The organism is Pseudomonas sp. NPDC086251, from assembly GCF_044746405.1.
Lineage (GTDB): Bacteria > Pseudomonadota > Gammaproteobacteria > Pseudomonadales > Pseudomonadaceae > Aquipseudomonas.
The window spans coordinates 1-112,602 of record NZ_JBIVBY010000006.1 but is presented as its reverse complement, the minus strand read 5'-3'; the positions used below and the strand labels follow the sequence as shown (position 1 = coordinate 112,602).

The 112,602-nt window shown below is 59.2% G+C and carries 105 protein-coding genes and 10 pseudogenes (1 of these 115 only partly in view); 70 read left to right on the top strand and 45 right to left on the bottom strand.

What is annotated here, in order from left to right; genetic code table 11:
* Positions 1 to 611, bottom strand: the 5' portion of a protein-coding gene (locus ACIPL2_RS09760; RefSeq protein WP_401355464.1) for an ABC transporter ATP-binding protein. 1,249 nt of this gene lie to the left of the window's left edge; the window shows 611 of its 1,860 coding nt (coding positions 1-611); its start codon is at positions 609 to 611; its stop codon lies off the left edge, out of view.
* Between the two features lie 444 nt (positions 612 to 1,055).
* Here ACIPL2_RS09760 and ACIPL2_RS09755 point away from each other — a divergent pair, with 444 nt between their 5' ends.
* A complete protein-coding gene (locus ACIPL2_RS09755) occupies positions 1,056 to 1,856 on the top strand; it encodes a hypothetical protein (RefSeq protein WP_401355461.1) in 801 nt (266 codons plus the stop codon).
* 81 nt (positions 1,857 to 1,937) lie between these two features.
* Here ACIPL2_RS09755 and ACIPL2_RS09750 read toward each other — a convergent pair whose 3' ends face one another.
* Entirely contained in the window at positions 1,938 to 2,114 is a 177-nt protein-coding gene (locus ACIPL2_RS09750; protein WP_401355458.1) for a DUF2986 domain-containing protein, read from the bottom strand.
* 209 nt (positions 2,115 to 2,323) lie between these two features.
* On the opposite strand from ACIPL2_RS09750, the gene ACIPL2_RS09745 reads away from it, so the two are divergent.
* Positions 2,324 to 3,019, top strand: coding sequence for a tRNA (adenine(22)-N(1))-methyltransferase (locus ACIPL2_RS09745; RefSeq protein ID WP_401355455.1), 696 nt, complete (start codon positions 2,324 to 2,326; stop codon positions 3,017 to 3,019).
* A gap of 9 nt (positions 3,020 to 3,028) precedes the next feature.
* On the opposite strand, the gene ACIPL2_RS09740 is transcribed toward ACIPL2_RS09745, so the two are convergent.
* Positions 3,029 to 3,265 carry a hypothetical protein gene (locus ACIPL2_RS09740; RefSeq protein WP_401355453.1) on the bottom strand — a complete coding sequence of 79 codons (237 nt, stop codon included), beginning with the start codon at positions 3,263 to 3,265 and terminating at the stop codon, positions 3,029 to 3,031.
* A 207-nt stretch (positions 3,266 to 3,472) separates the two neighbouring features.
* Here ACIPL2_RS09740 and ACIPL2_RS09735 point away from each other — a divergent pair, with 207 nt between their 5' ends.
* The gene (locus tag ACIPL2_RS09735) at positions 3,473 to 3,814 is read left to right on the top strand and encodes a hypothetical protein (protein WP_401355451.1); all 342 of its coding nucleotides are present in this window, start codon (positions 3,473 to 3,475) and stop codon (positions 3,812 to 3,814) included.
* A 21-nt stretch (positions 3,815 to 3,835) separates the two neighbouring features.
* Here the strand turns inward: ACIPL2_RS09735 and ACIPL2_RS09730 are convergent, their stop codons facing one another.
* Genes ACIPL2_RS09730 through ACIPL2_RS09720 form a run of 3 tightly spaced genes read right to left on the bottom strand, consistent with a single transcriptional unit; the run spans position 3,836 to position 7,182 of the window.
* Positions 3,836 to 4,606 carry an HAD hydrolase-like protein gene (locus ACIPL2_RS09730; RefSeq protein WP_401355448.1) on the bottom strand — a complete coding sequence of 257 codons (771 nt, stop codon included), beginning with the start codon at positions 4,604 to 4,606 and terminating at the stop codon, positions 3,836 to 3,838.
* A 24-nt stretch (positions 4,607 to 4,630) separates the two neighbouring features.
* Complete coding sequence (locus tag ACIPL2_RS09725; RefSeq protein ID WP_401355446.1) at positions 4,631 to 5,809, bottom strand: trans-sulfuration enzyme family protein; 1,179 nt, start codon at positions 5,807 to 5,809, stop codon at positions 4,631 to 4,633.
* Positions 5,806 to 7,182, bottom strand: a complete 1,377-nt coding sequence (locus ACIPL2_RS09720) for a pyridoxal-phosphate dependent enzyme (protein WP_401355443.1) — start codon at positions 7,180 to 7,182, stop codon at positions 5,806 to 5,808. Before ACIPL2_RS09720 ends, ACIPL2_RS09725 begins: the two co-directional genes overlap by 4 nt.
* Before the next feature lie 214 nt (positions 7,183 to 7,396).
* Between ACIPL2_RS09720 and ACIPL2_RS09715 the strand changes: the two genes are divergently transcribed.
* Positions 7,397 to 7,831, top strand: coding sequence for a GNAT family N-acetyltransferase (locus ACIPL2_RS09715; RefSeq protein WP_401355442.1), 435 nt, complete (start codon positions 7,397 to 7,399; stop codon positions 7,829 to 7,831).
* Positions 7,832 to 8,169: 338 nt separating this feature from the next.
* Here ACIPL2_RS09715 and ppk2 read toward each other — a convergent pair.
* Positions 8,170 to 9,086, bottom strand: a pseudogene (gene ppk2, locus ACIPL2_RS09710) (polyphosphate kinase 2).
* Between the two features lie 196 nt (positions 9,087 to 9,282).
* Between ppk2 and ACIPL2_RS09705 the strand changes: the two are divergent.
* Positions 9,283 to 10,218 (top strand): Ppx/GppA family phosphatase, encoded by a 936-nt coding sequence (locus ACIPL2_RS09705; RefSeq protein ID WP_401355440.1) that lies wholly within the window; start codon positions 9,283 to 9,285, stop codon positions 10,216 to 10,218.
* A gap of 48 nt (positions 10,219 to 10,266) precedes the next feature.
* On the opposite strand, the gene ACIPL2_RS09700 is transcribed toward ACIPL2_RS09705, so the two are convergent.
* Complete coding sequence (locus ACIPL2_RS09700; RefSeq protein WP_401355437.1) at positions 10,267 to 11,151, bottom strand: alpha/beta fold hydrolase; 885 nt, start codon at positions 11,149 to 11,151, stop codon at positions 10,267 to 10,269.
* Positions 11,152 to 11,277: 126 nt separating this feature from the next.
* The gene (locus ACIPL2_RS09695) at positions 11,278 to 11,907 is read right to left on the bottom strand and encodes a CGNR zinc finger domain-containing protein (protein WP_401355434.1); all 630 of its coding nucleotides are present in this window, start codon (positions 11,905 to 11,907) and stop codon (positions 11,278 to 11,280) included.
* A gap of 191 nt (positions 11,908 to 12,098) precedes the next feature.
* Between ACIPL2_RS09695 and ACIPL2_RS09690 the strand changes: the two genes are divergently transcribed.
* A complete protein-coding gene (locus tag ACIPL2_RS09690) occupies positions 12,099 to 13,073 on the top strand; it encodes a zinc-binding alcohol dehydrogenase family protein (RefSeq protein WP_401355431.1) in 975 nt (324 codons plus the stop codon).
* A gap of 97 nt (positions 13,074 to 13,170) precedes the next feature.
* Here the strand turns inward: ACIPL2_RS09690 and ACIPL2_RS09685 are convergent, their stop codons facing one another.
* Both ACIPL2_RS09685 and chrA read right to left on the bottom strand, forming a co-directional pair.
* On the bottom strand, positions 13,171 to 13,731 hold the full coding sequence (locus ACIPL2_RS09685; RefSeq protein WP_401355428.1) for a YSC84-related protein: 561 nt from the start codon (positions 13,729 to 13,731) through the stop codon (positions 13,171 to 13,173).
* A 256-nt stretch (positions 13,732 to 13,987) separates the two neighbouring features.
* Positions 13,988 to 15,193: a chromate efflux transporter gene (gene chrA, locus ACIPL2_RS09680; RefSeq protein ID WP_401355426.1), complete on the bottom strand. Its 1,206-nt coding sequence runs from the start codon at positions 15,191 to 15,193 to the stop codon at positions 13,988 to 13,990.
* Between the two features lie 313 nt (positions 15,194 to 15,506).
* Here chrA and ACIPL2_RS09675 point away from each other — a divergent pair, with 313 nt between their 5' ends.
* The 10 genes from ACIPL2_RS09675 to ACIPL2_RS09630 all read left to right on the top strand — a co-directional run bounded on the left by ACIPL2_RS09675 (position 15,507) and on the right by ACIPL2_RS09630 (position 26,338).
* Positions 15,507 to 17,603 (top strand): ATP-binding cassette domain-containing protein, encoded by a 2,097-nt coding sequence (locus ACIPL2_RS09675; protein ID WP_401355424.1) that lies wholly within the window; start codon positions 15,507 to 15,509, stop codon positions 17,601 to 17,603.
* Positions 17,604 to 17,690: 87 nt separating this feature from the next.
* Positions 17,691 to 18,668: a glycine betaine ABC transporter substrate-binding protein gene (locus ACIPL2_RS09670; protein ID WP_236710300.1), complete on the top strand. Its 978-nt coding sequence runs from the start codon at positions 17,691 to 17,693 to the stop codon at positions 18,666 to 18,668.
* Entirely contained in the window at positions 18,665 to 19,585 is a 921-nt protein-coding gene (locus ACIPL2_RS09665; RefSeq protein ID WP_401355422.1) for a homocysteine S-methyltransferase family protein, read from the top strand. The genes ACIPL2_RS09670 and ACIPL2_RS09665 overlap by 4 nt, the downstream gene beginning before the upstream one ends.
* Positions 19,582 to 20,049, top strand: coding sequence for a peptide-methionine (S)-S-oxide reductase MsrA (gene msrA, locus ACIPL2_RS09660; RefSeq protein ID WP_059403536.1), 468 nt, complete (start codon positions 19,582 to 19,584; stop codon positions 20,047 to 20,049). Before ACIPL2_RS09665 ends, msrA begins: the two co-directional genes overlap by 4 nt.
* 237 nt (positions 20,050 to 20,286) lie before the next feature.
* Positions 20,287 to 21,378 carry an AMP-binding protein gene (locus ACIPL2_RS09655; protein WP_401355419.1) on the top strand — a complete coding sequence of 364 codons (1,092 nt, stop codon included), beginning with the start codon at positions 20,287 to 20,289 and terminating at the stop codon, positions 21,376 to 21,378.
* A 9-nt stretch (positions 21,379 to 21,387) separates the two neighbouring features.
* Positions 21,388 to 22,188 carry an ABC transporter ATP-binding protein gene (locus ACIPL2_RS09650; RefSeq protein WP_401355416.1) on the top strand — a complete coding sequence of 267 codons (801 nt, stop codon included), beginning with the start codon at positions 21,388 to 21,390 and terminating at the stop codon, positions 22,186 to 22,188.
* A 2-nt stretch (positions 22,189 to 22,190) separates the two neighbouring features.
* Entirely contained in the window at positions 22,191 to 23,072 is an 882-nt protein-coding gene (locus ACIPL2_RS09645) for a branched-chain amino acid ABC transporter permease (RefSeq protein ID WP_059403539.1), read from the top strand.
* 22 nt (positions 23,073 to 23,094) lie between these two features.
* Complete coding sequence (locus tag ACIPL2_RS09640; protein WP_401355413.1) at positions 23,095 to 24,162, top strand: branched-chain amino acid ABC transporter permease; 1,068 nt, start codon at positions 23,095 to 23,097, stop codon at positions 24,160 to 24,162.
* 52 nt (positions 24,163 to 24,214) lie between these two features.
* Positions 24,215 to 25,546 carry an ABC transporter substrate-binding protein gene (locus ACIPL2_RS09635; protein ID WP_401355410.1) on the top strand — a complete coding sequence of 444 codons (1,332 nt, stop codon included), beginning with the start codon at positions 24,215 to 24,217 and terminating at the stop codon, positions 25,544 to 25,546.
* Positions 25,547 to 25,552: 6 nt separating this feature from the next.
* Entirely contained in the window at positions 25,553 to 26,338 is a 786-nt protein-coding gene (locus ACIPL2_RS09630; protein ID WP_401355407.1) for an ABC transporter ATP-binding protein, read from the top strand.
* Here the strand turns inward: ACIPL2_RS09630 and ACIPL2_RS09625 are convergent.
* The 9 genes from ACIPL2_RS09625 to ACIPL2_RS09585 are packed head-to-tail and all read right to left on the bottom strand — an operon-like array spanning position 26,296 to position 36,573.
* Entirely contained in the window at positions 26,296 to 27,024 is a 729-nt protein-coding gene (locus ACIPL2_RS09625) for an NAD(P)H-dependent oxidoreductase (protein ID WP_401355405.1), read from the bottom strand. The two genes, ACIPL2_RS09630 and ACIPL2_RS09625, sit on opposite strands and share 43 nt — an antisense overlap.
* 35 nt (positions 27,025 to 27,059) lie before the next feature.
* Complete coding sequence (locus tag ACIPL2_RS09620) at positions 27,060 to 28,601, bottom strand: acyl-CoA carboxylase subunit beta (protein WP_401355402.1); 1,542 nt, start codon at positions 28,599 to 28,601, stop codon at positions 27,060 to 27,062.
* Between the two features lie 55 nt (positions 28,602 to 28,656).
* Positions 28,657 to 29,841, bottom strand: coding sequence for a thiolase C-terminal domain-containing protein (locus tag ACIPL2_RS09615; protein WP_401355400.1), 1,185 nt, complete (start codon positions 29,839 to 29,841; stop codon positions 28,657 to 28,659).
* On the bottom strand, positions 29,838 to 31,367 hold the full coding sequence (locus ACIPL2_RS09610; RefSeq protein WP_401355397.1) for an AMP-binding protein: 1,530 nt from the start codon (positions 31,365 to 31,367) through the stop codon (positions 29,838 to 29,840). The genes ACIPL2_RS09615 and ACIPL2_RS09610 overlap by 4 nt, the downstream gene beginning before the upstream one ends.
* Before the next feature lie 8 nt (positions 31,368 to 31,375).
* Positions 31,376 to 31,792: a Zn-ribbon domain-containing OB-fold protein gene (locus ACIPL2_RS09605; protein WP_401355395.1), complete on the bottom strand. Its 417-nt coding sequence runs from the start codon at positions 31,790 to 31,792 to the stop codon at positions 31,376 to 31,378.
* A gap of 7 nt (positions 31,793 to 31,799) precedes the next feature.
* Complete coding sequence (locus tag ACIPL2_RS09600; protein WP_401355393.1) at positions 31,800 to 33,299, bottom strand: hypothetical protein; 1,500 nt, start codon at positions 33,297 to 33,299, stop codon at positions 31,800 to 31,802.
* 3 nt (positions 33,300 to 33,302) lie between these two features.
* The gene (locus ACIPL2_RS09595; RefSeq protein WP_401355391.1) at positions 33,303 to 34,700 is read right to left on the bottom strand and encodes a hypothetical protein; all 1,398 of its coding nucleotides are present in this window, start codon (positions 34,698 to 34,700) and stop codon (positions 33,303 to 33,305) included.
* Positions 34,697 to 36,106 carry an acetyl-CoA carboxylase biotin carboxylase subunit gene (accC, locus tag ACIPL2_RS09590; protein ID WP_401355390.1) on the bottom strand — a complete coding sequence of 470 codons (1,410 nt, stop codon included), beginning with the start codon at positions 36,104 to 36,106 and terminating at the stop codon, positions 34,697 to 34,699. Before accC ends, ACIPL2_RS09595 begins: the two co-directional genes overlap by 4 nt.
* Positions 36,106 to 36,573 (bottom strand): acetyl-CoA carboxylase biotin carboxyl carrier protein, encoded by a 468-nt coding sequence (locus tag ACIPL2_RS09585; protein ID WP_401355387.1) that lies wholly within the window; start codon positions 36,571 to 36,573, stop codon positions 36,106 to 36,108. Before ACIPL2_RS09585 ends, accC begins: the two co-directional genes overlap by 1 nt.
* A 196-nt stretch (positions 36,574 to 36,769) precedes the next feature.
* On the opposite strand from ACIPL2_RS09585, the gene ACIPL2_RS09580 reads away from it, so the two are divergent.
* The 9 genes from ACIPL2_RS09580 (at position 36,770) to ACIPL2_RS09540 (ending at position 49,272) form a co-directional block, all read left to right on the top strand.
* Entirely contained in the window at positions 36,770 to 36,994 is a 225-nt protein-coding gene (locus ACIPL2_RS09580; protein ID WP_401355384.1) for an acetyl-CoA carboxylase biotin carboxyl carrier protein subunit, read from the top strand.
* A 5-nt stretch (positions 36,995 to 36,999) separates the two neighbouring features.
* Complete coding sequence (locus ACIPL2_RS09575; RefSeq protein WP_082377799.1) at positions 37,000 to 37,710, top strand: GntR family transcriptional regulator; 711 nt, start codon at positions 37,000 to 37,002, stop codon at positions 37,708 to 37,710.
* A gap of 63 nt (positions 37,711 to 37,773) precedes the next feature.
* Positions 37,774 to 39,333 carry a class I adenylate-forming enzyme family protein gene (locus ACIPL2_RS09570; protein WP_401355380.1) on the top strand — a complete coding sequence of 520 codons (1,560 nt, stop codon included), beginning with the start codon at positions 37,774 to 37,776 and terminating at the stop codon, positions 39,331 to 39,333.
* Positions 39,330 to 40,910, top strand: a complete 1,581-nt coding sequence (locus tag ACIPL2_RS09565) for an acyl-CoA carboxylase subunit beta (protein WP_401355377.1) — start codon at positions 39,330 to 39,332, stop codon at positions 40,908 to 40,910. Before ACIPL2_RS09570 ends, ACIPL2_RS09565 begins: the two co-directional genes overlap by 4 nt.
* A gap of 61 nt (positions 40,911 to 40,971) precedes the next feature.
* Positions 40,972 to 42,246 carry a spinster family MFS transporter gene (locus tag ACIPL2_RS09560; RefSeq protein ID WP_401355374.1) on the top strand — a complete coding sequence of 425 codons (1,275 nt, stop codon included), beginning with the start codon at positions 40,972 to 40,974 and terminating at the stop codon, positions 42,244 to 42,246.
* A gap of 3 nt (positions 42,247 to 42,249) precedes the next feature.
* Positions 42,250 to 44,088, top strand: coding sequence for a DUF1302 domain-containing protein (locus tag ACIPL2_RS09555; RefSeq protein WP_401355371.1), 1,839 nt, complete (start codon positions 42,250 to 42,252; stop codon positions 44,086 to 44,088).
* Between the two features lie 37 nt (positions 44,089 to 44,125).
* Positions 44,126 to 45,484, top strand: a complete 1,359-nt coding sequence (locus tag ACIPL2_RS09550; protein WP_401355368.1) for a DUF1329 domain-containing protein — start codon at positions 44,126 to 44,128, stop codon at positions 45,482 to 45,484.
* 199 nt (positions 45,485 to 45,683) lie between these two features.
* On the top strand, positions 45,684 to 46,760 hold the full coding sequence (locus tag ACIPL2_RS09545) for a WD40/YVTN/BNR-like repeat-containing protein (RefSeq protein WP_401355366.1): 1,077 nt from the start codon (positions 45,684 to 45,686) through the stop codon (positions 46,758 to 46,760).
* Between the two features lie 31 nt (positions 46,761 to 46,791).
* Positions 46,792 to 49,272: an RND family transporter gene (locus ACIPL2_RS09540; protein ID WP_401355364.1), complete on the top strand. Its 2,481-nt coding sequence runs from the start codon at positions 46,792 to 46,794 to the stop codon at positions 49,270 to 49,272.
* Positions 49,273 to 49,331: 59 nt separating this feature from the next.
* On the opposite strand, the gene ACIPL2_RS09535 is transcribed toward ACIPL2_RS09540, so the two are convergent.
* The gene (locus ACIPL2_RS09535; RefSeq protein WP_401355360.1) at positions 49,332 to 49,952 is read right to left on the bottom strand and encodes a LysE family translocator; all 621 of its coding nucleotides are present in this window, start codon (positions 49,950 to 49,952) and stop codon (positions 49,332 to 49,334) included.
* Between the two features lie 151 nt (positions 49,953 to 50,103).
* Here ACIPL2_RS09535 and ACIPL2_RS09530 point away from each other — a divergent pair, with 151 nt between their 5' ends.
* The 4 genes and pseudogenes from ACIPL2_RS09530 (at position 50,104) to ACIPL2_RS09515 (ending at position 54,897) form a co-directional block, all read left to right on the top strand.
* A complete protein-coding gene (locus ACIPL2_RS09530; RefSeq protein WP_401355357.1) occupies positions 50,104 to 50,556 on the top strand; it encodes an Lrp/AsnC family transcriptional regulator in 453 nt (150 codons plus the stop codon).
* A gap of 344 nt (positions 50,557 to 50,900) precedes the next feature.
* Positions 50,901 to 52,238, top strand: coding sequence for an MFS transporter (locus tag ACIPL2_RS09525; protein WP_401355355.1), 1,338 nt, complete (start codon positions 50,901 to 50,903; stop codon positions 52,236 to 52,238).
* A 26-nt stretch (positions 52,239 to 52,264) separates the two neighbouring features.
* A pseudogene (locus tag ACIPL2_RS09520) lies at positions 52,265 to 53,526 on the top strand (gallate dioxygenase).
* Between the two features lie 123 nt (positions 53,527 to 53,649).
* The gene (locus tag ACIPL2_RS09515) at positions 53,650 to 54,897 is read left to right on the top strand and encodes an OprD family porin (protein WP_401355352.1); all 1,248 of its coding nucleotides are present in this window, start codon (positions 53,650 to 53,652) and stop codon (positions 54,895 to 54,897) included.
* 15 nt (positions 54,898 to 54,912) lie between these two features.
* Here the strand turns inward: ACIPL2_RS09515 and ACIPL2_RS09510 are convergent, their stop codons facing one another.
* The gene (locus ACIPL2_RS09510; RefSeq protein WP_401355350.1) at positions 54,913 to 56,163 is read right to left on the bottom strand and encodes a LysR family transcriptional regulator; all 1,251 of its coding nucleotides are present in this window, start codon (positions 56,161 to 56,163) and stop codon (positions 54,913 to 54,915) included.
* A 154-nt stretch (positions 56,164 to 56,317) separates the two neighbouring features.
* Between ACIPL2_RS09510 and galB the strand changes: the two genes are divergently transcribed.
* The 7 genes from galB (at position 56,318) to ACIPL2_RS09475 (ending at position 62,303) form a co-directional block, all read left to right on the top strand.
* Positions 56,318 to 57,052: a 4-oxalmesaconate hydratase gene (galB, locus tag ACIPL2_RS09505; RefSeq protein ID WP_401355348.1), complete on the top strand. Its 735-nt coding sequence runs from the start codon at positions 56,318 to 56,320 to the stop codon at positions 57,050 to 57,052.
* Entirely contained in the window at positions 57,049 to 57,765 is a 717-nt protein-coding gene (locus ACIPL2_RS09500; protein WP_401355345.1) for a 4-carboxy-4-hydroxy-2-oxoadipate aldolase/oxaloacetate decarboxylase, read from the top strand. The genes galB and ACIPL2_RS09500 overlap by 4 nt, the downstream gene beginning before the upstream one ends.
* A gap of 2 nt (positions 57,766 to 57,767) precedes the next feature.
* Positions 57,768 to 58,847: a 4-oxalomesaconate tautomerase gene (locus tag ACIPL2_RS09495; RefSeq protein WP_401355343.1), complete on the top strand. Its 1,080-nt coding sequence runs from the start codon at positions 57,768 to 57,770 to the stop codon at positions 58,845 to 58,847.
* 329 nt (positions 58,848 to 59,176) lie between these two features.
* Positions 59,177 to 60,526 carry a DUF6861 domain-containing protein gene (locus ACIPL2_RS09490; RefSeq protein ID WP_401355341.1) on the top strand — a complete coding sequence of 450 codons (1,350 nt, stop codon included), beginning with the start codon at positions 59,177 to 59,179 and terminating at the stop codon, positions 60,524 to 60,526.
* 18 nt (positions 60,527 to 60,544) lie between these two features.
* The gene (locus ACIPL2_RS09485; RefSeq protein ID WP_401355338.1) at positions 60,545 to 61,162 is read left to right on the top strand and encodes a GAD-like domain-containing protein; all 618 of its coding nucleotides are present in this window, start codon (positions 60,545 to 60,547) and stop codon (positions 61,160 to 61,162) included.
* A gap of 59 nt (positions 61,163 to 61,221) precedes the next feature.
* A complete protein-coding gene (locus tag ACIPL2_RS09480) occupies positions 61,222 to 61,839 on the top strand; it encodes a GAD-like domain-containing protein (RefSeq protein ID WP_401355336.1) in 618 nt (205 codons plus the stop codon).
* A 134-nt stretch (positions 61,840 to 61,973) separates the two neighbouring features.
* Positions 61,974 to 62,303, top strand: a complete 330-nt coding sequence (locus tag ACIPL2_RS09475; RefSeq protein WP_401355334.1) for a DHCW motif cupin fold protein — start codon at positions 61,974 to 61,976, stop codon at positions 62,301 to 62,303.
* A 60-nt stretch (positions 62,304 to 62,363) separates the two neighbouring features.
* Here the strand turns inward: ACIPL2_RS09475 and ACIPL2_RS09470 are convergent, their stop codons facing one another.
* The 6 genes from ACIPL2_RS09470 to ACIPL2_RS09445 all read right to left on the bottom strand — a co-directional run bounded on the left by ACIPL2_RS09470 (position 62,364) and on the right by ACIPL2_RS09445 (position 67,088).
* Positions 62,364 to 62,816, bottom strand: a complete 453-nt coding sequence (locus ACIPL2_RS09470) for a hypothetical protein (protein ID WP_401355332.1) — start codon at positions 62,814 to 62,816, stop codon at positions 62,364 to 62,366.
* Between the two features lie 141 nt (positions 62,817 to 62,957).
* Complete coding sequence (locus ACIPL2_RS09465) at positions 62,958 to 63,302, bottom strand: DUF6463 family protein (RefSeq protein ID WP_401355330.1); 345 nt, start codon at positions 63,300 to 63,302, stop codon at positions 62,958 to 62,960.
* Positions 63,303 to 63,509: 207 nt separating this feature from the next.
* Positions 63,510 to 63,758 (bottom strand): hypothetical protein, encoded by a 249-nt coding sequence (locus ACIPL2_RS09460; protein ID WP_401355328.1) that lies wholly within the window; start codon positions 63,756 to 63,758, stop codon positions 63,510 to 63,512.
* Between the two features lie 174 nt (positions 63,759 to 63,932).
* Positions 63,933 to 65,105: an ATP-binding protein gene (locus ACIPL2_RS09455; protein WP_401355325.1), complete on the bottom strand. Its 1,173-nt coding sequence runs from the start codon at positions 65,103 to 65,105 to the stop codon at positions 63,933 to 63,935.
* The gene (locus ACIPL2_RS09450; protein WP_401355322.1) at positions 65,095 to 65,910 is read right to left on the bottom strand and encodes an alpha/beta fold hydrolase; all 816 of its coding nucleotides are present in this window, start codon (positions 65,908 to 65,910) and stop codon (positions 65,095 to 65,097) included. The genes ACIPL2_RS09455 and ACIPL2_RS09450 overlap by 11 nt, the downstream gene beginning before the upstream one ends.
* A gap of 245 nt (positions 65,911 to 66,155) precedes the next feature.
* Positions 66,156 to 67,088, bottom strand: a complete 933-nt coding sequence (locus ACIPL2_RS09445) for an alpha/beta fold hydrolase (RefSeq protein WP_401355320.1) — start codon at positions 67,086 to 67,088, stop codon at positions 66,156 to 66,158.
* 185 nt (positions 67,089 to 67,273) lie between these two features.
* On the opposite strand from ACIPL2_RS09445, the gene ACIPL2_RS09440 reads away from it, so the two are divergent.
* From ACIPL2_RS09440 to ACIPL2_RS09400, 9 genes are all read left to right on the top strand, one after another.
* Complete coding sequence (locus tag ACIPL2_RS09440; RefSeq protein ID WP_401355737.1) at positions 67,274 to 68,218, top strand: GlxA family transcriptional regulator; 945 nt, start codon at positions 67,274 to 67,276, stop codon at positions 68,216 to 68,218.
* Between the two features lie 315 nt (positions 68,219 to 68,533).
* Entirely contained in the window at positions 68,534 to 69,406 is an 873-nt protein-coding gene (locus tag ACIPL2_RS09435; RefSeq protein WP_401355318.1) for a DNA/RNA non-specific endonuclease, read from the top strand.
* A gap of 222 nt (positions 69,407 to 69,628) precedes the next feature.
* Positions 69,629 to 71,287 (top strand): bifunctional 3-(3-hydroxy-phenyl)propionate/3-hydroxycinnamic acid hydroxylase, encoded by a 1,659-nt coding sequence (locus ACIPL2_RS09430; RefSeq protein ID WP_401355316.1) that lies wholly within the window; start codon positions 69,629 to 69,631, stop codon positions 71,285 to 71,287.
* Positions 71,288 to 71,289: 2 nt separating this feature from the next.
* Complete coding sequence (locus ACIPL2_RS09425; RefSeq protein WP_401355314.1) at positions 71,290 to 71,937, top strand: TetR/AcrR family transcriptional regulator; 648 nt, start codon at positions 71,290 to 71,292, stop codon at positions 71,935 to 71,937.
* A 253-nt stretch (positions 71,938 to 72,190) separates the two neighbouring features.
* The gene (locus ACIPL2_RS09420; RefSeq protein ID WP_401355312.1) at positions 72,191 to 72,805 is read left to right on the top strand and encodes a TetR/AcrR family transcriptional regulator; all 615 of its coding nucleotides are present in this window, start codon (positions 72,191 to 72,193) and stop codon (positions 72,803 to 72,805) included.
* An 86-nt stretch (positions 72,806 to 72,891) separates the two neighbouring features.
* On the top strand, positions 72,892 to 73,983 hold the full coding sequence (locus tag ACIPL2_RS09415; RefSeq protein WP_401355310.1) for a VOC family protein: 1,092 nt from the start codon (positions 72,892 to 72,894) through the stop codon (positions 73,981 to 73,983).
* Between the two features lie 175 nt (positions 73,984 to 74,158).
* Positions 74,159 to 75,115, top strand: coding sequence for a fumarylacetoacetate hydrolase family protein (locus ACIPL2_RS09410; protein ID WP_401355307.1), 957 nt, complete (start codon positions 74,159 to 74,161; stop codon positions 75,113 to 75,115).
* A gap of 2 nt (positions 75,116 to 75,117) precedes the next feature.
* A complete protein-coding gene (locus tag ACIPL2_RS09405) occupies positions 75,118 to 77,019 on the top strand; it encodes an acyl-CoA synthetase (protein ID WP_401355305.1) in 1,902 nt (633 codons plus the stop codon).
* Positions 77,020 to 77,171: 152 nt separating this feature from the next.
* Entirely contained in the window at positions 77,172 to 78,491 is a 1,320-nt protein-coding gene (locus ACIPL2_RS09400; RefSeq protein WP_401355303.1) for an outer membrane protein transport protein, read from the top strand.
* An 82-nt stretch (positions 78,492 to 78,573) separates the two neighbouring features.
* Here ACIPL2_RS09400 and ACIPL2_RS09395 read toward each other — a convergent pair whose 3' ends face one another.
* From ACIPL2_RS09395 to ACIPL2_RS09380, 4 genes are all read right to left on the bottom strand, one after another.
* Positions 78,574 to 79,110: an AAA family ATPase gene (locus ACIPL2_RS09395; protein ID WP_401355300.1), complete on the bottom strand. Its 537-nt coding sequence runs from the start codon at positions 79,108 to 79,110 to the stop codon at positions 78,574 to 78,576.
* Between the two features lie 82 nt (positions 79,111 to 79,192).
* Complete coding sequence (locus tag ACIPL2_RS09390) at positions 79,193 to 81,409, bottom strand: DUF3604 domain-containing protein (RefSeq protein WP_401355299.1); 2,217 nt, start codon at positions 81,407 to 81,409, stop codon at positions 79,193 to 79,195.
* A 13-nt stretch (positions 81,410 to 81,422) separates the two neighbouring features.
* Positions 81,423 to 82,415 carry a HupE/UreJ family protein gene (locus ACIPL2_RS09385; protein WP_401355296.1) on the bottom strand — a complete coding sequence of 331 codons (993 nt, stop codon included), beginning with the start codon at positions 82,413 to 82,415 and terminating at the stop codon, positions 81,423 to 81,425.
* Complete coding sequence (locus tag ACIPL2_RS09380; protein WP_401355294.1) at positions 82,415 to 83,323, bottom strand: peptidyl-prolyl cis-trans isomerase; 909 nt, start codon at positions 83,321 to 83,323, stop codon at positions 82,415 to 82,417. The genes ACIPL2_RS09385 and ACIPL2_RS09380 overlap by 1 nt, the downstream gene beginning before the upstream one ends.
* Before the next feature lie 159 nt (positions 83,324 to 83,482).
* Between ACIPL2_RS09380 and ACIPL2_RS09375 the strand changes: the two genes are divergently transcribed.
* Both ACIPL2_RS09375 and ACIPL2_RS09370 read left to right on the top strand, forming a co-directional pair.
* Positions 83,483 to 84,244 (top strand): DUF4239 domain-containing protein, encoded by a 762-nt coding sequence (locus ACIPL2_RS09375; protein ID WP_401355291.1) that lies wholly within the window; start codon positions 83,483 to 83,485, stop codon positions 84,242 to 84,244.
* A gap of 206 nt (positions 84,245 to 84,450) precedes the next feature.
* Entirely contained in the window at positions 84,451 to 87,348 is a 2,898-nt protein-coding gene (locus ACIPL2_RS09370; RefSeq protein WP_401355290.1) for an EAL domain-containing protein, read from the top strand.
* Between the two features lie 416 nt (positions 87,349 to 87,764).
* On the opposite strand, the gene ACIPL2_RS09365 is transcribed toward ACIPL2_RS09370, so the two are convergent.
* Both ACIPL2_RS09365 and ACIPL2_RS09360 read right to left on the bottom strand, forming a co-directional pair.
* Entirely contained in the window at positions 87,765 to 88,067 is a 303-nt protein-coding gene (locus ACIPL2_RS09365; RefSeq protein ID WP_401355288.1) for a putative quinol monooxygenase, read from the bottom strand.
* A gap of 171 nt (positions 88,068 to 88,238) precedes the next feature.
* Positions 88,239 to 88,406: pseudogene (locus ACIPL2_RS09360) on the bottom strand (FAD-dependent oxidoreductase); the annotation flags it as partial.
* Positions 88,407 to 88,638: 232 nt separating this feature from the next.
* On the opposite strand from ACIPL2_RS09360, the pseudogene ACIPL2_RS09355 reads away from it, so the two are divergent.
* The 8 genes and pseudogenes from ACIPL2_RS09355 to ACIPL2_RS09320 form a co-directional block, all read left to right on the top strand.
* Positions 88,639 to 88,933: pseudogene (locus tag ACIPL2_RS09355) on the top strand (hypothetical protein); the annotation flags it as partial.
* A 36-nt stretch (positions 88,934 to 88,969) separates the two neighbouring features.
* Positions 88,970 to 89,512, top strand: coding sequence for a redoxin domain-containing protein (locus tag ACIPL2_RS09350; RefSeq protein WP_401355285.1), 543 nt, complete (start codon positions 88,970 to 88,972; stop codon positions 89,510 to 89,512).
* 11 nt (positions 89,513 to 89,523) lie between these two features.
* Positions 89,524 to 90,063, top strand: coding sequence for a DsbA family protein (locus ACIPL2_RS09345; protein WP_401355282.1), 540 nt, complete (start codon positions 89,524 to 89,526; stop codon positions 90,061 to 90,063).
* Between the two features lie 171 nt (positions 90,064 to 90,234).
* Positions 90,235 to 90,931, top strand: a pseudogene (locus ACIPL2_RS09340) (molybdopterin cofactor-binding domain-containing protein); the annotation flags it as partial.
* Between the two features lie 33 nt (positions 90,932 to 90,964).
* A complete protein-coding gene (locus ACIPL2_RS09335) occupies positions 90,965 to 91,144 on the top strand; it encodes a hypothetical protein (protein ID WP_401355281.1) in 180 nt (59 codons plus the stop codon).
* A 64-nt stretch (positions 91,145 to 91,208) separates the two neighbouring features.
* On the top strand, positions 91,209 to 91,445 hold the full coding sequence (locus ACIPL2_RS09330) for an SDR family oxidoreductase (protein WP_401355278.1): 237 nt from the start codon (positions 91,209 to 91,211) through the stop codon (positions 91,443 to 91,445).
* 35 nt (positions 91,446 to 91,480) lie between these two features.
* Complete coding sequence (locus ACIPL2_RS09325) at positions 91,481 to 92,533, top strand: SDR family oxidoreductase (RefSeq protein WP_401355276.1); 1,053 nt, start codon at positions 91,481 to 91,483, stop codon at positions 92,531 to 92,533.
* A 133-nt stretch (positions 92,534 to 92,666) separates the two neighbouring features.
* Positions 92,667 to 93,104, top strand: a complete 438-nt coding sequence (locus tag ACIPL2_RS09320) for a response regulator (RefSeq protein ID WP_401355275.1) — start codon at positions 92,667 to 92,669, stop codon at positions 93,102 to 93,104.
* Positions 93,105 to 93,184: 80 nt separating this feature from the next.
* Here the strand turns inward: ACIPL2_RS09320 and ACIPL2_RS09315 are convergent, their stop codons facing one another.
* The 5 genes and pseudogenes from ACIPL2_RS09315 to ACIPL2_RS09295 form a co-directional block, all read right to left on the bottom strand.
* Complete coding sequence (locus tag ACIPL2_RS09315) at positions 93,185 to 93,541, bottom strand: NUDIX hydrolase (protein WP_401355272.1); 357 nt, start codon at positions 93,539 to 93,541, stop codon at positions 93,185 to 93,187.
* Between the two features lie 164 nt (positions 93,542 to 93,705).
* Positions 93,706 to 94,148: pseudogene (locus ACIPL2_RS09310) on the bottom strand (IS630 family transposase); the annotation flags it as partial.
* A 59-nt stretch (positions 94,149 to 94,207) separates the two neighbouring features.
* Positions 94,208 to 95,227 (bottom strand): zinc-binding alcohol dehydrogenase family protein, encoded by a 1,020-nt coding sequence (locus ACIPL2_RS09305; protein ID WP_401355270.1) that lies wholly within the window; start codon positions 95,225 to 95,227, stop codon positions 94,208 to 94,210.
* 10 nt (positions 95,228 to 95,237) lie between these two features.
* On the bottom strand, positions 95,238 to 95,531 hold the full coding sequence (locus ACIPL2_RS09300) for a putative quinol monooxygenase (protein WP_047530955.1): 294 nt from the start codon (positions 95,529 to 95,531) through the stop codon (positions 95,238 to 95,240).
* 186 nt (positions 95,532 to 95,717) lie between these two features.
* Positions 95,718 to 96,809, bottom strand: coding sequence for an NADH:flavin oxidoreductase/NADH oxidase (locus tag ACIPL2_RS09295; RefSeq protein WP_401355267.1), 1,092 nt, complete (start codon positions 96,807 to 96,809; stop codon positions 95,718 to 95,720).
* 85 nt (positions 96,810 to 96,894) lie between these two features.
* Here ACIPL2_RS09295 and ACIPL2_RS09290 point away from each other — a divergent pair, with 85 nt between their 5' ends.
* Positions 96,895 to 97,197, top strand: a complete 303-nt coding sequence (locus ACIPL2_RS09290) for a helix-turn-helix transcriptional regulator (protein ID WP_064680709.1) — start codon at positions 96,895 to 96,897, stop codon at positions 97,195 to 97,197.
* On the opposite strand, the gene ACIPL2_RS09285 is transcribed toward ACIPL2_RS09290, so the two are convergent.
* Positions 97,194 to 98,192, bottom strand: a complete 999-nt coding sequence (locus ACIPL2_RS09285; RefSeq protein WP_401355264.1) for a zinc-dependent alcohol dehydrogenase family protein — start codon at positions 98,190 to 98,192, stop codon at positions 97,194 to 97,196. The two genes, ACIPL2_RS09290 and ACIPL2_RS09285, sit on opposite strands and share 4 nt — an antisense overlap.
* A gap of 103 nt (positions 98,193 to 98,295) precedes the next feature.
* Between ACIPL2_RS09285 and ACIPL2_RS09280 the strand changes: the two genes are divergently transcribed.
* The 3 genes from ACIPL2_RS09280 to ACIPL2_RS09270 all read left to right on the top strand — a co-directional run bounded on the left by ACIPL2_RS09280 (position 98,296) and on the right by ACIPL2_RS09270 (position 100,142).
* A complete protein-coding gene (locus tag ACIPL2_RS09280; protein ID WP_401355262.1) occupies positions 98,296 to 99,183 on the top strand; it encodes a LysR family transcriptional regulator in 888 nt (295 codons plus the stop codon).
* A 144-nt stretch (positions 99,184 to 99,327) separates the two neighbouring features.
* Positions 99,328 to 100,008 carry a CmcJ/NvfI family oxidoreductase gene (locus ACIPL2_RS09275; RefSeq protein ID WP_401355261.1) on the top strand — a complete coding sequence of 227 codons (681 nt, stop codon included), beginning with the start codon at positions 99,328 to 99,330 and terminating at the stop codon, positions 100,006 to 100,008.
* Entirely contained in the window at positions 99,984 to 100,142 is a 159-nt protein-coding gene (locus tag ACIPL2_RS09270; RefSeq protein ID WP_401355259.1) for a hypothetical protein, read from the top strand. The genes ACIPL2_RS09275 and ACIPL2_RS09270 overlap by 25 nt, the downstream gene beginning before the upstream one ends.
* Positions 100,143 to 100,198: 56 nt before the next feature.
* Here the strand turns inward: ACIPL2_RS09270 and ACIPL2_RS09265 are convergent, their stop codons facing one another.
* Positions 100,199 to 100,360, bottom strand: coding sequence for a hypothetical protein (locus ACIPL2_RS09265; protein WP_401355257.1), 162 nt, complete (start codon positions 100,358 to 100,360; stop codon positions 100,199 to 100,201).
* Between the two features lie 6 nt (positions 100,361 to 100,366).
* Positions 100,367 to 100,843 (bottom strand): annotated as a pseudogene (locus ACIPL2_RS09260) (LLM class flavin-dependent oxidoreductase); the annotation flags it as partial.
* Positions 100,844 to 100,936: 93 nt separating this feature from the next.
* On the opposite strand from ACIPL2_RS09260, the pseudogene ACIPL2_RS09255 reads away from it, so the two are divergent.
* The 4 genes and pseudogenes from ACIPL2_RS09255 to ACIPL2_RS09240 form a co-directional block, all read left to right on the top strand.
* A pseudogene (locus tag ACIPL2_RS09255) lies at positions 100,937 to 101,068 on the top strand (FAD-binding oxidoreductase); the annotation flags it as partial.
* Between the two features lie 533 nt (positions 101,069 to 101,601).
* Positions 101,602 to 102,900, top strand: coding sequence for a c-type cytochrome (locus ACIPL2_RS09250; protein ID WP_401355255.1), 1,299 nt, complete (start codon positions 101,602 to 101,604; stop codon positions 102,898 to 102,900).
* A 19-nt stretch (positions 102,901 to 102,919) separates the two neighbouring features.
* Positions 102,920 to 103,402, top strand: a complete 483-nt coding sequence (locus ACIPL2_RS09245) for a (2Fe-2S)-binding protein (RefSeq protein WP_177010339.1) — start codon at positions 102,920 to 102,922, stop codon at positions 103,400 to 103,402.
* Positions 103,386 to 105,695 (top strand): molybdopterin cofactor-binding domain-containing protein, encoded by a 2,310-nt coding sequence (locus ACIPL2_RS09240; protein ID WP_401355253.1) that lies wholly within the window; start codon positions 103,386 to 103,388, stop codon positions 105,693 to 105,695. The genes ACIPL2_RS09245 and ACIPL2_RS09240 overlap by 17 nt, the downstream gene beginning before the upstream one ends.
* 196 nt (positions 105,696 to 105,891) lie before the next feature.
* Here ACIPL2_RS09240 and ACIPL2_RS09235 read toward each other — a convergent pair whose 3' ends face one another.
* Positions 105,892 to 106,383, bottom strand: a complete 492-nt coding sequence (locus tag ACIPL2_RS09235; RefSeq protein WP_401355250.1) for a phosphate-starvation-inducible PsiE family protein — start codon at positions 106,381 to 106,383, stop codon at positions 105,892 to 105,894.
* Between the two features lie 185 nt (positions 106,384 to 106,568).
* On the opposite strand from ACIPL2_RS09235, the pseudogene ACIPL2_RS09230 reads away from it, so the two are divergent.
* Positions 106,569 to 106,769, top strand: a pseudogene (locus tag ACIPL2_RS09230) (VOC family protein); the annotation flags it as partial.
* A 98-nt stretch (positions 106,770 to 106,867) separates the two neighbouring features.
* Here ACIPL2_RS09230 and ACIPL2_RS09225 read toward each other — a convergent pair.
* Positions 106,868 to 107,527, bottom strand: coding sequence for a carbonic anhydrase (locus ACIPL2_RS09225; protein WP_401355247.1), 660 nt, complete (start codon positions 107,525 to 107,527; stop codon positions 106,868 to 106,870).
* A gap of 332 nt (positions 107,528 to 107,859) precedes the next feature.
* On the opposite strand from ACIPL2_RS09225, the gene ACIPL2_RS09220 reads away from it, so the two are divergent.
* From ACIPL2_RS09220 to ACIPL2_RS09210, 3 genes and pseudogenes are all read left to right on the top strand, one after another.
* Positions 107,860 to 108,429 carry a DJ-1/PfpI family protein gene (locus ACIPL2_RS09220; protein ID WP_401355244.1) on the top strand — a complete coding sequence of 190 codons (570 nt, stop codon included), beginning with the start codon at positions 107,860 to 107,862 and terminating at the stop codon, positions 108,427 to 108,429.
* Between the two features lie 44 nt (positions 108,430 to 108,473).
* Positions 108,474 to 108,800: a hypothetical protein gene (locus ACIPL2_RS09215; protein ID WP_401355242.1), complete on the top strand. Its 327-nt coding sequence runs from the start codon at positions 108,474 to 108,476 to the stop codon at positions 108,798 to 108,800.
* 109 nt (positions 108,801 to 108,909) lie between these two features.
* Positions 108,910 to 109,008 (top strand): annotated as a pseudogene (locus ACIPL2_RS09210) (MarR family transcriptional regulator); the annotation flags it as partial.
* A gap of 167 nt (positions 109,009 to 109,175) precedes the next feature.
* On the opposite strand, the gene ACIPL2_RS09205 reads toward ACIPL2_RS09210, so the two are convergent.
* Entirely contained in the window at positions 109,176 to 109,574 is a 399-nt protein-coding gene (locus ACIPL2_RS09205; RefSeq protein WP_401355241.1) for a hypothetical protein, read from the bottom strand.
* A gap of 404 nt (positions 109,575 to 109,978) precedes the next feature.
* Here ACIPL2_RS09205 and ACIPL2_RS09200 point away from each other — a divergent pair, with 404 nt between their 5' ends.
* The 3 genes from ACIPL2_RS09200 (at position 109,979) to ACIPL2_RS09190 (ending at position 112,485) form a co-directional block, all read left to right on the top strand.
* On the top strand, positions 109,979 to 110,710 hold the full coding sequence (locus ACIPL2_RS09200) for a tetratricopeptide repeat protein (RefSeq protein WP_401355238.1): 732 nt from the start codon (positions 109,979 to 109,981) through the stop codon (positions 110,708 to 110,710).
* 446 nt (positions 110,711 to 111,156) lie between these two features.
* Positions 111,157 to 111,513: a DUF6124 family protein gene (locus tag ACIPL2_RS09195; protein WP_401355236.1), complete on the top strand. Its 357-nt coding sequence runs from the start codon at positions 111,157 to 111,159 to the stop codon at positions 111,511 to 111,513.
* 195 nt (positions 111,514 to 111,708) lie between these two features.
* Positions 111,709 to 112,485, top strand: coding sequence for a hypothetical protein (locus tag ACIPL2_RS09190; RefSeq protein WP_401355233.1), 777 nt, complete (start codon positions 111,709 to 111,711; stop codon positions 112,483 to 112,485).
* Positions 112,486 to 112,602 lie beyond the last annotated feature (117 nt).

The following is a 112,602-nucleotide window of genomic DNA, read 5'->3' as shown; positions in this document are numbered from 1 at the left end:
GGCACGAAGTAGAGCATGGCCAGCCCGAACAACACGATCCAGGCAATGAAAGGCAGCATCAGTTTCAGAGCAAAGCCGCCGGCCAGTGCAATCAGCGCGATGAAATACACCCCGATGCCGGGTGCGATCTCGATCAGGGTAAACAGCACGTCGCGCACGGCCAACGCTGTCTGCATCACCTTGGTGGTGACCCGGCCGGAGAACTCATCGGAAAAGAACGAAAGGCTTTGCCGCAGCATCAGGCGGTGGAAGTCCCAACGCAGCCGCAACGGCAGATTGATCGCCAATATCTGGTGCTGCACCATGGTCCGCAACGCCACCAGCCCGATGCTGGTCAGCATGACGAAGCCCATGCCCCACAACACGCGACTTTCCTGCGCTGCCGCATCACCACCGGCCTTCCAGGTCGAGAGCAGGTCCACCACCTGACCGAGGAAAGAAAACAGCCAGGCTTCGTAGATCGACACACCGGCACTCAGCAGCGCAAACGCCAGAATATAGCCGCGCGCGCCCCGTGTGCACGCCCAAAGGAACCGAGCCAGGCCGTCGGGTGGCGGTGGTACCTCGTCGGGCGGGAAGGGGTCGAGTCTTTGTTCAAATACGCGAAGCATGGTGGTCTCCGAAGCGATCAAGAAGCAGATTTTACACAGCCAGCAGTCGAGCAGGGCCCATCGATGCCCAAGGAAATGCAGTGCTTGAACTCCCGCGTGGTTTGCGAGTCCATCATTTGCCGGTTCGAATCTCAGCGCTTTTTATTTTTTTGGCGCCGGGTTCTTCATTGATCGCCGGGCTTTCCGATAGACCGTCATGGAAGAAGGAGAAGTTACATGGATTCAAGAAGTAGGTGGGTAGCGGCTTTCATCAATGGCCTGAATCAGACCCGCTGCATGTGAATGTTAATAGGGACCGTCACAGTGCAATCGCAGGCAGCGATTTGCTGCCGTGTATTTAATCAATTATCAAGGAAGTAACCCACTATGCAGCCATCATCCAAGCCCGCTCCATCGGTGACGGGAGAACTGATCAAAACCTTCCGCCATGGCAAAGGTTTCCTGTTGTTCACGCTGTTGTTCGCCATCCTCATGTTGGGCCTGGCAGGTTTTATGGTGTACCTGGCAACACTCCTGCCGTCAGGCGGCGCGAACAACCATGAGGCCGATCCAAAGTTGCTGATCTATGCGGCGGCGGGCTTACTGGCGATTATTTCCGCCGTTCTGTTCGGCATTCATTTCTGGCAGAAGAAGCTGCGCGGAACCCATTATGAGGTGTACGAGCACGGCATCGTCGCGATCAACGCAGCGGGTCAGAATTACACGGCATTCGCTGAAATCGAAGACCTGTATCTGTTCGGCTCAGGGCAAACCGGCTTCACTGGCCTGATTACCAATCTGGCTTATCGACGGAATGAGCGTGAGCCCTTTCATCGCGTCATCGAGTCCCTCAAGGGTTTTCAGGATTTTCAGCAAATAGTGCGCGAGCTGCACGTGCGCGCTCGCCTGCCGATCGTGGTGGAACGGCTGGAATCTGGCGGTGCGGTGAGTTTCAGATTTGTGCCTACCGGGCAGGTCTGGCGCAAACGGCTGTCGGGGGATTTCTTGAATATCACCACCCAGACAATCATCCTGACTCGCGAGTTTCTGGACGTTGAGGGGCGCAAAGTCCCGGTGTCGAGCCTGCGTTCAGTCGATATGAATACGTGGAGTGAGAAGGTCACCATTAAGGACGAGGCGGGTAGCCCGATCCTGTCCACCGTCTGCACCGGCATTCTGAGCCATGACCTGTTCCTCACGACGCTGGACGTGTTGCTTGATGCTGAACGAGTAGACCTTGGTGAAAAGGCCCCAACCCTGGTGTGAGGATCGCCAAGCGCTGGTCGACTGATTGTCAGCCAGCGCAAGCCGGGACAGGACTGAGCCCATTGGGTGTCATAGCAGCGTTCAAACCTCGTTGACCGCCGGAACATCCGTTTCCGGCGCAGCGGTATTGGTTTCAGCCTCCAGCTTCAATCGGTCAGCCTTGCTGATGTATTTAGACTTGTTTGCCGGGGCCAATTTGGCACTCGCCTTTTTGGCGTGAGCTTTTAATAACTGCTGTATTTTTTTACGGCGATTCATATCGTTCTACTCAGCTTGTAAATGCTTGAATGATATCAGCTTGAATCTGCAGCCAGATCCCCGTGGCAAGGTTCGTTTTGGGCCATATGGATAGAGGGCGAGCCGTGGCTCCGGTCGTATAAATTTGAAATGCGCGGCGTTGCCCGACAGAATCGCGCCCCGATCCGGGCAAAAGGTGCCGGATGTCCGTGGTGAAAAAGGGGCTGTAGTTGAACGAACAGACATTGTCCATGCGTCTGGAGCGCGTCGCGGCACATGTGCCAGCCGGTGCGCGCCTGGCCGATATCGGCTCGGATCACGGCTACTTGCCTGTGGCATTGATGCGCCGTGGCGTCATCGCGGCGGCGGTGGCCGGCGAGGTGGCATTGACACCGTTTCGCTCGGCCGAACGCACCGTTCGCGAGAATGGTTTCGACGAGCGGATCAACGTACGCCTGGCCAATGGCCTGGCGGCGATCGAGCCGGAAGACCGGATCACGGCGATCAGCATCTGCGGCATGGGCGGCGAAACGATCCGCGACATCCTCGACAGCGGCAGGGCGTATTTGAGTGGCCAGGAGCGCCTGATCCTGCAACCCAACGGCGGCGAGCAGCCACTGCGCCAATGGCTGATGGACAATGATTACCGCATCCTCTGCGAGGAACTGCTGCGGGAAAACCGCTTCGACTACGAAATCATCGTCGCCGAGCGCATAGGGCCGGTGATGTACACCGCCGAGGAACTGTACTTCGGCCCGTTGCAGATGCAGGCACGCAACCCGGCGTTCCTGCTCAAGTGGCAGCGCATATTGCGCGAGAAGCACAAGACCCTGAACCAGTTCGCCCGTGCGCGGCAGGCCGTGCCCGAAGAGAAGGTGCAGGATATCGCGCGGCAGGCCCGGTGGATCACCGAACTGCTGGCTTGAGCCTGCGCACTAAAGCCAGGTATTCACCACTCTGCGATCCAGTTCCTCCCAATCCGCCATCCCCAGCACCCGCGTGGTGTTCAAACCGCGCAAATAACCGCGCAACTGATTGGCGGTGGCCCGCGCCAGCTCCGGGTCGGGCGCGTTGTCGTCCAACAGTACGGTTTCGTACTGGGTTAGGTACTCGGCCACCCGGTCACGGAAGTCGGGCAAAACCGCATCGCGGATCAGGTCAAAAGTTCTCAAGTAGCGTTCCTCATCAATCTTTTCCAGTGGTGATGGCGTGTGCTTGCGTCTGCACGACGCGCAACTATTGCTAGAAGTAATAGTGACCATCACTAAACGCAAGTTCTGCTTTATCGGCAATCGTCGGAAAATAGCCTCCATCGAACACGCGGCTCAATAAATTTTCCCCGGGTGTTGACCGAATCTTTTACTTTCAGGATGAGACCGATGCGCTCTTTCATCGTGCCTGCCATGGCGCTGGCCCCATTGCTACTCGCCGGTTGTGCTTCCGCACCTAACGATCCGACCCTGACCTTGCAGACCCGCAAGACGCCTGCGCAGTTCGCCGACTGCGTCGTACCGAAACTGCAGGGCAGCGCGTTGCACCCGACGGTTTCGCAGACCCAGCGCAGCTATCGGATCGTGGTCCCGAGCAAAGTCTCGGCGGATAACGTGCTGGAAGCCTACAAGGCCGGGAACGGCGGCAAGGTGTTCATCTACGAGCGGCATTTGCTGGCCTCGAACTTCCTGCCTTCGAGTTTTGAACGCGCCGCACAGGAATGCATCTGACCCCCGGCCCGTAGACGTTTTTTACCGAGCTCCTTTGGTTGGCCGCAACCAACCAATTTTTTGCCCCGCACCGCATTCGGTCGCGGGGCTTTTTTTCGTCTGCAAATGAACGGCAATGACATCCGGTAAGACCTCTGGGGAGGCGACTAACATCGAAGCACCACCCACGTTCAACTCGCAAGAGCTTCCATAGCCCCAAAGTGCCCCTACAGGAACAACCGAGTTTTGACACGCGGCCCTCATGTCATCGCCTTTATCGCCAATCATGAACGTGCACGACGGCGCGCGCTCAAGTGATAAAAGCAATAGCCGCAGCAGGTCAGTCTTGTCGTCTAACGTCCCGTCGGGCGACGTACCAAACACACCTTGGAACGTTTCGGACAGTCCGGTATGGACGAGCATTTTGTCTGCAAACTCCTGACGTTTTGACGTGGCGACAAACAGTGAATAATGAGTCGAAGAAAGTACCTCCAATGCTTCCAGTATGCCCGGATAGGGAGAGCAGTTATAAAGCCCTTCTTTCCTGTAGTGGGCGCGATACAACGCTAAGCACTCAGTGATCCGGTCGTCGCCAAAGGGTTTTAAAAGATGCGCAACGACATCGTGCATGGGCGGGCCGAATAGACGTTGAGTATCCGGGATTGGTTGAAAGTCGTGACCAAGCTGACGCATCGCAAACGTTAAGCTCTCAATGATGCCCGGCGCAGAGTCGAGTACGGTGCCATCAAGGTCAAAGATAATGACTTTTAATTCATTCATGTCCTGGCCTGGTGCCGAAATCAGCCGGCTCACCACCGGCTCCTGTCGACCCAATATTCACATCCGCGCCAGCGCCTGCGCCAGGTCGGCGCGCAGGTCTTCAACGTCTTCGACACCCACTGACAAACGCACCAGCGCATCGCCGATGCCGAGTTGCGCACGGGTGTCCGCAGGAATAGTGGCGTGGGTCATGATCGCCGGGTGTTCGATCAGGCTTTCGACGCCGCCCAGGCTCTCGGCCAGGGCGAAGATCTGCACGCTCTCGAGGAAACGCTTGGCGCCGGCCAGGTCGCTGTTGAGGTCGAGGGAGATCATCCCGCCGAATCCGCGCATTTGCTGCCGCGCCAGTTCGTGCTGCGGGTGCGAGGGCAGGCCCGGGTAATAGACGCGTGCCACCTGCGGCTGACGCTCCAGCCATTGCGCCAGTTCCAGCGCATTGCTGCAATGACGCTCCATGCGCAGCGCCAGGGTTTTCACGCCGCGCAGGGTCAGGAACGCGTCGAACGGCCCGGCGATAGCGCCCACGGCGTTTTGCAGGAAACCCAGGCGCTCGGACAGTTCAGCGTTCTGACCGACTACCGCGATACCGCCGATGACGTCGGAGTGGCCGTTCAGGTACTTGGTCGTCGAGTGCACCACGATATCGAAGCCCAGCTCCAGCGGGCGCTGGATCCACGGGCTGGCAAAGGTGTTGTCGGCCACGCAGATGATGCCTCGCGCGCGGCAGATGCGGGCGATGGCGGCCAGGTCAGTCAGGCGTAGTAGCGGATTGCTTGGCGTCTCGACACAGACCATCCGCGTGTCGTCCTGCAGGGCGGCTTCGAAGGCGGCGAGGTTGGTCAGGTCGACGAAGCTGAAGCGATGCCCGGCGCTGCGCCGGCGCACTTTGTCGAACAGGCGGAACGTACCGCCGTACAAATCGTTGCCGGAGACGATGTGCGAATCAGCGTCAAGCAGTTCCAGGATGGTTGAGATCGCCGCCAGCCCGGAGGCGAAGGCGAAGGCCTGGGTACCGCTTTCGAGATCCGCGATGCAGCGCTCCAGCGCAAAGCGCGTCGGGTTGTGCGAACGCCCGTAGTCGAAACCCTTGTGCACGCCGGGGCTTTGTTGCAAATAGGTGGAGTTGGCGTAAATCGGCGGCATCAGCGCCCCGGTGGTGGGGTCCGGCGCCTGTCCGGCGTGGATCACACGGGTGGCGAAGGCGCGGGGAGCGCCAGTTTCATCGTGCTGACTCATGCAAGGGATCTCCGTAGGTGATTGAGCAGGTCGACGCGGGTAATCAGGCCGTGGAAGCCCGAGGCGTCGGCGATGATGGCCACCAGTCCGCGATCGAGCTCCGTCTGCAGCTCAGCCAGACTGGCCCCTGGAGGCAGGGTTTGCAACTTGTCGGTCATGACGCTGGCCACGGTCATATGAAAGTGCGAAGCGTCTTCATGGACGCCCAGCAAAATATCGGACTCGTCGATCACGCCGACCAGTCGTTGCTTGTCAACCAGCACCGGCAGTTGTGACACATCCGCCAGGCGCATGCGCTGGAAGGCGGTGAGCAGGGTGTCGTCCGGGCCCACGCTGATCACCCGGCCATCCTCGAAGCGCCGCGCGATCAGGTCGCGCAGATCGCCATAGCGTTTGTACTGCAGCAAGCCCTGATCGTTCATCCACTGGTCGTTATAGACCTTCGACAGATAACGGGTACCGGTGTCGCAGACGAAGCTGACCACGCGTTTCGGCTCGGTTTGCTCGCGGCAATAGCGCAACGCTGCCGCCAGCAAGGTGCCGGTCGACGAGCCGCCGAGAATGCCTTCGGCACGCAGCAATTGACGGGCATGATCGAAGCTTTCTTCATCGCTGATCGAATAGGCGTGCCGCACGCTGGACAGGTCGGCAATCGACGGAATGAAGTCTTCGCCGATGCCTTCCACCGCCCAGGAACCGGGCTTGCCCAGGGTGCCGCTGCGGCTGTATTCGGCCATCACCGAGCCGACCGGATCCGCCAGCACCATGACCAGGTCAGGTTGCACGCGGCGAAAGAAGCGCGTCAGCCCGGTCAGCGTACCGGCCGAGCCGACACCGACGACGATGGCATCCACGTCATGCTGAGTCTGCGCCCAGATCTCCGGTGCGGTGCTGCACTCGTGGGCCAGCGGGTTGGCCGGGTTGTTGAATTGGTCGGCGAAAAACGCGTCGGGAATCTCTTGTGCCAGCCGCGCAGCGACGTCTTGGTAGTAATCGGGATGGCCTTTGCCGACGTCGGAACGGGTGATGTGCACCTCGGCGCCCATTGCCTTGAGGTGCAAGACTTTCTCGGTGGACATCTTGTCCGGCACTACCAACACCACTCGATAACCTTTGGCCCGCCCGACCAGTGCCAGGCCCAGTCCCGTGTTGCCGGCGGTGGCTTCGACGATGGTGCCGCCGGGTCGCAGGCTACCGTCGCGTTCGGCGGCGTCAATCATCGCCAGGCCGATGCGGTCCTTGATCGAACCGCCGGGGTTTTGCGATTCGAGTTTGAGAAACAGGGTGCACGGGCCGGTATCGAAACGGCTGACGCGCACCAGCGGCGTATTGCCAATCAGTTCGAGTACGGCGGGGCGGGAGTCGTTCGGCATGTCGTCACCTCGCGGGGGGAATCTGCTCTGGATGGACAGCAACCTGCGTTCGGTCATCGCGTGTCAGTCGCAGGAAATGCCTCGCTTGGAACATAGGCTGCGATTGCGCTACCCGCAACCTTCCACGGCCAGCCGGTAGCGTCATAACCGAACCGCCACGGGTTGCGTCTGCTAGTCTGCCGGGCCCGACAGTCAACAAAACCAGGTTCAATCAATGTTCGACATCCGCGTCATGACCATGGCCGATTACGCTGCAGTCATCGACCTCATGAGGGGCACGCCAGGCGTCTCGTTGCGGGATGCAGACTCTCGTGAATCGACGTCGAAATACCTGGAGCGCAACCCTGGATTGAGCTTCGTTGCAGAAGTCGAAGGCGTTCTCTGTGGGTGCATCATGTCCGGCCACGACGGCCGCCGAGGCTATTTGCAGCACCTGATTGTGTTGCCTGACTATCGGCGGCAAGGCATCGCCAATGCGTTGGTTGAGCGTTGTCTGTCGAGTCTTGAACAACACGGGATACTCAAATGCCATCTCGACGTGTTCAAGACCAATACGACAGCGGCCAGCTATTGGCACAGCCAAGGCTGGCAACTCAGGACTGATATCGATCGGTACTCGTTTACCCGATCGAATAACGAGAACGCATAACCTGCGGAGCAATGCCCTAACGCAACTCACGAAAACACTGATAACCCTGTAGGAGCTGGCTTGCCCGCGAAGGACGTCAACGATGACGCGTTTTAACAGGATAACCAACGCGCATTCGAGATCTTCGCTGGCAAGCCAGCTCCTACAGGGATGGGGGAGACGTAAATTCCGGGCACCCTGCCGACCTGTAGCAGCTGGCGAAGCCTGCGTTCGGCTGCGCAGCAGTCGTGAAATCAGGCAACGCGGTGTATCAGGAAAACCGCGTGTTCAGGGTTTACGACTGCTGCGCAGCCGAACGCAGGCTTCGCCAGCTGCTACAGGGTTGGGTTGCAGCTGGCTTAGTAGACCTGAGGCACGATCAGTTCTGGCGGCGTCGGGCTGCGGGAGTAGTCTTCCTGGCGCACGCGCTCTGGCAATTCGATCACTGGCAGCTCCACTTCTTCATAAGGCATTTGCCCGAGCAAGTGGTTGATGCAATTGAGTCGGGCTTTCTTCTTGTCATCGGCTTGCACCACCCACCATGGCGCTTCGTCGATGTGGGTGCGTTCCAGCATGATTTCCTTGGCCTTGGTGTAGGCCTCCCAGCGCCGACGGGACTCCAGGTCCATGGGGCTGAGCTTCCATTGCTTGAGCGGGTCGTGAATGCGGCTGAGAAAGCGCAGGTTCTGTTCTGGTCGGAAATCGAGAACCAGTATTTGATCAGCTGAATACCGGAACGGGCGAGCATCCGCTCAAACTCGGGCACCGTACGGAAAAATTCTTCGTACTGATCGTCATTGCAAAAGCCCATGACCTTTTCGACCCCGGCGCGGTTGTACCAGCTACGGTCGAACAACACGATTTCCCCTGCGGCCGGCAAGTGCGAGACGTAGCGCTGGAAATACCACTGAGTGCGTTCGCGGTCATTCGGGGCGGGCAGGGCGGCGACTCGGCAGACCCGAGGATTGAGCCGCTGGGTAATGCGCTTGATCACGCCACCTTTGCCCGCCGCATCGCGTCCTTCGAACAAAATCACCACTTTGTGCCCGGTCTTGACCACCCAGCTTTGCAGCTTCACCAGTTCGCCTTGCAGGCGAAACAGTTCGCTGAAATAGCGTCTTCTGGCTTCCTTCTCACTGCCGTCATCGACGTATTCATCGAACAGCGCGTCGAGGTCGTGCCCGTCCTCCAGTAATTCCAGTTCCAGTTCTTCGTCACTGTGATCGAGCAGCTCGCGATGGATGCGTTGCATCAGGGTGTCGTTGGTTAAAAGCATGGTCAGTACTCCCGACGAAGGTGGAAGTGCCAATGCTAGGCCGCAAGGTGTGACGAAGTGGTGACGAGCGGGAGCCCGGCAAATGTTGGGGTGTCATCTTGGTGTCACCAAAGGCATGGCAACATCCGTGCAAACCGTTTTGACCGCTCGGCGGAACTCCGTCCGCAAGCCGATACATCAGCCAGGAATCCCCATCATGAAAGGAGACACCTCCCTGTTTGCGGCCATTGACCTGGGGTCCAATGCGTTTCGCATGATGATTGGGCAGTCGGTCAAACGAAACCGCCAGTTCGTGATTCAGGAAGTGAAAACCCTGCGTGAGCCCGTCCGTTTGGCCGAGGGGTTCCAGGGCGGAGCGCTGGACGAAATGGCACTGGACCGGGGCTGGCAAGCGCTGGCGCGATTCGGCAAAAAACTCCGCGGCTTTGAAGCGGGGCGAGTGCGAGCGGTGGCGACCAGTGCCGTGCGCGAAGCGGACAATGCGCAGCTGTTCCTGGCCAGTGCGGAGCAGCACCTGGGTTTTCGGATTGATGTCATTACTGGCCAGGAAGAAGCCCAATTGGTGTACGCCGGTGTCGCCCATACGATCCCTGGCACCGAGAGCATGCGCCTGGTCGTGGACATCGGCGGCGGCTCCACCGAACTGATTCTGGGGCAGGGCGCCAAGCCGCTGGTCACCGAGAGCATTGCCATTGGCAGCGGCACCTTTGGCGCGCGTTATTTTCACGGGGGCAGTGTCACCGCCCAGGCACTCCTGGAGGCGGAACGTGTGGCCACGGTGCAGTTTGAAAAAGTGGCACGGCGTTATCGGGCGCTGGGTTGGCAGCAGACGATCGGCTCTTCAGGAACGGCACGGATGCTGGCGAAAGTGCTGCAGGCCAACGGGCTGAACGACTTTGGCCAAAGCGGCATCACCTACAGCGGCCTGTTGCGCTTGTCGTTGCGGCTGCTGGAAGTAGGACATGTCAAAAAGCTGCGACTGACCGGGCTGCAAGCCCATCGCCTGAGCATCCTGCCGGGCGGTCTGGTGCTGATGCTGGCGGCGTTCAAGGTGTTTGGCATCTCGCAGATGACGCCGTCCGAGCCGGGTTTGAGGTTCGGCGTTCTGCATGGCTTGATGTCTAAACACTGACGCAAAATGTGGCAGGCGGATGCACGTTCGCATCCGCCTGACATGTCACTACACGGCACTCCGAATGCATTCGATGATTCGCTTCGCGATGTAAACCACATGGGTCTCCAGCGCGAAGTGTCCGGTGTCCAGCAACTCGACAACGGCATTCGGATTGTCGCGCTTGAACGCTTCTGCGCCGGGCGGAATGAAGAACGGGTCATTTTTGCCCCAGATCGCCAGCGTCGGCAGGGTCGTCTCCCGGAAGAAACGCTGAAAGTCCGGGTAGCGTGTGAGGTTGTTCGCATAGTCCAGGAACAGGTCGAGCTGGATCTCCTTGTTCCCCGGCCGCTCCATCAGCAGCGCATCGAGCGTGTACGACTCGGGCGCGATTTGCTCCGGCGTGCTGACGCCGTGTTCGTACTGCCAGCGCGTCCCTTCCAGATGCAGAATCGCATCCGCAATCGCTTGTCGATTGGCGGCCGAAGGGTCTGCCCAATAGGCCCGGATGGGCGCCCAGGCGTCGCCGAGTCCTTCCAGGTACGCATTGCCGTTTTGCGATATCAGTGCCGTCATCCTTTCAGGATGCTTCACCGCCAGCCGCAAGCCCGTCGGCGCGCCGTAATCGAACACATACATCGCGTAGCGCTTCAGGCCCAGTACCTCAACGAAGTTTTCCAGTGTCTGCGCCAGCGCGTCGAACGTGTAAACGTATTCACGTTCGGCGGGCACCTCGGTGAATCCAAAGCCCGGCAGGTCCGGGGCGATGATATGGAAGTGTTCCGAGAGCAACGGAATCAGCTGCCGGAATTGATGGGATGAGCTTGGAAAGCCATGGAGTAACAGCAAGGTCGGATGCGTAGACTCCCCGGCCTCGCGGTAGAAGACACGAACGCCGTCGACGTCGGCAAATTTGTAGCTGATCGGTGCAGTGCTGAGAGTCGTGCTCGTCATAATGGAAGTCCTCGTAACCGCTTGGATGCGTTTTAGCCGGTTGGCGAAGCTGACTTTTACACGAAAATAGTAACCCGTCAAAATAATTTTAAAGGGTTACTTATTGAACCTGGCGGACCTCTTGCCTCATGCCCCGAGGTTTTTTTGCCGCTCGCGGTGTGCTGCCGCTTTCGCTCTGTTCCCGCAGACAGCCATGCTGCACCAGCGGCGCTTTCTGCCACGGGTGTGGTCGACAAACATCAGGGTGCAACTGGGCCCTTCACAGCACTTCACATTGGAAAAGTCTTCGTCGCTGACGAATTGCGCAAGCACTTCGCCCAACGGCAGCAGCAGGGAATCCGGGCTGCGCCAGCGCCGCTGAAGCGTCCAGGCCAGCTTCGGCGTCTCGCCGTCCTGCAGCGCGATCTGCGTGTACTTCTCGTCTCGTTCGAGCAAGCGATTCAAGGCTTCCAGCTCTTTCAGCACCGAGGCTTGCAGCGGTTTGCCCTTGTACTTCAAGACAAAGCCACGAAACCATTCGCGCAATGAACGTGCCTGGGCCGCGACCCGCTCCATCTCGCCAGGCATCGCCTGTGCCTGAAGCCGTTCCAACACAGCGTCCTCAACCCAGCCAGCCTGTTTCAGCCATTCAAGCCAGCCCGCGCCATCGTCGATCCAGTCGACAGGCTCATCGATGGGCGTGGCTATCGAGTTTAGAAAATCGAGGGCTGCGGCGTCGGCCACAAAGAGTGCCGGGCCACGAGGTGTACTGGTCATGAGGATGTCCACTGAGCGTTGACTGATGCAGGTGAGCGTAACCACTCAAAATGCGTTTGACAAGTTACCCGTTCGGCCATAACCTCTCAATTGCCTTCAGTGTGGTTACGAAAGGGCGATACTCAACATCAACTGGCTAAGGGTGAGGCAGAGATCACGATTCAAGATCTCGACGCCCAGGGATAGACATCATGAAAGCGATCGTTCTTGAGAAATTCGGCGGACTCGACAGCCTTGTCTACACGCACCTCCCGGAACCCGAGGCGCTGCCTGGCCATGTGGTCATTGAGGTCAAGGCCTTTGGGATAAACCACGCCGAGATGCACATGCGCCGTGGCGAATGGGCAGAAGCTGCGCCGGTCTCGGGCATCGAGTGCGTGGGGCTGGTCAAGTCATGTCCGGGTGGAGAATTCCCTGTCGGTGCCAAAGTCGCGGCATTGATGGGTGGTTTGGGCCGGACCATCAACGGCAGCTACGCGCAGTACACCCGTGCGCCGGTGTCGAATGTGGCGCTGATAGAGGCCGATCTGTCCTGGGCGGAACTCGCCGCGATACCGGAAACCTATGCAACCGCCTGGACCTGTCTGTTCCGCAATCTTGAGATTGCCCAAGGGCAGAGGCTACTGATCAGGGGGGCCACTTCTTCGTTTGGGCAGGCCGCCGTGAAGCTGGCGGTCAATGCGGGCGTCCGGGTTGTCGCGACAACCAGAAGCGCTGAGCGGTTTGAAATGCTCGAAGCGTTGGGGGCTGAACGTGTCGAGCAAGAAGGGCCTGATCTGTCGGGTCGTATCGCCGAGGCCAAACAGTTCGACGCCGTGCTGGATCTGGTGGGCAACAGCACGGTTCTGGATTCACTGTCGATTGTTCGCCGAGGTGGCAAGGTTTGCCTGGCGGGCTGGTTGGGCGGCCTGGACCCTATCGCGAATTTCAACCCATTGCTGCAGATGGCGAGCGGGGTCTATCTGACCTTTTTTGGCAGTTTTGTGTTTGGCACCCCTGGCTTCCCTTTGTCGGACGTCCCGTTGCAGTCCATTGCCGAGGAAGCGTCGGCAGGGCGGCTGGATGTCAAACCGTCACGCGTCTTCACATTCGAAGAGATTCGCGAGGCGCATCGCGTCATGGAAGCAAACGAGGCGGGCGGAAAGATGGTGGTCGTGCACGATTGATCGCCCTCCACAAAGCCACTCGAGTTCGAAACAATGCAAGCGTGAGGGCGAGGGCCTTGGCAGCCATCGCCCGCACGATGCTCGGCCAATCGGCCGTTTAGCGCTTGATCAGGGAAATCTTCGTGCCTTCGATGCTGACCCCGGCCATTAACCCTTGCTGGTCGAAGATGAACGCGTAGGCATCGTCCTTCAGCGTCGAGCTGGACAGGTTCTTCGAGATCCCTTCATCAACCACCACCACCGTCGGGCCTACGCCGATTTCCCAGCCCTTGGTTTCACGAATGTAGTTCACGGCTTTGTCGGTCATCAGGAACACCACGTAGCCGTACGACTGAGCGCCAGCCTGCAGCCCCCATGAGCCGGTGACGGAGTTGTAATAACCCTCGACCTTCTTGCCTTTCAACAATTCGCCTTCGCCGTAGCTACCACCAAACACCAGGCCGGCCTTGATGATTTTCGGGAAGACCAGGATCGCTTTGGCGTTGTGCGATATGGTTTCGGCAAATGGATGGGACTTGTAGAGCGTTTGCAACGCTTGCCGAGAGTCGGCATCCAGATTCTCGGCAGTGGCCGCACCGGCGTTGTTCAGGAAACTCGCCGATGCCAGTGCGGCGGTCGCGAGGATGATCGATAGGAAGAACCGCAAGGACTGAGTCATGTTCGTACTCCGATACGGGAGCATTGGATGTGAGCAGCAGCCAGCGCCTGCCCCCGGCAGAATCCGAGCCTACTGACAGTTATCCGGCGCACCCTACAGTGTGTGAATTACCGGCTTCGCCTTTGAAAGAAGCAGCCCGGAGGCCTTTGATCATTGGCGATGTCATCACCTGCTTTGACCTTTGCGTATCAGCCGGGTTCGTTGTCAGGGACTGCTTTTGGCCGTGGAAGTCATTCCGGCCTCGTTGCGTATCCCCTTAAAACACAACACTCAACAGCCACCCCGCGACTCCGCTGCCGATAACCACCAGCCACGGTGGAAGCTTCCAGAACATCAGTGCGACAAGGGCCAGCAGCGCCAAACCGAAGTCTTGCGGCTTGAAAATGGCACTGGTCCAGACCGGCTGATAAAGCGCCGCCAACAGTAGGCCGACCACTGCGGCATTCACCCCGCCCAGTGCGGCCCGCGTGCGCACACTGCGGCGCAGGCGTTCCCAAAACGGCAGGGCGCCGAGGATCAACAAAAAGGACGGCGCGAAGATTGCCAGCAGGCAAATCGCGCCGCCGAGCCAGCCGCTCGGGGCGAGGTTCATCGACGCTCCAAGGAACGCGGCGAACGTGAACAACGGTCCGGGTACCGCCTGCGTTGCGCCATACCCGGCAAGGAACGCGTCATTGCTGACCCAGCCGGGCGGCACCACCTCGGCTTGCAGCAGTGGCAGCACCACGTGACCACCGCCGAACACCAATGCCCCGGCCCGGTAGAAGGCATCCACCATGGCCACGCTTTGATTCGGCAGTAGCTGGTTCAAGAGCGGCAGGCCGACCAGCACTACGAAGAACAGCGACAACCAGATCGCTCCGGCTCGCTGGCTGAGAGTGATCGGCAGGGGCTCGTGCCCGGCGCTCTGCTCGGGTTTGAACAGCAAGAGGCCGACACCGCCAGCGGCGATAATCACGCTGACCTGTCCCCATGCCGACGGTTCAAGCAAGGCGACGCAGGCCGCCATCAGCATGATGCTGACGCGCAGTACATCCGTGCACAGCACCCGCGCCATGCCCCAGACCGCTTGCGCGACCACCGCAACCGCCACCACTTTGAGGCCATGCAAGGCGCCGGGCGCAATCGCCGTGCCGTAATGGGCAATGCCCAGTGCAAACAGAATCAGGGCAATCGCCGACGGCAGCGTAAAACCGGCCCAGGCCGCCAACGCGCCGCCATATCCCGCCCGAGACATGCCCAACGCGATACCCACCTGACTGCTGGCGGGCCCCGGCAGAAATTGGCAGAGCGCCACCAGATCCGCGTAGCTGTGCTCGGTCAACCAGCGCCGTCGGGTGACGAACTCATCGCGAAAGTAACCCAGGTGCGCGATGGGCCCACCGAAAGAGGTCAGCCCAAGGCGCAGGAAAATCAGAAACACCGACCACGCGCTACTGCGGTCATTGGCAAAGCTGGGCATAGGGTCGCCTTGTGGATTCGAATCGGGCTGGTTGAACAATCGAATGACGATAGCGAGTTTCGATGGTTTCAAAAAGGCACGCGCGGCGAGATAGCGAAAGAAACGCAGGCGCCTAAGCTAATTCCAAAAAGATATTTGTTTGTGCTTTTTAAGATCGTTTAGCTTTATGTCTCCAGAGAGTGCTGCGCTTCAAGCGTGGCGCTTTTTTTTGCGTCAGGCCAACCGTTTTTGGGCATGGCCTGAGGTTCAGCCAAATTTCCTGCCCTGGGGCGAGCGCCGTGCCCGCATCCAGGGCTGCTTGCCGGGAGCTCCTGTGACAATCATTCAAACCTCTTTGGCGACTGCCCGGATCGAGTCCTCTTCAAGACGTGCGCAACCGTCCGACGATTACGCCAATGAAGGTGATGTGGTGCTTGAACTGCGAGACGTCACCAAGGCCTATTTGCGAAAAGGTTCCCGGGTGTTGCCGGCCGTCAGCAATGTCAGCCTGAAGGTGCGTCGCGGCGAGGTGCTGTGCCTGATGGGGACTTCCGGCAGCGGCAAGTCGACGTTGCTGCGGCATATCAACCGCTTGATCGAGCCCACGAGTGGCGAGGTATTGATCGAAGGACAGGCCATCAGCGGGTTGAGCAGCAAGGCCTTGCGTGCGCTGAGATCGCGGCGCATCGGCATGGTGTTTCAACATTTTGGCCTGTTGCCTCATCGTACGGTTCTGGACAACGTCGCGTTGCCTCTGGAGTTGCGCGGCGAACCCGAGTCCGTGCGTCATGCGGCGGCAACCTTACAGTTGCAAGCGGTAGGACTGGAGGGGTGGGGAGAGCATTATCCCCACGAGCTTTCCGGCGGTATGCAGCAACGTGTCGGGTTGGCCCGAGCCCTTGTGACGGAGCCCGATATCCTGTTGATGGACGAGCCTTTCAGCGCTCTGGATCCGACCATCCGGCGCGATTTGCAAAGTCATTTCCTGGCCTTGGCCCGCGAGCGCGGGATCAGCACCTTGCTGGTCACGCACGATCCGGCGGAAGCCCTACGTCTTGCCGACCGTATCGCGGTGTTGCGCCAGGGCCGTCTGGTGCAGCTAGGCACACCCGAACAGTTGCTTGAGCATCCGGCAGACGCGGAAGTCGCGGACTTTTTCCGCGACTGCACACCCACACCAACCTCACCGCGCAGCTTAAACAGCCTTCGCCCGCAGACTGCCGAAAGCCAACCTCGCGAGCAGCGCTCCAGCCCCGGCTTACGTGGCTGGCAAGCGCTTTTGCTGGGGCCGGCGGCCCTGGCGGCCCGGGGCAAGGGCGGTTTGTTCTGGCTCACGTTCGCCATCGAACTCGCCGCATTGGCTGTCGTGAGCCAAGGCCTTGCCGACGCGTCGTGGCTTGCGGTGCTGGCGGCACTGGCGGTGTTCGCTGCCAGCCGTTTCACTGCGCTCACGTTGAGCCGCCAGCCCGTGCGCCGCAACGCATCGGGTTGGGTGCTGCCGTTGGCGGTGCTGCTGGTCAGTCAGGCACTGGTGATCTGGCGAGTCATGACCCCAGACACCAGCAACGCCTTGCTGCAGTTCCCGGCCAATCGCCAGGCGCTGCTGGTGGCAGCAGAGAGCATCGATCAGTTCATCGGCTGGTCGCAGGTGACGTTCGAAGGCGCATTTGTCGGCGTGATTGTCGCGGTACGCACGGTCATCGAGGGGATCGAAAACCTGCTGGGCTGGTTGCCGTGGCCGGTGTCGGCGCTGGCGCTGGTGTTTCTGGCCTGGCGTTCGGCTGGGCTGGCGCTAGCCCTGACCAGCAGCGCGGCATTGTTGTACATCGGCCTGTTCGGTTTCTGGGAGCGGACCATTGCCACCCTGGCACTGGTCGGTTCGTCGGTGCTGATCGCTCTGGTTATCGGCGTGCCGACCGGCATTTTGCTGGCGAAGAGACCGCTGGTACGCCGCGTGATCACGCCCTTACTGGATGTCATGCAGACCTTGCCCACGTTTGTTTACCTGATTCCTGCCGTGGCGTTCTTCTCTGTCGGCAAGACGCCGGCCGTGATCGCGACGGTGATTTTCGCCCTGGCGCCGATGATCCGCCTGACCTCGCTGAGCATCCAGGAAGTGCCGAAGGATGCCGTCGAGGCGGCAGTCGCGCACGGTGCCAGCCCTTGGCAAACCCTGATCAAGGTGCAGTTGCCGCTGGCGCGCCGCTCGCTGTTGCTGGGGATCAACCAGACTCTCGTTATGAGTCTGTCGATGGTGGTCGTGGCTGCGCTGATCGGCGCCGGTGGCCTGGGGTATGACGTGATGACGGCGCTGCGCAACATCAAGGGTGGCGAGGGCATGCTGGCCGGCGCGGCGATCGTCCTGTGTGCGCTCATTCCGGATCGAATCATTCAATCGAGCTTGCGCAAGCAAGATCATCCGCACAACTAAACAGAGAGACTTATCGTGAAGACACACTTGTCGCGCACCCTGGGCGCAGCCGCGCTGCTGGCTTCGTTGATTCTTCCTGCCGCGGTCATGGCCAAGGACAAAATTGTCATAGGCGAGCAGAACTGGACGGGGGCTATTGCCATTCAGCACATCCTCGGCGAAGTGATTAAAAGCCGACTGGATGGCGATGTGTCGTATCTGGCAGGCGATGTCCCGGTGCTGTTCAGTGCCGCCGCGAAAGGCGACGGTTCGGTCGATGTGCTGACCGATATCTGGCTGCCGAATCAGTCGGCTGCCTGGGCCAAGTACGTCACGGGTGGCACCCGCTCGCTGGTCCCGAACACTCACCCCTATGCGGGGGAGCAAGGGTTTTATATTCCGGGGTATTTGCAGGACAAGTACGGGGTCAAATCCATCTACGACCTGAAAAAGCCGGAAGTGGCCAAGCTCTTCGAACCGCTGGGCGGCGGCAAGGCTCAGTTGCTGGTCGGGCCGGCAGGCTGGGAGTCGACGTACATTGGCCAGATCAAGGCCAAGGATTATGGGTTCGCCGATAAATTCGAGGCGGTTTCAACGGAAGCTTCCGTCACTTACGCCAAACTGGCCGCGGCCTACAAGGCTCAGCGCGGCGTGGTGTTCTATGCGTACACCCCGGACTGGATCTTCTCTGCGTTTGACTTGCGTCGCCTGGAAGAGCCCGCATTCGACGGTTATGCCCAGGACAACAAAAAAGACGACCCGCTTTACAAAGCTGATGGTTGCTGGAAGTTCATCAGCCCGACGGTCGACCCGGACTGGTTGAACAAGAGCCAGATTACCTGCGCCTTTCCGGACGCCAAAGTGCATGTTTTGGCCTCTGCTGCCTTGCAGAAACGCGCGCCGAAAATTGCCGAGTTCCTGCGCAATGTCGCCATCGAACCGGCGCAGCTCAACGAACTGATCCTGAAGATCGAAAAGGAAAAACTGCCGGCTGACGTCGCGGCCAAGGCGTGGGTCCAGGCGAACAGCGCCACAGTTGATCAATGGCTTGCCGCCTCGGCGCCGAAAGTGAGTTCGAGCCAATGAGTCAAGCTTCCTTGCGTTTGCTCGATGGTGGGATGGGGCGTGAGTTGCAGCGAATCGGTGCGCCTTTTCGTCAGCCGGAATGGTCCGCGCTGGCGCTGATCGAGGCGCCGCAGTTTGTGCTTCAGGCGCATCAGGCATTCATTGAGGCCGGCGCCCGAATCATCACCACTAACAGCTATGCGGTGGTGCCGTTTCATCTCGGTGATGAACGCTTTGCCGAACAGGGACGCACGCTGGCCGAACGGGCTGGACGCCTGGCGCGTCAAGCTGCGTCTGACAGCACTGAGCCGGTCACGGTGGCCGGTTCGCTGCCGCCGGCACTGGGCTCCTATCGTCCGGACCTGTTCGATCACCAGCGCTCGGTCGACATCCATCGCACGCTGATTGCCGGCTTGCAGGAGCATGTCGACCTCTGGTTGGCGGAAACCCAGAGCTCCACCGCTGAAGTCCGGGCGGTGGTCGAGGCACTGGGGGAAGATTCCCGGCCGGTGTGGGTATCCTTTACGCTGCTTGATGAAGTCGGTGAGCCACCGCGCCTGCGGTCGTCCGAGCCGGTCGCCGACGCGGTACGCGTGGCGGTCGAACTGGGGGCGAGGGCAGTGCTCTTCAATTGCAGCCAGCCGGAAGTGATGGCGACAGCACTGGCCGAGGCCCGAGATGTCATTCAGAACCTCCATCAACCCGTGGAGCTGGGCGTGTACGCCAACGCGTTTCCTCCCGTCAGCACCGAGGCCAAGGCGAACAGCACGTTGCTGGAGATTCGTGGTGATCTGGGCCCCGAGTCTTATTTGCACTGGTCCCGATCCTGGGTCGCGGCAGGGGCTAGCATTGTCGGCGGATGCTGCGGCATCGGGCCAGAACACATCGAACATCTACACCGGCATCTAGTGCCGCACAGAGAGGTTGCCGGGACATGAGTGATCTTCAACAACACGTATTGGTTGAGCAGGCGACATTTGGCGCCGGCTGCTTTTGGGGGGCTGAAGCGTCATTCAGGGCGTTGCCGGGCGTGCTCGACAGTCGGGTCGGTTTTGCACGGTCGGCCAAAGGTGAGTCGGCATTGATCGAAGTGGTGCAGGTCGACTTCGATGCCAAAGTGATTTCCTACAGCCGTCTCATCGAGCACTTCTGGACGTTGCATGACCCGACATCATTCGATCGCCAGGGCGCGGATGTCGGGGTGAAATACCGTTCTGCGCTATTTTTCAAATCTGCTCAGCAGGCCCAGTTGGCGCTGGTCGCCAAGCAACGGCTGGATGCGTCGGGGCAGTTGGGCAAGCCGGTCGCCACCGTGATCGTGCCGCTGGGGGAATTTCAACTGGCGGAGGAGGAGCATCAGCGTTACCTGGAAAAACACGGGGCAAGTAGCTGCTCACTCTGAAGAAAACGCATACCGTGTAGATTGATCCATAAGCGCCACAGACTCGTTCTGTGGCGCTTTTTTTTTGGCCCGTTTGTGCACAAGTGTTGGTGGGGCAACAGGGATTGAGCAGGCTGTGCTCAAGTGGCACATGGGTTGCCTGATGGTCTATTCGCAAGCAGTTGATATTTAAGAATTTATGGGGTGGCACGGAGGCTGCAATAGCGGTTGGCAGACAGCACTCCAAAGGATAGCCACATGATCCAGACATTGCCCCAGGCCTTGTTGCTCCAAGCCTGTACCCGAGGCGCGGCGATCGCCCTGCGTTACAAACGCCTGGGCATCTGGCACGCCCGCAGCTGGAGCGAACTGGCGCAGGACGTCGGCCGTCTCGCTGGCGCACTGCATCAGCGTGGATTCGCTCCCGAGGATGATTTGCTGATCATCAGCCAGGCACGCTCGGAAGCGCTGTTGCTGGCGTTGGCCGCGCAATGGTTGGGTGGCAGCGTCACGCTGCTCGATCCTGAACTCGACAATCGGAAGCTGTTGGCTGGCTTGCAACCGACGTTCGTTTTGGCCGAAGCCTTGGACGCCGTGGAGCAAGTACGCAGTTCCAGTCGACCGCCACGGGTATTGCTGTACCTGGACGGTCGCGGTCTGAACACCCCCGAAGATCGTCAGTTGAGCGCTTTTACCGAGTTGTCCGTTGGTGTCTCGGCGGATGCCCCTGCACCGGTCAGTGACTCGAGGGCCACGGCGTTTGTTTTTCATCCTGCGAACCAGGGTCAGCCTCAGCGCTTGAGCCACGAGCAGTTGCTTGAAGGCGCACGCAAACTGGTGACGCGCGAAGACCTGAGTGCCAACGAAGAAGCGCTGGCCGCCCGGGTATTCGCCGCCAGCGGCCAGGCGCGTTACCTGCTGGCGCCGTGGCTCAGCGCCGGTTTTTGCCTGAACTTTCCCGAGGCGTTGGCCACTCGCGACACGGACCGTCGCGAACTCGGCCCAACGCTCGTTCTGGGTACCCGCGAATCCTATGCCCGCCTTGAACACTGGGCCCGTGAACGCTTGCCGTTGCCCGGCACGCTCAGTCACCGGTTGTACCGCTGGGCGATGGTGCCGGAGGTGCACGTCTTTCGACGTTGGCTCGGCCACTGGTTGATCCGCCGGCCCTTGCTCGACGTGCTGGGCATGAGTCGCCTGCGCGTGCCGCTGCTGGTGGGACCGGGACTGACCGAGGAAAGCGCCGCGTTCTTTGCGGCCCTGGGTATTCGCCCAGGCAACTGGCAGGAACCATCCACCCCTCGGGCATTGGCCGATGCGCCAATCCACCTGATTTCTCAATCCGTCTGACGAGCCCCCATGAGCGCAATCACAGAATCCGCATTACTGCGGCTCGATGACATCTCCCTGTCGTTCAAGGGCGTCAAGGCCATTACCTCCATCAGCTTTGCCGTGAAGGCCGGGGAAATCTGCGCGCTGATCGGCCCCAACGGCGCGGGTAAAAGTTCGTTGCTCAACGTGATCAATGGCGTCTACCAGGCGCAGAGCGGCAGTGTCAGCTACGCCGGGCAGACACGTCGGCGCATGCGTCCGCACCAGGCCGCCGAGCGCGGCATTGCCCGGACCTTTCAAAACATCGCGCTGTTCAAGGGCATGAGCGTGCTCGACAACGTACTGACCGGCCGCAACCTCAAGCGCCGCAGCAGTTGGGTCGAGCAGATGTTGCGCCTGGGCCGCGCCCCACGCGAGGACGATGAGCAGCGCCATCACGCCGAAAAACTCATTGAGTTCCTGCGCATTCATCCCTGGCGCCATGTGCTGGTGGGCAAGCTGCCTTACGGCTTGCAGAAGCGCGTCGAGCTGGCCCGAGCCTTGGCCGCCGAGCCGAAGCTGTTGTTACTGGATGAACCCATGGCCGGAATGAACGCGGAAGAGAAGGCTGAGATGAGCCAGTTCATTCGCGACATCAACCGTGAGTTCGGCACCACCGTGGTGTTGATCGAGCACGATATCGGCGTGGTCATGGGCCTGTGCGATCACGTGGTGGTGCTCGATTACGGCCGCAAAATCGGCGATGGCACACCTGAACAGGTGCGCGCCAACCCCGATGTGATCGCGGCCTATCTGGGCACCCGGCGATCCCGCACGGAGCGCCACTGAGCATGGAATTTTTCTTTGAAGTGCTGATTGGCGGGTTGCTCGCCGGGGTCATGTATTCCTTGGTGGCCATCGGTTTTGTGTTGATCTACAAGGCCTCCGGCGTCTTCAATTTCGCCCAGGGTGCGATGGTGCTGTTCGCCGCACTGACCTTTGTCAGCCTGCTTGAACGCGGCTTTCCGTTTGTTTGGGCGTTCATCGCCACCCTGGCGAGCATGGTCGTGCTGGCGTTGCTGGTGGAAAAAATGGTCCTGCGGCCCTTGGTCAATCGGCCGCCGATCATCCTGTTCATGGCCACGCTCGGGCTGTCGTACATGATCGAAGGCCTGGCGCAGTTCCTCTGGGGCGCGCAGGTCCACGGCCTGGAATTGGGCATCGCCGATGAACCGCTGGAAATCCGCGGAATGCTGCTCTCGCAGTTCGACCTGTTCGCCGCCGGCACAGCCGCCACGTTGGTGATCGCCTTGTCGTTGCTGTTCAACAAGACCCGGGTCGGCTTGTCCTTGCGCGCCGTGGCCGATGATCCGCTGGCGTCGCTGGCCGTGGGCATTCGCTTGCCACGGATCTGGGCGCTGGTGTGGGCGGTGGCCGGTTTTGTCGGGCTGGTCGCGGGGCTGCTGTGGGGGGCTCGCCTGGGGGTGCAGTTCTCTTTATCGCTGGTGGTGCTCAAGGCGTTGCCGGTGCTGATCATCGGTGGTTTCTCGTCGATCGGCGGCGCGATTGTCGGCGGGTTGATCATCGGCGCGGCGGAAAAAATCGCCGAGATCTACCTCGGCCCGATCATCGGTAGCGGCATCGAAAACTGGGTGCCTTACGTCCTCGCCTTGCTGTTCTTGCTGGTTCGGCCTGCCGGCTTATTCGGCGAGCGCGCGATCGAGCGGGTCTGATTTTCTTTCAAGGAATGCCTCCATGCTCTATCAAGAAGCCGGTCAACTGAGCACCACCTACGCGGCGGAGCGACGCACGTTTCGCTTGCGCCAGGACCGCCTGGGGTTGTGGCTGCTATTGGGCTTTGCCTTCATCGCCGTGCCTTGGCTCGGCAATGACTATTGGTTCAGCGCGATTCTGGTGCCGCTGCTGGTGCTGTCTTTGGCGGGGCTCGGGTTGAACCTGCTGACGGGTTACGCCGGGCAACTTTCATTGGGCTCGGCGGCGTTCATGGCGGTGGGGGCTTTTGCGGCCTACAACCTGCAATTGCGCGTGCCCGGTTTGCCGTTGCTGGTGAGCTTTGCCCTGGGCGGAGTGATCGCCGCGCTAGTGGCGGTGCTCTTCGGTTTGCCGAGCCTGCGGATCAAAGGGTTTTACCTGCTGGTGGCGACGTTGGCCGCGCAGTTTGTCGTGGAATGGGTCCTGACCCGGTTCAGCTGGTTTACCAACGACAACGCGTCCGGGGTCATCACCTCGCCACCGTTGCTGATCGCCGGGCTGGATTTCAGTTCGCCCCGAGGCCGTTACCTGTTGACCCTGGCCGTGGTGGTGGCGCTGTTCTGGCTGGGCAAAAACCTGGTGCGCAGCGAGTTGGGGCGCAACTGGATGGCGGTGCGCGACATGGACACAGCCGCCGCGGTGATCGGCATCCGCCTGTTCAAGGCCAAGCTGCTGGCGTTTGCCATCAGCGGCTTCTACCTCGGCATCGCCGGTTCGCTGTGGGCGTTTGCCTACCTGGGCACAGTGGAGCCCCATGGCTTCGATCTCAGCCGCTCATTCCAGGTTTTGTTCATCATCATTATCGGCGGCTTGGGCAGTGTGCTCGGCAACGTTCTCGGCGCGGCGTTCATCGTGCTGTTCCCGATTCTGTTGGCCAATGTCTGCGGGCTATTGCCCACGGGGCTGATCGATTCCGGGCAACTGGAAAACATCCAGAAAATGCTGTTCGGCGCACTGATCATCGCCTTCCTGATCAAGGAACCCGAGGGCCTCGCGCGGCTGTGGCAGCGCTTTCGCCAACGGGCGCGGGTCTGGCCGTTGCGTTACTGATTGCTTTCATCCCTGACAAAAACACATCGATCGACCACGAGGAACTGCCTTTATGACTCACCGCAAACCGCTGCGCCGCCTGGCGTTGTGCCTGGCTTTGCTGACCACCGGACTCAGTGCCGGCGCCCAGGCTGCCAACGAACAGTACTTTCCCTTGCAGAGCTATCGCGTCGGCCCATACGCCGCCGGTGGCACCGGCTTCTTCGGCGGGTTTATCGATTACCTGCAATACATCAACGCCAAGGGCGGGGTAAACGGGGTCAAGCTGACCTGGAGCGAATGCGAAACCGAGTACGTGGTGGAGAAGGGCGTCGAATGCTACGAGCGCCTAAAAGGGGGGCTCAACGGTGCGCCAGCCGCCGCGACCAATCCGCTGTCGGTGGGCATCGCCTACGCGACACTGGATCGTTCGACGGCCGACAAACTGCCGCTGATCACCATCAACCATGGCCGCACTGATTCCACCGATGGCAGCGTCTTTCCTTACGTGTTTCCGTTGCAGCTCAACCCGTATTCGGAAGTCTCGGCGATCATCAATTACATCGGCCAGCGCGAAGGCGGGGCTGACAAGCTCAAAGGCAAGAAAATCGCCGTGCTCTACCACGGCTCGCCGTATGGCAAAGAAACCAACGGCGTGCTGGAAACCCTGGCGAAAAATGCCGGTTTCGAGTTGACCCTCCTGGAAGTGCCGCACCCTGGCAACGAGCAGCAATCGCAGTGGCTGAACATCCGTCGCCTCAAGCCTGACTGGGTGATCCTGCGCGGCTGGGGCGTAATGAATCCGGTGGCGCTGAAGTCGGCGCAAAAGGTCGGTTACCCGGCGGATCACATCATCGGCAACATCTGGAGCAACTCGGAAGAAGACGTGGTCCCGGCAGGCGCGGCGGCCAAAGGCTTCATCTCGATCACCACCCACCCATCAGGGACCGATTTCCCGGTGTTGCAAGGCATCAAGCAAAACGTGGTCGATGCGAACAAGGGCAACCTGGCCGACCCGAAACGCTTCGGCACCGTGTACTACAACCTCGGCGTGGTGAACGGCATTCTCAACGTCGAAGCCCTGCGCCTGGCCCAGGAAAAATACGGCAACAAGCCACTGACCGGTGAGCAAGTGCGCTGGGGCTTCGAGCACCTGAACCTCGACGATGCGCGCTTGCAGGCTTTGGGCGCCAAGGGCCTGGTGCAGCCGTTGAAACTGTCTTGCGCTGACCATGAAGGCGGCGGCGCCGTACGCTTCCAGCAATGGGACGGGCAGCGCTGGAACCTGATCAGCGACTGGGTCCAGGCGGATCGCGCGTTGCTGCGCCCGATCATCGAAGCCTCCGCCGCCCAATACGCCAAGGAAAAGGGCATCACCGCGCGCAATTGCAGCCAGGAGCCATAACGTCCGATGAGCCAGAGCCTACACGTCGACCCGCCATTGCTGAGCGTGGAACAGGTCGAAGTTTTCTACGAGCAGTCGATTCTCGCCTTGCGCGGCGTCTCGTTGCAGGTCGGCAAAGGGCAGATGGTGGCATTGCTGGGGGCCAATGGCGCTGGCAAGAGCACCACGCTGAAAGCGATTTCCAGCCTGGTGCGGGCCGAGCGCGGTGAAGTGACCAAGGGCCAGATCCTCTATCAAGGACAGGTGATCACCGATGCCGACCCCGCGAGCCTGGTGCTGGCGGGGCTGGCCCAGGTGCTTGAAGGGCGGCATTGCTTCACCCACCTGACGGTCGAGCAGAACCTGCTGATCGGCGGGTTTGTCGGGCGGCCGTCACGCAAGGTGCTGAATCAGCGACTGGAACGCATCTACGGTTATTTCCCCCGGTTGCGCCTGCTGCGCAAACGCCTGACCGGCTACACCTCGGGCGGCGAGCAGCAAATGGTCGCCATCGGTCGCGCCCTGATGTCCGAGCCGCGCCTGTTACTGCTGGATGAACCGTCCATGGGCCTGGCGCCGCAAGTGGTCGAGGAAATCTTCGAAATCCTTGCCCGGCTCAATCGCGATGAAGGGTTGAGCCTGCTGGTGGCCGAGCAAAACATCAACATCGCCCTCGATTACGCGCAGTACGCTTTTGTACTGGAGAACGGCCGGGTGGTGGATGAAGGTTCGGCGGCCGAGTTGGCCGGGCGCGAGGATATTCAGAATTATTATCTCGGGGCGGTCTCTGCCGGGGCGGGATCAAGCGGATAGAGCCGATCATCAAACTGACTCAAGCGCGGAAAGCACAGCGGTTGATCCTCGCCGATAGTCTGCAGTCGTTGGCGATAGCGGGTCAGGAAATCCTGCCGAGCTTCGGCACTGATGTACGGAACATGCCAACCGACAAAAGGCTGGAGGACATCCAACCCGACATAGGCCAATGTCCCGCGCAGAATGGGCCGCAGCATATCCTCCAACGGACCATGGAGGGCGCCCTCGCCAAACATGTGTTCACGCCCGCCGAGCGTCACCGTCACCAGGGCTTTCTTGCCGCTGAGGCCGCCTTGATCGTAGAAGCGTTTGCCGCCATAGCAGATGCCGGACACCAGCACGCGATCAATCCAGCCCTTGAGGATGGCCGGAGTCGAGAACCAGTAAATCGGGAAGTTGAGGATCAGCAGGTCGGCCCACAACAGCTTTTCCAGCTCCTGTTGGATATCGCTGGCGAGTGTCTGCTCTTTGCTGCTGCGGCGTTGCTCAAGCGCATAGACCAGATAGTCGGGGTTTTCCCTGGCGCAGAAGTCCTTGGCGCTGGCCACCGGGTTCCAGTTCATCGCGTACAAGTCGGAGCCCCGGACCTGATGCCCTTGGGCTTGCAAGGTCTCGACTGCCTGATCGCGCAGCGCCGCGGTGAAGGATTTTGGCTCGGGGTGGGCATGCACGATTAACACGTTCATGGTGATTCCTTGATCAATGGTTGGCTGGCGGCCGGTTAAAAGTAGGTCGGCCACGTGCGCATTTCATGGCGTCCGACACCGTTATTGATGCCGCGCCGTTGAGCCGCCAGGGCGTCGACCAGAAAGCGCCGGGTTTCCCCCGGTGTGATCACCTCGTGCGTGCCCATCGCGCCGGCCAGGGCAAAGGCCGAGGTGTCTTTTGAATAGTCAGCGCGCAGTTGCTCGTAGCGCTCGGGGTCGGACTCACGTGTCACGTCATGCACCACGTTGACCGCCACGCCAGGGTCGACAAAACTGACATCAGCCGAACACCAGGCGGCCGACTGGTCGCTGTTGCGGCCGCCACCGAAATTCAGGTAGGCCTGACCGAAGCTCTTGCGCACGATCACCGAAATCTTCGGCACCGAGCACAGTTGCACCGCATGAATCATGTTCATGATGTGGGCCGGCGCGGCGCGTTTCTCGCCTTCGATGCCCACGAGGAAGCCGGGCGTATCGACCAGAAAGATCAGCGGAATGTTGAACGAGTCGCACAGGGCGATAAAGCCGCTGGCCTTGCGGCAAGCGTCGGCGTCCAGCGCCCCGCCTTTGAATTGTGGGTTGGAGGCGACGATGCCGACGCTGGCGCCTTCAAGGCGGGCGAGGGCGGTGACCACCGAACGGCCGAAGCGATCCTTGAGGGCGAACAGGCTGTCGCGATCGACCAGCGTGGCCAGCAGCTTGCGCATGTCGTAGGTTTTGGTGCGCTCAAGCGGGACGACGGTTTGCGGTCCCGACGCGTCCGGTCGGTCCTCGGGCTCGACGGGCAGGACGGCCGGCGTCTCGTTCGAGTGAGAGGGCAAGTAGCTGAGAAAACGCCGAATGGCGGTCAGCGCTTCCTGGTCATTGTTGACCACCATGTCGGCGAGCCCGGTGATTTCAGCGTGCATGCGCCAGCCGCCGAGCTCTTCGGTATCTGACGATTCGCCGATCGCCACCGAGGTGACCTTCGGGCTGGAGACAGCGAGCAGGGCGCCCTTGCGCATGACAGTGAAGTCAGCCAGACACGAGTACCAACTCGCCGAGCCAAAGCACGGCCCGAGCACCGCGCTGACCCACGGGGTCTCCCGGCGCCGGCAATATTGCTGGGCATCCTGGCCGCCACTGGCCATGCTTGCCGCGCCCATCGCGTCCTGCATGCGCTGGCCTGATGATTCGCCGAGGAAGATCAGCGGCATGCCGTTGCGGGTGGCGCATTCCTTCATGTAGGCGATCTTGCGGGCATTGATCCACGAGGACGATGCGCCTTTCACGGTCATGTCGTTGGACACGACCGCGACCCGCCGCGAATCGATACGGCCAAAACCGGTGATCTTGCCATCGGCGGGTGTGCTGTCGCGATCTTCGGGGCGGGATGAATGCGCCAGCATGCCGATTTCGCTGAACGACTGCGGGTCCAGCAACCCTTCCAGGCGTTCGCGTGCGTTGAGCTCGCCGGCGTCACGACGTCTTTGCAGCTTGGCTTCACCGCCCATTTGCAGGGTGCTCAGGCGGCGTGAATGCAGTTCCTGTTCGGGTGATGCGTTCGTATCGGTCATCAGTCAGTCTCGTTGGAAAACAGTGTGCGCAGGGCTTGCGGCGCTTGATCCATCGTCACGCGCCCGCACTTGTGGCCAGCACCATGGACATGAAGGCCGACATCAGCAGGCCGCTAGCCTGGACCAGGCAACTGCTGGCATTGGCGACCTGACGTTCGCCGCATTCGCCACGCAGCTGGCGCACCGATTCGATCATCAATTGCATGCCGAACTGACCGGAGTGGTTGAAGGCCAGTCCACCGCCCGAGGTGTTCACCGGCAGTGCGCCGCCGGGTGCGGCAACACCGCTGCGCAGGAACGTGCCTGCCTGGCCCGGCGCGCAGAAACCCATGGCTTCGAGCGCGACCAGCACGTTGATGGTGAAGGCGTCATAGATCTGCAGCATGCTCAATTCACTGCGCGCTATGCCCGACAGGCGCAGTGCCTGCTCGGTGCAACCGGCGATAACGCTCGGATCGAGCCAGTCGGTCGGGCTGACGGGCGTGACGTGATGCCGATAGGTATCAGCGAAACCGCGAATGAACACCGGTGGCTTCGCCAGCGTGCGAGCGCGCTCGGCCTTGGTCAGGATCAACGCCCCGGCGCCGTCGCTGACCAGGCAGATATCGGCCTTGCGCAACGGGTCCGATATCAGCGGTGAAGCCAGGTATTCCTCCATCGTTAGCGGTTTGCGCAGCGTCGCTTGCGGATTCAATTGCGCCCAGCGCCGCGCGTTGATCGCCACTTCGCCAAGGTCCTCGACGCTCGCCTGATAGCGATGCAAATATTGCTGCGCGAGCATCGCGTACCAACTGATCGGGCTGAGTACACCGTAGGGCGCGACGAACTGGCCTGACGGTGAACGCGGATCGCTGATCACCCCGCCACGGTTGCGACTGTGATCCAGTCGCTGGGTGCTGCCATAGGTGACCAGCGCCACCGAACACAAGCCAGCCTCGATCGCTGCCATGGCGTGGATCAAGTGAGTGAGCGGCGAGCCACCGCCCACCACCGTGCTGTCGACGTAACGTGGCGTGATGCCCAGGTACTCGCTCACCAGCAGCGCATTGGCGCGGTCGTCCCAGTGGGCGAATACCCCGTCGACATCGGCCAGCGTCAGCCCGGCATCCAGCAGGGCATCACGGGCGGACCGGCATTGCAGCGACAACGCGGTGTCACCCGGCTGCACCTTACCAAGCCCGGCCTCGCCGACGCCGACTATGGCGTAGCGGCCCGCCAGGCGCGAAGGATCGTGGGTCATGCTTGCGGCTCCTGCGCGATCAGCTGCGTGCGTACGTCCTTCTTCAACACCTTGCCGACCGGGCTGCGCGGCAGGCTTTCCCAGAACAGCACCTGTTTCGGCGTTTTCAGGCTGCCGAGTTTTTCCCGACAGATCGCGATGAATGCCTCGGCCGTCGCGCTGGCGCCAGCCTTGAGCTCGATGACCGCGATGACTTTTTCGCCCCAGTCCGCATCAGGCAGCCCGACCACGGCGCAATCCATCACCGCCGGATGCGCCCAGATCACTTGCTCGATTTCGCTCGGATAAATGTTGAAACCACCGGAGATGATCATGTCCTTGGTGCGATCGACGATGTACAGGTAGCCGCCTTCGTCGAACACACCAATGTCACCGGTGTGGTGCCAGCCGAAACGGCGTGCCTCCTCGTTGGCTTGCGGATTGTCGTAGTAACCCGGCGCGACCAGCTCGCCACGGGCGACGATTTCGCCGCGTTCGCCGGACTCGACGAAGCGTCCTTCTTCATCCATCAACGCCACTTCGCAGGCGCCGGTGGGGCGGCCGGCGGAACCCAGGTGCTTGCCGTCACGCATGTGATCCTCGCGGGTCAGAATGGTGATCACCCCCGGCACCTCGGATTGGCCGTAGGCCTGCACGAATACCGGTCCCCACAACGCGATGCCCTCGCGCAGCTTGTCCACCGACATCGGCGCGGCACCGTAGATCACGTATTCCAGTGACGAGCAGTCGCGTGTCTTGGCGTCCGGGTGTGACAGCAGTCGATAGATCAGGGTTGGCGGCAGGAACAGATGGGTGATGCGTTCCCGCTCGATGGTTTCCAGCACCGCGCCAGGGTCGGCGGACGGCGCGATGACGTTACGCGTGCCGAAACTCGACAGTGCCATGGCGGTTGCACCGGCCGCGTGGGTCAGCGGTGCGACGACCAGGTGCGCCGGGCTTTTCGCCGGCGGCATGAACTGGTTGCTGATGCGGTAGCAGGCGAGCAGGGCGCGATGGCTTTGCATGATCGCTTTCGGCCGGCCTGTGGTGCCGCCCGAGGATTTGATCAGGGCGGTATCGTCGAGGGATTTACGCACCGTGCAACGCTGGCCGGCGTGTTCGCGGCACCAGGTGGCGATGCTCAACCCGGCGATGGGCTCGTCCAGGCCGATCAGGGTTTTCAGTGTGGGCACGCCCGCGCGAATGCGTTCGGCATGCTCGGCGTACTGGGAATGCAGCACCAGCACCGAGAGCTGGGTGAAGCTCATGAACCAGATCAGGCTGTCGATCGAATCACGCGCATTCAGGGGAATGAACGTAGCCCCCGCGCGCAAGGCGCCGAGCATGGCGACGAAGCTCAGCGGGTGGTTCGGTGCCAGGACGCCGACATGGGCCGAGCCCAGGTTTTGCAGCGTCAGGGCATGGCCGATGGCATGGGAGTCGGCTTGGACCTCGGCGTAGCTGAGGCTGAAACCTGCACCTTGCAGGCAGACGTTATCCGGGTGGCGATCCGCGCCGGCATCGAAGTGGTCGGTAATCATTTCCATGGTGGCGGCTAATCCAAAAGAGTGAACTGGGGCAGCGTGCAGGTTTCGCTGACGGTTTCGAAACAGACGCTGACGGCGGCGCCGATCACGACGCGCTCAAGGTCGACATCGAGGAGGTTCGCCACCAGGCGAACGCCTTCATCGAGGTCGATCAGCGCAACGACATACGGCAGCCGCAACTCGAAGGCCGGCGAAGGCGCGATCCGGCAGACCGTGTAGGTGTAGATGCGCCCGCGACCGCTGGCATTGATCCATTCGATGCCGTCGGACAGGCATTCGGTGCAGAACGCCCGTGGGTAAAACTGGCAGTGGCCACAGCTGGCGCAACGCTGGATCACCAGACGTTGCTCCTGAGCGGCCGCCCAATAGGCGGCCGTCTCGGCGGTGGGTTGCGGCAGTGGGCGTGCAGAGAGGGGAGTCGACATGGCAGCCTCAGCGAGTACGCAATTCAAAACCGGCCATGGCGATGTGCACATGACGCTCTGACGGAAGCCTGGCCAGACCGGCGATCAGTTCGTGCAATGGACGTCGCACACTGAACGTATCGTCGATCACCGTCGGCACCAGCCCGGTGATTTTTTCGTCGCCATACATGGCCCGCAGCAGCAGTTCATCATCCGACAGGCCGGGATAGCGGCGACGCAGTTCAGGCACCCTGGGCGCCAGCACCGGGGGTTCAATCGCGATCTCACGCGACCCGTTGGCCAGTACGCGATCCTTGACGTCGGGATCGACCGGCAGTGGCAGGGCGCCGAAATAGCCGCACACGTACTTTTTCACTTCATCCGGCACCACCTTGTAACGCTCGCCGCTGAGTACGTTCATCACCGCTTGCGCCGCGATCATCGCGGGGAACGGCGTGGCCATGACGGGCGAGCCCAGTTCCACGCGGATGCGCGCGATTTCTTCGAGCACGACTGGCAGCTTGTCGGCAATGCCCGCCAACTGCAGTTGCGATTGCAGATTGGTAATCGCGCCGCCGGCGTACTGGGTGACGAAGTGCGCTGGGTCGTATTCCGCCGGGACACCCACGGGGAAGCCGTTCTCTTCGGCGATTCCGGCGAGGTAGTCACCGACTTCGTCAGCCGCGCGGTCATCGAAATCGACCTCGAAACCGATCTCGCGCAGGTTGCGCGCGAGCATCTGTGCCGATGGCCCGGCATTGCCGTTGGCCAGTGGATCGATCGAGCACAGCAGCCGGTCGGCACCGTGCACCGCGGCTTCGATGGCCACCAGCGAGCCGGTCGCGTTCAGGCAATGGGTGAGCACTTCCAGCGGCCGATCGCCGATCACCGACTTGATCGCCGGCACAATGCTGCGCACCTGTTCCACCGTCAGGCTGCCGCCGGCGTCGCCGAAGGCAAAGGCGTCGATGTCGAAGCGCTCGATGGCCTCGCGGGCCTTGGCGGCGTAAAACGCGGCGTCGTAGCCCGGCGCCAGGTTGTAAATCATCGCGAGGGTGGTTGTGGCGCCCAGTCGTTTGGCGGTGGTGATCGCCGGCACCAGGTTGTCCCAGCAGTGCAGGGAGTCGAGAAAGCCGATATCCCGCGCACCGTTGGCCACCAGGCGTTCGACGTACAGCTCGCTCAAATCGTCCGGCTCGGGGTAGAAGCTGCGCAGCATGTTACTGCGCACGATGCCACGCAGCGGCGTGCGGCGGATGCGCTCGGACAGCAGGCGTAACCGCTCCAGCGGGCTTTGATTGAGGAACAGCACACTGGCGTCGAACTGCACCAGCGCAATGGCTTCTATCGCATCAAATCCCAAGGCATCCAGGCGTTCGGCCATCGGCAGCATGTGCTCGGTGCGCATGCGCGTGGCCCACAGGCACTGGTGCGCATCGCGCAGGGTGGCATCGACCAGCTGGATACGGCGACGTTTGCCGGTGCGGTTGAATTGCGCGTTCACTGTTTCGCGTAGTTGATTCAGCACATGTCACCCCTTGCTGTGTTCGAGATGGATGGACAGACCGGGGCCTGTGACACTCAATACGGTGTAGGCGGGCCAGCGTTGCAGCAGCCCGTGGGTCAGGGCCTGTTCGGGGGTGCGGACTTCATAGTGAAGCGGTTGCAACGGTGGCAGCGCAGGGCAACCGCAGACCAACGCCGCCAGCGCTTCTTCAGCGGCGGGCAAACTGGCTGGGCGACCCGGGTGGGCGACAGCGCCGATGCGTTGTTGCACGCGGGTCAACGAGGTGTCGATCGGACCGTAGCAGCCTTGCAACCAGTGCCGCAGCGCGGGCTGCAACGTCGCAAAACGTGGGCCGCCATCGAGATGTTCAAGTGCCTGTCGCGCAATCGCCTGGGCGAAAGGTGGCAGCATCGGCGGGTGGCCGAGCTCCTGGCGAATGCGCGTGCACTCGCGGGCAAACTCGAACAGGTCGGCCAGGCGCCCGCGTTCGCGCAACGCGTGCAGGGCTTCAGCGGCGATTTCCCCAGGCAACTGATGTTCGTACGGGGCCAGGTCGAAAGCCCACGGCTGGCTCTCGGCAAACCCTTCCTGATCCGCGACGGCAGCGAGCTGCGCCTGGGCTTCTTTGATACGGTCCTGATCCAGTGATTGCAGCGGTAGTTCGAGCAACGCCGCCGAGCGAATCAACAAGGCCAGCGAAGGCGTCGATGCGCCGTTGGCGACACCGGGCAGCGCGGCATCGAGACGGTCGATGCCGAGGCGAATCGCCTCCAGCGCCACTTGCGGGCCGAGTCCGGTGTGGCAGCGTGTGTGCAGGTCCAGCGGTTTGCCATCAATGCCGCTGCGCAGGGCCGAGAGCAATCCGGGCAGGCGGTCGACATGCAGCAGGCCGGCCTCATCGCGCAGCATGATGCGCTGTGCGACGGTCAGGACCAGCCGTGCGGCACACGCCGAATAATACGCGTCGCAATGCTCGGGATCGTCCACGTAGGGCAGGGCGGCGATGACCGTCAAGCCGTTGGCTTGCGCTTTCTGCACGGCGTTGCCCAGGCGCGAAAGATCCAGCAGCGGATCAATCAGAACGACCTCGCTGATGCCGGCCTTCGCCAGCAGTCGCAACCAGGTGTCCAGCGCTTCGCCGGCGAGCACATCGAGATGGCCATGGGCGGGCAGCAGGTTGACGGTGGCGCGCAACGGCGTGCCATTGGCGCGTTCGCGCAACGCGGCGATCCGTTGCAACGGGTTTTCATCACGGCTGATGCATTGCGCGATCACGGCGGGGCTCAAGACTTCGATGGCCCCCAGCCGAGCGTGCCCAAGCGCGTTCATCGTGCCCAGCAGCATCGCGGTACTGGCGGCACCGCCCCAGACGGCGGTCTGACCGTCGCTCAGGCTGACATCGACCACTGTTGTCATGCTCATGCGCGCTCCTTGGCTTGTTTCAAAGCCTGCTTGCGAGCCGGTACGAAGACGTCTTCAACCCAGCGTGTAGTAACGAGGCCAGCGACGAAGTCCGGATGATCGAGCACGGCATGGTGGAAGCTGGCCGTGGTCGACAGGCCCACGACTTTCATGTCCTCCAGCGCCTTGCGCATCAGCACGATCGCCTCGCTGCGCGTCGGTGCATGCACGATCAACTTGGCGAGCAGGGAGTCATAAAAAGGTGGAACGGTGGCGCCGCTGTAGCAGTGGGTATCGACGCGGACGCCTTTGCCTTTGGGTGGCAGCCATTCGCTGACCAGTCCCGGACTCGGGAGGAAATTGCGATCCGGGTCTTCGGCATTGATCCGGCATTCAATCGCATGGCCGGTCAACTTCACGTCAGCCTGACTGAACGACAACGGCAGGCCCGCCGCGATGCGAATCTGCTCGGCGACCAAGTCGAAGCCGGTGATCATTTCCGTCACCGGGTGCTCGACCTGGATACGCGTGTTCATTTCCAGAAAGTAGAACGTGCCGTCACGGTCATCGACCACGAACTCGATCGTACCCGCGCCGAAGTAGCCGACATTTTTCGCCAGACGTACGGCGCACTCACCCATGTGCTCACGGGTATGCGCGGCGAGGCTGGGAGAGGGCGCTTCTTCGATCAGCTTCTGGTGACGGCGTTGCGTCGAACATTCGCGCTCGCCCAGGTGCACCACGTTGCCGTGGCGGTCGCCCATGATCTGGATTTCGATATGGCGTGCCAGTTCGATGAACTTCTCGACGTACAGGGTTGGGTCACCAAAGGCCGCTTGCGCTTCCGACGAAGCCGAGCGGAACGCCGCCTCGGCTTCGTCATCGCTGCGCACGATGCGCATGCCGCGCCCGCCACCACCGGCCGTTGCCTTGAACAGCACCGGGTAGCCGATTGCGCTGGCAATGGTGCGCGCGGTGTCGGCATCGGCCACGGCGTCCGAGCCTGGTACACGGGGCACTTCGGCTTTTTCGGCGAGACCGACGGCGGTGATTTTGTCACCCATCGAATCGATGATTTCAGCCGAGGGGCCGATGAACACGATGCCGGCGTCTTCACAGGCCTGGGCGAAATGCGAGCGCTCGGAAAGGAAGCCATAACCTGGATGGATGGCGTCGCAACGGTGTTCCAGGGCGGTGCGCACCAGCAGATCGGCGCACAGATAGCTTTGCGCGGCGGGCGGTGGACCGATGATCACGTACTGGTCGGCGAGGCGGGCGGCCAGGCTGTCGATGTCGGCTTCAGAGACGGCAGCCACCGACTCAATGCCCAGGGTTTTGCAGGCGCGCACGATGCGCACGGCGATTTCGCCACGGTTGGCGATCAGTACCCGGCGAATGTCGCGGGTTGCCACGGGAATGCTGCTCATCAGCGTGCCTCCGGTTCAATAATCATCAATAGCTGGTCACGCTGAACCATCTGCAGGTCCTGGGCGACGATCCGTACCACGCGGCCTTTCACCGGGGAGGCGAGGGTGTTGAAGAGTTTCATGGCCTCGACCAGGCACAGCGGCGTGCCCGTTTCCACCAGGGTGTTTTCTTCGACAAAGGACGGTTGGTCCGGACTGGGTTTGCGATAGAAGGTGCCCATCATGGTCGCTCGCACAGCGACCTGACCGTCGGCGATTTCAGGTTCGCGGGTGGCGGTCACGGCGGGTTGCGACGGCGCGGCCGGTGCGGGTGCGGCACGCCCTTGAACAGGCTCAGACCGCTGGATCGGGCCTGACTTGCTCGCCGTCAGCGTGGTGTCACCGACGCGGACTTCAAGGAAATCCAGGTGCGTCGTGTGATCGAGTATCTCCAGGATTCTTCGTGCTTCTTTGTGTGTGAGCGACATGCCTCGGCCTCTTGTTGTTCGAATTGCCTGGACGGATAAAAACATCGAAACGTAGGATTGTCAACAATCGTACAATCTAGTAATGTGCTGACCATCACCCAGGGCGATTGCGCGGTACTTGATAGAAAAAGCGTAGTCCGCAGCGGCCAAAGGCCCGGCGATTTAAGAAAACAGTTGTGTTTTGGAGGGGGCGAGAATGAGTACAATCGCGGTTAAATCGGATGTCGCTGGCACGGTATGGCAGATCCATGTGCGTGAAGGCGATGCCGTTGAAGAAGATCAGACGTTGATCATCATGGAGTCCATGAAAATGGAAATCCCGTTGATGGCACTGGAATCGGGTCGAATAGTGAGCGTCCTCATTGCCGAGGGCGACGTGGTCAAAGATGGCCAGGATGTTTTGCTGATGGAGTGCGATTGAAGTCTATGTCAATGAATGCAGGTTCGGCGTCGGCCGCCAAGGGCGGCAGTGCAATAGGTGTGATGCGGGCCGGTCGCCAGCGCGTGCTGACGATGCCGGAGCAAATTGCCGAGAGCATTACGCTGGCGATTCTGCGCGGTGAATACGGGCCGGGTGATTCCGTGCGTGAGCAGGAACTGGCCGACCACTTCCAGGTCAGCCGTGGTCCGATCCGTGAAGCCCTGCGCATTCTCGAGAAGGTCGGCGTCGTGACCATCGTGCCGCAACGTGGCGCGCATGTGACTTCATTGAGCAAGCAGGAAATCGACAACCTGTTCGAGATCCGCGCGGTGCTGGCCGGTTTGCTGGCCAAGTACCTGGTTGATCTTGATGCGTCTGTGGTCAATCAAATGGATGCCATCGTTACCCGGCTTGAGCTGATCGCGGCGCAAGCGGATGCACTGGATGAATATGCCCAGGGTAGTTATCGCTTGAGCACGTTGCTGTTCCAGTCCTGTGGTAACAAGCAGCTGGCAGAACTCATGGGCGCGCTGGGTATCCAGACCGCACGCTACACCCGGTTGGGCTTGCGTTCGCCGGAGCGTCGCCAGGCGTCCGCCGTCTATTGGCGCGAGCTGGTCGAAGCACTCCGGCAAAACAGCAGCACGGTCGCCGGGAACCTGATGGTCGAGCTGATCAACGCATCCCATCAAGCCGCATTGAATCATCTGGAATAATCCACACGGGGGCACAACACTCCCGAGTGCTGTGTCAAATTGTCGACAATAAGACAAAACATCATGACAAAAAAACGCACCGCAGGACTCATGCTCAGTTGGGCAGCCCGGCAACACCGTGGCCGCACCGCCCTGATCTTCGGCGACAACGGCCTGACGTATGACGAGGTTGAGGCCGGCAGTAATCGCCTGGCCCACGCCCTGATTTCCCTTGGAATGCAGGTCGGGGAGCGCATCGCCGTGCTGCTCAACAATTCACCGGAAGCGATCGAAAGCGTCTTCGCGGCCGAAAAGGCCGGTCTGGTCTACGTCGCCCTGAACGCCCGGCACACCTTGGCCGAGCAGATGGCGATCCTCGACGACTCGGGGGCGAGCCTGCTGGTGGTCGGGCCGGAATTCCGTGAGATCGGCTTGGGTGTGCTTGATCGAGTCCCGAGTCTGCGCCATGTCCTGGCGCTGGATTGGCAGGCCCCGCGGGTGTTGGATTATCGGCAACTGCTCGGCTCGATGCCGGCCACTGCGCCGAATGTCCAGGTGTCGCCGCAGGCGTTGCTGCGTATTGCCTATACCTCGGGCACGACCGGCAAACCCAAGGGCGTCACCTACACCGTCAAGCGCTGGTACGAACGCCTGACCAACCATTTCTACGCCATGGAATACAGCCTTGGCGTGACGGACGCGATGTTGCACGTCGGCCCCTTGACCCATGCCGCTGGCGTGCACCTGTTGCCGTGCTACTTGCGCGGTGCGCGCAACGTGATCCTGGAGAAGTTCGAGCCTGTCGAGACGCTGCTGCACATCGAGCGCCATCGCATCACGCAAATGATGTGCGTGCCAACCATGCTCACGCGCTTGCTCGACACCCTCGACAGCGGCGTCGAAGCCGATCTGTCGTCGCTCAAGTGCATCCATTACGGGACCGCGCCGACCTCGGTCGACCTGATTCGCCGAGCCATCGCGCGCTTCGGTCCGGTAATGCGCCAGCAGTACGGAATGACCGAAGCGGTGCAGCCGTTGGCGGTGCTCTATCCGCACGAACACGCAGAGGACGGCGTGCTGCGTTCCTGCGGCAAGCCGACCGCCAACGTGGTGATCAGCGTGCGCAATATCGATGGCGAGGCGCTGCCTGCCGGTGAGATCGGCGAAATCGCCATCGAGAGTGTCGGGATCGGTGAAGTGTCTTTCTGGCGCCGTCCCGATCTCGAAGCCGAGGTGATTCGTGAAGGCTGGTACTACTCCGGCGATCTTGGCTACATCGATGAGCAGGGCTTCCTTTATATCGTCGGGCGCAACAAGGACATGATCATTTCCGGCGGCTTCAACGTCTACGCGCGGGAAGTCGAGGATGCGCTGGAAAGCCATCCGCACGTGCTCGAAGTTGCGGTGCTGGGCTTGCCCGATGCGGAGTGGGGTGAGCGGATCGCCGCGTTCGTGGTCCGGCGCGAAGGCGCCACGCTCGACGGCGAAGCACTCGGTAAGCATTGCTCGGCACTGATCGCCGGCTACAAGAAGCCGCGCCTGATTGAGTTCGTCGACGCCCTGCCGCGCAACAACGCCGGCAAGGTGGTGAAAAACATTCTGCGCGATGACTACCTCGCGCGCTTGCAGAGGAAATCGTCATGAGCACGCCTGTTGCCCCTGAATGGTCCCTGGAACTCGCCGACATCCGCGCTCGCCGCGAAGTTGCCTATGCATTGGGTGGCCCGGAAGCGGTGGAAAAGCATCATGCCCAGGGCAAGCTCACGGCGCGTGAGCGCATCGGTCACCTGCTGGATGGCGAAAGCTTCGAGGAATTCGGCATCCTGGCCGGTGCCGTGAAATACACGGCCGAGGGCCAGATCTCCTCCGCCACGCCAAGTACGGCGGTGGTGGGCGTGGGCACGATCGAGCAGCGACGCACCGTGGTCGCGGCGGATGATTACACCATTCGTGGTGGTTCATCGGAGGCGGCGGTCGCTGAAAAGTGGATCTACGCCGATCGCTATGCCTGGGAATACAAGCTGCCGATCATCCGGATGATCGACAGCGCGGGCGGCAGTGTGAAGCTGCTCGACAAGCTCGGTCACACCAAGATTCCGGGTTATGCGTTGCTGCCGATCACCAATCTGTTGGGTGCCGTGCCGGTCGTCGGCATTGCTCACGGTGCCTGCGCGGGACTCGGTGCGCTGCGGGTCGCCGCCTCGCATTTGTCGATCATGGTGCGTGGCCAGAGCCAGGTCTTTGCCGCCGGCCCACCCGTGGTCAAGCAGGCGTTCGGCATCGATATAGACAAGAACGACCTCGGCGGTTACGACCAGGTGCACCGGCACAGCGGCATGATCAATCTTGCCGCCAACTCCGACGCCGAGGCGCTGGAGTTGGCCAAGCGCTTCTTGTCGTACCTGCCGGGCAATGTCTGGGAGCAGCCACCGCGCGTGATGTCGATCGACACGCCCGGTCGCCGCGATGCGTGGCTCAACGATGCGATTCCGCATGATCGACGGAAGATTTTCAACCCGCACAAAATCATCAAGTCGCTGGTCGACAAAGACAGCCTGTTCGAGATGTCCCCGGATTTCGGCGCGTCGACCATCACCGCGTTTGCCCGTCTCAATGGCTACTCGGTGGGCATTATTTGCAACAACCCGCGCGTCGGCGGCGGCGCGCTGACCCGCGCGGCGGCACTCAAGCAAACGCGCTTCATCGACCTGTGCGACACCTTTCACTTGCCGATCATCTACCTCGTCGACCAGCCCGGCGTGATGACCGGCCAGGAAGCCGAGATGCAAGGCACGCTGGTGGCGGCCATGCAGGCGGTGCACGCCATCGAGCAAGCGAGCGTGCCGGTGATCACCATCGTGCTGCGCCGCTGCGTTGGCCTCGCCGGTGCGATGGTCAGCCCGTGGCATGGCCCGACGGGCACCGCTTTGCCGCACCGGTTTGCCTGGCCTTCGGCGCAGTGGGGCTCGATCCCGATCGAGGGCGGTGTCGCGGCCGCCTATAAGCAGGAAATCGCTGCAGCGGATGATCCGCTGGCGCGGCGCAAGGAGATCGAGGCCCATTACCAGGCCCTGGCTTCACCGCTGCGGACGGCCGAGCGCTTTGGCGTGATCGACGTGATCGAGCCGGACAGTACCCGTCCGCTGCTGTGCAACTGGGTGGGTGACGCGTATCGCCTCACTGCACTTTCCCTTGGGCCGAAGCGGCGGACCATGCGCTAGTCCTGGCAGGACGAGCGGCATCCGGCCTTACCTTCATAACAACAACTCAAAGGTACAGACGATGTTCTGGAAAAAGAGTCCTTGCGCCGTGTTGGCAACGCTGATGGTGATTCACCTGTTGGCCCAGGTGGACCGCAATATTCTGTTGGGTTTCGCGCCGCAAATCACCGGCGAGCTGGCGATCAATAACGCGCAGTACGGCTTTCTGGTCGGCGCGGTCTGGGTGCTGAGCTACGGCGTGATGGCGGTGTTTCTCGGCGCGCTGGCCGATCGACACAGCCGGCCACGGGTGATCGGCGCCGGCATGCTGATCTGGAGCGTTTGCACGATTGCCTCAGGCTACGTGCAGACCTTCGAACAAATGGTTGCGGCGCGTTTTCTGGTGGCCACCGGTGAAGCGGCGTTGGTGCCTGCCGCGACGGCGTTGTTGATGGAGCTGTTCTCGGAAAAGCGCCGGGGCACGGCAATGGGGCTGTTCTACCTGAGCATTCCGTTGGGCATTGGTTGCAGCTTTTTGTTGGCCGGCACGCTCGGCGCCGCTCACGGCTGGCGCACCACGTTCCATGTGCTGGGGATTGCCGGGATCGTCATCGGCCTGCCGTTGCTGCTGATGAGTGACAAGCGCAGCCACCACGCGGCGCAGGAGCGCGGAACCCCGCTGAAGACGCAGATGGCCGCGGTGTTCGCTGAACTGCGCAGCAACCGTGTGGTGCGCTACACCGTGGCCGGTTTTGTGCTGGCGCATCTGGTCTATCCGGGCATTTCGTTCGCGCAACTGTGGATTGCCCGCGAGCGAGGCATGGACCCGGCGACGATCGCCACGACCATGGGCGTCATGCAGATTGTTTTCGGCTCGTTGGGCGCACTGGCCGGCGGTGTTTTGAGTGACCGCCTGGCTCCGCGTTTCAAGGGCGGCCACGCCAGTGTGCTGGTGTTGCTGATGCTGGTGTGCGCGCCGTTCATGGTCGCTTATCGCCTAGTGCCAACCGACTCGCCGTTGTTCTACGTCGGCATGGCGGTCGGGATCTTCATGTTGATGTCGCTTTACGGTTCCGCGACCACCGCGATTCAGGGCGCCGTCCCGGTGCGCATGCGTTCGACGGTGATGGGCTGCTCGATGCTCCTGCTGAACCTGTTTTCGGTGGCGCTCGGCACATTTGTCGTGGGCTGGCTCAGTGATGCGTTGACGGCGGCCGGTGTGGACTCGCCGCTGACCCATGTGTTGCTGGTCAGCGACATCCTTGCGCTGGTGCTGGGTGGGTTTTTCTTTTATGTGGCGGCGCGTATCAAGCGTGAAAGCACGCGTGCGATGCCGGCCATGGGAATCAAGGTTTAGCGTATGTCCAGGTCCGCCGTCATTCAGTTTCAGTCGGGTGTGAGTGTATGGGAGCCGGCGCTGTTGGCCTCGGCACTGTTCGTCGCGGCGCTGCCAGCGGCGCATGCCTTTGAAATCAATACCGGCAATGAAGACTGGGCGGTGCGTTTCGACAACACCTTCAAGTTCAACTATGCCCAGCGGGTTGAAAGCCCTAACAGCAAGTTGGCGAATGCCTGGAACAACAATGATGGTAACCGCAACTTCTCTTCGGGCAGTGCGGTGTCCCAACGTCTGGATGTGCTTTCCGAACTGGATGTGAACTACCAGAAGAAGGCCGGTTTTCGCGTCAGCGCCAACAGCTGGTACGACCACGCCTATGACACTGTCGGTAGCGACAATGCGGCGACCAACCAGCTCAATCACGGGGTGCCGGACTCACGCCATATCAGCGGTTACGCCGATCGCTACTACAACGGCCCGTCGGCGGAAATCCTCGACGCCTTTGTCTTCGGCAGTACCGAAGTCGGCGATGAATCGATCCTCAGCGCCAAGCTCGGCAAGCACACCCAGTACTGGGGCGAGAGTGTCCTGGCGTTTGCCCACGGCAACAGCTACGGCCAGTCCGGCCTGGACATTTCCAAGGCGCTGGCGGTGCCGGGCACTGAAGCCAAGGAATTGTTCATCCCGCGCAACCAACTGTCCGTGAGCTTCACGGTCAACCCGGAACTGACCCTCGGCGCGCAGTACTTCCTCGATTGGGATGCCTCGCGCCTGCCGGAATCCGGGACGTATCTGGGCTTCAACGACGGCATCCAGAATGGCGGGCACAACCTGTCGCTGATCGGTGGCGTCAATCCGTTCTTCGGTGCGCCTGGCGCGATCGGTGCCAATCAATACCTGCGCCTGAGCAATGGCCATACCTTCACCCCCGACAAGCACGGCGACTTCGGCCTGATGGCCAAGTGGAGCCCGGAATGGCTGGACGGCACCCTCGGCGTCTACTACCGCAAGACCTCCGACATCCTGCCGAACCTGGTGCTGCAACCGACCGCCGTTGGCCCGGCGCAGCTGATCTCCGGCAACATCGGCAGCTACAACCAGTTCTATGTCGATGACATCGATATCTACGGCATCAGCCTGTCGAAAAGCGTCGGCGATGTCAGTGTCGGGTTCGACCTCAACTACCGGGAAAACATGCCGCTGGCCAGTGTTGCGGCCACCCTCAGCCCGGCTGCCGCAGCCGCCGGCGTACCAGGCTTCATCGGCAGCTTCAATGGCGAAGACGGCGTGGCACGCGGCAACACCGTGCATGCGGTGCTCAACGGCCTGACCACCTTTGGCGACACGCCGCTCTGGGACAGTTCCTCGTTGCTGGTCGAGGTTGGCTACAGCCGCTGGCTCAAGGTCACCGACAACAAGCAGCTGTTCAAGGGCGAGGACTGGTACCACGGGACCGACAAGGTCACCAAGGACAACTACATCATCGGCGTCAACTTCAACCCGACCTGGTACCAGGTGTTCCCCGGCGTCGATATGTACCTGCCGATGACCTACAACGTCGGCCTCAATGGCACCTCCGCCGTGCAGTTGGGCGGCAACGAAGACGCTGGCAGCTACTCGGTCGGCGTCGGCTTCGACATACGCAACCAATACCGCTTCGACCTCAAGTACGTGGACAACTTCGGTCCATTCGATACCTGCCATTCGCCAGGCAGTGCTGGCAATCCCGGAGAGGGCGCCGCACCGGGCGCTAACGGGCAATACAACTGCACCCCAGGACAAACCACCGCTTTCGGCGGTACTCCGGCCCAGCTCAAGGATCGCGGCATGGTGACGGCCACTTTCAAGACAACTTTCTGATTCGCGATTGCTTAAAAACAATCAGGAGAACGACAAAATGAAATGCATGCACACGCTGTTGAGCGCCTCCCTGGCGCTGACCTTCGCCGGCCTGGTCCAGGCCGCCGTACCGGCCGCAGACGCTGCCAAATTGGGCAGTAACCTGACCGCTGTGGGCGCCGAAAAAGCCGCCAATGCCGATGGTTCCATTCCGGCCTACACCGGTGGGCTGACCAGCCTGCCTGCAGGTTTCAAGGCCGGTGATACCTTCCGCCCGGACCCTTACGCCAGCGAAAAACCATTGCTGGTGATCGACGCCAAGAACGTCGCCCAGTACAAGGACCAACTGACCGCTGTCACCGTCGAACTGGCCAAGCGTTTTCCGAGTTTCCGCGTTGAGGTCTACCCGACGCACCGCAGCGTGGCACTGCCGCAAAGCGTGCTGGATAACACCTTGAAAAACGCCACCGGCGCCAAGTCGCTGGAAGGTGGCAACGCGATCGAAAACGTCTTGCCTGGCGTGCCGTTTCCGATTCCGCAGTCGGGTGCCGAAGCCATGTGGAACCACCTGCTGCGCTATCAGGGCGTCGCTTATTCGACCAAGTATGACTCGTGGAACGTCGACTCTTCGGGCGCGCAAAACCTGGCCACCAGTGGTGAGATTGTCAACTCGTTCCCGATCTTCGAAGACCCAAGCAAGGTCATCGATGGCAAGGACACTTACTTCCAGACCCGCCTGTTCTACACCGGTCCTGCGCGCCGTGCGGGCGAAGCGATCATGCTCAAGGACGCGGCCAACCCGCTGGTGCAGGAGCGTCGTGCCTGGCAGTACCTGCCGGGCCAACGCCGGGTGAAACTGGCACCGACCCTGGCTTACGACACGCCAAACCCGGGCACCGCCGGTTCCGGCACCTATGACGACGTCTACGTGTTCAACGGTGCACTGGATCGCTACGACTGGAAGCTGGTCGGCAAACAGGAAATGATCGTCCCGTACAACACCTATGCGCTGAGCTATATCAAGGATCCGAAAGCCCTGACCACACCGAATCACCTGGCGCCGCAATACGTGCGTTGGGAGAAGCATCGGGTGTGGGTGGTGGAAGGCACGCTCAAGGCCGGCGCCCGTCATGTCTACGCCAAGCGCCGCTTCTATCTGGATGAAGACAGCTGGGTCGCTCTGGCCTCCGACCAGTACGATGCGCGCGGCCAGTTGTATCGCGGTTCTTTCAGCTTCCTCTCGCAAAGCTATGACGTGACCACGCCCAACACCACGCCGCACGTGATCTATGACCTGGTGGGCGGGACGTACAACATCAACGGTCTGTCGGGCGCCTACGGCGGCATCAAGTACATCGCGCCGCTCTCCAAGGCGCAGTGGTCGCCGGACGCGCTGGCCGGTAACGGCGTTCGCTAAGCCAACCGCTAGCAAACGCTCGCACGATCCACTGTAGGAGCGAGCTTGCTCGCGATGGACAAGAGGGCGACGCGGGCATTCAGACAGCACGCGTAATCATTCACGACCATCGCGAGCAAGCTCGCTCCTACAGCGGCATGACCTGCACGTCAGGCACACGCAAGTGTGCCTCGACGCGGCTTTCCGAAGAGGACGCAGTATGTGTTCGTATAAAAATAATATTCTGCAGCTGGCGTTTGGCGTTGTGCTCGGCCTGTCGCAGGGCATCACCCAGGCGTCCGATTACGTCGATGTGCTGGACCTGCCCGCCAAGCCCAGCGCGTTGGCCGTGCGCAGCCCTTTGCTGGACGTCGCCAATGCCGGGCAGCGCCTGGTCGCGGTCGGGCAGCGCGGGCATATCCTTTATTCCGATGATTACGGCCAGCAATGGCAGCAGGCGAACGTACCGGTCAGCAGCGACCTGAGCGCGGTGTACTTTGCTTCCCGCGAGCAAGGCTGGGCGGTCGGCAACGACGGCGTGATTCTGCACAGCAGCGACGCCGGCGTGAGCTGGAAAAAACAACTGGACGGCCGCGAGATCGGCGCGCTGCTGGTCAAGCATTACACGGCGCTGGCGAAGGCCCAGCCGGCCAACGAACAATGGCCGCTGCGGGTCGCCGAAGGTCAGCGGCTGGTCGAGGAGGGCGCCGACAAACCCTTGCTCGACGTCTGGTTCGCCAACGACAAGCTCGGTTACGTGGTCGGCGTGTTCAACCTGATCCTGCGTACCGAGGACGGCGGCCAGAGCTGGACGCCGTTCCAGGACCGTACCGACAACCCGCAGAACTTTCACTTGAACGCCATCGCCTCGACCGGCGATGCGCTGTACATCGTCGGCGAGCAAGGCCTGGTGCTGAAATGGGACGACGCGCAACAGCGCTTCGCCGCCCTGACTACGCCGTATCAGGGCAGTTTTTTCGGGGTGGTCGGCAAGCCGGGCGAAGTCGTCGTCTATGGCTTGCGTGGCAACGTGCTGCGCAGCACGGATGGCGGGTCGAGCTGGACGCCATTCGATAGCGGCCTGCAAGTCAGCGTCACCGCCGCCGCGATTGATGCCCAAGGTCACTACCGTTTGTTCACCCAGGCGGGGCACATGCTGGTCGATCAGGCCGACAACGCCCGGTTGCATCTGATGCCGCAACAAAACCCGTCACCGGTGGCCGGTGCCGCCCTGGCCAGCGATGGTTCGCTGATCGTGGTCGGCAGTCGCGGTGCCCGTGCGCTTCTCAACGAATAAGCGCCAGAATAATAAGAGCGAGTACTCAGACATGGCCCCTACCAAGCAAGACAACATGCCGGTGATCCGCGATCTGCGCGACTTTGATCGGCGCTCCGGCAACCGGCTGGAACGGCTGGTGTTCAACTACCGCCCGCTGTTCATCGTGCTGATGACGCTGGCCACGCTGGTGCTCGGTTTTATGGCGGCGACCCGTCTGGAGTTGCGCCCCAGCTTCGAAAAAATGATCCCGCAGAGCCAACCGTACATCCAGAACTTCCTCGAGAACCGCGCCTCGTTGCGTGGTCTGGGCAACTCGGTGCGGGTGGTGGTGGAAAACACTCAGGGCGACATCTTCGACCCCGAGTATTTGAGCGTACTCAAGCAGGTCAATGACGAACTGTTCCTCACTGACGGCGTTGATCGTGCCTGGATGAAGTCGCTGTGGACGCCCGCCGTGCGCTGGACCGAAGTCACCGAGGAAGGCTTTCAAGGCGGCCCGGTGATGCCCGACGGTTACCAGGGCTCGCCATCGGACATCGAACAGCTGCGGCAGAACATCACCCGCGCCGGCATCGTTGGCAGTGTGGTCGCCAGTGATTTCAAGTCGAGCATGCTGATCGTGCCGCTGCTGGACAAAGCCTCGGCCACGGGCCAGAGCATTAATTACCATCAATTTTCGCGGATGCTCGAAGAGCAGTTGCGCGACAAGATCGAATACGCCGGTAGCAGCGCCGCACGCAAGGCCGGGGAGGAGGGCAAGGGCCAGTACAAGGTCCGGGTGATCGGTTTCGCCAAATTGATGGGCGACCTGATCGATGGCCTGATCCAGGTGATGATGTTCTTTGGCCTGGCCGTGATCACTTCGCTGCTGATCATTTACGCCTACACCCGCTGTGTACGCAGCACGTTGCTGGTGGTCGGCTGTTCGCTGATTGCAGTGGTCTGGCAACTGGGGATCGTTGCGTGGCTGGGCTATGCCATCGATCCGTATTCGGTGCTGGTGCCGTTCCTGATTTTTGCCATCGGCGTGTCTCACGCGGCGCAGAAGATGAACGGCATCATGCAGGACATCGCCCGTGGCACCCACAAGCTGATCGCCGCGCGCTACACCTTCCGCCGTCTGTTCATTGCCGGCGTCACCGCGCTGCTGGCCGACGCGGTGGGCTTCGCGGTGCTGATGCTGATCGACATCCCGGTGATCCAGGACCTGGCGATCACCGCCAGCATCGGTGTCGCGGTGCTGATCTTCACCTCGCTGTTGCTGATGCCGGTGGCGCTGTCGTATGTCGGCGTCGGCGCCAAAGCCGCCGAGCGCGCCCTGAAAATCGACACGCGGACGGCTGCGCATAAAGGCTTTGGCAAACTGTGGGACTGGCTTGATCGCTTCACCACCGCGAAGTGGGCCACCGCCGCCGTCCTGGTCGCCGCCTTGCTCGGCGCCGGCGGCTTCATGATCAGCCTGCACCTGAAAATCGGCGACCTCGACAGCGGTGCCCCGGAGTTGCGGGCCGACTCGCGCTACAACCGTGACAACGCCTACATCACCCAGCATTACGCGCTGTCCAGCGACCTGTTCGCGGTGATGATCAAGACCCCGGCGGAAGGTTGCCTGAGCTACCGAACGTTGATCCTCGCTGACCGGCTGGCCTGGGAGCTGCAACAATATCCCGGGGTGCAGGCCACCGCGTCGCTGGTCAATGCGGTGCGGCAGATCACTGCCGGAACCTACGAAGGCAATCCCAAGCTCAACAGCATCCAGCGCAACCAGAACGTGCTGAACTATGCCGCGCAGCAAGCCTCGGTCAACTCCCCGGAACTGTTCAATACCGATTGCTCGGTGATGCCGGTGATCGCTTTCCTCAAGGACCACAAGGCCGAAACCCTCGACGCCGTGGTGGCCATCGCCGACAGGTTCGCCCGGGACAACAGCACCGATGATCGCCGGTTTCTGCTGGCGGCCGGTTCCGCCGGGATCGAGGCCGCGACCAACATCGTGGTGCGCGAGGCCAATCGCACCATGCTGCTGTACGTCTACGCGGCGGTGACGCTGTTTTGTTTGATTACCTTCCGCAGCTGGCGTGCGACGTTGGTGGCGCTGTTGCCGCTGGTGCTGACTTCAATCCTCTGCGAAGCGTTGATGGTGGTCATGGGGATTGGCGTGAAAGTGGCAACGCTGCCGGTGATCGCGCTTGGGGTCGGTATCGGCGTGGATTACGCGCTGTACTTGCTCAGCGTGCAGCTGCAATACCAGCGTCAGGGTTTGTCGTTGACGCAGGCCTATCGCAACGCCGTGTCGTTCACCGGTCGGGTGGTGGGGTTGGTAGGGATTACCCTGGCGGCGGGTGTGGTGTGCTGGGTCTGGTCGCCGATCAAGTTCCAGGCGGACATGGGCATCCTGCTGACCTTCATGTTCCTGTGGAACATGCTCGGGGCGCTGATCCTGATCCCGGCGTTGTCGCATTTCCTGCTGCGCACCCATCATGTCGTGGGCAAGAAAAAAGCGGCGATGAGCTTGATGCCCGTCGGTTAAGCCGCCGTAACGCGTACGCGGTGTGCCAGGCACACCGCGTAGGCAGGCTGCGCCAGCGCCTACAGGTTCCGATAATTCTCAACCAGCAGCACCAGCGCAATAATGATCATGGCTGCACCAGAGAAACGGCTGACCCGGAGAGCGGCGACAGGGCGCGCCCGAAGCACCACTTGGGAGCCAAATCCAACCAGCAGATAGATCACGCCACAGCTGACGGTGTGCACGAGGCCAAGCGCAATCATCTGCATCGGCACTGGCCAGGGAGCGGTCGCGTCGGCAAATTGAGGCAAGAGCGCCAGAAACAACAGGAACACTTTCGGATTCAGCCCGCTGACGCAAAGCCCCTTGAACGCCCAGCGCTTCCATGAGCCTGACGCCTGGCCCTCATCAGCGTGGGGCGTAGAGGGGCGGGCAAGCAGGTTGGCGCCCAACCACAGCAGGTAGCCCGCGCCGGCAACCGTAAGCGCCGACAAGGCCACAGGGTGATTGGCGACCAGCGTGCCAACACCACCGGCAACAATCAGCGTGGCAATCAAATGGCCGGATAACAGCCCGCCCACGGCAGGCAGGACGACGCGATGCTTTAAGCCCGCCGAGATCGCGTAGGCCCAATCGGCGCCGGGCGTGATGATGAACAGCATCGATACTGCCCAGAATGCAACGAAAACACTGAAAGTCATGGTACTACCGCTCCTTGAATCAAAAGCCGCCGCCGCATCGGTCGTGAGCGGCGCCTGGTCGTGATTGCAGGGAGGAAGAATAATGAAATGTTGATAGAATTTGCTTTCAAAGTTAATCAGCCGAGCGCTGCTGGCGGGGAGAATTTTCTATATGGACAGGATTGATCGCAAGATTCTTGCTGAGCTGCAAAAGGACGGTCGCCTGTCCGTCACCGAGCTTGCCGAGCGCGTGGGCCTGAGCCTGTCTCCTTGCCATCGGCGAGTTCGGGCGTTGGAGGAGTCAGGTGTGTTGCTGGGGTATCGCGCACAACTGGACCCCGGCGCTCTCGGCCTGAACTTCTCAGCCATGGTGTTTGCCACGCTTCGCGAGGGAAACAGGCAAGCGGTCGAAGCGTTCGAGACCGCGCTGGTCGACATCCCCCAGGTGGTCGATGCCCAGCGTTTGTTTGGCGAGCCGGACTACCTGCTGCACGTGATCACCCAGGACCTGCCGGCGTTTCAGCGGCTATACGATGAGAGCCTTTCGACGTTACCCAACGTGCAACGGCTGACCTCGACGCTGGTCATGAAACGGGTGGTTCAGGACCGACCGTTGCCCTTGTGATAGCAGGCGTAAGTCGCTGGCTGTAGGCGGTTGTTTAAAGTGAAGCGGCCGTGACCGCTTCTTGCTTCTCATGTTGATGAACGTTCCAGCAGGCCGTTGTCCCTCCATAAGCAGCTCAAATCTGCCTCGACAAGACTGCAACGGTCGAGCGCTCTGCCACGCCCGATTCCCCCTCTCAGTTTCATCCCCATAAGAAAAACCGATACCTGCTTTTGCATTTCCCAGAGGCGGCGCAGGCACGTGCGGCTTTAGAGTCACGCCCAGCGTTCGACGGTGGTGGCCTCGGCAGAGGCGCGTCGGTCCCGAGCCTGTCGCAATTTCCACAACAATAAGAAGGTGAAAGCATGAGTAACGAAGCGGTCGATATCAAGGCGTGGATCGACAACCGGCCGGTTGCCCGGTATCAGTGGCTGATTATGGCGTTGTGTTTTTTCATTGTTCTTTTCGATGGCTTTGACGTTGCCGTGATGGGGTTTATCGCCCCTTCGCTGATTCAGGCGTGGGGGCTGTCCAAAGCGGCGTTTGGCCCGGTGATGAGCGCCGGCATGGTCGGTCTGGCCATCGGCGCCTTGACTGCCGGCCCTTACGCCGACCGGCTAGGGCGCAAGAAGGTCCTGCTGATTGCCGTGACCGGGTTCAGTGTGTTGAGCCTGGCGTGTGCATTCGCCCGCAACCCTTACGAGCTGGCGGCCCTGCGCCTGTTGACTGGCGTCGCACTGGGCGCGGCATTGCCCAATACCACCACATTGCTTTCCGAATACCTGCCGGAGCGCAATCGTTCGCTGTTTATCACGATCATGTTCACCGGGTTCAACATGGGCTCGGGGCTGGGCGGTTTTCTCGCCGCTTGGTTGATTCCAAGTCACGGCTGGCAATCGGTGCTGCTCGCTGGCGGGATTCTGCCGCTGATGCTGCTGCCTTTCATGTGGTGGCTGTTGCCTGAATCGGCGCGTTTCCTGGCCGCTCGCAATGCGTCCGCCAGCCAGATCGCCAAGGTGCTGAATAAGCTGGGCGGGACCTTTACCGCCGCCACCCGATTCATCATGACCGAGCCTCAGGCCCAGCAAAAAGCCCCGCTGCGCATGTTGTTCACCGAACGCTACCGCTTCGGCACGCTGGCGCTGTGGCTGACCTACTTCATGGGCCTGCTGGTGATCTACCTGACGATGGGCTGGATGCCGACGCTGTTGCGTGAAGGGGGTCTGTCAATCGAACGCGCCGCGACCATCACCGGCCTGTTTCAGATCGGCGGTACGGTCGGTGCGATCGTGGTCGGCTGGGCGATGGACCGACGTAATCCGAATGCCGTTATCGCCACGTCCTATGCGTTGGGTGGCGCCTTCATCCTGCTGCTGGGGGCATTCAGCCTGGAGTCGAGCCTGTTGGCGTTCGGCGTCGTCGCGGCGGGGTTCTGCATGAGCGGGGCGCAGACCGGTCTCAACGCGTTTGCACCGGGTTATTACCCAACCGATTTCCGTGCCACCGGTGTGAGCTGGATGCTGGGTATCGGTCGCTTCGGGGCTATCTTTGGTTCATTGATCGGCGGTGCGGTGCTGAGCCTCGGGCTGGGTCTGCCGTTGCTGTTCGCCCTGCTGAGCGTGCCGGCATTCATCGCGGCACTGGCGATCCTGGCCAACGGTCACGCACGACGCCGAGTGAATCAGGCCCTGGTGGCGCAATAATTCTCTTCGTACAAAAGGAACTCCTTATGGCACGCATCATCGGTGGCCTCGCTGTCTCTCATACCCCCACCATCGGCTTTGCCGTCGATCACGATAAACAGAATGAGGCTGCCTGGGCGCCGATTTTCCAAGGCTTCGAGCCGATCAAGGTTTGGCTGAAAGAGCAGCAACCAGATGTGTTGTTCTACATTTTCAATGACCATGTGACCTCGTTTTTCTTCGACCACTATGGCGCGTTCTCGCTCGGCGTCGATGAGTTCTACGACGTTGCCGACGAGGGCGGCAATCCGCGCGAACTGCCGGGCATTGGTGGGCACGCGGCGCTGTCGCGGCACATCGGCGAGAGCCTGATGGCCGATGAATTCGACATGAGTTTCTTCCGCGACAAACCGCTGGACCACGGCTTCTTTTCGCCGATGTCGGCGCTGTTGCCTTGCGAGCCCGACTGGCCGGTAGAGATCGTGCCGCTGCAGGTGGGCGTGTTGCAGTTCCGGTGCCCAGCGCGTTGCGTTGCTACAAGTTGGGCCTCGCGTTGCGCCGTGCCATCGAGAGTTACCCCGAGGACCTGAAGGTGGCCATCGTCGCGACGGGGGGTGTGTCTCACCAGGTGCATGGCGAGCGTTGCGGTTTCAACAATCCGCAGTGGGATGAGCAGTTCATTGATCTGCTGGTGAACGACCCGGTACGCCTGACAGAAATGACCCTGGCGGAATTCGCCACCCTCGGTGGGCTGGAAGGTTCCGAGGTGATCACCTGGCTGATCATGCGCGGTGCGTTGTCCGCCACGGTAAAAAACCTGCATCAGGACTACTACCTGCCGTCGATGACCGGCATCGCCACGCTGCTGCTCGAGAATCAGGACCGACCGGTTCCCGCCGAGGTCAATGCGCGCCATCTGCAACACATGCAGCACCAGCTGGCCGGTATCGAAAAGCTGCAAGGCACCTATCCGTTCACCCTCGAACGCAGCGCCAAGGGCTATCGGCTGAACAAATTTCTGCACCGCATGATCGAGCCTGACTGGCGCCAGCGCTTTCTCGATGCCCCTGAAGCGTTGTTCGAAGAAGGCGGATTGAGTGAAGAGGAGCGGGACCTGCTGCGACGGCGCGACTGGCGCGGGTTGATCCATTACGGCGCCATTTTCTTCGTGCTGGAAAAACTCGCCGCCGTAGTGGGGGTTCCCAACCTGCAGGTCTACGCGGCGATGCGTGGGCAAAGCCTGGAAGAATTCATGAAAACCCGAAACCAGCAGGTGCTCTATTCGGTGGCAGGCAAAGCGCCGCGCTAACGCTTCGATAATCTTCGGCGGCGCGTTCCGGGCCGCTTTCGCGACACCTTTGAATGACCTCACTGCGCTCGGTGCATCCGGGCGCAGCGGATTTCTTCAGCCAAAAAACGGATAACAATAACAATGAAAATCACCGCTAATCGTCGCGTCGTGTTCACGCTGGTCATCGCTGGCGGGCTGCCGCTGGAGGCCCTGGCTGGCGGTTTTCTCGACGACGCCAGCACTAACCTGAACCTGCGCAATTTCTATCTCAACCGCAATTTCACCAATCCGGCCTACCCGCAAAGCAAGGCCGAGGAGTGGACGCAGAGTTTTATCCTCGACGCCCGGTCGGGTTTCACTCAGGGCGTGGTCGGTTTCGGCGTGGATGTGTTGGGGCTGTACTCGGTCAAGCTCGACGGCGGCAAAGGCACCGGTGGTACGCAACTACTGCCCATGGATGGCGATGGCCGACCCGCCGATGACTTCGGTCGGCTGGAGGTGGCCGGTAAAATGAAAGTCGGGAAAACCGAAATCAAGGTCGGTGACTGGATGCCGGTGCTGCCGATCCTGCGTTCCGATGATGGCCGTTCATTGCCGCAGACCTTTCGCGGCGGGCAGGTCACTTCGCAGGATATCGACGGCCTGAGCCTGTACGGCGGCCAGTTCCGCCAAAACAGCCCGCGCAACGATTCGAGCATGGAAGACATGTTCATGCAGGGCAAGACGGCGTTCACCTCCGACCGTTTCAACTTTGTCGGCGGCGAATACAGCTTCAACGAAAAACGCACGATGATCGGCGTGTGGAATGCCGAACTGAAGGACATTTATCAGCAGCAATACCTGCAACTGGTCCACAGCCAACCGCTGGGGCTCTGGACCCTGGGCGCCAATCTTGGCTACTTCTGGGGCCGCGAAGACGGCAGCGCCCGCGCCGGTGACCTGGATAATCGGACGTTTTCGGCGTTGCTCTCGGCCCGTTACGGCGGCCATACCTTCTACGTCGGCCTGCAAAAACTCAGCGGCGACGATGCGTGGATGCGCGTCAACGGCACCAGCGGCGGCACCTTGGCCAACGACAGCTTCAACAACAGCTACGACAACGCCCGGGAGAAATCCTGGCAACTGCGCCACGACTACAACTTCGTCGCGCTCGGTGTCCCCGGCCTGACCCTGATGAACCGCTACATCAGCGGTGACAACGTGCACACGAGCACCGTCAGCGACGGCAAGGAGTGGGGGCGCGAATCCGAGCTGGCGTACACGGTGCAAAGCGGGGCGTTGAAGAACCTCAACCTGAGGCTGCGCAACTCCAGTATCCGTCGCGATTACAGCAGTAACGAGTTCGATGAAAACCGCTTGATCATCAGCTATCCGTTGCGTGTGCTCTGAGGCCGGACGTGGTGATCACCCGTTAATGGGCTGTCGCACAGCAACTGTCTGGCTGGCCTGGGAACCTGCCTGCTCGCGGATCACCTGACGAATCATGTCCATCAACGCCTGCGCTACCGGCGAATGCAGGCAGCCGTTTCGATAAGTCAGGCCGATAGCGCGGGTGGTCTGCTTCAACTCCAGCGGCAAAATGCACAATTCGCCGCTGGCAATTTCCTGTTCCAGTTGATGGGCGGACACCGCAGCGAGCATGCTCGAGCGCAACAGCAATCCGCGGATGATCGCCAGGTCGCCACTTTCCACCACGGGCCGAGGCACGGCGATGCCGAAGTCGGTAAAGCAGTCGTCGAGCATCTGACGGGCCGGCGACCCCGCGCGAGGCAGCACCCAGCGGGCACGAGCGAGTTCATCCTGCAGATCGGTGTTTTTGCAGAGCGGATGATCACGTCGCGCCAGCACCACCATTTCTTCGGTCAGGAGCGACTCGCCGAGCAGATCGCTGGCATACGTCACCGACCGCAATGCACCGAAAATGAAGTCGACATCACCGGCCCGCAACTCGGTGGCCAACAGGTCGAACGGGCTCTCGTTGGTAATCACTTGAATGCCCGGATGCTCGTCCATCAGCCGCACAATCGCCTCGGGCAAAATTCGCGTGCGGCCCAAGGGCAGGGCGCCGATATGCACCACACCCTGCAAGGCACCGCGAATGGCGGTGATGTCGGTGTCGAGATGGCGCAATTCGTTCAGTGCGCGGCGGATCGGGAACAGGATGTCGTGGCTGGCCGGGGTCGGTTGCAACCCTCTTGGCGTGCGCTCGAACAGGGTTTTCCCGCAACCGTTTTCCAGCACCTTCAGGGTCGAGCTGACGGCGGGCTGACTCAGGCGCAGCAGGCTGGCCACGGTTTGCATGTGGTGGGTTTCGCAGAGTTTGACGAACACTTGCAGGCGCCGGGCCTGAAACAGATACAGAGGCTCGATCGCTTGCCTGTCGCCACCGTTCAACAACTTCGGCACTGTGTCCAGTTCGGCCAGCACACGGCGTGCCCGGGGCAACAAACGCTCGCCAAAGTCGGTCAGGCGCATGCCGTTGGCGTGGCGTTCGAACAGGTGCACATCCAGCCGTTCTTCCAGTTCGGAGATCGCCCGGGTCACCACGGACTGCGCGCGGAACAGCGCCACGGAGGCCTTGGAAACACTTCCGTGATCGGCCACCCGGACGAAGGCTCGCACGTGCATCAGACTGGGCAGTTCATTGGGTTCCATGGGGCATGCTCGGCAGGTCCGCGTTGAGCCGGACTATGCCTCTGCTCCGGAGGAGTGGCAATAAAAAAAACGCATACCTCGAACACTCGAACGCATTACAGCCCTGGCCGGTCGCGGTGCGATGCTCTTTGCAAACGCAGGAGGAGCACCCGCAATGATCGAGTCACCTAAAAACGCGCTGGTCGTCAGCGCCCACTCCGCCGATTTCGTCTGGCGTGCCGGCGGTGCTATCGCACTGCATGCGCAGCAGGGCTACAACGTGCACATTGTCTGCCTGTCCTTTGGCGAGCGCGGTGAGTCCGCCAAGTTGTGGCGCAAGGGCGAAATGAACGAAGACATCGTCAAAGCCGCACGCCGCGAAGAGGCCCAGGCCGCCGCCGATATTCTGGGGGCCAGCGTCGAGTTCTTCGACATCGGCGATTACCCGATGCGTGCCGACAAGGACACCCTGTTTCGCCTGGCCGATGTGTTTCGTCGCGTCCAGCCGGCCTTTGTCCTCAGCCATTCCTCGAAAGACCCGTACAACTACGACCACCCGCTGGCCATGAACCTGACGCAGGAGGCGCGCATCATCGCCCAGGCCGAAGGCTACAAACCGGGCGAGAAAATCGTCGGCGCGCCGCCGGTCTACAGCTTCGAGCCGCACCAACCCGAGCAATGCGAATGGCGCCCCGACGTGTTGCTGGACATCACCGATGTCTGGGACAAGAAGTACGCGGCGATCCAGTGCATGGCCGGCCAGGAACATCTGTGGGAGTACTACACCCGTGTCGCCCTGCAACGGGGTGTGCAAGCCAAACGCAACGTCGGCATCACCTCCACGCGCAACATCGTGTATGGCGAGGGCTACCAGAGCCTCTTCCCGCGCGTCACGGAGCACCTGGCATGAGCGAACACATCGGAAAAACCGGGATTGTCGTGCGCAACATTCCCCGGGCCGAGGCAGCCTTGGTCGATGAATTGCAGCACTTCGGCGTCGCGACCATCCACGAAGCGCAGGGTCGCAAGGGATTGCTCGCATCTTCGATCACACCCATTCAGCAAGGCACGGTGATCAGCGGCTCGGCGGTCACGGTGCTGGTCGCACCGGGTGATAACTGGATGTTCCATGTGGCGGTCGAGCAATGCCGCCCTGGCGATATCCTGGTGGTTGCCCCGAGTTCGCCGTGCACCGACGGCTACTTTGGCGACCTGCTGGCGACCTCGCTCAAGGCCCACGGCGTGCGCGCACTGATCATCGATGCGGGCGTTCGCGACACCCACACCCTGCGCGAAATGGGCTTCCCGGTCTGGTCTCGGGCCATCAGTGCCCAAGGCACGATCAAGGAAACCCTCGGCTCGGTGAACCTGCCACTGGTGTGCGGCGGTCAACTGGTCCAGCCGGGCGATGTGGTGGTGGCCGATGACGACGGCGTGGTCATCGTGCGCCGCGCCGACGTAGCGCACGTCGTCGAGGCCAGCCGTGCCCGGGCCGATCTGGAAGAGCAGAAGGCGGTGCGTCTGGCGAACGGTGAGCTGGGGCTCGATATCTACAACATGCGCTCACGCCTGGCTGAAAAGGGCTTGCGCTACGTCGACAGCCTTGAAGAACTTGGAGACTGAGCATGACGCAGACTCGCATTCCTTGCCTGTTGATGCGCGGCGGCACGTCAAAAGGCGCGTACTTCCTGGCCGCTGATTTGCCGGCGTCGCCAGCACTGCGCGACCAGGTGTTGCTGGCGGTCATGGGGTCGCCGGATGCGCGGCAGATCGATGGCATCGGTGGCGGCGACTCGCTGACCAGCAAGGTGGCGATCATCCAGCCGTCCGCGCGCGACGGGGCGGATGTCGATTACCTGTTCGCCCAGGTACTGGTGGAAGAACCGCGTGTCGACTACGGCCAGAACTGCGGGAACATTCTCGCCGGCGTCGGCCCGTTCGCCATCGAGCGCGGCTTGGTGGCGGTGACGGGCGATGTCACGCCCGTTCGGATCTACATGGAAAATACCGGGCAGATAGCGGTTGCGTATGTGCCAACGCCCGATGGCGCGGTGCGGTATTGCGGTGATGCTCGAATTGACGGAGTGCCGGGGTTCGCCGCGCCGTTGATTGTCGAGTTCGAGGACGTCGCCGGTTCCAGTTGCGGTGCGTTACTGCCTACCGGCAACGCGCGCGATGTGATCGACGGGGTCGAGGTGACCTGCGTCGACAATGGCATGCCGGTCGTCCTGATCCGCGCCCGGGACCTTGGCCGCAGCGGTTATGAAAGTCCCGGACAACTGGACGCCGACACGCAACTGAAGACGCGTCTGGAGTCCATCCGCCGACAAGCGGGGCCGCTGATGAACCTGGGCGATGTGAGCCAGCGCAACGTGCCGAAAATGTGCCTGGTGGCACCGGCGCAAGCGGGCGGCGCACTCAGTACACGCAGCTTCATTCCCCATCGTTGCCACACCAGCATCGGCGTGTTCGGTGCGGTGAGCGTTGCCGCGGCCTGCCTGATCGAAGGGAGTGTGGCCGCGGACCTGGCTTGTGTCGGTGAAGGCGAGGAAAAGCAGCTCTCGGTTGAACACCCGACAGGGGAGTTCACCGTAGCGCTGCGCGTTCGCGATGGTCGACTGATCAGTTGCGGACTGATGCGAACGGCGCGTTGGTTATTTGATGGAGTGGTAGGTGTAACTGAAGCGCTATGGCGTGGTCATTGACACTTCCTCGTCCGGAGGCGTCTCAGCTTGATGCGTAACAGCTGAGCGATTCTTTTACGCAAATCCCCATGGGTTTTTATTCGGCTCGGCATCACCGTTCTCGCCTTTAAATCACGAGAACCGCCCAACGATTGGCATCAATTCAAGCGCAGGCTGAAGACCTGCCTTAGCTCGGCGCTGATGCAACATTGTGAAATAGAGGAAGTGTCCGGCCGCCATAAGAGAGTTTTCCTACATCAACCCGCCCAACACCTTGTTAGCGTTATTTCGGTAACGGCCGCCAGGGTAATGGGGGTCACTAGCGGGCGAAATGTCAGGGAGACATTCGAATGTTTTTATGGAACGTCGTGCCCACGTGGTACGAGATAGAAGACCGAATGTGCCATGAGATGGGTTACCAGGGAAGCGCCAGCTTTCGCACGCATCTCAACGAAGTTGTCCCTTCCTTATCTCTCAATATCCGTCGTATCAGCAGTGTCAGGTCTGCGTTCAACCGGGCTGAGTGGGAAGCTGGCCGTTTGTTGAGGCAACGCTTCTCTGACCTCGACATCTCCAGCATCCTCAACGAGTTGCTCGATGTCGTCACGCAAATGGCGATGATCGTCGCGGGCAGTGTGTTGACCGGAGGCGCCATCGGGGCGGGTGTAGGCGCATTTTTCGCAGGCGCAGGTGCCATTCCCATGGGCGCCGCTGGCGCCGCAATGGGGTTGCACGTCAGCACCTGGATATTGGGAGTACTCGGCCTGACGTCCATCGCCGAGTTTTTTGTCGAGGGTTTGCCGCGCATTGGCGAGTATTACCTGACAGGCATCAACATCGCATGGGAAGGCCCACGCGGCGACGCCGGGTTGAACCCGTTCAGCCAGGACGATCCTTTCGCTCAGGACAGAGCCGTCCACCACATCGCACTGGGACATGTAGAGGTTGTCGTCCTGCTGCTGGGAGCCATCGTTGCTTACATTACGCGTGGTCGAGGCAATGCCAATGTCCTCGCCCAGGAAATGCGAGCCAGTTCCAAAGGGGCGCGTGTAGGCGAATGGATGCTCAGGCATGAAGAAGCACTGAAAAAACGACCCGATCTGCAACGGCCAGAGCGGAGCAAAAGTCCATTCGGTCAGCAGGAGCCAGCACCGCCAGCACATCGTCCATCAGGAAAAGACAAAGATTCCCCGCGTGACAAACCGAACGCCATGCCGCTTCATAAAGTCGAATGTTTCAAAGCGGACAAGATGCCAGCGTCTAAAATCGGCGAGTTCGAGCGGCAGTTGAAGGGGCAAGAGGACGGGCTGAATCGGCTGACGGTTGATGAGTATTTGGAGAATATTGCTAATCCTGTGAAGCGTAGCCCAAAGGCCGCCAGACAGGCTCGAAAGGATTTACAAGCCAAGTTGCAAGAGCGTTTCCAGGATGATTTTTCGCAAACCATGGACGAACTCGACGCTGAAGAAGCAGCCATCAAAAAAGCCAAAGAAACGATGTCAAACCTTGCAGGCCTGCATAATCCTGATCTAAGCGCTGGTGGCAAGGACATCATTGCGGATTTTGGTGACCGACAAGTAAATTCCAGTATCGGTCCTCAGTGGGGGCCGAAAATCGCAAATTTGAAGAGTGCTGCTGAAAATGTGCCCCAATCAATACGAGAGTCCACTTTTCTAAATGTAAAACTTCATAAGTGCTAATTAAAAGGGAGCCACCGCGTGGACAAAGTATTTGCTAGGTTTATAGAGAAATTTGGCGGGCCTGTTGATCGGCAGGAAGTCCCAGTGTCAAGTATCGAGCGCTATAGAGACAAGTTGCCCAACCAGTTGTTGGAATACTGGGCCGAACACGGCTGGTGCGGGTACGGTGACGGGATTTTCTGGATCGTGAATCCTCAGGAATACGAGGGGGTGGTTGCGTCTTGGATTGAAGGGACGACATTTGAAGAGCGTGATATCTACCACCTGATAGCCCGTAGCGCCTTTGGTGATCTGTATCTATGGGGCGAAAAAACGGGCGCCTCTCTCAAGATTACGAGTGTCCTTTCCCGCTACACAACACACACATCTATATTTACTGGAGAGCAAATGGACAAAGGACTACGCAACTTCATGTTGTCGCGGGAAGTAGACTCTAACAATTATGGTGATATGTTCAAGCCAGCGAAGAAAAAGCTCGGTGCCCTGCGAAGCGACGAAATGTACGGCTTCATTCCAGCGCTGATGTTCGGCGGTCCTGACACCCTCGATCATCTTGAGAAAGTGAAAGCGGTGGAGCATCTGATCCTGCTGTCTCAGATCGCAGAGCTTCAGCCCTATGGTTTTTCAGACCTATAAGGCAGGCGAAAGAGCGCAGATTCAACGTCAGACTTCATATATGAAAAAGGGAAAAAGTAATGGATGAGATATTTTCCATTTTTTTGGAGACGTTTGGCGGGCCAGTTGATCGGCAGGAAGTACCGGCGTCGAGTATCGAGCGCTACCGAAGCAAACTACCCAATCAGTTGTTGGAATACTGGGCCGAACACGGCTGGTGTGGTTACGGTGATGGGGTTTTCTGGATCGTTAATCCACAAGAGTATGAGGGAGTGGTGGCGTCCTGGATTGGGGGGACGAAATTTGAAGAACGTGACACCTACCACCTGATTGCACGAAGTGCTTTTGGCGATTTGTACCTCTGGGGCGAAAAAACGGGATATTCGCTTAAGATTACTAGCTGTATTTCTCGATGTGTTGTCCATGACTTTGAAATTTCAACTGATGAAATGGACAGAGAATTGCAAAATTTTCTTTTATCTACAGAAGTGGAATACAACGATTTTGATGGCATGTTCAAACCGGCGAAGAAAAAGCTCGGCACCCTGCGTCATTACGAAATGTACGGCTTCGTTCCCGCACTGATGTTCGGCGGCCCGGACACCCTAGATCATCTAGAGAAAGTGAAGGCGGTGGAGCATCTAATCCTGCTATCTCAACTCGCCGAGCTTCAGCCCTATAGTTTTTCAGACCTGTAAGGCAGGCCCGCACGCACGCCCCGAACCAGTTTTCGCACCAGCCCCTGTATCCCGCAAATGCACAGCATCTGTGTCTATCGGCCCCATCTCCAGGTTGATACGGTCCGCATTCACTGTATTTCGATGAGGCAACAATGGATCTCACCGCTATCCCGTTTGGTACCACCGACTGGTCGACTATCGAACCGGTAACGCATCCTGGCCAATCGGGCGCAGCCTATTGGCGAACCTGCCAGTTTGGTTCGACGCGGGTGCGGATGGTTGAGTACAGTCCCGGATACCTGGCCGATCATTGGTGCAGGAGAGGTCACATCCTGTTGTGCCTGGAAGGCCAGTTGCACACTGAACTGGAAGATGGCCGCCAATTCACACTGACGGCCGGGATGAGCTATCAAGTGGGCAACAATGCTGAAGGGCACCGGTCGTTCACGACCACCGGCGCGAAGTTGTTTGTGGTGGATTAGTGTGGACACATCATCTAGCCCGCCACTTCAACGTTAACGGCTGGGCGGGCCGACCTGAGACTATTTCGCCGAACCTCGTGGCTTGATATCCCCGCAAAAAATATCGACGTTGCCACTGTCCGGTGCACTTCGCACGACCACGGAATACTCACCGGCAAGCAGATCCTGCATTGCGACAGGTGCGCTTCTTGAGAAAGCCCAGCCGCGTATGGCTTGGCGTTCGGTGGTGACGTGATCATTCATTGCATAGGCGACGGGCCCGGGTTGCTGGCAACTGCCTTTATTGATGAAGGTATAGAGGCGCAAGGGCAGGGACGCTCCGCTTGGAACACCGCTGATGAAAAAACTGAAGCCGGTTTGTTTGTCCCAACTGGCCAACGTCACATTGCCGATCTGACCGGTGTTATGCCGCGTGGCCACCAAAGGAATGCTCACGCCATGGTCCGTTGAAGTGGTGCAGCCGACAAGGCTTGCGATGACCATTAGCGCTGCCAGTGAGTTTCCAGGCTTCATTGCCAACCTCCAAAGAACTGCAAAGGGAGATTAGCGGGTATAGCTCATTAATCGCCTCTTTGGTGTTGCCCGTGCGAAATTATCTGTACCGGGGAAGTGGAGAGCATTCCAGGCGGCTGTTTTTAGTCGATGAAGCGTATGTCAGGCGTACACGCCATACCCAGCCGCGATGATCAGCGGAGAAACCAGCAGCGTTGCCCAGAACCCCGATTTTGGAACAGCGATGACGCAAATGATCGAGATCAAAAGCACATAGATGCCAACCATTTTAAGTAGCGCGAGATCGCCAACGGCTACGGCGTGGATCGCTGTCTGCCCTGCGAGCATAAAAAGCGGCCCCAGCATGGTAAACCAGAGGGCTGCACGCCGATCTTCGTGCGCTCTGAACTGGTCAACGAAGCCAGAATCTACAGCGGCGGCGAAGGCTGTTTTGAACTTGAAAATACCGAATGGAATATGGAGGACACCCAAGAGAACAGCATCCATGCGACGATGTTTGACATGTCTTATAAGCTCCGTGCGGTAAGGTTGGCTCGAAGCTACCCATTTGCCATCACCGTGTCCACCGTTCACTTTTAGGCCGATAGTGGCCAGTCGCGAAGGGCGGCGGTCGCACCCTTGCTGTCGGTGGCGACATCGAAGGCAACACTGCGTGAGAAAGCTAGGGCGTTAAGCCCTAGCAGATAGCACATGTCACTTTTTCTTTTTCGCCGGCTTGTCTGCCTTCTCTGATTTCTTGGCCTTTTCTGGCTTGCTATCAGCTTTTTTTGCAGATTTCTTTGGCTCGGCATCTTTTTTCTTGTCTTTCTTGTCGGAAGATTTCGAAAGAGCCGACGCCGCCGCTGATTTCTTTGTCGTTGATGACTTTTTGTCTTTCAAATCCTTGCTGGCTTTTGAAGACACGCCTTTGCTTTGCTTCTCGTCTTTAGCCACGTTGACCACCTCTTGGAGTCTGCCGGTATTGGCACATTGCCTGTGAAATTCTCCACACGCTGATCATTAGGCGAGCGCGTCCAAAAGCGGTTCAAACTTTTTTGAGGCGTCGAGATAGGCTTTGGCTGATGCACCGATAGGTACTGAGGGTTGGACTGTCTATTTCGCTGTCTGATCGAGGTTTTAAATCTGGATGTTCGGAAAGTGAACATCGAACGTCGTACCTTCCTCGGCGCTTGAGCGGACCGCCACGTCCCCGCCATGTGACCTGGCGATTTCCCTCACGATAAACAACCCGAGTCCTACGCTACGCGTGTCGCTGTCGGTCGTGCCACGGGTCATAGGCTCGAACAACGTGGCCATTAGCGACGCTGGGATAACCGCACCTTGGTTATGCACCGACACAACGGCTTGATCCGCTTCGACACGTGACGTAATGATGATCGGCTGTTTCAAATCACCATAACCCACGCTGTTAGCCACCAGATTGCCAATAATCTGCTGCACCCGATCCGCATCAAGGTAAGCACTACCCGACCCACTGCGTTGATGCAGCAATGTGGCGTCAGGAAACGCAATGCGCAGTTCGTCGACGCTCAGGCTGACGAATGCGTGCAGGTCAACCGTAGCCGGCGTGATCGCAATGCCTCGTCCGACTCTGGCCAAGGTGAAGTCCAGCAAGTCCGCAATCATCCGTTCGGCGCGGCTGGCCGACTGGCTGATGTGGCCGAGCATTTTGACGTGTTTGGCAGTGTGTTCGCCTCGGGCAAGGATGTCAGAGGCCATTTTTATCGCGGTCAGCGGGTTTTTCAGGTCGTGGCTGACGATGGCGACCATTTGTTCGGCGAACGTGGCACGACGTTTGGCTTTTTCGTAGGCCTTGTTCAGTTCATGCTGGGCTTGCTGCAGCGCCGTTTCGGCGGCGGTTTTCTCCCGCAACAGGTCTTCGGCGATTTTTCGGGCACTGAGCAGTTCACGCTCGTACTTGTCGCGATCGGTGGTTCCGAACAGCGCCAGCTCATAAAAAGCGCCGCTGGCATGCTCGCGTCTAACACCGTTGAGCAGCATGGTGACGGAATGTTTGTCTTTGTGCACCAGATCGAGTTTCACCTCGGCCACAGAGCCTTGCATGCGCATGAGCGGCGCCCAGTGGGTTTGATGAAAAATGCGGCCGCCCATGGTCAGCAGGTCCTGGAAACGCCGGCCGATCAACGCGTGGGCGTCGAAGCCGATCCAGTAACTGAACGTCAGGTTGGCGCGCAGGATCGTGCCGTCTTCTTTCGTCACCACCAGGCCGCAAGGCGCGCCTTCAAACAGCGTCTGCGGGTCGGGCAGTGGCGGTTCATCAGTCGACATCAGTGCCCACCCACGGCGACAGGAAGCTGTCCATGGCGGCGGAACAGGCGCTCGGTGCGCTCATGTGCGGGCAATGACCGACGTTGGCGACCAAGCAGAGCGTGCTGTTGGGGAGTACAGCGTGCAAGTATTCACCCACGGCGACGGGCGCGATGAGATCGTCGGTGGATTGCAGGATCAAGGTGGGTGTGATCAGGCCCGCGACGTCCTTGCGGTTGTCCGACATGAATGTCACGCGGGCGAATTGCTTGGCGATCTCGGGTTCGGTACGACAGAAACTGTTAGTCAATTCTTCGCTCAGCGCCGGTTGTCCGGGCGCACCCATGATGACGGGGGCCATGGTGCTGGACCAGCCGAGGTAGTTGCTGTCGAGGGTGTCGAGCAGGGAGTGGATGTCTTCGAGTTTGAACCCGCCCACATAGTCGTCGGCGTCGATGTAGCAGGGCGAAGGGCCGATCATCACGTGAGCGGCAATTTTCCCGGGGGACTGGCGGTCCACCAAGGCACCAATCATGGCGCTAACGGAGTGGCCAACCAGAATGACCTCGCCAGTGGCGAACTCATCGATGATTTCGCCCAGGTCATGGGCATACCCGGCCAGCGAGTTATATTTTTCCCGATCATACGCGTCCAGATCCGACTGGCCCGCACCGACAAGGTCATACAGTACAACCTTGAAGCGCGAGGTGAAGTGGTCGAGCAGATAACGCCACATGGTCTGATCGCAGCCAAAGCCGTGGGAAAAGATCAGTGTCGAAGGACCTTCACCCAGCACTTTTATGTTGTTGCGATATTGAAGGTTCATGCGTGTCATCCCGAGCGTGCCGAAGGTGTTTTGAATATCTTCGGCAGTGTAGATAGTGAGGGGAGTGTGGTCACGTAGATTAGTTGGATGGGTATCGATAGAAGACAGTTCAGAAAACTGTAATGCCCTGTGCGAAATTCTGTTCGCGGGTGGGTGGGGAGCATCCACGCGGCTGATTTTGGCTTGATCATGACGAGACGGACGTTGCCGTGCAGCGTCTTGACCAAGCCCTCGGGAGGCGCTGACTATTGACTGGCGGTGATGCGCGCCATGAACAGCCGCGTCAGACCGGCGATCTGTTCGGTTTTTTCATCGAGTGCGAAATGACCCGCATCCAGAATGTGAACCTCTGCACCCGGCACATCGTCCTTGTAGCGCATGGCCCCCGGCACAATGAACGAGGGGTCGTATTTTCCCCACATGACCAACATGGGGGGTTGGTTGTCTTTCAACCATTGCTGCCATTTAGGGTAAGAGGCGACGTTGTTTCGGTAGTCCAGCAGCAACGCCGACTGTATCGCCCGCTGGCCCGGACGGGATAATGCGGCAAATTCGTCTTCCCAGGCATCAGGGTTATAACGCTCGGGATGAGGGCTGGTGCCCAAGTGACGCTGCTTCGTGCCCTCGTACCCCGTGAACGCATCGACTTGCTCGGCATGTTCGGAAGGGGCCTTCCAATACTTGGCGATGTTCGCCCATTTGGCACCCAGACCTTCGTTATAGCTATTGGCATTCTGGATGATGATGCCGTGCAATTTTTGCGGAGCGTTGAGGATCATCCGAAAGCCCACCGGGCCGCCATAGTCTTGCATGAACAGGGTGTACTCATCGATTCGCAGCTGCGCCAGCAACTGACTCATGGTGTCGGCCAAATGGTCAAACGTGTATGCGTAGGTCGCAGCGGAGGGCGCGTCGCTTCTGCCGAACCCAGGGTAGTCGGGTGCGATCACGTGATACCGATCAGCAAGTAGCGGTATCAGCGAATCCCACATGCGCGATGACGAAGGGTAGCCATGAAGCAGCACAAGGGTCGGCGCGTCTTTGCGTCCTGCTTCACGATAAAAAACCTTCACGCCGTCCACACTGGACCAATGATAGCCAGTGGACTCGGTGGTATAGGGGATGGAGGGCACAGGTTCGGCCGCGTGTGCCGGTTCGGTCATCGCAAGAGCCGTCATAAGTACGCCTAGCATGCAAAAGGTCGGTCTGTTCATTGAGTCCTGATCTCTGATGTGCGCATTTCCCGGTGAAATGCACCTGAGGTCAGAGTGGACGCACTTGAGAACTGGCACCATTGGCCCGATGACCAATTTTCATTAGAATTGGGCCAATCTAGATCAGGCCAGCATCCGTGAAAAAAAGTTTGAAAGTTGCAGTCATCGCTTTTAATGACATCAGCCCCTTTCACCTTTCCGTCCCCTGCCTCGTGTTTGGCAAGGATCGCAGAGTGGGGGATTCACCTTGGTTCGACCTGGTCGTCTGTGCGGGCGAGGATGGGGTGCTGATCACCAACGCCGGTTTCGCCATCCACTGCGACCATGGTCTGGATCAGCTCGCCGGGGCTGATATTGTCATCGTCCCAAGCTGGCGGGACGTTGCCGAACCGCCGCCGGATGCACTCGTCGAAGCACTTAAGGCAGCCCATGCAAGAGGAGCGCTGGTTGTCGGTCTGTGTCTGGGGGCGTTCGTACTTGCTCATGCGGGTCTGCTGTGCGGCAAGCGGGCAACCACGCACTGGGCTTGGGCAGCGCATCTGGCGCGAGATTTCCCTCGCATCGAAGTGGACCCGAAAGTGCTATATGTCGAAGCGGAGCAGATCCTTACTTCCGCGGGCGTGGCAGCGGGGCTCGATTGCTGCATCCATATCGTCAGGCGGACCTATGGGCGGGAGGTTGCCAACGCGTTGGCGCGGCAACTGCTTGTCTCTCCTCATCGGGATGGGGGCCAGGCTCAGTTCATCAGTCAGCCTGTTCCTCAAGGCGCAGGCGACCACCGACTCGGCCTGCTAATGGACTGGCTTCGGGCAAACCTGGACCAACCTTTGTCAATCGATCAAGTCGCGACGAAGCTGGCGATGAGTAGACGTAGTTTCACCCGACACTTCAAGCAGCTGACCGGCTCGACGTTTGGGAGTTGGCTCACTAACGAGCGAATCAAAGCCGTCCAACTGCAACTCGAAACAACCCACCATAGCATTGAGACGATCGCTTACTCCTGCGGGTTTGGTACAAGCCTCTCTTTACGTCAACACTTTTCGTCGATCGTGGGCGTAAGTCCAACAACATATCGAAAGGCTTATCATCAATAGGCTTAGCAGAAAAACGGGGCGTTCCAGACCGGTAGCTTTCGCCCCAGCGTGTGTAAAAACTGCCGATCACTTCTTCGACATGCATTAGCGAAGAATGCCAACGCTGCTCGGCACTAAAGTCACTTCCAAGGGTCAGTAAATCCTGCGCGACCGTCAGGTCGTTCCTGCACTGCGCGGACCGGCTCCGCACCGGCCATCTGATCAAGGACAGTGAAAGCATGCTCGCCGCCATTTAAACAGCAACCGCCTCCAGAGGTTCCGTAAATCGGGACTCGCCGTACGTTTATCCCTCAATCAAATTCGAAGACTTAAAGCATGCACCTACGCAAAATTGCAGTTGGGCTGTCGGCCCTTGTTTTGCTCTCGACCGGGGCCGAAGCCCGCAGTCTGCTGGACCTCCTGAAGCCGCCCGCCCAGCATCAGGAACATTCATCCCGTTCAGGCTCGATCAGCCAGAACGCGGCGCTGGAGCTCTATTCAAACAAACAGAAACAGGCCTCGTTTGACGGCTGCGCGGATTTGTTTCCGGCAGCCAGACCGATCAACACGGCCACCGTGCCCGCAACCATGAAACCCCTGGCCCTGTGTTCGGATAATTTCGCGGTGCTGTACTCGCAAACCAGCAAGACGCCGCTGGTGGTGGTCGAACGCCTTAATGCGGCGCAACTGCAGGATGCCAAAGGCGAGGAGCGCACCAACCAGTTCTATCCGGACCCACGCATCCCCAAGAGTGGGCGGGCAGAGTTGAGCGACTATCGCAGCCAGCATCCGGCCGTGGACCGTGGCCATCAATCCCCGGCCGCCGATGCACCGAACCCCAATGCAATGGCGCAATCCTTTGCGCTGTCGAACATGGTGCCGCAAGACCCGACCAACAACCGCAAGATCTGGAGCAAGGTCGAGTCTGATGTCAGGAAGTTCGCCAAGCGCGCCGATGGCAATGTGTTTGTCTTTACCGGCCCGCTCTTTGACTCAGGCCACAACACCATCGGCGACAACAAGGTCTGGGTGCCGACCCGCCTGTTCAAGCTGGTTTACGACGCCTCGTCAAAACGGGCCTGGGCTTACGTATTGCCCAACGCAGAAACCCGTATTGAGAAACCGATGGACTACGACGCTTTCGTGAAAAGTACCGGGCTCAAATTGCTCGGGAATCTACCGGTCACGGGTTCCGTCGGGCGCTCTTGAGGGCGTCACTCCTCGAATGTTCGGCCTTCATCGCTCCGGCCCGGACGCGATTCGCAAGCCCCTGACACCTTGGTATTTGCGCTCATCGTGGCCGGACGATGAGCTCTAAAGATTAATGACGAGAACATCAATATTGAAATTCGTCTCAATATTGAATACCTTGACCCTGCCTGACGCTGAGACCTGCGCGCCTCACGACTTCAATCACAACAAGGGCTCGAGATGAACAACAACAAGAAAGTTTCCCAATTGCCTCCCTCCGTCGTCGACGTGCTGGTCGTCGGTAACGGGCCGGTAGGTGCAACAATCGCGGCGCTGCTCGGCCGCTATGGGGTAACGACCCTGGTGCTGGACAAGACCCACGAGGTCGTACTGATGCCTCGTGCCATTGCCCTGGACAACGAGGCGCTGCGTATCCTGCAACTCGCCGGTTTGTCGGAAGACGCTTTCGAGAAGATCGTAATCCCTGAAGTGAAAATGCACTCCCCGGTACTCGGGCAGTTCGGTCGAGCCAATACTGAGGGGTGCATCGACGGCCATCCGAAACTGGTGACGTTCTATCAACCCGACCTCGAACACGCGATGCGCAGCCAGGTCTCCCGGCTGAAGTCAGTGACCAGTCTGGGTGGTTTCGAGCTTGAGAGCCTGGTCGAGGAGCCGGAGGGCGTCGTCGCCTCCGTGCGGGATCAGAAGGGGCAATCGCATGCTGTTCGCGCCCAGTACCTGGTGGGTGCGGATGGCGCAAGCTCCAGGGTCAGGGCACTGATTGGCCAGGAGTTCGAAGGGCAGACCTATGCGGAGGATTGGCTGATTGTCGATGTCATGAATCGGCATCAGTCAGCGATTGATCACATTGAGTTTCTCTGCAATCCGCGGCGCCCGACGCCGCACATGCCCGCACCCGGTGGCAGGGAGCGTTGGGAGTTCATGCTGCAACCCGGCGAATCCCGGGAAGAGCTGGAAAGCCCGGAAAGCATCGCCCGGTTAATCGCACCATGGATCAACCCGCAGGAGTTGCAAATCGAGCGCAAGGCGGTGTATCGATTCCACGCGCGCTGCTGCAATAGATTCAGCAAGGGACGCGTCTTCCTCGCCGGCGACGCAGCGCACATCACCCCACCCTTTGTCGGTCAAGGCCTCGTCGCGGGACTTCGTGACGGTGCCAACCTTGCCTGGAAACTGGCCTGGGTTCTTCGCGGTCATGCCGCGCCGGCAATACTCGATACCTATGACGTAGAGCGCCGCCCCCATGCCCAGGCGATGATCAATCTGGCGAAACTCATGGGTCGAATGGTGATGCCCAAGAACAAGCTCGCCGCGTTCTTTATCCACGGCCTGATGCGCACGCTGGCGTTGACTGCCGCTACCCGCAAGTACTTCGAACAGTTGGACATCAAGCCGAAAAACACCTTCAAGCACGGCCTGTTCGTGCCGCATCGTCGGGGCGACGCGCTGGTTCGTGGCAGCCTGTTTCCCCAAACCTGGATTCGGACCCTGCAAAAGCAGATCAAACTGAGCGACGATGCGCTGGGAGACAACCTGACCCTGGTTGGATTCGGTGTCGACCCGTTGTCACTGCTCACCACGGATCAGATCGTTTCCTGGGAAAAAATGGGAGGCCACTTCCTGGAAGTCAGAACACGCGGACAACGCTCCGGCGGCAGCTGCGACTTCATTGAAGACATGAACCATGACATCCTGCCGCTGGCCCCTAAAGGAACGCTCGTCGCGGTTCGCCCGGACCGTATCATCATGCATCACGCCCCCGGCGCAGAGGCAGCCAGTCTCCTGCGTGACTGCCGGGCGCTGCTGGTTGGCGAAGACACCACGCCTGACAGCGTTTCCGTTACCATCAACGAGCCCACTCGATTACGAGCTTGATCATGCATTCCCCCAATCTTCCTTTAGAAGCGACCGCGCCAGAACCTCTCACGAGAGGCCACAAGAAACGTGAGCGCACCCGCCGCGGCCTGGTGGACGCGGCATTGCGACTTGTCGCACGTAAGGAAGTGGGGGAGATCGCATTGCTCGAGGTCGCCGCGGAAGCCGAGGTGTCCAACGGCACCATCTACAACTATTTTCGAACGCGCGACGAAGTACTGGAGGCGGTGGGCATCGCCATGGCCGCCGAGTTTTCTGACGCCATTTCTGTCTTGAACGCGGACGTACAGTGTGGCGCGCAGCGGCTTTCGATTGGCGTACGCATGTTTGTGTGCCGGGCCGCCGCTGACCATCAGTGGGCCAATGCGCTGCTGCGCATCATCCATTTCGACCAGGCCATGCGCTCGCGTCTGGCTGGCCATGTACTGGGCGATCTGCGTGACGGGCTGCGTGCGGGCATTTTTGCTTACGTGGACGAAGGGATCGCCCTGGACATGGTCTTGTCATGCACCACCGGAGCAATGCGTGCTGTTGTCGAGGGGCGTGCCGTGGCGGAGCACGATCTGCGGGTCGCCGAAATGGTTCTCCAGGCGCTGGGCGTCACACCTGCCAAAGCCAGGAAAATCGCCGGCAAGCCGCTACCCACCTGATCCCCTCGACCTCCTTTTTGCACACGCCACGGGTGCCCATCAGTGGCCCTGTGCGCCATTTCGACAGGCTATTGAACACTCGTGTTCATTTATGAGCGGTGAACCGATCCGCCATTGATCCTGCACTGCCCGTAAAAGTACCCGGATATAACGGTTTAAATCGAAATTAGCCCGTTCGATCGAAAAAACGCTGTTGACTAAAAATGAACACGCGTGTTCAATTGACCCATGAGGTAATCCTGGAGAGAGAACCGTGCAATCCCTGAATCCAACACAGCGCCGCATTCATCAAGCCGCCTTTCGCCTGTTCGCTGATAGAGGCACCTCGCAAGTGAACATTCTCGACCTCGCACAAGAGGCCGGCGTGGCGCGCGGAACGGTCTATAGCAACATCGACAGCATGGAAAACCTGTTCGAGACGGTCGCCAGCCATCTGGCGAGGGAGATGCATGAGCGCGTCAACAAGAGCTTCAATGCCCTCTCTGATCAGGCTCAGCGCCTTGCCAATGGCATTCGATTCTTCATACGTCGAGCGCACGAAGACTCTCAGTGGGGCGCATTCATCCATAAATTCGCCATGAGCAATGCATCGTTGCGCGAGATGTTCAGCAGCCAGGCGACGGCGGATCTTCTGAGCGGGCTTCGCGCTGGGCGCTACACCTTTCAGCAGGAGCAATTGCTCTCGGTACTGACGTTGATATCGAGCAGCGTGCTGGGCTCGATTTTCCTGGTACTGGAAGGTCACCGAACGTGGCGCGAATCGGGCTCTGACACCGCCGAGCTGATACTGCGGGCCTTGGGTGTACCGCCAGAAGAGGCGCGTGCGCTGGCGACCAACGAGTTGCCGGTACTTCCGTCTCTCGACTGAATTCGTCACTGACTCAACCAGACAAGCCCCAGATTTTTTCAGGGGTTCGGGATCGCTTTGCCCTAAAAACCCGGATAACAAGAACAATGACCCACACACACGAATTGCACCGGTTGGCGACACCACAACCCGCGCGGCACTTGCAGCCGACGGTGAAGGCCCAGGGCCTGACTCACCTGATCTTTCAACGCCCGGACTTGAATGAGGCAGCGCGCTTCCTGACCGACTTCGGCCTGACGGTCAGTCGGCAGGACGCCGATACGCTCTATCTACGCGCCACCGACGCCACTGCCTATTGTTACCGTGTCCATCGTGCCGATTCCGCAGGTTTTATCGGGTTTGGCCTGGCAGTGCCGTCACTGGAGGATCTGGAAAAACTCTCTCGAATCCCGGGGGCGTCATCGGTCGAAAAGTCGGAGCATCCTGGCAAAGGGTATTACGTCAGACTGACTGATCCGTCCGGTTTCATTGTGGAAGCCGTTTGCGACCAGACGCCAGGCAAGACGCTGGCCCATAGAGCGCCTCTGCACTGGAATCTGGCGCACGAGCAACCGCGAATCAACGCCACGCAACGCCCGCCGATTGAGGCCCCTGAAGTGCTCAAGCTTGGCCACATCGTCATTGAAGTGGCTGACTACCAGGCGACCTGTGCCTGGTATACGGAGCATTTCGGGTTTATTCCCAGCGATGTGCAGGTGCTTCCCGATGGCACGCCGATCGTCGCGTTCATGCGCCTCGACCTGGGTGACAGGCCGGCCGATCACCACACGTTGGCGATTGCGCAAGGGTTCATGGCGACCTATAGCCATAGCGCTTATGAGGTCGTCGATGCGGACGCGGTGGGAGTGGGACAGCGCGTCCTGCGCGAGCGCGGTTGGGAGCACTCATGGGGCATCGGCCGACACATCCTGGGCAGTCAGATCTTCGATTACTGGCAAGACCCATGGGGCGATAAGCACGAGCATTACTGCGACGGGGATATTTTCACGGCCACTCGGCCGACGGGCATCCATCCCGTGAGCCCCGAAGCCATGGCGCAGTGGGGGCAGCGCATGCCCAAGCGTTTTACAAAACCCACAATGAGCTTCAGCAACCTGCGAGCGCTGATCCGCAACTTGCGACGCAGCCCGGACTTGACCCTTCGCAAGTTGATAACACTCATGCGGATGTTCGGGTAGAGCTGCCGCCATGTCGGGCAACTCAACCCAGTATGGCCGGCGGGATGTGCTTAAAGCCGGCGCTTTGATCGCCGGCGGCTCGTTGGTTTACCGCATTGCCGGCACCCCCGCCGTACAACACCACAGTTCCCGCGCCACCGAACGCGGGACAAACGCCGCTCCAGGAGTCCCTTCAATGTCTGCTGTACACGTAGTCCGCTTTGAATTTGAGAACGGTATCCACTGGGGCGTGCTTCGCCAGGGCCGTATCACGGTCATCCCCGGTGTTTTTGAAACCACCGGTGACTTCATTCGCCAGAACAGTATCGACGACCTCGCTGTATTGAAAGGCTCGGAGCTTGCGGAGGGCGAAGTCAAACTGCTGTCGCCGGTGACCCGTAACCAGCAGTTCGTCTGCCAGGGTGCCAATTACCGTCAGCACATGATCGAGTCCGGCATGGACCCGGATGCGAAGAAATTCAACATGATCTTCACCAAGGCGACCAGTTGCCTGGTGGCGGCTGACAGCGACCTGATCAAGCCGCGCCACGTGCGCTTCCTTGACTACGAGATCGAACTGGGGCTTGTGATGAAGCGCCCGATCACCGGCGCTATTGCTGTCACCGACGCCAATCTGCACGAGTTCATTGCAGGTGTCGTGATTGTCAATGACTACTCGGCGCGTGACATACAGATTCCCCAGATGCAGTTCTACAAGGGCAAGAGCTACCGCACGTTCGGCCCGGTCGGCCCGTACCTGTGCCTTCTGGATGCCAAGGACATGCATTACCTCAAGGCACTGCAGCTGAAGCTGACGGTCAACGGTCAGGTGCGACAGGAGGACAGCACGGCCAACCTGGTTTACGGCCCCGCTGAAACCCTTATCGAACTCTCTGCGTTGCAAGACCTCGACGCTGGAGACCTGATCGCCACGGGTACGCCTGCCGGCTGCGCGCTGACGATTCCTTCGCCCGCAAAACAGCGCATTGCGGCCCTGATGCCAGAAGCCACCAAGTGGAAGCTTTTCCTCAAGGCGCAAGAGGGCCGGACGCAGTACCTCAAGGCCGGTGACGTGGTCGAGGCGCGCATTCGTAGCGTTGATGGCCTGATCGATCTCGGCGTGCAACGCAACCGCGTCGTAGAGGAAGCCTGACGATGATTGTGCGATCGCTGAACGACATTGAACGTATCGAGCAGGTCCCGTTGGCGGAGCGTGGCTTGGCGTCAAGCACCTATGAAGCGCTGGCACGGACCGCCGAGCTCAGCCCCAACGCGTCTGCGCTGAGTTTCTTCGCCGACGCCACGTGCTTCACAAACACTCACCACTGGACCTACTCCGAACTCGTCGAAGAGATCACCCGCGCGGCGAATGCCTTCCACGACTTGGGCATCAACCCGGCTGAAGTGCTGGCCTTCATCTTGCCCAACTTGCCGGAAACCCACTTCACCATCTGGGGCGGCGAAGCGGCGGGTATCGTCATGGCGATCAATCCGCTGCAAGAGGCCAAGCAGATAGCGGCCTTGTTACGCGCCGCCAAAGCCAGCGTGGTGGTGACGCTCGCACCGACGCCGGGCAGCGACCTGTGGCCCAAACTGGCCTCGCAGCTGGATCAGCTTCCCGAGGTCAAGCACGTCGTTTGGGTTGGCATGCAACCTTATGTTGATGTCGCTCAGCGTGAAACCCTCGAGTCCCTGGCCAACAAAGAACGTGACGTGCACCGGGGGGCGACGATTCACGAATTGCGCACGTTGATGGACGTTCAGCCAGGCACATATTTGAAGAGTGCTCGGAGGTTCCGCCCCGAGGATCGTTCCTCTTATTTCTGCACCGGCGGTACCACCGGGCAGCCCAAGATTGCGATGCGTACCCACGGGGCGGAAGTCTTCAACGCGTGGGCCATGGCCGCGCACTTGCAACCCCGTGGCAGTGGCCAGGTCATTTTCTGTGGCTTGCCGCTGTTCCATGTCAATGCGCAGCTGGTGACAGGCCTGATGCCTTGGACCCAGGGTGATCATGTCATCCTCGGCACGCCGCAGGGTTATCGCGGCGAAGGTGTGATCCCGCGCTTCTGGGAGATGGTCGAGCACTTCGGCATCAATTTCTTCTCCGGCGTTCCCACCGTCTATTCCGCACTGTTGCAAAACGAGCTGGAGGGCCGCGACCTGTCCAGCCTTCGATATGCCATGTGTGGTGCCGCGCCGATGCCGGTCGAACTTTTCCGCGAGTTCGAAGGCCGGACCGGGGTGAAGATCCTCGAAGGCTATGGACTCACGGAAGGCGCGTGCGTCTCCTCGGTTAATCCGCCCCATGGCGAGCGCTTCATCGGCTCCATCGGGTTACGGATTGCCTACCAGGACATGCGCGCCGTCATGCTCGATGAAACCGGAGCGTACCTGCGCGACGCCGACATCAACGAAATTGGCCTGATTACCATCACCGGCCCGAATCTGTTCGAGGGTTACGTTGAAGAAAGCCACAACCGGGGCCTGTGGATCAACATCAACGGTCAGCGCTGGCTGAATACAGGCGATCTGGGGCGTCAGGATGAAAAGGGCTACTTCTGGCTGACCGGGCGCAAAAAGGAGCTGATCATCCGCGGCGGCCACAATATCGATCCCAAGCAAATCGAGGAGGCTCTGCAAGCGCATCCAGCGGTGGCATTGGCGGCTGCCATTGGTAGCCCGGACGCTTATTCGGGTGAAGTGCCGGTCGCCTACGTGCAACTGCGCCCCGGCCACGTCTGCACCCTTGAAGAACTCGAGCAGTTTGCTCAGCGCCACATCAGTGAGCGGGCGGCCATTCCCAAGCGGATCGAAATCCTCGAAGCACTGCCATTGACGGCGGTCGGCAAAATCTTCAAGCCCGCCTTGCAGCAGCGCGAAGTGACCCGAGTCGTTTGGCAGGAAGTGGAGCGTATGTGCCTGAAGGGCATTGAGGTCGAGGTCATTCAGCATGAACAACGTGGATTAGTCGCGTGTATCCGGGCCGGGAGAGATAAAGAGTCCCTGGCGCTCCTGCTGGGTCTCTATAGCTTTCAGGTGGAGTGGCTCAAATGATCCTGACTTTGTAAGTTCGGCCCCTCGGCCCTGGTAGTCGTCAGCCAGGGCCTTTTCCACAACGCTGATCAACTTCAACCGGCACTGCCCAGTGCACCGGAAGGCGAAGCTTTGCCTGCGCACCAATCAATAAAAACAATACGAGGTGGGAAATGAAACTGAGCAACCGTGCAACCCCGTGTCTCTTCGCTGTGCGAGAAATGTCTTCCTGGATCACATTCGCAGGTGCCGCGGCAATACTCAGCGCCTCCACCAGCGCAGGCGCCAATGGCATTGCCTTGAACGAGCAAAGTGCAAGCAGTGCGGGAACTGCTTATGCGGGAAGGTCGTCTTCCGCGCTGGACGCCAGCACCATCTTTGGCAACCCTGCGGGCTTGACCAAATTGAAGCGTAGTGAGATTTCCGGCGGGGCCGCGGTCGTCTCAGTGAGCGACGACATCAGTGATGCGCAGAGCAGTGCCCCGGGAACGAATAAGGGCGACTCGGTACCGTTGGGGGTTGTGCCCTTCGCTTATATGTCGACGCCCCTTGGTGATCGTTTTTCGATTGGCCTGGGACTCTATGCGCCGAGTGGTCTGATCAATGATTACGAAGGCAGTTTTCAGGGCCGTTACCATGGTTCCTATAGCACGACCAAGGAAATAACCCTGCAGCCCACCATTGCCTGGCGGATCAATGATTACGTGTCCATTGGTGGCGGACCGACCCTGAACCGTTTCAATGCAAAACTTCAGAATTACCTGGCCACCGGCGCCCTGAACAACGGCGAGGACACACTTGTCACCATCAAGGGCGATGACACCGCACTTGGCTACAACGTCGGCATCTTGATCGACTTTACTGAGGCAACGAGTTGGGGGATTAACTATCACTCGAAAGTGCACTATGAACTCAAAGGGCATACCGAGGTTTCCGGATCCCCGAGCGTTATTCCGCTGGACGGAAAGTATGACAACACGATCGACCTCACGATGCCCGAATCCGTGGACACGTCCATCACCCATCATTTCAACAGTCGCTGGACGGGCTACCTGGGGACCACCTGGAAACGGTGGAGCCGGATCCAGAAGGTCGAGGCAGTCAACAGCGGTTTTTCCCCCGTGGGCCAGGCGGCTGGGCTGGGAAGTGTGATCGAAGAAATGAACTGGCGTGACACGTGGAGCACCGCCGTTGGTGCCTCCTATCAAGTGAACCCACAATGGCTGCTGCGCGCAGGTTACGCCTATGATCCGTCACCCATTAGAAACGCCGATCGCAGCGTGCGCATTCCGGTCGGGAATCGACAAGCCGTGACGTTGGGCGGCGCTTATTCGCCGAGTTCCGACCTGACGATAGACTTCGCTTACGGTTATCTCTGGGATTCCAAAGTTTCGGTAAAACAGGCGAACAACTCCGGTCTTCAACCGGAATACAGTGCCCAATACGACAACAGCGCGAATGGCATTTCAGTGCAGGCAACCTATCGGTACTGATCGAAACGGCTGCAATTTTGCGCTGAAGACTCTGTCGATCAGCTTATGGCCAAGATTAGGGGGCCTAAGCTGATCGTGGAATTTATTCAAGACAGCCACCAGGCGTCGCGGACAACCTGTCGAGAAATTCGCCAATCTGCCGGGTACCGCGCAAATGCACCACCGGAATCTGCGGGCCTATCGCCAGGCGCACCGCTTCGATGCCCGGTCGGTAGCCACGATCGAAAGTCCACACGAAGTTCAGGAAGGTCAGGAACGCCCGATCGAGCTTTTCCGTGCAGCCAGCGGCAAGGTCAGGCCGAGGACGGTTCAGTACGCTGCGCATGATCACTCGGGTGAAACAGGTGAGCCGCGGCGTGTCGAGCCAGATGATCAAGTCGGCACGGGGCAGGCGAAGGTCGAAGGTGCGCCGGGCATAGTTGCCTTCACACACCCAGGCTGCCGGTGCGATCGCTTCGCGGACCCGCGCGCGGAATTGCTCGGCGTCGGGTTCGACCCAGCCGGGCTCCCAGAACAGTGTGTCGAGGTGCACCACGGGCACGCTCAGGCGTTTGCCGAGGGCGCGGGCGAGGGTGGATTTGCCGCTGCCGGCATTGCCCAGAATTACAATCCGTTGCATGAAGACGTCCTGTCGCGAAAAAAGCCGGCAATTGTGCAGGTTTTTGATCGCCAATCAAAGGCTGCTGCTGCCGGCCTCGGCGCTATTTGACCTCCTCAACCTCATAATTCACATAGCCAAACTCATTGCTGCGCGCCGCCAGGTATTTGCCGTTTTGCTCGAACACCGTGGCCTTGAAAGGTGCTCCGCCGAGTGTGGTCAGCAGGTGCCCGTCCTTGACTTCGTATTTGGCCGGCACGCCAAATTGGCCGCCATGCAGCAAGTTCAGGTATTCGCCTTGCGCAGGCGATTTGCCGTCGACGCTGGTCATCAAACGTTGGCCGTCGGTGCCATAGACGATTTCAAACGTCTGGCCGGTGACGGTATTGCGCACCTTGATGGTTTTGCCCACCACGTAAGTTTGCAACTGCTCGTTGGTGAGTGCTTTGGCGCCTTCGCTTTTCAGTTGATCGATGGTTTTGCCGGCAGCGATAGTCTTGCTGTCTTCAGCCGTCGGCGTGTACCAGATCGGCGAGGTCCAAGCGCGTTCCTGGACGGTGGCGGAGACATCGGCTGGCGGTGGCACTTGCAGCTTGGCCGCGTCATAGGTGCTCCAGCGCGGTGTCGGAATCTGCAGTACGCGGGCGTAGTAGAACGCGTGCTGCGCCGGATCGAAATCCGGATCGACCCAGACTTTTTTCAGCTCGGTGGCACCGATGGTATTGGTGTAAGTGGCCTTGGACACATCGACCGTCGAGCCCACCGGCGGGATGTTGCCGGTGGCTGGGTCCGGTTGACGATCACCCGACCAGGCGACGTCGTAGATCTTCTCGAAGGTCTGGCCGTTTTTGGTCCAGCCCTTGATGATCTGGATGCGGTCGAGGTTGCCGTCCTCGACATCCTTGACCGCCCACACCACAAAGGACGGCGCTTGTTTACCCGGTTTCGCCGGCAGATCGCCGCCCATGGCAACGCCCTTGGCGTAGGCGGCGTGCACCCAGTCTTTTTCGTTCCACAGATTGCTGTCGAAGCCCCAGCCACCAAACAGGCGCACGGGAATGCGCACGCCGCTGGTGCCATAGACTTCTTTACGTTTCATGGCATCGAAGATCGCTTCACGGGTGTTTTCTTCCGCCCAGACACCGGCCAGTCCCGAGGTGCTGGTTTGCAAGGCCAGCATGCCGGAGTTCTGTTTGCCGGACAGGCGCGCTGCCGGAGTGCTGTCGGTAAAACCGTGGGAGCCGAAGTTGTTGCTCTGCGAATAGGGAATCACCCCGTTGTGCGAATCGCTGGCGCCGACCACGCCCATTTTGTACGGGTTGTAGCCACGGGCCTCCTGCAAGGCCATGCCGTTTTGCCAGGCTTGCCTGACGTAACTGCCGTTGAGTTTCGACGTGCTGTTGTCGATGCCGATCAGGAAACTCATGATTTCATAATTGGCAAATTCGTCCGTCGGCGACAGCTCGGGGTGGGTTTCGGAGGTGCCCTTGACCTGATGAATTTCAGTGAGCGATTCATTGCGCATCCGCGTTTCGGCCCAGGCGGCATCGATGGGCCGGCCACGGTCATCGACGTCGACCGGAAACATCAGGCCGTTGCTGAGGTTGCCGTTGTGGGAGATCGCCAGCACCTCGTTGCCCTTTTTGCGTTGGTCGTCCATCCAGCCCCACAAGTCCTCCGGTTTGTCCGAGTCGAGGGCGGTGAAGGGCAGGTCCGGCACCTTCTTCGAATCGCGGAAAAACACATTGCGGTGCATGTTTTGGTTGTTCGGGGCCGAGGTCCATTCATAGGCGACGAACGTGGTGAACGTGCCGGGCTTGTAGTACTTGTCGGCGATGGCGATGTTCTGCTGCCAGATGTTGCCGGCCACCTTCGGATCAATCAGCTCCTTGATTGGATGGCTCAAGCTGCCGGCGATCCATTTGAACACCCGGTTGAAATCTTCCGGAGTCTTGGCAATCAGCTTTTGCGCGATGGGCTGCTTGCTGAAGTCCGACTTCGGATCATTGGCCAGGGCGATCACGCCGACGTATTCCGAATGATCGGTCACGCCGTGGAAATCCAGCGGTCGGCCTTTGAGCTGCACTTCAAAGCCCATCGGATGTTTGACCGGCATGCCGAGGGAGTATTGGTAGGCCTGCTCGGGATCGACCTGATGGTTGCCGATCAGGTAGGCATCAATCGACCACGAGGTGTGCGAGTGCGTCTGGCCGAAGTACACCTCGCGATCCGGGTTGCCGTCTGCCAATGCCAGCGTGCTGACCGCCAGCACGGCGCAACCGAACAGTGACGGCGCGGTGAAGTGAGTAGGGGCGTTCATAGTCCACGTCTCCTCAGAAACTCGAGACCCGTTCAAAAAACCAAAAGGCCGCCAGCGTCCCCAGCCCGTACGAAGCAATCGGTCGGGCATACAGGCGCGCGAGCCGTGGCAGTCGGCAACGCTGCAACAAGGCTCGTAGGCCCAGCACGGCGCCGACAAACATCAATTGGCCAATCTCGACGCCGACATTGAAGGTGAACAGCGCCAAAGGCAGGTCGCGCTGCGGCAAGCCGATTTGCGCCAGCGCCCCGGCAAAGCCAAAGCCGTGCAACAAGCCAAAACAGAACGCCACGACCCAGGGCCATTGAAGGGTGAAGCTGGTTTCACCGCGGTTCTTGCGGGCGATTTCCACCGCCAGCAACAGAATGCTCAACGCGATCGTCGCCTCCACAGGCGGGCCGGGAAGTTGCACCGCGCCCAGTGCAGCGAGCGCCAGGGTGATGGAGTGGGCGAAGGTAAACGCGGTGATGGTCTTCACCAACATCCAGCCGTTACCCACCAGCAGCAGAAGGCCGAAGACGAACAGCAGGTGATCGAAACCGCCGAGGATGTGCTGGATGCCATGGGCCACAAAAGCGCCGGCCACCGAGAGCGCGCCCGGCGTGGCGGCGATGTCTATCCAGGGTTGAGCGGGGTGGACGAGGGTGGTCGTCAGGCTGCCGTCCAGGCGTGAGACACGCACCAGCACGTCGGTGATGCTCGCTTGCAGGCCGATGAATTCGATGCGTTGCCCGACCCGTCCTGCGGGACCGGCCGTAATGATCCGGCGCTCGATCAATGAATCGTTCAATTCGCTTTCGACCGGCCCAACGACCGTGCGCACGCCGTCGGCAAACCGCAGCGCAATCGGCAAGCGCATGCCTGACAGCACCGGTGTGCGCCACAGGACGTCATAGTGCCCGGCGGCCGTTTCGTTGATTTCCAGGTAAGCAGGACGGGACTCATGGGCCATGGCCGTCAGCCCCATGAAGCAGAGCAGCAGCAACAGCCAGACCGTGCGCCTCATCACGGCCGCTCCGTTTGAGTAGCGGCAATCGTGCTGGTGGACGTCGGCATCACCACCACGACTTCATAGCGTGCTTTCAGCGCATCGAAATTCGCTTGTTTCGAGACGCTGCGTTGCTCGGACAACCAATCGGACTTGACCTGTTGGGCCACGGTTTCAACGTGCGGTGCCGGTGGTTTGGCTAGCGTTTCAATCCACAGCAGATGCCAGCCAAACCCCGATTCCACAGGCCCCACCCAACGTCCCGGCGTTTGCTTGAACAAAGCCATGGCGAACGGTGACCCAAAGACACGCGCCACCTGATCCTGGGATTGTTCTGTGTAGGCGCTTTTAAACATGAAGGCATCGCCTTCACCACTGTTCTTGTCCGTCAGCCCACTTAACGCGGCTTGAGCCTGGGCCTTTGCATCCGCACCGCGTTTGTCCTGGGCGAAGAACAAATGACGGAACGTCGCCAGTGGCGGCGGGGCATAGTGGTCCTGATGCTGTTGGTACCAGGCCTCAAGCACGCCGGGTGGCGGTTCGCGAAGTGACGCGACATCTTCGGCGAGGAAGTCCATTTTTTGCGCCAGTCGGCGGCGAATGATGGTGTCGTCTTTATCCAGGCCTAGTTTCAAGGCTTCGCGATAGAGGATTTCCTCTTTCACATACTCATCAATCATGCCCTGCAACTGTTGCTCCGAGGCGGGTCGTTGCCATCGCGCCAGCCACGAGATGGCGATCCGCTGGACAATCTCCGGGGTAATTTCGATGCGTTGAGGGGCTTGATTGACCGTTGAGCGGTGCACGCCGCCGTACAACGCAAAGAGTGCAAAACCGGCGATTAAAAAGTGCACTAACGGCTGGCGAAGGCATCGCTTGATTAACGAACGTCGAGATTCTTTCGCTACGCAGACGCCTAAGTTCATGACTTATTGCCCCACGCTATACTCGAATAGTTTTCGAAGCAGAGTGGAGTATTGCTGCTGGACCGGAACTTTCCACCGAGGTTAATCACGATAGGCACTAAACATTAGTCGCAATGGGATTAACCGCCCCGATCGTCAGCGATCCAGGGAGATCAGCCATTGAGCTCCATCATCATCGGAGGCATCGTTTTCGCCTGTCTGTTCGCTGCCGCGCTGATCGGGATGCTGCTGCGCATGCGATTACCGATTCATCACCTGGATGCCGAGTCCAAAGACGTCATCCGCCTGGCAACGGCCGTCGTGGGGACGCTGTCCGCGCTCGCGCTTGGGCTGCTGATTGCGTCTGCCAAAAACGTCTATGACAGTTACGAGATTGAAGTGCGGACCTCGGCAGCGCGCATCGTCCTGCTCGACAGGCTGATGGATCAGTACGGTCCGGAGACAACCCAGGCTCGAACCCGCCTGCGCCAATTGATTGAAACCCGCTTAAACCGGGGCTGGGGCCATCCGCCCGCCGACTCGACGGTGGTCAACCCGTTCGACGAGTCTCCGGGGATCGAGCCGATACAGGTGGTGCTCCGGGCGCTCACGCCCGCCAACGAACCGCAACGCATGCTGCAGGCCCGCGCGCTGGAAGTCAGCACGCAGTTGGCGGAAGCCCACTGGATTCTGGTCGAGAGCAATACGGAAGGACTGCCGACGGCGTTTCTGGTCATCCTGACCTGTTGGCTGGCCTGGCTATTCGCGACGTTCGGTCTGCAGGCGCCGGCCAATCCCACGGTAATCGGCGTCATGCTGATCTGCTCCTTGTCGGTGGCGGCGGCGGTGTTTCTGGTGGTCGATATGGCGCACCCTTACATCGGTGTGATCCATGTTTCGGATGCTCCGTTGCGGACTGCACTGATGCATATCGGTAAATAGCGACCGGTTGAATCCACCACCCATTAATTCCAGCGACAAAGAACCCGGCGCTACATTTTGCGGGCATCGTCACGCGGGTTCGAAGGAGTTGCTACTAAAGTGAATAAAACGGTTGAAAAAATCCGCTATAAGCTTTAAACGAAAGGGTCACCGGCACATTGCCAGCAAACAATAACTATCGCCGGTTTTTAACTCAGGGAGCGCTGATGAGTTTTCGTCCATTGACCGACTCTCCGCGGCAATCGAACGATTGCGACGTGGTCGCCTCTCAACTGAAAGGGAACCTGGATACCGTCGGCATGGCTTACGCTGGCAACGGGGAAACCATCGAACAATTGCTGGACTCAGCGCGCAACTGGGGGCACACCACCGCGTGGGTGGTGTACCGCGCCGGTGAGCAGATGCATTTGGTCGGGCAGGGCGACCCTCGGGTGCAGTGGCCATCAATCGTTGCCAACGAAGCATTTGAAGACTTTTGCCTGACCTGGCGCTTGCATCGCTGGCCGACTGGCAGAGGCGAAACGGTATTGGGTTGGCTACTCGCGCCTATCGAGGATGCCACGGAGCCGGCGCTCGCCGAGTTTGCCCAGCGCCTGGGCATCGAGGTCCAGACCAACACCCTGGCCCGTGCGCAGATTACTCAACGCGTGCTGTATGAAATTACCTACCTGGCCAGTTCGACCCGCGACCGCTCGGTGTTTCTCGTGGGCGTCCACCAGTTGCTGGCCAGCCTGATCGACGCCGAGAATTTCTACCTCGCGCTGTATGACCCGCACAGCGGCAAGATTGATTACCCGTACTACGTCGACATCATCGACGTGGATGCCCTGGAGTCCGAGAACTACGAATACCTGGACCGATCGCACCTGTCACTGACCGGCCAGGTGTTGACCTCAGGCCAGCCGCTGCTGATCGACGCCGCCGGCATTCTCGCGGCGCAGGCCGAGGGCCGTTTTTACTGCGTGGGTGATCGTCCCGAGTTCTGGATGGGCGCACCGTTGAAAAACGCCTCGGATGATGTGTTTGGCATGCTGGCGATGCAGGTCTACGACGTTTCGCGTACCTACAGCGCTGAAGACCGCGCGCTGTTTCTGGTGGTGGCCCGCCACGTGGCCATGGCGCTGGACCGGATCCTGCACCGCGAAGACCTCGAAGCGATTGTGATGCGCCGCACGCTGGAACTTTCAGAACTCAACGCCGCATTGCGCCAGGAAGTGGCAGACCGGGAACGCGCGGAACATCTGCAGAGCGCGCTGTTCCAGATTGCCGAGCTGTCGAGCCAGCCTGGCGACATGGCTGAGCTGTTCCAAACCTTGCATGGCATCGTCGGTGATCTGCTGTTCGCACAGAACTTCTACATTGCGCTGTTCGACGATGCGACCGGTGAAGTGACCTTTCCGTACTATGTCGATGAACGACAGACGACCTGCCCGGTGGCCCGGCGTGGGTGCCGAGGCTTGACCGAGTACGTGATCCGTCAGCGTCGACCGTGCCTGATTGACGCCAACGAGGCTGAGCGATTGTCTGCGCGCGGTGAGATTGAACTGGCCGATGAGTCCGTCCGATCCTACTCCTGGCTGGGCATTCCCTTGTTCGATGGCGATGTGGTGCGTGGCGTGCTGGCGGTGCAAAGCTACACCTCGCAGGTGCAATACACCTTGCGCCACCAGGAATTGCTGACGTTCGTGTCGCGACACATTGACACCGCGTTGTCGCGGCGCACCGCCGCCGAAGCGATCCATGCCGCCAACCTCAAGCTCGAAGCCCGGGTGCAAAACCGCACCCGCGAACTCGATCACGCCAATGCCAAGCTGCAACACGAAAACTCCCACGACGCACTGACCGGACTACCAAATCGCACCTACCTGCAACAGCGCCTCAATCAGGCCTGGTCGCAGTTTGGCAGCGAAGGCGGGCACCTGGCGGTGATGTTCATCGACCTCGACCGTTTCAAAATGGTCAACGACAGCCTCGGCCACCACTTTGGCGACCTGCTGTTGATGCAGGCGGCCCAGCGTTTGCGCGGTTGTATGCGCGACACCGACATGCTGGCGCGTCTGGGTGGCGATGAGTTTTCGGTGCTCGCGCCCGAAGCACCACTGGACGTGGTGATCGAAATCGCCGAACGAATCCTCGCGGCGTTCGACCTGCCGTTTGTCATCAATGGCCATGAAGTGTTTTCGTCCTGCAGCATCGGCATTGTCAGCGCCGACAGCCAGTTCCACCACGAGCCGGCCGACTTGCTGCGCGATGCCGACGCCGCGATGTACCGGGTCAAAAGTGCCGGGCGCGACAGCTACGCAGTGTTCAACCAGGAAGTGCGCCGCGAAGTCTCGGACCAGGTCGAACGCGAAGGGGCCTTGCGCAACGCGCTCAAACGCACCGACGAACTGCTGCCGTATTTCCAGCCGATTGTCAGCGTCGAAACCGGCGAACTGTTGGCCCTTGAAGCCCTCATCCGCTGGCACCAGCCGGGCGGTCGGGTCATCGCACCGGGCGAGTTTTTGCCGGACGTCGAGGGCTTGCGCCTGATCGGCCGACTCGACCTGTACATGCTCACCAGCATCGCCGTCATCCTCGCCCAACCCCAGCACGCCAACTGGCCGCCGGTCCACGTCAACTGCTCCAGCTACAGCATGACCCGCCCGGACTTCGCCAGTGACGTGCTCGCGCTGTTGGCGCGATACAACGTCGCGCCATCGCGCATCTGCCTGGAATTGACCGAAGGCGCACTGGTGGCTGAACCCGCCATCGCCCGACTGACCATGCAACAACTCGCCGACAACGGCATGTCGGTAGTACTCGACGACTTCGGCGCAGGATTCTCATCCCTGAGCTACGTGCACCAATACCGCTTCAGCGGCTTGAAAATCGACAAGTCATTCATCCTCGAACTGACCACCAGCCCACGCAGCCGCGCGATCGTGCGGGCGATTGTAAGGATGGCGGAATCGTTGGATTTGAGTGTGGTGGCGGAAGGGGTTGAGGATGAGGCGACGTTGGTGTTGCTAAGGGAAATGGGGGCGGGGCAGGCGCAGGGGTATTATTTTGCTAAACCGATGGGGTTGGAGGATTTGTTGGGGAGTTTGTTGGTTGGGCGTTAGGGGGGAGGTGGTGGTTGCAGCCCTTTGTGAAGGGCTGTAATCGGCCAGAAGCAGTCGTTCCAGACTGTGTACAAAAAAATGTGACGATTCACTTAATATATAAGACGCAACGTTTAACGTCAGGCTGCCGTTGCCCTGCCACAGCCAACCGCTGAACACCTGGCTGTGATCGTCCGGCGACACCGTGGTCAGCGCTTTGGTGTGTTTCGGTGCTGCGTCCGGCTCCATATCCAACCACAGGGCATCGGGCAATTCCGTTTGCTTACTGGTGGATACGGGCTTCAGCAAGATCGCCAGGGCCGCCACCCTCCACAGCATTATTCCTGTTGGTATTAGTAAACGCCCAAACACAGTCGCGCCCCTGCCGCTGCAAAACGGCGGCAGGGCCGTTGGTTGGAGCGCCTTGTTGGGCTTTCTTAGCCGGGTAGCTTGGCCGCAAGGACGTCGACCTTCTCAATTGACGGCGGTTCGGCAAACAGCTCGGCAGCCTTTGCCATAAGCGCCGCTGCGACCTTGCCCGAAAGATGAGCCTGCCGGCCTGCTTCATCCGGGAAGGCGTCAAAGATGCCAAAGGTGGACGGCCCCAAGCGGATTGCGAACCAAGCCGTAGTGGCTGGCTCTTTCTCCACTATTGGAAGGCCACCCAAGAGAAAGCTCTCTACCTCTTTCTCTTTCCCGGGCTTTGCTTCTAGACGAACGAACAACGCTACTTTGACCATGACGTGCCTCCTGTTGTTACGACTACGGCATCATGCGCCATGCTTTCAAGTAAGCCCAACGCGATATTCGTCAATTTGCCGCCCAGTTTCAGCGTGGCGGGAATGAGGGGTAGCGTCCAATCATTTTCACAGTCGTGAGAAAACGGACAAAAACGGTCGGTGACGATATTTGTAACGGGAGTTGATCCATGCGAATGGACTTCCAGTCACTCCCGACCCGATACCTTCAGCCTCAACCAAGGTGATATTCACGCCTTTAGCAGCCATGTGATACGCCAGCGAAGCGCCCACTTTGCCGGCACCTATGACAACAACTCGTTTGTCCTGAGCATTTCTCATATCAACCCCCATTCTGTCGACCTGCCCACGGTACGACGGATGGGGGACTTCACCGCATGAAAACCTGATTGTTCAGAACGCGGTTTCGGTGTCTGCCTCTGGTCGATTTCTGCTTGTCGTAACGAGCAGCAATTGTCCTCCGGAAAGCAGAAGTACATTTGTCTGAAGTGGCGAAACTGCTGCCAAAACCATTGGGTAAAAAAAGCCTCCTAAAATGGCGGCAAGATAAGCGCGCGAAGTGTTGCTGGCACTGGAGAAACCCGAAAATTCGTTCAGCGACTACGGTAAGCGCCACAACGCCTATAGTCATTGGTGAACCAGAGCGAATCCCGCCGTTGCGCTACCCATCTGGCCTCAATTCGATACCGCGAAGGCACGGCGTACTTCCTCGTGCTTCTTGATCCGGAAGGTGAACGTCTCGCAGCCGAAAACACTCAGGCTCAGGCTGAGATCGAGGCATCGTCGCCATTTATAAATCCCTGACGGTGGATGGAGTTATCCCGCCGGGCAAGTCGTATCCCCGCTGAGCAGACCCTAACCACCCATCTATCAAGGCTCAAGCAATGAACACTTCAGAATTGGATGATGCAAAAAAAACGAACGACGACCTGGGTCAGGGGCCGCTGTCAGCCGGCACTGTCGCGCCCGACTTTTCGCTGTACGCGACCCCTGATCAACAGTTGTCGCTGCGCGAGCTGAAGGGAAATCCCGTGATACTGGCGTTTTATCCCGCTGACTGGAGTTCGGTTTGTGGCGACCAACTGACCTTGTACAACCAGGTGCTACCCACATTCAGAGAATACGGTGCGACGCTACTGGGTATCTCAGTTGACAGCGCTTGGTGTCATCAGGCCTTTGCCAAAGATCGAAATTTTCACTTCAGCCTGCTGGCCGATTTCGAGCCCAAAGGCGCCGTGGCGCGACAGTATGGGGCGTACGACTCCCACCTGGGGGTTTGTAAGCGGGCGCTGTTCGTAATTGACAAGGAGGGGGTGGTCGCCTGGAGCTACATCTCACCAATGGCTATCAATCCTGGGGCGGACGGCATTCTGGATGCGCTGGATGCTCTGGCGAGTTCGCCCCAAAGCACGCCAGCCAAAAATTAACAGGTGATCACATGGCCACTCTCAAAGTCCCGGTAAGTGAAAACGACCATCGCCAGGGAAGTGCGCATGCCAAGGTCACACTGGTGGAATTTGGCGACTATGAATGTCCCTATTGCGGTGAAGCGTATTGGGTCGTCAAAAAGCTACAGCAGCATTTTCGCGATGATCTGCTGTTCGTGTTCCGTAACTTTCCACTGACCACCGCTCACCCGCATGCCATGGGTGCAGCTGTCACCGCGGAGTATGCCGGGAGTCGAGGTTTCTTCTGGCAGGCTCACGACGAATTGTATGAAAATCAGGATCGATTGGGCCTGCCGCTGTTTCGGGCCATCGCTATAAAACACGGCCTCTCCGACGAAGAACTCTACCTTGCTATGCAAGACGGTACCTACGTACCCAAAATAAAATCCGATTTTAATGGCGGCGTACGCAGCGGCGTGAATGGCACCCCCGCGTTTTACATTGATGGGTTTCGCTATGACGGGGCTCCAGAATTTATCGAGATGAGGGAGATGATTGAGCTTTCGTTAGTGCGTGGACAAGCTCGCTAGAGGGCGACATCGGCTTGGCATCACCCACACCGGAGCCGAGGACGAACCAGCGTTCTCCCTTCGACAATAAAGAGGTGCACACGGAGCCGGTAACTAGATCATGGTGGACGGTAAAGGGTACCCCGCACGTAAAAGATACTTTGTTTAGCAGAAACCAGCGAATACCTTCCTGACGAAAACCAAGGGGCGTTGCTGCGATTCTTGTCAATGCCAAGACCCGGGTCGACGCCACTTACCATAACCAATGCCTGAACCACGGGCAGTTGGAACCGCCTTCTGCGCTGGCCAAATTCAATCCGGACGGTTCGCAGGAGGTCTGGCTGCCGAATCAAGCGCCGGACATTTTCCGTGCGGACATAGTCAAACGCACTGGTCTGTAGCTTTCCCGCATCACATTGCATTCGCCGCTGGTGGGTGGATTCTTCGGGCGGCATTTTCTGTACGATTCCGCCAGCCCGTACCCGCAGGCCATCAATTTGTCCAAGGCAGTGGGGCGTCCGGTGAAACTAATTTGGAGTCGCGAGGAGGGGTTCAGTGCAGGACGTGCTCCGTCCTGTGGCCGAAGTGAATTCCGTGGTGCGCAGGATAACGAGGGCTGGTCGCTGGCAACCGAAGCGATCAGTGCCACTGAAGGGCCCGCTGGGGCCATCGCGGGCAAGCAGGGTGAAAAACTCCACTCCACGGCGCTCGGAGGGTTGTCCGGCTAGTCATACGCCATCGCCAACAAGCGTATCGCCCAGGTCTATGTCAAAGGGCCGGTCATGCTCGATTATTGGCGCTCGGTGGGCAATTCGCTCAACGACTTCTTCTATGAATCGTTCCTTGACGAATTGCCGACAAGGGTGGCAACGACCTGTTCGAACTGCGCGGCGCCAATCGACTGTGGATTTAGCCATGTGGTTTGAGTTTCCAGTATGGCGAACGCGATGCAGTGGTGGTGGTGGTGGTGGTGGTGGTGGTGGTGGTGGTGGTGGTGGTGGTGGTGGTGGTGGTGGTGGATGAAATTGGCCGAGAAATTGGCGCGAGTCGAGAAGGCAAAGTCAGCCAACGGCGCCAATCTGATACTGTTTTTTATATTTGATCTGAGCCTTTTTTTAGTGAGTCGGTGCTCTATAGAGTGCGCGTCCGACGCACCCAGTGAAGCATTGGAGATCAAGCCGATACGGGTCAACGTCGTCTCGCCAGGTGTCGTCGACACCCCGACTCGGGACTTCCTGAGCCGCGAGGATCATCAAGGTCTTCTCGAAAGCGTCGCGGGTAGCCTTCCGGTAGGTCGGGTCGGCCCAGCTGATGATCTTGCAGACGCTGCGCTGTCAATGATGGGAAATGGCTTCATCAAAGGCACCGTGCTCCACGTCGATGGTGGTGGTCGCATTGCCTGACGCTAAGCCTTTCCACTTCACCATGAGGATTTGAAATGAGCGATAAACACGTAGCACTTGTCGTTGGTTCCAGCGGGATCATCGGCAGCGCTTTGGTCGACACGCTGTTCAGTGCGCCTGAATGGTCCGTGCGGGCTTTGCGTAAAACGAACCTGCCGGGCGTCGAGGCCATCGATTGTGATCTAAGCGATGCTAAGGCAACCCGGTTAGCGCTCGAAGCCGCATCAGATACCACTCATGTGTTCTATGCGGCGTTGCAGACCGATCCTGAATTGGCGCGCGAGTCTGAAATCAACACCGTGATGCTTAGAAACGTTCTGGACGGGTTAAAGGCCAACGGTGCTCCGCTACAGCGGGTTGTGCATTATCAGGGGGCAAAAGTGTATGGCGTTCACCTGGGCGCAAGCGTCGCACCATTCTACGAAGATGACCCACGCCACGTGGCTGCCAATTTCTACTATGCCCAAGAGGATTTGCTCAGAGAAAGACAGGTCAGCGACGGCCTGGATTGGAGCATCCTCAGGCCAGATGTGGTGGTAGGCGACATTGCCGGCAACCCGATGAACATCGCAATGGTGATTGGTGTCTTCGCAGCGCTGAGCAAACAGGCAGGTGTGCCACTGCGTTTCCCTGGCTCCATGCGCACGTATCGAGAGGTCGTTGCTCAACTCACCGACGCGCATTGGCTGGCACGCGCGAGCCTATGGGCCGCACTCGCACCCACGGCCCGTAACGAAGCCTTCAACCTGGTAGGAGAGCCGTTTCGCTGGGAACGCATCTGGATCAAGATCGCCGAAGCGCTAAACATGGAGGTCGCCACGCCTCAGCCGTTTTCTCTCGCCAAACACATGCCCGGTAAAGCCAAGGACTGGGAGCGACTGGCAACTGAGCAAGAGCTCAGCACATTGCCCTATGACAAGCTGGTTGGCTGGCCGTTCGGTGACTTTATCTTCAACACCGGATTCGACATGATTTCGGACATGAACAAGATCCGTCGTGCGGGCTTCACGGAAGTGGTGAACAACGAAGAGATCATGGTTGATGCGTTGAAGCGGCTGGCAGAGAAGGGATTCTTGCCAACTATTTGAGTTGATCTCGATGGGTTGAATATCTTGACTTGGTGGCTGCTGCTTCGACGGAGGTGGCTGCTATCGGCCGTTTTCCGCATATCGCGAAGGGCTGAAAACGGCAATCCATGGTGCAGTAAACACCGCTGATCAGATGACCAAAACGCCAGCATCGGTTGCAGCATTATTAAAAGATAGGCAATCGAGAACCCACACCATGACGTCAACAGTGCTGATCGTAGAAGATGACGAAATCCTGCGTAGCCTGACGGTTGACGCCATATCGCTGCTTGATCTGGAGATGGTGGACTGTGCCTCGGCCGATGATGCTCTCTTTGTGCTGGAAGACCATGTGCTGGAAGACCATCCTTCTATTGCACTGGTGATTACCGACATTTGCATGCCGGGCAGCATGGACGGACTGGAATTGGAGAAGGTCATCTGGACACGCTGGCCGCGCTTGCCCGTCATCCTGACATCGGGTGATAGAACGGTTCCCGTCGGATTGTTGCCTGCCCACGCTATGTTCATGCGAAAACCTTGGTCACTGGATGCATTAGATCAAGCGGTCAGGGCGTACCTGCCGGTTTAGTCCCAGCACCACCATTGCAAAAGCTCAACGGTGCTAAGAGACGATTTACCTTGGCGCGAAACAGAACGAGCCGACGAGAGTTAAAGGCGGCGTAGGAATGACCTGACAATTGATTTTGTAGCATCGCTTACGTCCAAGTCCTGAACATTGCTCAGAGAATACCAAATGCACTCGGTTATCTCGTTCTGCGGCGTGGTGTTTTCTGCATCTGGAACAGAGGCCTCAAAGACATGGTGACACGGGTTGCCTGCATCGAATTCAAAAACATACAAGAGCGGGTCAATGTTCAGTCCCGTTTCTTCCAGGAGTTGCCGAGCAGCAGCTCCAGCAGTGGATTCGCTACTTTCTACCCTGCCACCAGGAAGAGCCCATTTTGACTTGGGCTTGCGAACGAGCAAGTTTTGCCCATCTCTCACGCATATGACCGTTGCTCTCACTTCCCTCTTCTGACCCGAAAAGCTCTACGAATCCAGGATTTAGAGCCTGCCAAATTCGAAAGGTGCCAGATCGCCTTCGAAATGAGTGATTTTGATGTGTTCCTGACTGACTGCTTCTGTCCGACTTCTGTCTGACTCGAAGGGCTGAAACCGGCCATGAGCGGTTAATTCAACTTGTTTTTTATTGCCCCCGGCTTTGCATTGTTTACAGCATTGTGGGCCTCGATCGATTGATGAATAGCCGCTTTCAATCCGGCAACGCTGGTGAAGACACCCGATACAGCGCTCGCCTTTCCAGCTGCGCGAACCAGCCTTCCACGGCGTCCAGCCACGAAGCACTGGTCGGCGTGAAGTGCGGCTTGAAGCGCGGGTGCTTCTGCAACCATTGCTTGATGACCGGTGTTTTGTGTGTCGTGCTGTTGTCCAGAATCACATGCAAGTCAAGCGCTGCTGGCGTCGCGCGGTCGATCTGTCGCAGAAAGGCCAGAAACTTTTTGGCCCGGTGGCGCTGGGTTATCCGCCCGACAACCTGGCCAGTCAGGATGTCAAAAACGGCATACAGACTGGCGGTACCGTGGCGTTTGTAATCATGTGTGAGTCGTTCGATCTACCGCTCAGGCCACTAGATAGTGTGCAGGAAGTTAAATTCACGTGGTCTACATACTCTTAGAAGCCTTCCAGCACTATCTTGCCCTTCGCCTTGCCGCTTTCCAGTAGAGCATGGGCACGACGAAGATTTTCTGCGTTGATGCGCCCATAGTTGTCGCCAACGGTGGTGCGCAACTCACCCGTATCAACGCGCCGCGCAACTTCGTTGAGGATGTTGTGCTGCTCCTGCATGTCCTCTGTCTCGTAAAGCGAGCGGGTGTACATCAGCTCCCAGTGCAACGACAGGCTTTTACGCTTCATCGGTACGACGTCAAGCGTGGCCGGGTCATCGATCAGGCCCAGCCTGCCCTGAGGTTTCAGTGACTCGATGATTTGCTCGAAGTGCCGATCGGTCTGGGTCAGGCTTGCGACATAGCTGACTTGTGCGATACCGATGCGCTTGAGCTCCTCGCTGAGTGGCTTGGTATGGTCGATGACATGATGCGCACCAAGCTCGGTGACCCAGGCTTGGGTTTCAGGGCGCGAAGCCGTACCAATGATCGTCAACCCGGTTAACTGACGCGCCAGCTGAGTCAGGATTGAACCCACCCCGCCTGCAGCGCCGATGATCAGCAGCGTTTCGCCCCGGTCGGTGGTATCGCGTGCAACACCGAGGCGATCAAAAAGTAATTCCCATGCGGTCAAGGAAGTGAGTGGCAATGCCGCAGCCTGGCTGAATTCCAGTGACTGGGGCATTGAACCGACGATACGCTCATCCACCAGTTGCAGCTCACTGTTGCTGCCCGGGCGGATCAGCGATCCGGCGTACCAGACCCTGTCACCGGGCTTGAATAGCGTCACGTCGCTGCCCACCGACTTGACCACGCCGGCAGCGTCCCAACCGAGGATACGCGGCTGGCTCTCGTCCTCGTGCGGTACATAGCCCTGCCGCACCTTGGTATCGACAGGATTGACCGATACGGCTTTTACCTCTACGAGCAAGTCGCGCGGCCCCGGCACTGGCTCGGGTATATCGATCTCCACCAAGGCGTCGGGATGTTCAATAGGAAGGCATTTGAAATGTGCAATGGCTTTCATTCGATGCTCCTCAGGAGATGCGATACATCTTCGTGATGGTGAGCTTTTCAGCAGCACGTTCGATGAAAGGGAGCGCTGACTGAAAATGCGGTGTCGCTTCGTGAGCAGTCTGCGCCGCTTCGTCCCGCCACTGCTCGATCATGTGGAAAGTGCGAGCTTGCTCGGCATCACGATGGAGGTCGTACTGGATACAGTCCGCTTCCCCTCGGCTTGGGCCTTGCAGGTTCTGCAACGTTTGCTCGAGCTCTGTTTCGAAGCCGGCCTTGGCGACCAAAGTGGCAATCAGTGTTAGAGCGGTAGTCATCAAACCTCCTGTCTGCGTGCGATATAAAGGGGGAACGCATTGGCTGGCACGGGTGTATCGAAGATGTCCATGCCGGCCATGCGGCCAAAAACCTGAATCTGGGTGGGAGCGCGACAACAATCTTGCCCACTTGGGCATTCGACTAAGTTGATAGCCCTAAGGCCATGCGAGCTCGCTCTGGCGGGATCACTTGTAGCGTTCAAGCCAATGGGCATAAGGAGCGGGCAAGGTCCAGGCAGCACGCTCTACACCCAGCTCCTGGGCGGCTGAATAGGACCAGTTAGGATTACCCAGGTGCGCCCGGCCAATCATCGCCAGGTCCAGTTGACCACTCCTCACCGCTTCTTCGGCGACGCTCGGCGTGCCGAAACCCCATGCCGAGGCAACCGCAATCCCCGCCTCGCGCCGAACCCGCTGGGTAACTTCGCCCATGAAGCCGGGGGCCCAAGGAACGTTGGATTCAGGGATGGTGAACCCGATACTGACGCTGAGCAAGTCCAATCCACCGTCCTTGAAGCGACGCGTCAGTTCGATAGCCTCTGACAAGGTCTGTTCATCCCGGCCGTCGTATTCGATGACACCCAGACGAGCGGTCAGCGGCAAGTGCTCTGGCCATACTTCGCGAACCGCCGCCAGTGTTTCCAGCAGAAAGCGGCTACGGTTATCGAAGTTTCCGCCGTAGACGTCGTCACGAAGATTGGAGTGATCAGAGAGGAATGTCTGGGCCAGATAGCCATGGGCGAAATGCAGCTCCAACCACTCGAAGCCAGCCTCACGTGCACGGCGAGCGGCTGAGACAAAATCCTCGCGCACCCGGGCGATATCCTCCAGCGTCATGGCTTTCGGCTGCTTGGCAAGATGAGCGCCAAAGGCAACAGCCGACGGGGCGATGGTCTGCCAGCCACGAGCATCATCCTCGCCGATATGATCGTCACCTTCCCAAGGACGGTTCGCACTGGCTTTGCGCCCCGCGTGGGCAATCTGGATACCTGGCACTGCGCCGGCAGCCTTGATCGATTGCACCACCGGCACGAAGGCACGGGCGAGCTCATCATTCCAGATACCAGCGCAGCCAGGCGTGATCCGTCCTTCGGGTGACACGGCGGTCGCCTCGACAACTACCAGTCCCGCCCCGCCACGCGCGAGGGTGGCATAGTGCACGGCGTGCCAATCGTTGATCAGGCCATCATCTGCCGAGTACATGCACATGGGGGGAATCGCGATCCGGTTGCGAAGGGAGACATCCTTGAGCGTGAAAGGTTGGAACAGCGCAGACATCAGGTTTTTCTCCGAGGGTTACTATTACTGTTGTTCGATAATATTCGAACTATTGACATAGAGCAAACCCGTGTATGATTTGCTCATGCGCCCCTTCAAACACCTTCCTCTCAGCGAATTCGTTCTTGAGCGTCTGTTTTACGCCTTGAGCGACCCTGTACGCCTGGAGATTGTCCGGCGCCTCGCCGAGCTGGGAGAGGCCAGCTGCGGCGACCTGGACGGTGGCCGCGCGAAGTCCACCATGTCCCATCATTTTCGGGTGCTGCGAGATGCCGGCTTGGTTCAAACCCAGACCATCGGCACGACCCACATGAACTCGTTGCGTAGAGAAGACTTGAGTAACCGTTTTCCGGGCCTGCTGGAAACGATCCTGTCCCAGCACGACTAAACCTGTCGCTCAATGACGACTTTGCCAATGGCACGGCCTGACTCAAGGCGATCATGTGCCGCGCTGACACCCGCAGCAGTGAAGTCATGGCGCTCATCGATCAGTGGTTTAACCAGGCCGCGATCAACCAGGGCAGCCAGTCTTTGCAGGATCTCGCCATGGTGCTTGCGGCCTTCGTTATGAATGATCGAAATAGCCATGAACACCAAGTCGAGTCTCAATGCCTTAAAGTGCATTTCGGTCAGATCGTAGGTGTCGTAACCGATGATCGAGACAACATGGCCCTTAAGCTTCGCGGCTTTCAGTGAGTTTTGTAAGACCTCACCGCCCAAGGTATCGAAGACCGTATCGAATCCTTTTCCTTCGGTGATTCGCTGACTGTATTCCTGGGGCGTCTCGCTGTTATAAAAAATAATCTCATCGGCGCCCAGTTGACGGGCAATTTCCGCTTTTTCTGGCGTTGAAACCGTCGTCGAAACCCTGGCCCCCAGGACCTTGGCCAATTGAATGCCTATGTGCCCAACACCACCGGTGCCACCATGCACCAAGACGTTGTCATTGGGTTTGATCGAGGCTCGGTCGATCAGCGCCTCCCAGGCCGTAATTGCCACGAGCGGCAAGCTGGCTGCTTCGCCAAAAGAGAGCGACTTGGGTTTTAGAGCAAGCATCTCAGCATCGGCCTCCATCTGATCTGCCAGCGCACCGGGAATCCCCACGATGCCGCCGAAACAGCCATAGACTTCATCGCCTACGTTAAAGCGGGTCACACCAGCACCAACGGAGCTGACCACCCCTGAAACATCGATGTGAAGAATTGCCGGAAAAGTCAGACCGGCCGTACCTTCGCTGCCCCGACGAATTTTCGTGTCCACTGGATTCACGCTTGTCGCCCGCACGTCGATAATCACGTGACCTGGGCGGGCAACGGGGTTTTCCGTATTAATTTCTACAAAAAGGTCTGAGTTACCATGCTGATTTATCACAATGGCTTTCAAGGCTTAAACTCCGAGGAACAATAAGCCAACAAATTTATCATCAGTAATATGGGATAAATACGCTAGAATTATTGAATCTTTCGGTCCTTTTGGTTGGTAATAAATGCTGGATTCCATTGATGAATTGCGGTTGTTTATTGCTGTTTTCGAGGAGGGTTCCATCCGCGCAGCGTCCGAACGAATGGGGATGACTGCCGCAGGCGCAAGCAAGCGTCTTCTGGCCCTTGAAGACAGCGTTGGTCGGAGACTTTTTAACCGCACCACCCGCAAGCTAAGTCCCACTTCGGACGGTGAGAAGCTTTATCAACACGCACTAAGCATCCTGGAAAGCGTCGAAAAAGCGGAGCGAGGATTTTTCCAGAAGACCGAGATTACCGGTCATCTACGCATAACCGCTTCCGCGACATTTGCCCAAGGTTATTTATCGAGCGTCGTGAGCAGTTATCTCAAACGCTACCCTGGCGTTATCGTTGATTTACACCCGACAGATCAACTGGTTGATTTGGCCGCCCATGGTACCGACCTTGCGATTCGGCACGGAGTAATGGCCGATTCATCCCTGATCGCGCAGAGGATTTCTGCGTCCCGACGTCTGATTTGCGCCGCCCCCCAATATTGGGAAAAACAGGGTATGCCTACCTCTCCAAAAGACTTGACCACGCTGGACGGCCTCATCGTCGGAAAAGATTCCAGTTGGACCATGTCCCGAGGAGGCGTTAAAAAAACATGCAAAATTCGCAACCGTTTTTCATCCAGTCTGGGGGAAGTGGTTCGCCAGATGGCAATCGATGGGCATGGCGTAGCGCTGCTGATGGACTGGCATGTACGAGATGATCTTGATTCAGGCAAGCTGGTGGAGGCATTTTCCGATTGGGCCATTGAGCCACCGGTGGGAATCTATGCGGTATACCCCTCTAGAGAAAACATCGCTCCGACTGTTCTCAGTTTTGTTGCCCATCTCAAAGAGTGGGTCGCGGCCCACCCCGTTTAAAGGTCGCGAGCCATTCACCTGCGGGTGCATTTGAAAGTGTTCGTTGGAAGACATAGGGTTTAGAGTGAGGGAGTCTACATGCAAGCTACAGCGCCGCCACGGTGACACCACGCCGGATGCGGTCAGCAGACAGGGAGGCGTTACTTGAAGTGCACAACTGATATGCCCGCTAGCGTCATCACAAAACTCACCTACCTGGTCAAGCACGATGCGAAGCCCTATGTGCATACCGAGGCTCTGACCGGGGACAGTGAACCACACTACTTTGCCGAGCAGGAGGAGCGCGAGGTCGCGATTCACAACGGTCGTCCGTTGGCAGACAGCCTTTCTCTGGACAAGCAGGGCTTTGAACTCCATCGGCGGGATACGGTGGTCGACGACCTCTACGACGATGCCTTGGTGGAGGGCGTCTACTATGACGAGGTCAAGGCCTTGATCAAGGAGCTGACGGGCGCGAACCGGGTCGTCATCTTCGACCACACCAGGCGCAGCGACGCCGAGGGGCGGGATATTCGCGGCCCAGCCAACCATGTGCATAATGACTACACCGAGCGCTCGGGTCCTGAGCGTATTCGCGACGTGCTGGGCCAGGATCAGGCCGCCGCACTGGTGTCGGTGGCCCAGATTAACCTCTGGCGCCCAATGCGCGGGCCCGTCAAGCGCTCGCCGCTGGCCGTGCTGGACGCCTCAACACTCGACCCCAATGACCTGCTGGCCACCGACCTGGTCTATCCTGATCGTATCGGTGAGATCTACCCCTGGCCTACAATCCGCACCAGCGCTGGTACTATTTTCCGGACATGCGCCGTGGCGAAGTCTTGCTGATCAAGGGGTATGACTCGCGTCACGACGGCCGTGCCCGCTTCACGCCCCATACCGCCTTCCAGGACCCCCTCAAGCCGCGAGGAGCCCCGCCGCGCGAGAGTATCGAAGTTCGTACCCTGGCCTTCTTTGATTAGGTTGTGGCCACCTGGGGTCGGCCTCTCCCGTGCGGCGCTTGATCACTCCCCGTGCTTTACCAGGCGACCATCCGCTTCTCATTGGTAGGGAATAACGTGGTGCCGACGATGGCTGTCAGCTGTGCTGATGCGCCGGGCGTGGCGGCGGCCTTGTTGCCGATCTCGCGCAAGACGCGGTGACCGGATAGTAAGCGCGGGTCGTCGCTTTCCAGCACCATGCAGGCTCATGTTGACAGGACGAAGTCAGGTTGAGCGAACTGACAGAGCTCCTCAATGATCTCACCTGCAGGGCGTTGCCTGTGTTTCTAATTAATGATCACATGGCTAACGCCGATCTCCTGCAAGCTTTGCAGCAGCGAGATCAGCTGATATCGCCTAATTGATAGCCCAGGTGGATCGGTCGTGGTGGTGTCTGCGAGTTATCTGTTAGGTCGATGTATAGCGACCGGGTGAAGGGTTTGAACAGATCACCACATTCGGCACGAACCGCAGTGCGTCAGTCCTCGACAATCAGCTGCTGAGTCTTTGGTGCGTGCGGATAGCTGATCCACCCCTGACTGCAGCGTGCGATCCACTCCAGCGTCTGGCAGCTATGGCGGGTGACAAAGAAAGGAATTTCACCATGGTCGGCTTGGGAATCAGATCTCCCCCTCAAGTGTGCCGCCTGACCAGATCAAAGGCACGAAACTGCTGCGCTGAAGCCATTTTAGGCGCTTTTTTTACCCGATGGTTTTGGCAGCTGTTTCGCCACATTCAGACAAATGTACTTCTGCTTTCTGGAGGACAATTGCTGCCTCACCTTGGTTGAGGCTGAAGGTATCGCGTCGGGTGTGGCTGGAAGTTCATTTGCATGGATCAACATCCAATCCGGAGAACCTGACCCCATTGCAGAACTGCGCGGAGCTGCAATCAAAGATGCGGCTCGTGCAGCAATGGTGCTGCACTCCACAAATAGTCGAGATCGGTCTTCGGGAAGCTGAACGGTTGTTACGGTAGCCTTTACAAATATTGTCACTGACCGCTTTTGGCTGTCAGTGAAAAAAGAAGCACCCTCCTATAACGCGAAACTGAACCACTAATGCCGAACACCGGGCCTTTGAAGGCTTGGGTGTAAACCCGGCCATTAGCCGGTTGCAGAGAGATTGAAGGGCGATTGCAGGTAGGGTGATGATCCTTGTTCCAGATCATGCCGGTCTCGCGCAGCGGGATGGTAATAGCCTGGTACTACTATGCGTTGCGCGTTCGAAGTCCAGACCTGTCGTGAAGATTGCGTGATGGAGGGATTTTCCCGACTGGTTGTAAACGCTCCAAAAAGCGCTGGGCAAAATCCCGCCAAGGATCATAATGAGACGCTCTGATTCAATCGCTGTATCGCACTGATTAGCCAAAAAATACGGAAAAAGTCCAAGATGGTTCCGCGCTCCCTTAATGCAGGCATTAGCCTGTGGGGTGATGTGAAATGCTCAAGCGCATTATTGTCAGCATCATTGGTATAGGGGTTGCCGGAGCTGTATTGTTCGGAATTTACGCTTGGCATCCTGAAATCGGATCCATTACCCCCCCAACCAGGAACCAATTCCCTTCGGACATAGTCGAGCACGGCAAAATCATGGCCGCTGCCGGTTACTGCAGCACTTGCCACACTACCCCGGGTGGTCAGGAGTACGCGGGTAACTATCAGATGAACACCCAGTTCGGTGCCATCTACTCCAGCAACATCACTCCGGACCCTGATACGGGTATCGGTCGTTGGTCAGAAGAGGCGTTTATCCGCGCCATGCGTACCGGTGTCAGCCGCGATGGTCATCACTTGTTGCCGGCGTTCCCGTTCGAGCACTTCAATAAAATGACGGATGGCGATATCAAGGCGGTGTATGCCTTCCTCATGTCATCCGTGCCGGCGATCAATCAGCAGAAGAAGGAAAACGGTATCCCGTTTCCGATCAATCTTCGCTTTCTGCAAGCAGGCTGGAAACTGCTGTTCGCCAACACCGATCCGTTTGAAAAGCGCAGCGACAAGTCTGAGGAATGGAACCGTGGTGCCTATTTGGCCCAGGGGATCAGCCACTGCGGTGCCTGCCATACGCCGCGTAATGCGCTGGGAGGCGAAAAATACAGTCACATGTACGAAGGTGCATTGATTGACGGGTGGGTCGCGCCATCACTGACCCGCACCAGCACCTCGCCGCTGCCTTGGCGAGCGCAGGATTTCCATGAATACCTGCGTACTGGCAACTCACTATTCCATGGCAGTGCCGCTGGCCCGATGGCGCCTGTCGTGCATGAGGGTTTGTCTGCCTTGCCTGACGCGGATATCAAAGCGTTGAGTGTTTACTTTGGCGAGTTGGCGGGTGACAACAACAACGAACCAGCGGCCAGTCCCAAACTCCAGGCCGCTGTCCAGGCACAGCACAAGACCACAGAATTGCGGATCGATCATGGTGCCCGGCTGTATAACAGCAGTTGCTCTGCTTGCCACTACAGCAGTAGCCAGTTGGTGAAAGGTCGTCCGTTGCTGGCCCTGGGCAGCGCTACTCATCTTGACGATCCGAGCAATCTGATCAACGTCATACTCGATGGCTTCAGAAGTGATCAAGGGATTCGCGGTGTGGTCATGCCTCAGTTCCGCGAAGCGCTCAATGATGACGATATAACAGCCATTGCCAATTACCTGCGACAAACCGCGGATGAACAGCCATGGCCCGATCTGCAGCAAAAAGTCGCTGAGATTCGTCGTCAGCCCCGTTTTGAGCATTAATTCGCGGGAGAAGTGAGCTATGGCCAGGTTTATGTTGAACGGCAAGCCGACAGTTGCCGACGTGGACGCAGACATGCCTCTTCTGTGGGTTATCCGTGACGAGTTGAACATGACCGGTACCAAGTTCGGTTGCGGTATTGGTGCCTGCGGTGCTTGCACCGTACACGTTGGTGACCGAGCCACCCGTTCCTGTATCACGCCTGTCTCCGCGGTAGAGGGTGCCAGTGTTACCACCATCGAAGGCTTGTCCGAGCAGGGCAATCATCCATTACAGGTGGCCTGGCACAAATTGCAGGTACCGCAGTGTGGCTACTGCCAGTCTGGTCAGATCATGCAAGCCGCCGCGCTGCTGAGCGACTTTCCCGATCCAACCGATGCAGATATCGATGCTGTGATGAGTGGCAACGTCTGCCGCTGCATGACTTACGTGCGCATCCGCCAAGCGATTCATGAAGCGGCGGCAGTGATGACGCAGGAGGTCAAACATGGGCAGGCTGACTAGTGTGCGAGAGCCAGCAGGCATGACTCGCCGTGGCTTCCTGGTTGCCGTGACCCTTGCGGGACTCAGCTTCGGCTTTCCACGCGGCGTATTGGCGGCCATGGACCCTGCAACGTCCGATGACGCGGTACTGCCAAGTGAAGGTGCCATCTATGAACCGTCGGTGTGGTACTCCATCGACAATACCGGCAAGGTCAAGGTCAACATCATTCGGGCTGAAATGGGTCAGCACGTAGGTACTTCCATCGCCCGTATCCTGGCCGACGAATTGGAGGTGCCTTGGAAAGATGTGGAAATCGTCCATGTGGACAGCGCCAAGAAATGGGGCCTGATGGTGACCGGCGGCAGTTGGTCGGTATCCCAGAGCTGGCCGATTTACCGTCAGGCCGGTGCTGCCGGGCGCGTGGCATTGATTGAGGCAGCTGCCAAAAAATGGGCCGTTTCGGCCGATGCCTGTGTGGCCCTCGACGGTAAGGTGGTTTCCGGAAAACAGGAAATTTCCTATGGCGAACTGGTCGCCTTGGGCGTGACCCGTGAGTTCAGCGAAGCGGAGCTGAAAGCGCTGCCACTGAAGGCCGATGCCGACCTGAAGCTGGTAGGTAAACCGGTCTCTTCGCTGGACATTGCCAACAAAACAACGGGGGACGCGGTCTTCGGTATCGATGCCAAACGTGAGGGCATGGTGTATGCCAGCCCGTTACTGCCGCCGACCCGTTATGGCGCCAAAGTGACCCAGCTGGATGATACGGCTGCCAAAGCGGTGAAAGGCTATCGACAGACACTGGTGCTGAATGATCCAAGCGGTACGGTGCCTGGCTGGGTCATGGTGCTTGCCGACAGCTACTATGCGGCCCATAAAGCGGCCGGGTTGGTCAAGGTCAGTTGGGAGGTCGGCGAGGCTGCCAAGGTGTCTGAAGCGGATATCATCAATCACGGTCGAGAATTGCTCAAGGATGCCGCCAAAGGCGCCATTCTGGATACCGGTGACACCAACACTGCACCGGTCTTTGGCAAAGCGGCGTCCACATTTGAACAGGAGTACCTCACCCAGACCGTGCTGCATGCGCAAATGGAACCACTGAACGCATTGGCTTTTCGCAACGCTGACGATATCTGGGAGATCCATTCCGGCTGTCAATGGCAGTCCCTGACCACGGCGGTGCTGGCCGCCGCGCTGGGTGTGAAAGAAGACCAGGTAACTATTCGCGCCTACATGCTGGGAGGCGGCTTCGGTCGCCGTCTTAACGGTGACTACACCATTCCGGCGGCGCTGGCGTCGAAGGCGCTGGATGGCAAACCGGTAAAAATGGTCATGAGCCGTTCGCAGGATATGCAGTTCGATAGCCCGCGTTCCGCATCGGTGCAGCAGTTGAAGATGGCGTTCGATGCGCACAAGCGCGTGATTGCCATGGAACACCACGCGACGGCGGGCTGGCCGACGCAAGTGATGGTCCCGGTCTTTATGCCCAAAGGTATCAATGGTCAACCGTTCGACCCCTTCGCCATCGCCGGTGCCGATCACTGGTACACAGTGGGCGCACAGAAGGTGCGTGCGGTATCCAACGACCTGGCCAACGCTTCGTTCCGTCCTGGCTGGCTGCGCTCGGTAAGCGCCGGCTGGACCGGCTGGGCTGTGGAAAGCTTTATGGATGAAGCGGCACACCATGCCGGCAAGGATCCGCTGGCATTTCGCCTGGATTTATTGACTGCCGAAGGTCGCAATGCCGGCAGTGGTCCGATAGCCATTGGTGGTGCTTCCCGTCAGGCTGAAGTGTTGAAAAAGGCCGCTGCCATGATTGGCTGGGGGACGCCGCAGCCGACAGGTACAGGGTTGGGTATTGCCTCGACTTTTGGCCAGGAAAGGGAGATGCCCACCTGGGTTGCCTGTGCCGTGCAGGTGCATGTCGATAAAGTCACTGGCCTGGTCGATGTGCAGAAGCTCTATATCGTCGTGGATGCCGGTATTATCGTCGATCCCGATGGGGCCGAAGCCCAGTGTCAGGGCGCAGCATTGTGGGGGCTGTCGATGGCGTTGTTTGAAGGCAGCGAGTTGGTGAAAGGTAAATTCAAAGACTCCAACTTTGACACCTATACGCCACTGCGTATATTGCAGACGCCTCCAGAGGTCAAAATCGAATTTATATCCAGCAAGGCAGCGCCGTCCGGTTTGGGTGAGCCTGCCGTAACGCCGGTGGCCCCGGCCATTGCCAATGCTATTTACAACGCGGTAGGTGTACGTTTACGCAAATTGCCCATGACGCCGGACGATGTGAAGGCGGCGCTAAGCAAGGTGTAAACTAGTAAAGCCCGGTGATTTCATCGGGCTTTTTCATGACACAACTGCCATTTGAAGGGGAGGTGCGATGGCGATCGCGGTCATTTAATCAGGCGCCTTCTGTTCATATATCAAGACTAGAACCTCCGAAGGCAGATACCAGTTGTGAATGCCTCCGTTCAGCTTTAGCAGGTCAATCGGGCAAGCGCGTATCTATTTATTCCCCATCAACCTTTGAATCGCCACCCTGTTTGCCGAGAAGCCAGCACACGATGCCAAGCACAAGTGTAGCGAAACCCAGCACGGCAATAGTGATAGCTGGTGTAGTCATCGAATCCAGAATCACGAATTTGCGACTGAGCGCCAACATAGCGATCAGCAGAACAGTTCTCACCTGGACAATGCTGTCACGTCGTAGCGCTGGGCGAACTATCGAATGCTTGAATTCCAGCGCAATCAGGACGGTAAAGATCGAGCCAAAAATCGACTGGAACACTTCATGGTTGAGCGGATCGATTGTCCCTGATATCAACATGGGTAGCAGGCGCCGACAGAGCTGGAGCATCGCCATGAGGATCACACTGGCGATGATAAGGCTTAGGGCGAAAACGATTATTTGCTCGAACCTCTCATAAGCATTCATCAGCGCCCATTGCACCCGGAAACGTTTAAAAGAGGAGTCTGGTTCTGATAGCCCGCGCTTCGTCATGGATGAATCCTCCAGTTCATGGCCATGGAGCCCGCGCCATGGCCCTACGACGGGGGATAGTGACGGTTCTAGCCATTTCAAGAGGAACCAGTATCATCTATCCCGGAACCAGTTGCATCCAGAAGGTGAGCTAGGCCGGGAGGCAATTTCGTCAAGGTGGTCGAGCCGCTCGGGCGGGTCTTCGCAAACTCAATGTAGAGGCTGTCACACCCATTATCCAGACACTTGGTCAGGCTGAATTTCCACTCTATCGAGATAGCAAAGACACTTGGTATCAGGCTGAAAATATAGAAGTAGGCCAGCGCGAATTCATCGTCCAGGATCCCAAAGGTTATCTCGTAAAGTTGATAGAGCGGTTGGGCGAGAGACCTGCTTGCCAGATCTGAATTTACATCAAGCCGACCGTCCACTTGGGGCTCGCAGACCTTAGCTGGGGCTAAAATGTTCCGGAAGTAGTGCGACCACCCTCACTTGCCTGTCGTCCTTACATCTGTCTGCCGTTGCGCGCAGCGATCGCCACGGTGGTCGGCGAATCAGCAAGTGAAACGAATTGTCGTGTCTCGCCATCAAGGGCATCTATGCAACCAGCCTCAATATCGTAGACCCAGCCGTGCAGATTCATTCGCCCCTGCTCGAGCGCGAGTGCCACCGATGGGTGGGTACGCAGATTCGCCAGTTGCGCGATCACGTTTTCTCGCACGAGGCCGTCGAGCTTCGCGCGGGGCGTGTCGAATTCATGCGCCGCGTTGATCGCTTTCGCGGCGTCCGAGTGACGTAGCCAGTTAGCGACCGCCGGAAGATGGTCCAGACAAGTGCAGCGTGAAATCGCGCCCATCGCTCCGCAGTCTGAGTGACCGCAGATCACTATGTCCTGTACGCCGAGCACTGCGACTGCATATTCGACGGTGGCCGAGACGCCGCCGGGCTCGGGACCATACGACGGCACAATGTTGCCGGCGTTACGAATCACGAACAGTTCGCCCGGTTCGCGCTGTGTAAGGAGTTCGGGCACAACACGACTGTCCGAGCAGGTGACGAATAACGCCTTCGGATTTTGTGTCGTCGCGAGCTGCCTGAAAAGCTCGACGCGTTGCGGATAGACATCGCGCTGAAAGCGCAGAAAGCCGTCAATAATGTCACGCATGGAGTTCTCCAAACCCGAATGCTGGATGAGGCCACGAGCTCGTGCCGCCGTGGCCGTCATTATTGCAGACCTTGCGCGCAATTGGCTGCACTCGATCAACGGTGGACTCCGAGCCGGGGCCCGCGCGGAGAATGTCCGAAGCACCCTGGTAGCCGCCATTTATCTTTCGCTGGCCTGAAGGGTGAGTGAATTGCCCTGCTGTTTATAGACATCCTATGACCGCTTTTGGCCGATTACTGCCTGTCGCTACCGGCTAAAAACGACCCAAAGCGGCCCTTGCTGTCCGTTTGTTGTAGCCATATGTTATTGGCATTCATGGAGGATTCTGACTGATGGCACGTGTGGGATTGATACTGACACCCGGTTTTGCTGACTGGGAATATGCTTTCATTGCTGGAACTGCGTCCCCGTTTTACGGGATCGACGTCCGGTTTTTTGCTTCTGCTACGGGGCACTTCCGCTCGCAGGGTGGATTGGAAGTAACGGTCGATAGCCGTTTGCAACAATGTCTGGACTGGAAACCGGACGTGGTTGTCGTTGTTGGAGGGATGGTCTGGGAGCGTGCAGAAGCACCGGACATTCGAGACTTTCTTCATGCCAGTCGTTCAAGTGGAGCGACAATTGCGGGTATCTGCGGGGGAACGCTGGCACTTGCAAGGGCCGGTCTACTAGACACGGTTCCTCATACCTCGAACAGCGCTGACTTCTTACAACAGAATGCCTTAGGTTATGAAGGGCGCACGCTTTATCGAAGCAGTCCAGTAGCGGTGGTTGCAGACCGCATCATAACGGCTCCAGGCCCTGCACCCATTAGCTTCACCTGCGCCGTGTTCGAAAGTGCCGGGCTGTCTTCAGAGAGCATTTCTCAGTTCAGGTCAATGTTGGCAGCGGAACATGGGTGACTGCGGCGTCCCTGCGTTTCGGGCACATGTTCAGGAGATAATTTATGAGCGCTGGCGACGCACCTGTTGGGCAAGTGGTACGAGGCTATGTAACTTTTATAGGGGGTGAGGGATCGTGGGTCGGCGCGCAGTTCATGAGCTTCAGCTATAGCGCCAATGGGAAGCGGTTTCACAAGTCTCTCAACGAAACCATAGACGCTTGGTCAACTTCAACGCTTCGTAAAGCCTCATACGGGCTGAAGGTAGGCGACCCGGTGTTGGTTTGGTGCTCTCTCAGCGACCCAGAAGTGTGTTGCATCGGCGAAAAACCAGCCGAAAAACCAGCAATGTTGCGTTTGATTGAGGCGCTGGGACCGATAGGGTATTTATGAAATTGATCCGCACTGTCCAAGCTGACGTCCGACTTTGTATATGCCTTGAGGCATTTGCTCTGTAGGCGTCCACGCCGCGCACACCCATCAAGGGTTTTTCCGTCGACCCAGAGAGCGATACCGAATCGCTGGTGAATTGGTCGAAGAGGAACAGGTACACGGTTTCGGAAAAGACCTCGTCAGCCAGACTTGGGCTCGGGATCTGTAGTGGCGTTGACGGCACACAGTGCGGGGTTGCCCACCGTCCGCAATACGGCCATTGCGGACGGTCAGACTTCACTCGGCAAGCGCTGAACAAACAGCTGATTCGTACCTCGTCGAGGTCTTCAGCCGGATGTCGACACGCGTGGGCGTCGGACTGTTCCGTGGCTATGACTAGCGACGGTAGTAACGGTGATCGTCCTCGTAGCGGTGCCGCATCGCCCGGTCGTTGTCGCGATCCCAATATCGATGGCGTTCAGCTTCTCGACGCGCTTGCTCTCTGCGCCAATTCTCTCTGCGCCACTCGTCTCGGCGCCAATTGTCTCTACGGTCGTGCCAACGGTCGTCACGCCAGTATCGGTCGTCATGGGCAAGCAACGGCCCTGGTTGCTTGTCGGCCTTGCTGGCCAAGTTCGGCCATGGGTTGCTGGCAGTCTGGACAGGAGCCTGAACAGCTGTGACTTCAGTTGCGAAAACAGGGGTTGAGGTTTTCATCTGTGTTGCAGATGCCGAGTCCACTGCCGCGAGCGCGAACAGGCCGAAGAGCGCCATCCGTGAGACATGAAGTTTCATGAGCGAAGTCAACCTCTGATCGACAATGGGACGTATGGCCAAGCTGCTGTGGTCAGCCTGCGGGGGCGTGCTGACCGAGCAGATTTGCCTATCTCCATAGACCGGCAATTAGAGAAAAGTTCTAGGGAGCTGTTGTTTTAATAACGACGCTCTCACTCTTCGATCCTTTTTCAAGTGTGCATTCTCGATGCGAGCTTCTGGCCGTTTTCTGTCCTGCGTGAAGTGCCGCGATAGTTCGTGCTTAGAGGTCGGGCTGGTCAACAATGACTCGGATTGCGACGGCCGTTGCAGCAGGAACTTCAGGGTATAAGCCAGGTCCATAGCGGCCCTGTATCGCAAATGCCGAGCAGCGCTGTGGCCTGTTTTACGGCCGTGCCGTCCGAGTTCAGTCGAGTCCGCCCCCGATGCCAACCAAGAACTATTTTCCGGGCCTCATTCTGGTGTTGTGCGCCGCTGCGTCGTTTTGTTCTGTCGCCGCCGAGCGAAGAGCGCCCGCGCAAAGCAACAGCGCGTCAACCACCTTGATTGAAACAGCCTCGCGGCAGTATGAAAATGGCCAACTGGACCAGGCCGCCGCCACGCTGGAGCGTGCCCTGCATATCCAGCCCAACAATCCCGCGACGCTGCATTACCTCGGGGTGTTGCGTCTTCAGCAGGGGCAGTACCAGCAGGCTGAAACCTTGGCGGCGCGCTCGAACATTCGGGTCGGTCGCAACGTCGAGTTGCGCAACCGCAACTTCCAGTTGATTCAGGCGGCGCAGCAGGCCCAATCTTCAAGCACCGCACCCAATGCCAAACCGGATCTGGTCGCCGGACAGAAGAGGGTGGAAGACGAGACCCTAAGGCGCCGCGCAGCCGAAATGGCACTTGTTGAGCAATCCACTGCGGACACCGGGCGCGACGCTAGCCGCTTCGCTAGCGCAGAGGTCGCTCAGGTATCGGATGCGCCGGTGGTGGGCAGTGTCGAGCCAGAGCGTGCGTACGCTGGGTTTGAGATTCCCCGCGGCCATCGGCCGCCTCCGGGCAAATGCCGAATTTGGTTTCCGGATCGTCCGCCGGCGCATCAGCCTGCTCCCGGCAAATGCAAGAAGCTGCGACATCGGGTTCCCTCAGGGGCCTACCTGGTACGTGGTTGAGTGTCTGAGTGTCCCGGAAAATACGTCAGAGACTGTGTGGATGTTATCGAGGTTTCTACCGTTTGTAGGGCGTGTGCCTACGCCCCATAAACATCGCTTGAGTTTGCGTGTTTAAACGCTCTCAAGGTTACGTCCTGAAAGCTACAAGACCTTGCGCCGTTGCCTACGGGTACGCCAGAATCCGCCGGCTTGTGCGCTTTAGAGCCCGTCGGTAACTTGAGTCCTGTCACTGCCCATCAGTGATCGGGTTTAGTAGCCCGTGGATAACCTAAGTCGTACGATGCGTCTATCAGTCAGGCTTTTCACCTGCATTTTGATGGTAGCTGTACGTAGGGCGCCTTCGGGCGCGCCGGCTTCTTAGGTTCCCCGGTCTACTAACCTGCGTACAGCTGCCACCCTTCTTTTAGTAGAGAAGTGGTTCCAGCCTCATGTAAGGAACCTGAACTATGAAAAAGCCCACACCCAACCCGCCGGAAACCGACCCGGTTTCCCCTTACAAACCCGATTCCAAAAAACTCAACGAGGCCGCCGAACGTGCCCTCGATTTTCACTTCTCAATCGCCGACATCAAAGCCACGCCGCGCACACCCCGAAAGGGTTTTTCCGTCGACCCAGAGCGCGATACCGAATCCCTGGTGGTTTATCTGGTCGAGACACTGGCCGCGGTCGATGTGATGGTCCATCAGTTGGTGGATCGTCTGGACAGTGAGTCGCGTTATGCGCTGCTGGGCATTTCCAACAGCGTCATGCTGGCGGAGATCACGGCCAATCGAGTGCTGGATCAGATTGATCCGCAGGAGTAGCCGCTCGCACATTCCACCGAAAAGCAGGTGACGGGCATCGATTACGGAATGACCTGAGCTTCTGATCGCTCCTACCAGCGTGTGGGAACGATCAATGGGGTTGACCGAGGAACGCGTGCGGGTGTTCGATGCCTCTCGGGACGGTATCTGCCGTCCCATCTGCCCCAACGCCACGTCTAACAAAAGGGACTATCAATGCATCAAGTTGCGCAAGGTTACCGTGGCGTTTGGAAGCGGCGTTTGATCCAGCATCGCTCAGGGCATTCGGACAGTGAAACGGCCGTGTATTGGTTACAGACGCCGCGACTGTTTGCCGACCTACGCATCCCCGCCAAACCGATGCCAGGCCTGGCGCTTGAAGCACTCAGCCACGCTCAACAGCTGGCGTTGTGTGAACAGAAAGGTTTCGCCGGGGTGACCCAGATTGACGCCTACATTTGCCAATGGCATCGCAAACTGGACTATCAGCCGGTCAGTGGCGATGAAGACATGGGTCGCATGCACTTTGAAACCAGCGAGTGCCTGATCGAAACCGCGCTGGACGACAGCTACTACGAAATATGGGACCGCTTGCCCGATTCCCTCGGCGCTTGTCGTGGCCAATGGTTGCAAGCGATAGATGATCCAGCGCGGCAGGGCTGTCTGCTATTGGCCGGGGACTATTTTCTGTTCGCCGCCAGCCGTCCTGCACCGCTGAACCCAGGCACTCATTTACGCGAAACTTTCAGCCAACTCGACAGCTCGATAAACCCTGTTTCCTTGTTGGCTTGCGAACTGTCTTTTGGCCGGCATCACGCCGGACAAACCCCATGGAAAATCGAGTGCTCGACGCTCCCCGCCAACGCGGGCCAATGCTTGCTGCCCGCATCGGTGGACCCGTTTGCCGCGGATATTTTTGCCAATGAAGCCGTCATGGCTTCACTCGGCACATTTACTCCAGCTGGCGGTTGGCGCTGTGCGCCTGATCCGTGAAATACCGAAGCTAATACGCGATCCCTAATGAAATGGCTACCCCCGCCGCCCCCTGTGATCGCCCACTAAGCTTTCACCGGGGGCTCATCGGAGATTGTTGCCATGAACAAAGTAGCT

Bases quoted from the DNA above. Each gene is read 5' to 3' on its own strand.
- ACIPL2_RS09490 (WP_401355341.1), top strand. From the start codon at position 59,177: ATGTTTTTATGGAACGTCGTGCCCACGTGGTACGAGATAGAAGACCGA.
- ACIPL2_RS09280 (WP_401355262.1), top strand. From the start codon at position 98,296: ATGCTGGATTCCATTGATGAATTGCGGTTGTTTATTGCTGTTTTCGAG.
- ACIPL2_RS09250 (WP_401355255.1), top strand. From the start codon at position 101,602: ATGCTCAAGCGCATTATTGTCAGCATCATTGGTATAGGGGTTGCCGGA.
- ACIPL2_RS09650 (WP_401355416.1), top strand. From the start codon at position 21,388: ATGAGCGCAATCACAGAATCCGCATTACTGCGGCTCGATGACATCTCC.
- ACIPL2_RS09410 (WP_401355307.1), top strand. From the start codon at position 74,159: ATGTCTGCTGTACACGTAGTCCGCTTTGAATTTGAGAACGGTATCCAC.
- ACIPL2_RS09530 (WP_401355357.1), top strand. From the start codon at position 50,104: ATGGACAGGATTGATCGCAAGATTCTTGCTGAGCTGCAAAAGGACGGT.
- chrA (WP_401355426.1), bottom strand. From the start codon at position 15,193: ATGCCCAGCTTTGCCAATGACCGCAGTAGCGCGTGGTCGGTGTTTCTG.
- ACIPL2_RS09430 (WP_401355316.1), top strand. From the start codon at position 69,629: ATGAACAACAACAAGAAAGTTTCCCAATTGCCTCCCTCCGTCGTCGAC.
- ACIPL2_RS09510 (WP_401355350.1), bottom strand. From the start codon at position 56,163: ATGGAACCCAATGAACTGCCCAGTCTGATGCACGTGCGAGCCTTCGTC.
- ACIPL2_RS09605 (WP_401355395.1), bottom strand. From the start codon at position 31,792: ATGTCGACTCCCCTCTCTGCACGCCCACTGCCGCAACCCACCGCCGAG.
- ACIPL2_RS09525 (WP_401355355.1), top strand. From the start codon at position 50,901: ATGAGTAACGAAGCGGTCGATATCAAGGCGTGGATCGACAACCGGCCG.
- ACIPL2_RS09215 (WP_401355242.1), top strand. From the start codon at position 108,474: ATGAGCGCTGGCGACGCACCTGTTGGGCAAGTGGTACGAGGCTATGTA.
- ACIPL2_RS09465 (WP_401355330.1), bottom strand. From the start codon at position 63,302: ATGGATGCTGTTCTCTTGGGTGTCCTCCATATTCCATTCGGTATTTTC.
- ACIPL2_RS09200 (WP_401355238.1), top strand. From the start codon at position 109,979: ATGCCAACCAAGAACTATTTTCCGGGCCTCATTCTGGTGTTGTGCGCC.
- ACIPL2_RS09235 (WP_401355250.1), bottom strand. From the start codon at position 106,383: ATGACGAAGCGCGGGCTATCAGAACCAGACTCCTCTTTTAAACGTTTC.
- msrA (WP_059403536.1), top strand. From the start codon at position 19,582: ATGAGTGATCTTCAACAACACGTATTGGTTGAGCAGGCGACATTTGGC.
- ACIPL2_RS09725 (WP_401355446.1), bottom strand. From the start codon at position 5,809: ATGAGTCAGCACGATGAAACTGGCGCTCCCCGCGCCTTCGCCACCCGT.
- ACIPL2_RS09365 (WP_401355288.1), bottom strand. From the start codon at position 88,067: ATGGTCAAAGTAGCGTTGTTCGTTCGTCTAGAAGCAAAGCCCGGGAAA.
- ACIPL2_RS09750 (WP_401355458.1), bottom strand. From the start codon at position 2,114: ATGAATCGCCGTAAAAAAATACAGCAGTTATTAAAAGCTCACGCCAAA.
- ACIPL2_RS09415 (WP_401355310.1), top strand. From the start codon at position 72,892: ATGACCCACACACACGAATTGCACCGGTTGGCGACACCACAACCCGCG.
- ACIPL2_RS09350 (WP_401355285.1), top strand. From the start codon at position 88,970: ATGAACACTTCAGAATTGGATGATGCAAAAAAAACGAACGACGACCTG.
- ACIPL2_RS09435 (WP_401355318.1), top strand. From the start codon at position 68,534: ATGCACCTACGCAAAATTGCAGTTGGGCTGTCGGCCCTTGTTTTGCTC.
- ACIPL2_RS09700 (WP_401355437.1), bottom strand. From the start codon at position 11,151: ATGACGAGCACGACTCTCAGCACTGCACCGATCAGCTACAAATTTGCC.
- ACIPL2_RS09515 (WP_401355352.1), top strand. From the start codon at position 53,650: ATGAAAATCACCGCTAATCGTCGCGTCGTGTTCACGCTGGTCATCGCT.
- ACIPL2_RS09550 (WP_401355368.1), top strand. From the start codon at position 44,126: ATGAAATGCATGCACACGCTGTTGAGCGCCTCCCTGGCGCTGACCTTC.
- ACIPL2_RS09625 (WP_401355405.1), bottom strand. From the start codon at position 27,024: ATGAACGTGTTAATCGTGCATGCCCACCCCGAGCCAAAATCCTTCACC.
- ACIPL2_RS09475 (WP_401355334.1), top strand. From the start codon at position 61,974: ATGGATCTCACCGCTATCCCGTTTGGTACCACCGACTGGTCGACTATC.
- ACIPL2_RS09270 (WP_401355259.1), top strand. From the start codon at position 99,984: ATGCGCCGTGGCGAAGTCTTGCTGATCAAGGGGTATGACTCGCGTCAC.
- ACIPL2_RS09470 (WP_401355332.1), bottom strand. From the start codon at position 62,816: ATGAAGCCTGGAAACTCACTGGCAGCGCTAATGGTCATCGCAAGCCTT.
- ACIPL2_RS09715 (WP_401355442.1), top strand. From the start codon at position 7,397: ATGTTCGACATCCGCGTCATGACCATGGCCGATTACGCTGCAGTCATC.
- ACIPL2_RS09205 (WP_401355241.1), bottom strand. From the start codon at position 109,574: ATGAAACTTCATGTCTCACGGATGGCGCTCTTCGGCCTGTTCGCGCTC.
- ACIPL2_RS09575 (WP_082377799.1), top strand. From the start codon at position 37,000: ATGTCAATGAATGCAGGTTCGGCGTCGGCCGCCAAGGGCGGCAGTGCA.
- ACIPL2_RS09705 (WP_401355440.1), top strand. From the start codon at position 9,283: ATGAAAGGAGACACCTCCCTGTTTGCGGCCATTGACCTGGGGTCCAAT.
- ACIPL2_RS09655 (WP_401355419.1), top strand. From the start codon at position 20,287: ATGATCCAGACATTGCCCCAGGCCTTGTTGCTCCAAGCCTGTACCCGA.
- ACIPL2_RS09425 (WP_401355314.1), top strand. From the start codon at position 71,290: ATGCATTCCCCCAATCTTCCTTTAGAAGCGACCGCGCCAGAACCTCTC.
- ACIPL2_RS09370 (WP_401355290.1), top strand. From the start codon at position 84,451: ATGAGTTTTCGTCCATTGACCGACTCTCCGCGGCAATCGAACGATTGC.
- ACIPL2_RS09480 (WP_401355336.1), top strand. From the start codon at position 61,222: ATGGATGAGATATTTTCCATTTTTTTGGAGACGTTTGGCGGGCCAGTT.
- ACIPL2_RS09685 (WP_401355428.1), bottom strand. From the start codon at position 13,731: ATGACTCAGTCCTTGCGGTTCTTCCTATCGATCATCCTCGCGACCGCC.
- ACIPL2_RS09620 (WP_401355402.1), bottom strand. From the start codon at position 28,601: ATGACCGATACGAACGCATCACCCGAACAGGAACTGCATTCACGCCGC.
- ACIPL2_RS09455 (WP_401355325.1), bottom strand. From the start codon at position 65,105: ATGTCGACTGATGAACCGCCACTGCCCGACCCGCAGACGCTGTTTGAA.
- ACIPL2_RS09245 (WP_177010339.1), top strand. From the start codon at position 102,920: ATGGCCAGGTTTATGTTGAACGGCAAGCCGACAGTTGCCGACGTGGAC.
- ACIPL2_RS09385 (WP_401355296.1), bottom strand. From the start codon at position 82,415: ATGAGGCGCACGGTCTGGCTGTTGCTGCTGCTCTGCTTCATGGGGCTG.
- ACIPL2_RS09495 (WP_401355343.1), top strand. From the start codon at position 57,768: ATGACGCAGACTCGCATTCCTTGCCTGTTGATGCGCGGCGGCACGTCA.
- ACIPL2_RS09345 (WP_401355282.1), top strand. From the start codon at position 89,524: ATGGCCACTCTCAAAGTCCCGGTAAGTGAAAACGACCATCGCCAGGGA.
- ACIPL2_RS09390 (WP_401355299.1), bottom strand. From the start codon at position 81,409: ATGAACGCCCCTACTCACTTCACCGCGCCGTCACTGTTCGGTTGCGCC.
- ACIPL2_RS09400 (WP_401355303.1), top strand. From the start codon at position 77,172: ATGAAACTGAGCAACCGTGCAACCCCGTGTCTCTTCGCTGTGCGAGAA.
- ACIPL2_RS09540 (WP_401355364.1), top strand. From the start codon at position 46,792: ATGGCCCCTACCAAGCAAGACAACATGCCGGTGATCCGCGATCTGCGC.
- ACIPL2_RS09225 (WP_401355247.1), bottom strand. From the start codon at position 107,527: ATGCGTGACATTATTGACGGCTTTCTGCGCTTTCAGCGCGATGTCTAT.
- ACIPL2_RS09195 (WP_401355236.1), top strand. From the start codon at position 111,157: ATGAAAAAGCCCACACCCAACCCGCCGGAAACCGACCCGGTTTCCCCT.
- ACIPL2_RS09720 (WP_401355443.1), bottom strand. From the start codon at position 7,182: ATGCCGAACGACTCCCGCCCCGCCGTACTCGAACTGATTGGCAATACG.
- ACIPL2_RS09295 (WP_401355267.1), bottom strand. From the start codon at position 96,809: ATGTCTGCGCTGTTCCAACCTTTCACGCTCAAGGATGTCTCCCTTCGC.
- ACIPL2_RS09445 (WP_401355320.1), bottom strand. From the start codon at position 67,088: ATGACGGCTCTTGCGATGACCGAACCGGCACACGCGGCCGAACCTGTG.
- ACIPL2_RS09665 (WP_401355422.1), top strand. From the start codon at position 18,665: ATGAGTCAAGCTTCCTTGCGTTTGCTCGATGGTGGGATGGGGCGTGAG.
- accC (WP_401355390.1), bottom strand. From the start codon at position 36,106: ATGAGCAGCATTCCCGTGGCAACCCGCGACATTCGCCGGGTACTGATC.
- ACIPL2_RS09300 (WP_047530955.1), bottom strand. From the start codon at position 95,531: ATGACTACCGCTCTAACACTGATTGCCACTTTGGTCGCCAAGGCCGGC.
- ACIPL2_RS09580 (WP_401355384.1), top strand. From the start codon at position 36,770: ATGAGTACAATCGCGGTTAAATCGGATGTCGCTGGCACGGTATGGCAG.
- ACIPL2_RS09555 (WP_401355371.1), top strand. From the start codon at position 42,250: ATGTCCAGGTCCGCCGTCATTCAGTTTCAGTCGGGTGTGAGTGTATGG.
- ACIPL2_RS09535 (WP_401355360.1), bottom strand. From the start codon at position 49,952: ATGACTTTCAGTGTTTTCGTTGCATTCTGGGCAGTATCGATGCTGTTC.
- ACIPL2_RS09290 (WP_064680709.1), top strand. From the start codon at position 96,895: ATGCGCCCCTTCAAACACCTTCCTCTCAGCGAATTCGTTCTTGAGCGT.
- ACIPL2_RS09670 (WP_236710300.1), top strand. From the start codon at position 17,691: ATGGCCAAGGACAAAATTGTCATAGGCGAGCAGAACTGGACGGGGGCT.
- ACIPL2_RS09635 (WP_401355410.1), top strand. From the start codon at position 24,215: ATGACTCACCGCAAACCGCTGCGCCGCCTGGCGTTGTGCCTGGCTTTG.
- ACIPL2_RS09640 (WP_401355413.1), top strand. From the start codon at position 23,095: ATGCTCTATCAAGAAGCCGGTCAACTGAGCACCACCTACGCGGCGGAG.
- ACIPL2_RS09305 (WP_401355270.1), bottom strand. From the start codon at position 95,227: ATGAAAGCCATTGCACATTTCAAATGCCTTCCTATTGAACATCCCGAC.
- ACIPL2_RS09320 (WP_401355275.1), top strand. From the start codon at position 92,667: ATGACCAAAACGCCAGCATCGGTTGCAGCATTATTAAAAGATAGGCAA.
- ACIPL2_RS09395 (WP_401355300.1), bottom strand. From the start codon at position 79,110: ATGCAACGGATTGTAATTCTGGGCAATGCCGGCAGCGGCAAATCCACC.
- ACIPL2_RS09735 (WP_401355451.1), top strand. From the start codon at position 3,473: ATGCGCTCTTTCATCGTGCCTGCCATGGCGCTGGCCCCATTGCTACTC.
- ACIPL2_RS09615 (WP_401355400.1), bottom strand. From the start codon at position 29,841: ATGACCCACGATCCTTCGCGCCTGGCGGGCCGCTACGCCATAGTCGGC.
- ACIPL2_RS09240 (WP_401355253.1), top strand. From the start codon at position 103,386: ATGGGCAGGCTGACTAGTGTGCGAGAGCCAGCAGGCATGACTCGCCGT.
- ACIPL2_RS09265 (WP_401355257.1), bottom strand. From the start codon at position 100,360: ATGGTGCTGGAAAGCGACGACCCGCGCTTACTATCCGGTCACCGCGTC.
- ACIPL2_RS09585 (WP_401355387.1), bottom strand. From the start codon at position 36,573: ATGTCGCTCACACACAAAGAAGCACGAAGAATCCTGGAGATACTCGAT.
- ACIPL2_RS09595 (WP_401355391.1), bottom strand. From the start codon at position 34,700: ATGAGCATGACAACAGTGGTCGATGTCAGCCTGAGCGACGGTCAGACC.
- ACIPL2_RS09695 (WP_401355434.1), bottom strand. From the start codon at position 11,907: ATGACCAGTACACCTCGTGGCCCGGCACTCTTTGTGGCCGACGCCGCA.
- ACIPL2_RS09405 (WP_401355305.1), top strand. From the start codon at position 75,118: ATGATTGTGCGATCGCTGAACGACATTGAACGTATCGAGCAGGTCCCG.
- ACIPL2_RS09190 (WP_401355233.1), top strand. From the start codon at position 111,709: ATGCATCAAGTTGCGCAAGGTTACCGTGGCGTTTGGAAGCGGCGTTTG.
- ACIPL2_RS09645 (WP_059403539.1), top strand. From the start codon at position 22,191: ATGGAATTTTTCTTTGAAGTGCTGATTGGCGGGTTGCTCGCCGGGGTC.
- ACIPL2_RS09610 (WP_401355397.1), bottom strand. From the start codon at position 31,367: ATGGAAATGATTACCGACCACTTCGATGCCGGCGCGGATCGCCACCCG.
- ACIPL2_RS09450 (WP_401355322.1), bottom strand. From the start codon at position 65,910: ATGAACCTTCAATATCGCAACAACATAAAAGTGCTGGGTGAAGGTCCT.
- ACIPL2_RS09325 (WP_401355276.1), top strand. From the start codon at position 91,481: ATGAGCGATAAACACGTAGCACTTGTCGTTGGTTCCAGCGGGATCATC.
- ACIPL2_RS09565 (WP_401355377.1), top strand. From the start codon at position 39,330: ATGAGCACGCCTGTTGCCCCTGAATGGTCCCTGGAACTCGCCGACATC.
- ACIPL2_RS09545 (WP_401355366.1), top strand. From the start codon at position 45,684: ATGTGTTCGTATAAAAATAATATTCTGCAGCTGGCGTTTGGCGTTGTG.
- ACIPL2_RS09560 (WP_401355374.1), top strand. From the start codon at position 40,972: ATGTTCTGGAAAAAGAGTCCTTGCGCCGTGTTGGCAACGCTGATGGTG.
- galB (WP_401355348.1), top strand. From the start codon at position 56,318: ATGATCGAGTCACCTAAAAACGCGCTGGTCGTCAGCGCCCACTCCGCC.
- ACIPL2_RS09500 (WP_401355345.1), top strand. From the start codon at position 57,049: ATGAGCGAACACATCGGAAAAACCGGGATTGTCGTGCGCAACATTCCC.
- ACIPL2_RS09220 (WP_401355244.1), top strand. From the start codon at position 107,860: ATGGCACGTGTGGGATTGATACTGACACCCGGTTTTGCTGACTGGGAA.
- ACIPL2_RS09630 (WP_401355407.1), top strand. From the start codon at position 25,553: ATGAGCCAGAGCCTACACGTCGACCCGCCATTGCTGAGCGTGGAACAG.
- ACIPL2_RS09690 (WP_401355431.1), top strand. From the start codon at position 12,099: ATGAAAGCGATCGTTCTTGAGAAATTCGGCGGACTCGACAGCCTTGTC.
- ACIPL2_RS09380 (WP_401355294.1), bottom strand. From the start codon at position 83,323: ATGAACTTAGGCGTCTGCGTAGCGAAAGAATCTCGACGTTCGTTAATC.
- ACIPL2_RS09570 (WP_401355380.1), top strand. From the start codon at position 37,774: ATGACAAAAAAACGCACCGCAGGACTCATGCTCAGTTGGGCAGCCCGG.